Raw genomic sequence first — 110656 nt, 5'->3', positions numbered from 1 at the left:
CTTCTGCAGCATCTGGCGAACGATCACCTCGATGTGCTTGTCGTTGATCGACACGCCCTGCAAGCGATAGACTTCCTGGATCTCGTTGACGAGGTAGGAAGCAAGTGCCTCCACGCCCTTGATCGCCAGGATGTCATGCGGCGCCGGATTGCCGTCGAGGATGTAGTCGCCCTTCTCGATGACGTCGCCGTCCTGGAGATGGAACGGCTTGCCCTTCGGGATCAGGTATTCGACCGGCTCAAGCGTCGAGTCATGCGGCTCGATGATGATGCGGCGCTTGTTCTTGTAGTCGCGGCCGAAGCGGATCGTGCCATCGATCTCGGCGATGATGGCGTGATCCTTCGGACGACGTGCCTCGAACAGTTCGGCAACACGCGGCAGACCGCCGGTGATGTCCTTGGTCTTGGCGCTTTCCATCGGGATACGCGCCAGCACGTCGCCGGGGCGAACCTGTGCACCCGGCTCGACCGAAAGAATGGCCTCGACCGAGAGCAGGAAGCGGGCATCGCCACCCTTCGACAGCTTGCCGACCTTGCCCTTGGCGTCGAGAACGACCATCGCCGGCTTGAGGTCGTTGCCGCGTGGCGTCGAGCGCCAGTCGATGACCTCGCGCTTGGTGATGCCGGTCGACTCGTCGGCCGTTTCCTGAACGGAAATGCCGTCGACCAGATCCTCGAACTGCACCTTGCCCTCGATTTCGGTGAGGACCGGGCGGGTATAGGGATCCCACTCGGCGATGCGCTGGCCGCGCTTCACCTTGTCGCCATCGTCCACGAAGATACGCGAACCATAGGTCACGCGGTGCGTGGCGCGCTCCTTGCCGGCTTCGTCGAGGATCAGCACCGCCATGTTGCGGCCCATGACCATCTGCTGGCCGTCGGAGTTGCGCACCACGTTGCGGTTGCGGATCTCGACCTTGCCCTCATACGAGGCTTCAAGGAACGAGCTATCCACCACCTGCGCGGTACCGCCCATGTGGAAGGTACGCATGGTGAGCTGGGTGCCCGGCTCGCCGATCGACTGCGCCGCGATGACGCCGACAGCCTCGCCCTGGTTGACAGGGGTGCCGCGGGCAAGATCGCGTCCGTAGCAGACCGCGCAGACGCCGATCCTGACCTCGCAGGTCAGCGCCGAGCGGATGCGGACCGACTGCACGCCGGCCTTTTCGATCTGTTCCACGTCACGCTCGTCCATCAGCGTTCCGGCCTTGACCAGAACCTCGCCCGACACCGGATGGGTGATGTCGTCGAGCGACGTACGGCCCAGCACGCGCTGGCCGACCGAAGCGACGACCTGGCCGGCATCGACGATCGGCTGCATGGTGAGGCCCTTGTCGGTGCCGCAGTCGACGGAGTTGACGATGCAGTCTTGCGCCACGTCGACCAGACGACGGGTGAGGTAGCCCGAGTTCGCCGTCTTCAAGGCGGTATCGGCCAGACCCTTGCGGGCGCCGTGGGTCGAGTTGAAGTACTCGAGCACGGTCAGACCTTCCTTGAAGTTCGAGATGATCGGCGTCTCGATGATTTCACCCGACGGCTTGGCCATCAGGCCGCGCATGCCGGCGAGCTGGCGCATCTGGGTGGGCGAGCCACGCGCACCGGAGTGCGACATCATGTAGATCGAGTTCATCGGCTTTTGACGGCCATTGTCCTCGAACTCGACCGCCTTGATACGGGCCATCATTTCGTCGGCGACCTTTTCCGAGCACTTGGCCCAGGCGTCGACGACCTTGTTGTACTTCTCGCCCTGCGTGATCAGGCCGTCATTGTACTGCTGCTCGTATTCCTTGGCCAAAGCCTCGGTGTCGGAGACCAGCTTGATCTTGGCGTCCGGGATCAGCATGTCGTCCTTGCCGAACGAAATGCCGGCGCGGCAGGCGTGGCTGAAGCCAAGGGCCATGATGCGGTCGCAGAAAATGACCGTCTCCTTCTGACCGCAATGGCGGTAGACGGTGTCGATCATCTTGGAGATGTTCTTCTTGGTCATCTCCTGGTTGGCGGTCTCGTAAGGCACGTTGACGTTCTTCGGGAGAAGTTCGCCGATGATCATGCGGCCAGGCGTGGTGTCATGGATCTTCGACACGACCTTGCCTTCGGCGTCGACCGTACGGAAACGACCCTTGATCTTGGAGTGCAGCGTCACCGCCTTGGTCTCGAGCGCGTGCTGGAGTTCGCCCATGTCAGCAAACACCATGCCTTCGCCCGGCTCGTTCTGGTTGACGATCGACAGATAGTAGAGACCCAGAACCATGTCCTGCGACGGCACGATGATCGGCGCGCCGGAAGCCGGGTGCAGGATGTTGTTGGTCGACATCATCAGCACGCGGGCTTCAAGCTGCGCTTCCAGCGACAGCGGCACGTGAACGGCCATCTGGTCGCCGTCGAAGTCGGCGTTGAAGGCCGTGCAGACCAGCGGATGCAGCTGGATCGCCTTGCCTTCGATCAGGATCGGCTCGAACGCCTGGATGCCGAGACGGTGCAGCGTCGGCGCGCGGTTCAAGAGCACCGGATGCTCGCGGATGACCTCGTCGAGGATATCCCAGACTTCCGGACGCTCCTTCTCGACCAGCTTCTTCGCCTGCTTGACGGTCGAGGAGAAACCCTTGGCGTCGAGGCGGGCGTAGATGAAGGGCTTGAACAGTTCGAGCGCCATCTTCTTGGGCAGGCCGCACTGGTGCAGCTTGAGCTCCGGACCGGTCACGATGACCGAACGGCCGGAATAGTCGACGCGCTTGCCGAGCAGGTTCTGGCGGAACCGGCCCTGCTTGCCCTTGAGCATGTCGGACAGCGACTTCAGCGGACGCTTGTTGGCGCCGGTGATGACACGGCCACGGCGGCCGTTGTCGAACAGGGCGTCGACGGCTTCCTGCAGCATGCGCTTTTCATTGCGCACGATGATGCCGGGCGCACGCAGCTCGATCAGCCGCTTCAGGCGGTTGTTGCGGTTGATGACGCGGCGATACAGATCGTTCAGGTCCGACGTGGCAAAACGGCCGCCGTCCAGCGGGACAAGCGGGCGCAGGTCCGGCGGGATCACCGGAACCACCTTCATGATCATCCATTCCGGACGGTTACCGGACTCCATGAAGTTCTCGACGACCTTGAGCCGCTTCAGATACTTCTTCTGCTTGAGCTCCGACGTGGTCGAAGCCAGCTCCGAACGCAGGTCGCCGGCGATCTTCTCCAGGTCCATGCCGGCCAGAAGGTCGTGGATGGCCTCGGCGCCGATCATGGCGGTGAAACTATCCTCGCCATATTCGTCGACGGCGATCATGTACTCTTCCTCGCTGAGGAGCTGATGCTCCTTAAGCGCGGTAAGGCCAGGCTCGGTGACGATGTAGTTCTCGAAGTAGAGAACCCGCTCGATATCCTTCAGCGTCATGTCGAGCAGCGTGCCGATGCGCGACGGCAGCGACTTCAGGAACCAGATGTGCGCGACAGGTGCCGCCAGCTCGATATGGCCCATGCGCTCACGACGGACGCGCGACAGCGTGACTTCGACGCCGCACTTCTCGCAGATGACGCCCTTGTACTTCATGCGCTTGTACTTGCCGCACAGGCACTCGTAGTCCTTGATCGGACCGAAAATGCGCGCGCAGAACAGGCCGTCGCGCTCCGGCTTGAAAGTACGATAGTTGATGGTCTCCGGCTTCTTGATCTCGCCGAACGACCAGGACAGAATCTTCTCAGGGCTCGCGAGCGAGATCCGGATGGAATCGAACACCTGCGCAGGCGCCTGGGGATTGAAGAGATTCATGACCTCTTGGTTCATGCCGTTCTCCTTTTCGGGGTCCTCGAAAACCCCTTGCATCTAGCGCGGGCCAAACGCCCGCCGTCTTTGTCGGCCACTGGCCGTAGAATTGGTGCATCCGGTCGCGGGGGCGACCGGATGTCTTGTTCTTACTCGGCCGCGTCGGGCAGCCGGATCGGGTTGTCGTCGAGCTTGGTGTTCTCCAGCTCGACATTGAGGCCCAGAGACCGCATTTCCTTGACGAGCACGTTGAAGCTCTCGGGAATGCCGGCCTCGAACGTGTCGTCGCCTCGCACGATCGCCTCGTAGACCTTGGTGCGGCCGGCGACGTCGTCCGACTTCACCGTCAGCATCTCCTGCAGCGTGTAGGCGGCGCCGTACGCTTCGAGCGCCCAGACCTCCATCTCGCCGAAGCGCTGGCCACCGAACTGCGCCTTGCCGCCCAGCGGCTGCTGGGTAACGAGCGAGTACGGTCCGATCGAACGCGCGTGGATCTTGTCGTCCACGAGGTGGTGAAGCTTGAGCATATAAATGTAGCCCATCGTCACCTTGCGATCGAACGGCTCGCCGGTGCGTCCGTCATAGAGCTGCGACTGACCGCTGGTGTGCAGGCCCGCCTGCTCCAGCATGATGTTGATGTCGGCTTCATGGGCGCCGTCGAACACCGGGGTCGCGATGGAGACGCCGCGGCGCATCTGCTCGCTGAGGCGAACAATGCTCTCGTCGTCGTATTCGCGGACCGGCTCGTTGCGGTCGTTGGCCGGAATGAAGCTTTCGAGCGTCTTGCGCAGCGGCTTGATGTCGCCGGCCGTCTTGTACGCGTCGATCAGCTCGCCGATCTTCTTGCCCATGCCGGCACAGGCCCAGCCCAGATGCGTTTCCAGGATCTGGCCGACATTCATGCGGCTCGGCACACCCAGTGGGTTGAGCACGATATCGGCATGCGTGCCGTCCTCGAGGAAAGGCATGTCCTCGACCGGAACGATCCGCGACACGACACCCTTGTTGCCGTGACGGCCGGCCATCTTGTCGCCGGGCTGCATCTTGCGCTTCACGGCCACGAAGACCTTGACCATCTTCATGACGCCGGGAGGCATCTCGTCGCCGCGCTGCACCTTCTCGACCTTGTCCATGAAGCGCTGCTCGAGCGCCTTCTTGGAGTCGTCGTACTGGCCACGCAGGGCTTCCAGTTCGCTCTGGAGCTTTTCGTTCTCCACCGCAAACTGCCACCACTGCGAACGCGGATACTCGTCGAGCGTGTCCTTCGACAGCGTCGAGCCCTTCTTGAAGCCCTTCGGTCCGGCAATCGCTTCCTTGCCGACGAGAACGTCGGAAAGACGCGAATAGACGTTGCGGTCGAGGATCGCCTGCTCGTCGTCGCGGTCCTTGGCGAGGCGTTCGATCTCCTCGCGTTCGATCGCCATGGCGCGCTCGTCCTTCTCGACGCCGTGGCGGTTGAAGACGCGCACTTCGACGACGGTGCCGAAGGTGCCCGGAGGCATGCGCATGGAGGTGTCACGCACGTCCGACGCCTTTTCACCGAAGATGGCGCGCAAGAGCTTTTCTTCCGGCGTCATCGGGCTTTCGCCCTTCGGCGTGATCTTGCCGACCAGGATGTCGCCCGGCTGCACTTCCGCGCCGATATAGACGATGCCGGCTTCGTCGAGGTTCTTCAGCGCTTCTTCCGAAACGTTCGGAATGTCGCGCGTGATTTCCTCCGGTCCGAGCTTGGTGTCGCGAGCCATGACCTCGAACTCCTCGATATGGATCGAGGTGAAGACGTCGTCGGCCACGATGCGCTCGGAGAGCAGGATCGAGTCCTCGTAGTTGTAGCCGTTCCACGGCATGAACGCGACCAGCACGTTGCGGCCGAGCGCCAGATCGCCGAGCTCGGTCGACGGGCCGTCGGCGATGATGTCGCCCTTGTTGACCCGGTCGCCCATGCGCACCAGCGGACGCTGGTTGATGCAGGTGTTCTGGTTCGAACGCTGGAACTTCATCAGCCGGTAGATGTCGACGCCCGACTTGCCGGGATCGAGATCTTCCGTGGCGCGGATGACGATACGCGTCGCGTCCACCTGATCGACGATGCCGCCGCGGCGGGCGCCGATGGCAGCGCCCGAGTCACGGGCAACGATCGGCTCCATGCCGGTGCCGACGAACGGCGCTTCGGCGCGCACCAAAGGCACGGCCTGACGCTGCATGTTCGAGCCCATCAGCGCGCGGTTGGCGTCGTCGTTCTCGAGGAACGGGATCAGGGCCGCGGCCACCGACACCATCTGCTTGGGCGACACGTCCATCAGATCGACGTTTTCGCGCGGCGCCATCATCACTTCGCCGGCGCTGCGGCAAATGACGAATTCGTCGACGAAGCCGCCATTCTTGTCGAGCTCGGCGTTGGCCTGGGCAACGTGGTGCTTGGCCTCTTCCATTGCCGACAGATAGACGACGTCATTGGTCAGCTTGCCGTCGACGATCTTGCGGTACGGGCTTTCGATGAAGCCGTACTTGTTGACGCGTGCGAAGGTCGCCAGCGAGTTGATCAGACCGATATTCGGGCCTTCCGGCGTCTCGATCGGGCAGATGCGGCCGTAATGCGTCGGGTGCACGTCGCGCACTTCGAAGCCGGCGCGCTCGCGGGTCAGACCGCCCGGTCCAAGCGCCGAAAGACGACGCTTGTGGGTGATCTCCGACAGCGGGTTGGTCTGATCCATGAACTGCGACAGCTGCGAGGAACCGAAGAACTCGCGCACGGCGGCAGCCGCCGGCTTGGCGTTGATCAGGTCCTGCGGCATCACCGTGTCGATCTCGATCGAGGACATACGTTCCTTGATCGCGCGCTCCATGCGCAGCAGGCCGACGCGGTACTGGTTTTCCATCAGCTCGCCGACCGAACGCACGCGGCGGTTGCCGAGATTGTCGATGTCGTCGATCTCGCCCTTGCCGTCGCGCAGTTCGACCAGCGTCCTGACCACGGCCAGGATGTCGTCCTTGCGCAACACGCGCACGGTGTCCTCGGCCTTGAGCTCGAGGCGCATGTTCATCTTCACGCGGCCAACGGCCGACAGATCATAGCGCTCGCTGTCGAAGAACAGCGAGTTGAACATGGCTTCAGCGGTTTCGAGTGTCGGCGGCTCGCCGGGGCGCATGACACGGTAGATGTCGAACAGCGCGTCCTGGCGGCTCTCGTTCTTGTCGACGTTGAGCGTGTTGCGGATATAGGCGCCGACATTGACGTGGTCGATGTCGAGAACCTTGATCTCGTCCTCGCCGGTGCCGAGCAGCACTTTCAGCGTCTTCTCGTCGATCTCGTCGCCGGCCTCGAGGAAAATCTCGCCGGTGCCGTAGTTGACGATGTCCTCGGCAAGATAATTGCCGAGCAGATCCTCGTCGGTCGCCTTGATCGCCTTGAGACCCTTTTCGCCAAGCGCCCTTGCCTGGCGGGCTGTGATCTTCTTGCCGGCTTCGACGACGACTTCGCCGGTGTCGGCATCGACGAGGTCGCCGACGGCCTTGAGGCCGCGGAAACGCTCGACGTTGAACGGGATGCGCCAGTGGTCGCCGGCACGCTTGTAGGTGATCTTGTTGTAGAAGGTCGACAGGATCTCTTCGCCGTCCATGCCGAGTGCCATCAACAGCGACGTCACCGGAATCTTGCGGCGACGGTCGATACGGGCGTGCACGACGTCCTTCGAGTCGAACTCGATGTCGAGCCACGAACCGCGATAGGGAATGACGCGCGCGGCAAACAAGAGCTTGCCCGACGAGTGGGACTTGCCCTTGTCATGGTCGAAGAAGACGCCCGGCGAGCGGTGCATCTGCGAGACGATGACGCGCTCGGTGCCGTTGACGATGAAGGTGCCGTTCAAGGTCATGAGCGGCATGTCGCCCATGTAGACGTCCTGCTCCTTGATGTCCTTGATCGATTTCGCACCGGTATCCTCGTCGATATCGAACACGATGAGGCGCAGCGTCACCTTCAGCGGCGCGGCATAGGTCAGGTCGCGCTGACGGCATTCGTCAACGTCGAATTTCGGTCCTTCGAACTCGTACTTCACAAATTCCAGCATCGAGGAGCCGGAAAAATCGGAGATCGGGAAGACCGACTTGAAAACGGCCTGCAGTCCCTCGTCCGGACGCCCACCCTTGGGCTCCGCCACCATCAGGAACTGGTCATAGGATGCCTTCTGAACCTCGATCAGGTTCGGCATCTCCGCAACTTCCGGGATCTTTCCGAAGAACTTGCGTACGCGTCTGCGGCCATTGAAAGTCTGGGTCTGGGCCATCGTCGCTCCTTAGCTCAATTCTCGGGACGAGCCTCGCCGCGGCTCGCCTTGCATTCTCGGCCACCTTGGCGGCGACCTCGTGATCTGTTCACCGGCCACCTGACGGCGACTGGCCAAAACGGGAGAAAACCCGTTTCCTGAAGGCCGTTTGGCGGCCCTCAGGAAAGAGGTTTTCGTACTCTTCGCGTTACGCAGGCCTCCCTTCACGCGAAGAGAGTGGCGGACGGCGCGAAGCCGCCCGCCGATGTCAAACGCTTACTTCAGTTCGACCTTGGCGCCGGCTGCTTCCAGCTGGGCCTTGAACTTCTCCGCGTCGGCCTTGGAAACAGCTTCCTTGACCGGCTTCGGAGCCGCCTCGACCAGGTCCTTGGCTTCCTTGAGGCCAAGACCGGTGATGGCGCGAACTTCCTTGATGACGTTGATCTTCTGAGCGCCTGCCTCGGTGAGGACGACGTCGAATTCCGTCTTTTCCTCGGCCGGAGCAGCAGCGGCCGCACCACCACCAGCGGCGGCAACCGCCACCGGAGCAGCGGCGGAAACGCCCCATTTTTCTTCCAGAAGCTTCGACAGCTCGGCCGCCTCGAGGACGGTCAGCTTCGAAAGGTCGTCTACGATCTTTGCGAGATCAGCCATTGATATATTCCTTCATAAGGTTCGAACGTGTGTTTGTGATAGCGAGGAACGGCCTCATGCCGCCTCGTCCTTCCGGGCATAAGCGCCGATGACACGCGCGACCGAAGCCGCGGGCGCATTGACGATCTGGGCGATCCGGGTTGCCGGCGTGGCGATCATGCCAACCAGCCTGGCGCGCAGCTCATCGAGCGACGGAAGTGTGGCGAGTGCCTTCACACCGTCGGCGTTGAGCGAGGTGGTGCCCATTGCGCCACCGAGAATGACGAGCTTGTCATTTCCCTTGGCGAAATCGGACGCGACCTTCGGCGCCGCAATCGGATCCTCCGAATAAGCAATCAGCGTCTGTCCCTTGAACAGGTCGATGATCGATGCGGAGTCCGTGCCCTGAAGAGCGATTTTGGCGAGACGGTTCTTCGCGACTTTGACGGTGCCACCGGCAGCGCGCATTTTCGACCGAAGGTCGTTCATTTGCGCGACGGTGATACCGGCGTAGTGGGCCACGACGACTGAACCTGCGCTTGCAAACGCATCATTCAGGCCCGTGACGAGTTCGCGTTTTTCCGCTCTGTCCACTGCCTATCTCCAGTTGACCTCTATCCTGCTAACGGGAACATTCCCATTCACGAGGACAGGCGTCGGGTTGCCTTTTGCCGGCCGGGCCATCCAGTAACGGATCTCCCGAACGACGCTCGAGGATCCTGCCCCCTTTCGCCACACCAGCCGGCAAGCCGAATGGTGCGCAGACAAAAGGCAAACACGGTTCGAACCTTTCATTGGAGCCAAGTCGCTCCGTTGTCCGGTTTTCACCCGTCTCATGCAGGCCCCACATGAATTAAGGCCCCCCTTTTCGAATCTAAGGCTCGGGCCGCCTGCAATCTCGGACAGGATGTCCGGAAGCCTTTCGACCTCCGGTACCGGGCCCCCAACAAATCAGAGGCCCGGAATTCTTTTATGGATCAGCCCTTTAGCGGCCGATCCGGATAATCGTATCAGGACGCTGCGAGCGTCGAGACGTCGAGCTTGAGGCCCGGGCCCATCGTCGAGGTGACCGACACCTTCTTGACGTAGTTGCCCTTGGCGCCAGCCGGCTTCGCCTTGGTCACCGCATCGGCAAAGGCGCGGACATTCTCTTCCAGCGCCTTGACGTCGAACGAGACCTTGCCGACGCCGGCATGAACGATGCCGGCCTTCTCGACGCGGAACTCGACGGCGCCGCCCTTGGACGCCTTGACGGCGGCGGCGACGTCGGTGGTGACCGTGCCGACCTTCGGGTTCGGCATCATGCCGCGCGGGCCGAGCACCTTGCCCAGACGGCCGACCAGCGGCATCATATCCGGCGTGGCGATGCAGCGGTCGAAGTCGATCGTGCCCTTCTGGACGATGTCGACCAGATCCTCGGCGCCAACGACATCGGCGCCGGCAGCGCGCGCTTCATCGGCCTTGTCGCCGCGCGCGAAAACCGCGACGCGGACGCTGCGGCCAGTGCCGTTCGGCAGATTGACCACGCCGCGGACCATCTGGTCGGCGTGGCGCGGGTCGACACCCAGGTTCATCGCGACTTCGATGGTCTCGTCGAACTTCACCGTCGACCGATCCTTGAGCAGCTTTAGTGCCTCACCCAGGGCATAGGCCTTGTTGGGATCGATACCTTCGCGGGTCTTCGATACACGCTTTGCGAGTTTTGCCATGATCTCAGCCCACCACTTCCAGACCCATCGAGCGGGCGGAGCCCTCGACCATGCGCATGGCCGCCTCGACGTCGTTTGCGTTCAGATCCTTCATCTTCTGCTCGGCGATGGCGCGCACCTTGTCGCGGCCGATCGTGCCGACCTTGACCTTGCCCGGCTCCTTCGAGCCCGACTTGAGGTTCGCAGCCTTCTTCAGGAAGTAGCTCACCGGCGGCGTCTTCATGACGAAGGTGAACGACTTGTCCTGGTAGTAGGTGATGACGACCGGAATCGGCGATCCCTTTTCCATTTCCTGGGTCTGCGCGTTGAACGCCTTGCAGAACTCCATGATGTTGATGCCGCGCTGACCAAGCGCCGGGCCGATCGGGGGCGACGGCGTAGCCGAGCCCGCGGCAACCTGGAGCTTGAGCTGGCCTGCAATTTTTTTAGCCATCTCTCTTCCTGCCTTTGTCTCATGCCGGTCTTGCCGGCGGTTGCAGTCTGGTGGTGCGGTTCCTGCGGCCGGCTAAAGCCGCATTCGCCTCCCACCGTTCTTGGCCGCGCGATTTCCGCGCCGCCACCCCTGCCGCCGAATGGGCGGCAAGGATTCTCGGATCAGCCCTTTTCGACCTGTCCGAATTCCAGATCGACCGGCACGGCGCGCCCGAAGATCGAAACTTCCACCTTGAGCCGCGCCCGCTCCTCGTCCACTTCCTGGACGAAACCGTTGAACGACGCGAACGGACCGTCCGAAACGCGGATCGCCTCGCCGATCTCGAACGTCACCGACGGCTTCGGCCGCTCGACGCCTTCCTGCACCTGGTTCAGGATGCGCTGGGCCTCGGCTTCCGTGATCGGCACCGGCTTCGAGTCACCCAGGAAGCCGGTGACCTTCGGCGTGTTCTTCACCAGCGAGAACACCGCGTCGGTCAGATTGGCCTTCAGCAGCACGTAGCCCGGGAAGAACTTGCGCTCGGCATCGACCTTGCGGCCGCGACGTATCTCGACGACCTTCTCGGTCGGCACCACGATCTGCTCGATGTCAGCGGACAGGCCCTTCTGCTTGGCCTTGTTCTCGATATCCTCGGCGACCTTTTTTTCAAAGTTCGAATAGGCGTGGACGATGTACCACCGCGCAGTCATTTCAAGACTTCTCCGTAATCGCCGGACTTAACGCCCAAGGCCCAGAATCCATTCGACCGCGTAGCCCATGAGCACATCCGCGGTGAAGAAAAAGATCATCGCGATGACCGCAAACACGAGGACCATCACCGTCGAGATCATCGTTTCGCGCCGCGACGGCCAAGTTACCTTGGCGGTCTCCGCGCGAACCTGCTGGAGAAACACGAAAGGATTTGTGGTTTTCGAAGCCATATGCCGCTCTGTCTTCAAGACCCGTTGGCCGGGTCTCCTGGATGATCCCGCTGGCCGGGACGTGCCGCCTGGGTTGGTGTTCGCGCCGAATCAGCGCAACCATTTCGCCCATGCAAATCGGACGCGTAAAGCCGGCTTCCCAGCTCCACGCGTCGCGTGTCTGTTTCGTCTACATAAAACCGATTCTTGATCCACGCAAGTGGCAAGTCTCCGCTTTATGACCAAACGCCGCCTCGGAACCATCCAGTCGTCCCGTCCCGGCTATGGCGCCCTTATGCCCCAACCCAGCTAATATGGCAAGTCACCCGCCGGTTTTCAAACGCGGTGCGCGCATTTTCATGAATTGCCATTTCGAAGAATGGCACGGGCAGCAGGGCTCGAACCTACGACCTGCGGTTTTGGAGACCGCCGCTCTACCAACTGAGCTATGCCCGTATCGCGGGCTGCTATTTCACAAAGCAGACGAGAACTCAAGTCCAGTTTTCAGGCGTGCTCGCTACAGGCTGCGATCGCCTGATTCCAAGCAGGAGCGCCCAGGCACATATGAGAAGTTCGAGGGCGAATGTCCAATGCAGGACAAAACTCATGACCCAGTTGCGATATGTGGCCGGGACCCTAACGAATTCGAACTTATGCGGGTCGAATGGCATCAACCACATGATTGGCGAGGCCATGGTATCGAGGACCATATGCATCGTTGCAGCAGCAAAGAAAACGCCGACTATGGCGAGGTGCCGTGGCGCGCGCCACTTGGCGAAAGCCAGCGCGATCAGGCCGGACGCTGCCCAGAAGAGCGGCCAGTGCGTGATGTAGGTGTGGTGATGGGTTCGGCCACCGTCGACAAAATGGAAGTAGAGCATGTCGATATCGGGAATGACGCTGCCGACAAGTGCTGCCGCCATGATGCTCGACCCGTCACGCCAACGATGCCGCGCGAACGTTCCCAGAATGTAGCCGGAAGGCAGATGGGCAATCAGCATCGCAAAAAGGCCTGACAGGTGCAGACGCATGAACGTCTCACCTTTTTGTGGCGCCATCTTTGCCGGAGTTTGCAGGAATTGCGCAGCTCAGGCGTTTAGCAGAGATGAAGTCAGGGGCGATCTCGGCGCTTTTCGCCGCGCTTGAGATGTTCCGCCGATCGGGGGAATGGCGTGCTACGATTTCCCGGGAGGCGGCTTGTACGGCCCTCCGGGCACGCCCCAGCCCCAGGCCGGCATCGGCTCGGTTTCGGGATCGCAGGTCTCGCCAAGGTTGGAGTTCATCTTGGCCAGCCGCGATCCCCACTCGACATAGCCCATGAAGGCGGAGCGGAATTCCGGATCGTCCGGCAGCCCGACTGCGTCGGCGGCATCAGCGAGAAGGTTGATCCAGCGGCGGCGCTGTTCCTCGCTCAGGTGCTTGCCCAGATGGTGCATTACCATCTCGCGGTGGCCGCCATGCTTTTCGCTATAGGTCTTCGGTCCACCAAAAACCTCGCCGATGAAGTCAGCGACATGAGCGGGATGGTCCGGCGACATGGTCTTGAATACCGGACCGACAACCGGATCCTGCAACACCTTGTCGTAGAAGGTCTGCGTCAGCCTGTTCAGCGCCTCGGCACCGCCAGCCCATTCAAACAATGTCGGGATATCCCGGCTCATTCTCGATCCTCCACCAGCCCCCGGGGATAGTGGGAACGACGATAGCGGAAATATCGAGCGGCGCTCAACCTGCCACGATGGCCAGCTGGATCGACTGCGTCCTACGACTTGGTGGGTGCGTCGGCCTGGGCGTTGGGCGCCGGCACCTCGCGGCAGTTCGCCGGTTTCGGTTCCGATTTGCAGATGGTCGCGCCCGTCAATTTATCGGCGGATTCAAGCCCGGTCGTCAGCCCGAGTTTCAACATCATGTCGGGCTCGAGCTGCCGATGGCTCGAATACGGCACCGACTGCATCGCCGCGAACAGACCAGGCCCAACCGTCATGTCTTTGAGGTAGGTCTTGACCTTCTGTTCCAACCCAATCGAATGCACGCTCAAGCGCGCATGAGGACCGACAAGACGTCTGACACCAGCGGCAAGCATGATCGGACAGGCCGCTTCGCATACGCCCACCGCATTATTCGTGAGCCCGACATAGACGCCGTCCTGGGGCGTGCACCCCGGCTTCTCAGGTTCGCATCCCATGAAATCCGTTCGTGCAACCGCCACGTCGAGCTTGCGTTCGCGGATCAGCCTTCCGGCGGCCAGAGCGCCGAGCAAATCACCTCCCGGCGAGTCGATCACCACGGGCAGTTGTCGGTCACCGATGGTGTCAAGCAGTTGCCGCAGCCTCTCCGGCGTCTGCGCGGTGATCATGCCTTCCGCCGAGATCCATTCCGGACAATCGGGATCGCAGAGGAAACTTCTGCCTCGAACCAGAGCGAAGTGCATATCTCCACCACCGTCCCGTTGCACGGTTTCGGCTTCGAGCGGCGTGTCAGGGCTGGCCTTGGCTTCAACCGCCACGGCATTGGCCGGCTGCTTGGCTTTGCTTGCAGGCGTCGTTAGCTCCCTGCAATTGGCCGGTAGCGGATTCGCGCTGCAAATGGCTCTGGCGGTCAGCAGGTCGAGGGAATCCAAGCTGGTGACGAGATTCATCCCAAGCATGTTTTCCGGCTGCAGTTGCTGAATGCCGCTGGCCGGCGTGTTCTTCATCGTTTCGAGCACCCCCTCGCCGACGCCCATCTCCCTGAGATAGGCGGCCAGCTTTTTCTCCACCGCCTTGCTCATCTCGTAAGTCTTGTAGCTGCCGGCGTTCTTTCGGCTGATGACTTTGGTGTTGAGGATCTTCTTCTTGCCCTTCACCACGCGGTAGGTGGTCCGGTACTGCAATTTCGTCCGGATGTAGGTCGTGGTGATCTGATGGACGCCGAGATAGGCCCATTCCCCGACCAAGCGCCGGATGCCGCCGGCAAACATCAACGGACAGGCAGAATTGCAGATGGCGCCGCTGGCATAGGCATCGCCGAGATAGCGGGCGCCCTTCCCGTCATTTTCCTTGCAGTTCTTCGCATCGGGCTGACAACCGACGAACCGGGTTTTGCCGACCGCGATATCGAGCTTGTTCTTGCGGATCAGCCGGCCAAGGGTCAGCGCCGCCTCGACGTTGCCGCCGGGAGAATCCACGACGAGTGGCAATTTCCGACCGCCGAGCGTTTTGAGCGTGCGTTTGAACAGAGCCGGCGTTCCGGCCTCTATCGAGCCTTCAGCCGATATCCATTCCGGGCAGGTCGGCTCGCAATCCGGTGCATTGCTGCGGACGACGACAAACCGCATCGTCGGGCCGAAATCGGCTGTGGATTTTTTCTCACCTGCCGCAGAGGCGGCATGCCCCAGGGCAAGGAACCATACCAGGCAGATCAAACCCGGCGACCACCATGCCCGACCATGCAAACGGCGCCCGCGACCCATTTGAACAAAGCCCCCTCGATGCAACCTATACTAGTCCAGGTCTGGTGGCTTGCAACAGGGTTTGCGCTAGATACTGACGCCCGACGGCGGCTGGGTGAAAAGCAAAAAAGGGCAGCCCGAGGGCTGCCCTTTCTATCTCGAACTCCGGCCAATGCCGGTGTCGATTACTCTTTGATGGTGACGACGATGCCGGCACCGACGGTGCGGCCGCCTTCACGGATGGCGAAGCGCAGCTTCTCTTCCATGGCGATCGGCACGATCAGCTCGACATCGACCGTGATGTTGTCGCCCGGCATCACCATCTCGGTGCCTTCCGGCAGCGACACGATGCCGGTGACGTCCGTCGTGCGGAAATAGAACTGCGGACGGTAGTTGGTGAAGAACGGCGTGTGACGGCCACCTTCGTCCTTGGTCAGGATGTAGGCTTCGGCCACGAACTTCTTGTGCGGCTTCACCGTACCGGGCTTGGCCAGAACCTGGCCGCGCTCGACACCTTCACGGTCGACACCGCGCAGCAGCGCGCCGATGTTGTCGCCGGCCTGGCCCTGGTCGAGCAGCTTGCGGAACATCTCGACGCCCGTGCAGGTCGTCTTGGTCGTCGGACGGATGCCGATGATCTCCAGCTCCTCGCCGACCTTGACCACGCCGCGCTCGACGCGGCCGGTCACGACCGTGCCGCGGCCCGAGATCGAGAACACGTCTTCGATCGGCATCAGGAACGGCTTGTCGAGCGGGCGAACCGGCGTCGGGATGTAGGCATCGACCGCAGCCATCAGCTCGCGGATCGCGTCCTCGCCGATCTTCTTGTCCGAATCTTCAAGAGCCGCAAGTGCCGAACCCTTGACGATCGGAATGTCGTCGCCGGGGAACTCGTTCTTGGTCAGAAGCTCGCGAACCTCGAGCTCGACCAGTTCGAGCAGCTCGGCGTCGTCGACCTGGTCGACCTTGTTCAAGAACACCACGATCGACGGCACGCCGACCTGACGGGCAAGCAGGATGTGCTCGCGGGTCTGCGGCATCGGGCCGTCGGCGGCCGACACAACCAAGATCGCGCCGTCCATCTGCGCGGCACCGGTGATCATGTTCTTCACATAGTCGGCGTGGCCGGGGCAGTCGACGTGGGCATAGTGGCGGGCAGCCGTCTCGTACTCGACATGCGCCGTCGAAATGGTGATGCCGCGGGCCTTCTCTTCAGGTGCTGCATCGATCTGGTCGTAGCGCTTGTATTCGCCAAAATACTTGGTGATCGCCGCCGTCAGCGACGTCTTGCCATGATCGACGTGGCCAATCGTGCCAATGTTCACATGAGGCTTGTTACGCTCGAATTTACCTTTTGCCATAGTCTCTTTCCTTGGACGGGCCTGGACCTTCAGTTCAGTCGAATGCGGGGCGATTAGCGACTGCAGCCGAAAAACACAAGTGCCTTCTGGCTGGGCGCGAACCCCACCCGGTCTGAACCCGCGATCCGATTTCAGGGATGTGACGCGGATATAGGAACGCGCATGAAGAAATGAAATGGGCGAAAACTTGCTTCGACGGATGTCTGCAAATCGCCTGCGGCACGTCTGCCCTTGCCGGGTTTGCCGCCTGCGGCTGGCCCATTGCCGCCGCAGTGCCAGTCTGATTTGCTCATCGGATGCATTTCATCCCGATCACCATCCGCGGCCCGCTGTTCATGATCGTTGCAACGGGGTCATACCTCGTCAACGACACTATGATGAAGCTCGCGACCACGGGGCTGCCGCCCTATGAGGTGCTGTTCCTGCGCGGCATCGCGGCCACGCTGTTGGGGATACCGCTGCTGTTCCTGCTTGGCTATGGCAAGCAGATCCCGCTGATCCTCGACAGGCGGGTGTTGCGCAGAAACCTGCTCGAGATGGCGGCAATCCTTTGCTACGTGGTGGCGCTGGCCAACATGCAGATCGCCGATTCCACCGCGCTCGGGCAGATCACGCCCCTGCTCATGCTGGTCGGCTCCTCGATCCTGTTTGGCGAACGGATCGGCGGCGTGCGCATGGCGCTGATCGGGTTCGGCTTCATCGGCGCGTTGATGGTGGCACAACCGACGATGCAGGGGATCTCCGTCTACGCCTTGCTGGCGCTCGGCAACGCAGCGCTCTCCGCCGCGCGCGATCTGGCCGGGCGCAAGGTCGCCGCCGAAGTGCCGGGGATGATCGTCGCTATATCAGCTGTCGTGGTGGTGCTGGCCGGCGCCGGCGCCGCGCACCTGGTTTCCGAACGCTGGGTGATGCCCGAAGCCCGTCACCTGCTGCTGATGACTGGGGCCGGATTGTTCCTGATCTTCGGCCACTTCTTCATCTTCATGGCCTATCGCGTCGGGCCGACCAGCGTGGTGGCGCCGTTCTACTATTGCTTCACCGTCTGGGCGGTCATCTCTGGCCTGGTGGTGTTCGGGCAGTTCCCGAACGCGCTGGCGGTCTGCGGCATCCTGCTGGTGGTGGCCAGCGGGCTGAGCATCGTGTCGCTTGATGGCCGCAAGCGCCGGTTGACTGTGGTCGCCTGACTACGCGGTTCGGCCATCGCGCAGAATCGACGGATCGCGGACGCCATGCTGCGCTACGCAGCAACTTGGAAGCGCAATGCTCCAGCACTTGGATTTTGCGAATGGAAATCTGGAGCGGGTAGCGGGAATCGAACCCGCATATTCAGCTTGGAAGGCTGCTGCTCTACCACTGAGCTATACCCGCGCCTTTCCTGAAGTATCGGATTCACCCGAAAAATGCGACACACTTTTCGATCCGATGCTTTTGCGTTTCAGGGCTTCCGGGCCGGCAGTGGTGGAGAGGGTTGGATTTGAACCAACGTAGGCATAGCCAACGGATTTACAGTCCGTCCCCTTTAACCACTCGGGCACCTCTCCAGTCTGCCGCCGGAGCCATGCAACGAGGCATCGACGCGTCACGACTGCTACAGCAGCCCTTCCGCGAAGCGCCTTATGGCGGCACCGCCCAAAACTGTCAACCGCAACTCCCCGGCAAAACGCGCTGAATTTCACAGGCCGTCCAGCGGGCAGGTTTATGCGCTGTATCCATGACCTGATGACACGGCTATAGAAGCCGGCCATGAGCAACGACAGCAATTCCAAAACCCCAAAAGACACCCACTACGCCAAGCTGCGCCGGGCGCACCGCGACGAGAAGAGCGGCGGCGCGCCAACCTTCCGACCGCGCCAGCCGGTGCCGCCGGGCGAGAACGCCGCCGACGGGCTGGTGCGGCTTTATGGCTTGCATACGGTGCGCGCCGCGCTCGACAATCCGCGCCGCAAGATCAGGAAGATGCTGGTGACGCGTAACGCGGCCGAGCGTCTGGCAATAGCCGACCTCGCCGCCTCGCCCTTCAAGGCGGAGTTGGTCGAGCCCAGGGACATCGACAAGATCACCGGTTCGGACGCTGTCCATCAGGGCGTGCTGATCGAGGCCGAGCCGCTGAAACCCAAACGCCTCGACGCGCTGGGCGATGCAAAGCTGGTGCTGGTGCTCGATCAGGTCACCGACCCGCACAATGTCGGCGCGATCCTGCGCTCGGCGGTCGCCTTCGGCGCCGGCGCACTGATCACCACCGCACGCCACAGCCCGCAGGAATCCGGTGTGCTGGCAAAATCAGCTTCCGGCGCGCTGGAGCATATCGACCAGATTGAGGTGAAGAACCTCGCCGACGCGCTCGGCCAGTTGCACGAGGCCGGCTTCCGCACCATCGGCCTTGATTCCGACGCGCCAGAGGAACTTGAGAAGAGCTTTGCCGGAGAAAAGATCGCGCTGGTGCTCGGCGCCGAGGGCAAAGGCCTGCGTCAGAAGACGCGCGAGACGGTGACCACGCTGGCCCGCCTCGACATGCCCGGCGCCATCCGCTCGCTCAACGTCTCGAACGCTGCGGCGATCAGCCTTTATGCGGCGCGGAAGTTTTTGGGGTAAGTGAGTAGTCAGTAGTCAGTAGTGAAGGCGACATGTTGGCGCTCTGCCAACCGATTAGCCGACCCATTTTTCATTCCACCACTCACTACTCACTACTCACTCTCACGCCACCTCATGCCCGGCCATCCGCTCCAGCGCCCTGACCAGCGCCGAGTGATCCTCCTTGGCGCCGCCATTGGCCGCGCAGGAATTGAACAGCTGCTGCGTCGTCGAGGTGTTGGGCAATGAAACACCGAGCGCCTTGGCGCCTTCCAGCGCCAAATTGAGATCCTTCTGGTGCAATTCGATGCGGAAACCTGGCGCGAAGGTGCGCTTGACCATGCGCTCGCCATGCACTTCGAGGATGCGCGAGGCGGCGAGCCCGCCCATCAGCGCCTGCCGCACCTTGGCAGGGTCGGCGCCGGCTTTTGAAGCAAAAACAAGGGCTTCGGCGACCGCTTCAATGGTCAGCGCGACGACGATCTGGTTGGCGACCTTGGTGGTCTGGCCGACACCGTTCGGTCCGACCAGCGTGATGTTCTTGCCCATCTTTTCGAACACCGGCCTGGCGCGTTCGAACGCTTTCTCCTCGCCGCCGACCATGATGGTCAGCGACGCCGCTTTGGCGCCGACCTCGCCACCCGAGACCGGCGCATCGAGATAGTCGCAGCCAAGATCGTTGATCTTTTTGGCGAAAACCTTGGTCTCGATCGGCGAGATCGAGCTCATGTCGATGACCAGCTTGCCCTTGGTCAGGCCGGAAGCGACGCCCTTTTCGCCGAACAGCACATCGGCCACCTGCGGCGTGTCGGGCACCATTGTGACGATGATGTCGACCGCTTTTGCCACGGCGTCATGGCCGGTGACGGTCTTCAGCCCCTTGGCGACGAGATCGGCCGGCGGCTTCGAGCGATGGTCGCTGGTGATGACCTTATAGCCGGCATCCAGCAGATGCCCCGCCATCGGCGCCCCCATGATGCCGAGGCCGATGAAGCCGATCGTGTCCATTGTTGTTCTCCGTATTTTGTCAGGGTCGAGTTCCGTCACGCCCCCCTCTGTCCTGCCGGACATCTCCCCCACGAGGGGGGAGATTGGATGTCATCTCGGCTTTCGCCAATCTCCAACGTTGCAGGAATGAGCGAGGCGCCGAAGCCGCCAATCTCCCCACCCGTGGGGGAGATGGCCGGCAGGCCAGAGGGGGGCGCGAAGAAACGCGACCTCAGTCTTTTGAGCCCGGCAACTAAGCCGCCGCGCTCCCCTGCCCGGCCAGTTCCCTGAACCACCCCAGGCCCGCCTCCGTTCCCGCCTTCGGCTTGTATTCCGCCCCCACCCAGCCGGAATAGCCGATGCGGTCGATGTGCTCATAAAGGAAGGGATAATTGATCTCGCCCGTCCCCGGCTCATGACGGCCGGGATTGTCCGCAAGCTGGATATGCGCGATGCGGCTAAGGTTAGCCTCGATGGTACGGGCGAGATCCCCCTCCATGATCTGCATGTGATAGATGTCGTATTGCAGGAACAGGTTCTTCGAGCCGACGCGGTCGATGAGCGCCAAGGCCTGGTCCGAATAATTCAGGAAGAAGCCCGGGATATCGCGCGTGTTGATCGGCTCGATCAGCAGGCGAATGCCGGCCTGCTCCAGCTTTTCCGCCGCGAAAGCCAGGTTCTCGGCAAAGACATTTTCCAGCACCGCTCGCTCAACGCCTTGCGGCGCGATGCCGGCCAGGCAATTGACCTGCTCGCAGCCAAGTGCATGCGCATAGGTGATCGCCTTGGCGATGCCTTGCCTAAATTCCGGCACGCGGTCGGGCAGCACCGCAATGCCGCGCTCACCCTTGCCCCAATCGCCGACCGGCAGGTTGAACAGCACCTGCGTCAGGCCGTTCTTCTTCAGCCTTGCAGCGACCACATCTGGGGCATGGTCATAGGGACCGATATATTCGACGCCTTTGAAGCCGGCGCGGGCCGCGGCATCGAAACGGTCGAGGAACTCATGCTCGCCAAAGAGCATCGAAAGATTGGCTGAAAAACGCGGCATTCTTTTTCTCCTTTTCTCCGCCATGCCCAAGGTGTGTTGAGATTCAGGTCAGGCCGAGTCGAAAATGGTGGCTTTCGAGAACCGGAGCGGAGCGTACTTTTGGGTACGTGAGCACCGGAAGCGCAGGAAGCTGCCATTTGCAGGCCGGCATTACCTGAATCTCAGCATGCCTTAGTCCAGCATTACGATCGCCGTCGGCGCATCTTCATGATGTTCGGCAAGGTCCTCGAATTCGGTGATCTTGTCGATTTCCGTGCCCATGGAAATGTTGGTGACGCGCTCGAGGATGAATTCGAGCACCACCGGAACCTGATATTCCTTCATCAGCCGCTGCGCTTCCTTGAAGGCGCCGGCGAATTCCTCCGGCTTGCGCACCCTGACCGCCTTGCAGCCCATGGCTTCGGCGACGGCGACATGGTCGACGCCGTAGCCGGCCTCGGCGTCACCTTGGCGGTTGACGTTTTCGAAGGCGAGGCTGACCTCGAAATCCATCGAAAAGCCGCGCTGCGCCTGGCGGATCAGGCCGAGATAGGCATTGTTCACGACGACATGGATATAGGGCAGTTTGTGCTGCGCGCCGGCCGCCAGCTCCTCGATCATGAACTGAAAATCATAGTCGCCCGAAAGCGCCACGATGGTGCGGTCGGGATCGGCGGCACGAACGCCGAGCGCTGCCGGCAGCGTCCAGCCGAGCGGTCCGGCCTGGCCGCAATTGATCCAGTTGCGCGGCTTGTAGACATGCAGGAACTGCGCACCGGCGATCTGCGACAGCCCGATCGTGGTGACATAGGTGGTATCGCGGCCAAAGGCCTTGTTCATCTCCTCATAGACGCGCTGCGGCTTCAGCGGCACCCGATCGAAATGGGTCTTGCGCTTCATCGTCTTCTTGCGGGCCTGGCACTCTTTGGCCCAGCCCGACCAGTCGCGCAGCTTGCCCGCCGTCCGCCATTCGGTGGCGACGTCGAGCAGCATCTTCAGTGCAGCACCCGCATCCGAGACGACGCCGAGGTCCGGCGCGAAGACGCGGCCGATCTGCGTCGGCTCGATATCGACATGGATGAATTTCTTGCCCTTGGTGTAGACATCGACCGAACCGGTGTGGCGGTTGGCCCAGCGGTTGCCAATGCCGAAGACGAAATCGGCTTCGAGCATCGTCGCATTGCCATAGCGGTGCGAGGTCTGCAGCCCGCACATGCCGGCCATCAGCCGGTGGTCATCGGGGATCGCGCCCCAGCCCATCAGCGTCGGAATGACCGGAACCCCGGTGACTTCCGCGAATTCGATGAGAAGATCCGAAGCGTCGGCATTGATGATGCCGCCGCCGGCGACGATCAGCGGCTTTTCCGCCGCATTGAGCATAGCCAGCGCCTTTTCGGCCTGGCTGCGCGACATTGCCGGCTTGAACGGCACCAGCGGCTCATAGGCGTCGATGTCGAACTCGATTTCGGCCAGTTGCACATCGACCGGCAGATCGATCAGAACCGGACCCGGCCGCGACGAGCGCATCAGGTGAAACGCCTTCTGCAGCGTCATCGGCACCAGATAGGGTTCCATGACGGTGACCGCCCATTTGGCGACCGGTGCGGCTATGGCAGCGATATCGACGGCCTGGAAATCCTCCTTGTTGAGGCGGGCACGCGGCGCCTGTCCGGTGATGCAGAGGATGGGTATGGAGTCGGCGGCAGCCGAATAGAGCCCGGTGATCATGTCGGTGCCGGCCGGTCCCGAGGTTCCGATACACAGGCCAATATTGCCTGCTTTGGCGCGGGTGTAGCCTTCGGCCATATGTGACGCGGCCTCTACATGGCGAGCCAGGATATGGCGGACCGTACCCCTCGCCTTCAGCGCCGAGTAGAACGGGTTGATCGCAGCACCAGGCACGCCGAAGGCACAGGAAATGCCTTCCTTTTCGAGAACGAGAACCGCAGCATCGACAGCGCGCATCCTGGCCATTTCAAGCCTCCACCGGAATTTGTCATTGTTGGATGTCCTGATAATGCGCGCACCGTTGCTATTTTTCAATTTTTTCAGAATATTTTTTCATTTCTAGAAAACAGATCCTACGTCATGATTTTATTCGCTTTTCGGTTTTCCATAGATTCGGCCGTATGAGCAGTGAAAAACTTTTTCATTGTCCATTCGGCGAAATCTGGAAGAATGGGAAGCAATGGAAACGAATGAAAAACGCCAGCGCGGCCGGCCGCGCTCCTTCCACGGCCCGTCCGAGGCGGCTTCAGTGCAGTCGCTCGACCGGGCGCTGCGCATTCTCGCCATTGTCGCCGAAGGCAGCGGCCTGTCGCTGAGCGAGATCGCCGCCAGTTCCGGCTTGGCAGCGTCCACCGCCTACCGCATGCTGACGACGCTGCAAAACCACGGCATGGTCGAGTTCGACTCGAGCGACCAGCTGTGGTCGATCGGCGTCGAAACTTACCGCATGGGCGCTGCGTTCCTGCGCCGGCGCAAGCTGGTCGACCGCGCCCGCACCGTCATGCAGGAGCTGATGGAAAGGACAGGCGAGACTGCCAATCTCGGCGTCGCCGAGGATGATTGCGTCGTCTTCGTCAGCCAGGTCGAGACGCATCAAGCCATCCGCGCCTTCTTCCGGCCGGGAACGCGCAGCCCGTTCCATGCCTCGGGCATCGGCAAGGCGGTGCTGGCGCACCTCGAGCCGGAGCGCGTCGGCGCTATCCTGCGCAAGTCCGGGCTGGAGCGCTTCACCGGAAACACGCTGTCGGACATCTCCGCGCTGGCCCACGACCTGGTGGCGATCAAGCTGCGCGGCTGGTCGGTCGACGACGAGGAACGCCATCCCGGCATGCGCTGCGTCGCCGCCGCCATCTTCAACGAGTTCGGCGAACCGATCGGCGGCGTTTCCGTGTCCGGCCCAACGGTACGGGTCACGCCCGAGCGGCTGGCCGAAATCGGCCCGCTGGTGCGCGAAGCCGCGACGGAAATAACCAGGATGATCGGCGGCCTGCCGAACGGCCTTGCGCCACACGTCGCTGGCGAGGGGCCTGGATCGCTGTTCGAGGTCAGCGCCACGCGCTTGCCTTGACACTGGCCCGCCTTGACACTCGCTCGACAACAGCCAAAGTCTGCGCCTCCGATCCATTCCCGCCTTAAGACGATGAGCCTCCAGTCCGTCAAAACCTTTTTCGCCGAACATGCTGCCGACATCGAGGTGATCGAAACGCCGACAAGCTCGGCGACCGTGGCGCTCGCGGCAGCGGCGCATGGCGTCGAGCCGGCGCAGATCGCCAAGACCATCTGCCTGCGCGTCGGCGATCGGGTACTGCTGGTCGTCGCCCGAGGCGACGCGCGTATCGACAACCGCAAGTCGCGCGATGCCTTCGGCGGCAAGCCGCGCATGCTCGATGCCGAACAGGTGGCGGAAATCACCGGCCATCCGGTCGGCGGCGTCTGCCCCTTCGGCCTCGCATCACCTCTGCCGGTCTATTGCGACGTGTCGCTGCGCGCCTTTGACGAGGTCGTGCCGGCGGCCGGCGCAACCAATGCCGCGGTCAGGATCGGCGTCGATCGCATGGCAAGCCTGGTCGGCGCGCAATGGTGCGACATCTGCCAGGATAGCGAAGGGACAGTGGCGGCCCGCTAGCCGCTCGGCAGCGCGCTCTTGGCCGACACCTCGAAGACATCGAGCAGGATCGCCAGTCCGACGCCGCAGGCGGTCAGGATGATGCCGGCCATGAAGATGCGGTTGGCGCGTTCGTAGATCGGCCGGCGCAGCGAATCCACGTCGAGCAGCAGCGAGAGCGCCCGCATCTGCAGGGCGATACCGACCAGGATCGGCACCACGGCAAGCAGGTGATGGATTTGCCAGGGTATCGGGTTGGCGGCCCAATGCGTGACGAAGCCCAGCGAGAACGCCACCAGGATGCCAACGGTGGTGACCGTGCCGTTTCGAAAAACCGGCTCGATCAGTTTTTCCTTCGGATCGTGCTCGTCCAAGCGTCCCTCCCTCTGCTGGTCATCGGATGTTCGAGATTAAGAGCTTTGGAAATTCCTGTACATCGCCCCCGCGCCCAGGACCCGACTCCCAAGGTCGCTCATGTCAGGCGCCGCCCGGACAGCAGAAAAAGGGGCAGTGGAGTGCCCCTCTTCCCGTTGCCTGAAACGGTTCACCTCCTCTCAGAGTCGGCAATAGTGGCGATAACCGTCGTAGCCGACATAGGTATCCGAATACGGATCGTAGCTCGCGTAGCGATTGAGACAGCGGCGCACATGCCGCGAGTCGCCGTATTCCTCGACATAGACCGTGCGTGGCTGCTGGGCGAGCAGGCTGCCGAGGACGAAACCGCCGACGCCGGCGGCAATGCCGATGCCGAGTTCCCGACGATGATGATGGTCATATGCAGCCGAGGGCTGCACGGTGCCGGCCAGCATGGCGGCGGCGACGCCGGTGGCGATGAGGCCGGAAACGATGGTGCGCTTGAACATGACGATCTCCTTGCTTCGTTGGAGAGGCGATCCATCCGCCTCTTGATCATCAGTCGCAGCGAGCAGGAAATAGGTTCGACGGTTTTTTGGTTTTTTTCGGCCAGGCTGGAGCACGAGTGAGTGAGGAGTGAGGAGTGAGTAGTGAGAAGGAACGCGGCCCAGGAATTGGGACTCCCTACTGACTACTCACTCTCTTCCTATTCAGCCCATGCCGGTGATGTGGCGAAGCCAGAAGGCGAGCGCGATGAAGCCGACGATGGTGGTGACGCCGGTCCAGTCGACATTGGCGCTCTTCACATCCTTGATGAGTTTCACCAGCAGAAACCAGGCCACGACGACGATCGGGAGAATGATGACAAGTCTGATCATGCGACACCCTCGCTGAGGCGGTTGCACCTCACGCATATGTAGGAAGTGAATTGGCCGTTTTCAGGATGGCCATGCCGGGAACTCCAGCGCGTTCGCCGGTAACTGAAAAAGGAGTTTTGTCTTTACTGGCGCAGCAAATATGCTAACCGGAGCGCCGTGCCCTTGTAGCTCAGCTGGTAGAGCAGCGGTTTTGTAAACCGAAGGTCGGCGGTTCGATTCCGTCCGGGGGCACCAGTTTCCACCCGACAATCCCCAGAAATCAAGGAACTCAAGGGTTTCAACGTTCCCCGAGGTACACCAAAAGGTACACCGAGGGTACACCGAGGATGAAAATGGCACTGGAACACGTCCAGCCGCGCGGCAATCGGAGGGTCTATCGAAGGAAAGTGCCCAAGGCACTTCAAGGCATTCTCGGCAAGACAGAAATGGTCCTTCGCCTAGGCAAGACCGATGCCGAGGTGCGCAAGCAGTATGACGCCACACACGCCGAGGCCGAGCAAATCTTCGCCAAAGCATGGGACGAGTTGCATGGGGTGAAAGCGCCGGCAGCGAAGCTCACAGCGCGCGAACTGTTCGACCAAGCGACGAAGCGACTTCGGGACCTCGGCTTCAACCCGTTTCGCGCTAACGGCAGCGGCGATCCCGATGACGCGGACGAACTGGACGAATGGATTACCCGCGATGTCGTGGCCGAGGGGATCGTCAAAGGCTACCCGAGGGACAAGGACACCGACCATCCCGTTGGCGTCTCCAGCGAGGACCGGGCACTGCTGAAGATACTGACCTCGCCAAGTACCCCTAAGGGTCCCTCGCCCACTCTGGAGGATGCCAAGCGGCTCTATCTGAAGGACCGGTTCACCAAGACCAATCCTTCCGAGAAATCGAAGAAGCGAGACGAACAGCAAGCCGACCGTGTCGTCGGGCATGTTAAGTCGGCTCTCGGCTATGACCCGGTGCTGGCGGACATGAAGCGTTCCGACGCCAGAACCGTTGCTGACGCCATGTTGAAGGAAATCCCGACTGCCGCGACTGTGGACCGATACCTCAATGTCGTGCGCGCAATCATTGCCCACGGCATTCGCGAGTTCGACCTAACCGGCACAAAGAACCAATTTGAGAAGCTTGACGTTGCCGACAGCGCGCGCGAGCCCGACAAACGAAAGAGGCTGCCCTTCACCCCAGAGCAATTGGCGGCAACTAGGGAGCGCGTGCTTGACCGCGCCGCCGCTGATCTCCAACAGATTTGGCGACTCCTAGAGGGCACTGGCTGCCGTTTATCCGAGATTACGGGACTTCGGGTCAGCGACGTAATGCTTGAGGCCCAATACCCACACATTGATGTCGAGTGGCACGACGAGCGCCGGGTCAAGACGGAAGTCTCTCGCCGAAAGGTCCCGCTGATCGGTGACGCTCTCCAGGCGGCACGGGAAGCTGTCAAAGCGGCAGGCAACAGTAAGATGCTGTTCGCCCGTTACGGCCACGAAGGCGGTGGCGACAAAGCCTCAGCCGCGCTTGGCAAACACGTTAGAGCCGCCGTAACCGACAGGAAGGTGACCACCCACTCATTGCGTCACCGCATGGAGGACTTGCTGGTTATCGCTTGGGTTCCTGAGAAGCTCAAGCGGTCGATCATGGGTCACTCAGGGGGTGGCGCTGGAGACAATTACGGGGGAGAAGAGGCGCGGCTTAAGGTGGCGACTGAGGCGATGGTGAAGGCCCTTGGCCCCAGTCCAGCGACCAGTCAGCATAACCAAAACTGACCGAGAAGACCGACTGCGGCAAGCGCCTCATCGCCTTCTACGACAGCGTCTCTCACTAACGCCTGACCCTCGCCCTGTTCTGGCGGGGGTGGCTACTCCTCGGTCTTCATCAAGGGGGTTAGGGCTTTAACAGCCTCGGCCACAGCTTCCACAAAGTGCTTTTGTGGGAGACGTCCATTCGATGGCTCCGAAAGCTTGGCCAGCAATTCAAGGACCTTCTCATCTTCAAAGTGCAAAGTCCTCATGCTGTGCGCAAACATGTTTCTTATTACCCTCATCTTGTGCAGCTCTTTAGCGAACGTTTTGTCGATAAGGCCAAGAGCTTCCGCGATGTGTATTCTCGAACTAAATGTTGCAAGTGGCCCAAAGCCCGAGAACAGCCGTTTGCGCATATCCTTATTAAGTCCCGGCATGTGATTTACTAGGACTTCTTCAAGCGTAGTGTCGAGAATTTGCCCAGCAACAAGAGCAAATCCAGCATGTGATCTCTTTTCAATGGCAAGCACCATCGCTGGAATTTCTTTGAGCTGCTGAACAATCGACTTCTTCTGATCACCTAAATCAGACATGAACTGCCCCTCCCGCGTTATAACGCACCACCTATTCCTACCATTTGTTCTGACAGATCACACCCCTCTTTAGGCGGTGATCAAGGAACCAAGGAAGTCTCACCAGAAGACCACTTGGAGACCCGTGGTGGGTTTGTGGCGTCAAAGGCTCGCGAGGTTCGGCCAAACTTTTGGCGTCCACTTAGGCATTTGAGGGTCAATCACAACCGGCCATCCGTTCAGGACATTGTCTTGCGGGTTGCCCAGCTTTTGGCGGATACTCGCGACATTGTCCCTTCCGACCACATCGCCAACCACGACGTGATACGTGGGCGTCGAGTTGTTTGCGACGAGACGCACCTCGGCCACCAAGAAGATATGGTCTGGCTTTCCAAAAGCGTGTGTCCGTAGGACGTATCCAAATTGGGTTGCGGGCTCATCCATCGCACCATTGCTGCCGACGACATGGGAGAGATTACTTCTTTGCCCCATTAGAAATGGGAGACAGTAGGGGCGGAAATCGCCCGGGTCCAATGCCGTAAGAATTTGACAAAAGCCAATCTTCACCATCATGCGTCCGAAGCTCACTGGCACGTGCCTGAACTTCATTGTGGGGCTGACGCCGTATTTCGATGGAAAGGCATCCAGCTTCTGTTGGTCGGTCACTGTAGTCAGTTTCCAACCGCCCGATGTGTCAACCGATGGATCAAGCCCAGCCAGTGCCCCAGCTTGACCCATTTCATAATAGACCATGGCTGCGGGATATTCAGAAACAGGAATGTCGATGCTGCGGGATTGATCCGGCAACACCATATTTATGTGGGTTCTTGACGCCCTTTTGGGGCGGTGGCGCGTAGGCGAACCATAGCTAATTCTCGCGTCACCCCATAGTTCCTGGAGAACGTCCAGTTCAAATTTGGAAGTCACTTTGTTGCAGCGGAGACAACTCGCTTTCAAAAGTACGTGCTTCCCGCCCATGCCAAAAGGCACCACGTGTTCGTCCGTTAGCGCGGTTGTTCTGTCTCCGCAGTAGATGCAGGCACCTTTCGACGGAATGGCATCGGGTCTGTGGGTCATATTGTTCTGGATTGCAACGTTTGGCCGAGGCATCCTAGCTGGATGTGTAATCTCTACAACATCACAACCAGCCAAGAGGCCATCCGACAGTGGACAGGCGCGTTGCGGGACATCTTGGGCAACCTTGAACCTTCGATTGACGTCTATCCCAACCAGCTCGGTCCGGTTGCTCGCAATGCGCCGGATGGGGAACGGGAGCTTGCCCGACTTCTCTGGGGAATGCCGACACCGCCAGAGCGGGTCAAGGGTAAGGCCGACTATGGCACCACGAACATACGCAATCCGCAATACGGCCACTGGCAGCAGTATGTTGGCGTCGAGTATCGTTGCGTGGTCCCTGTGACGAGCTTCGCGGAGCCCAGCCCAACGCCGGGCGACAAGGACCCAGAGACAGGCATTCAGCGGAACTTCTGGTTTGCCGTCAGCGATGACCGCCCTCTGTTCTTCTTCGCTGGCCTTTGGACGCCTTGGTATGGGGTTCGGAAGGTCAAGGACGGTCCCGGCGACTTCGAGCTTTACGGTTTCATGACGACCGCACCCAACGCACTCATCAAGCCGATCCACGAGAAGGCGATGCCTGTCATTCTGAGGACGCAAGAGGAAACCGAGACGTGGCTGAGCGCGCCGTGGTCCGAGGCGAAGCGGCTACAGCGGACGGCACCGGACGACGCTCTTGTGATCGTTGAGAAGCCGGCCACGCAGATCAAGTTTCCACAGAATGCCAAAGACGCAGGTGGCCAACTTTCGTTGTTGTGATGCCCAGAAAGTGGGCTGAACGCCAGTGATGTGACCCGCGTGCCCGGTGCAAAGATTTGGAGAGCAGATAATGCCCATCGACTTCAAACTGTCGAAGGTAGTGATCGACTGCTTTCGTGGCATCGAGCATTTGGAGCTCGATCTACGCGATGGCTTTCCCTCTGTTCTCATCGGCTCGAACAATGCGGGGAAGTCGACCGTTCTTAATGCGATTGCGTTGGCTTTAAATGGCGGCGGCTACCACCAGTGGTCACCGGAACCGACAGATTTCTTCTGTGACGCCTCCGGGAAACCGTCAAACGAGTTCACCGTCCAAGTGCACTTCCATTCGGACAACGAACTCGGATACCCGGCAGTTAAGGGCGTAGCAAAACCCAGCATGATCCACGGCGTTCAGGTTAAGGGGAGGACTGCCAAGGGTGGCAAGTTGAGCCATAGCCGAACTTTGTTCGACGGCGAGGGCAACAGCGTGACGACCGCCCCTCGGACGTCACTTAGCGCGGACGACAAGAAGAAGTACGCCGACCACGACATCGGATACAAGCTTGTGAACGCTCGGCTAGACGACATTCATGAACACACGCCCGAGGTATGGTTCTTCAAACCTCAGAACATCGAAGCGTCCCTGTATGTCTGGAAGTCTGGCCCTATCGCCAAACTATCCAAGCTTCTGGCAACGCGCTTCCTCATTGATGATTGGGTTATGAAGGTCGGTGACGGCGGCGAAAGGAAGATGCCTGGAACGCTACACAAGGCATACGACTTTTTTCGACAAGCCGTAGAAGCCTTTCCGTTCTGGAGCGACGACATGAAGCCGCGCCTAGAGAGGGTCTTCAGCCGCTACGTTGGCAGCCACGCAAAGATTGATCTGCAGCCAAATACGCAGTTGTTGGAGGAATGGCTGGCGCAACAACTTGCCGTGTCGCTAGCCACGGACCCTGACAGCGTCACAACACCACTAAAGAGTATGGGCGACGGTTGGCAGAGTGTGATCCGTCTCGCCGCATTGGAGGCACTCTCCGAGTACCCCGAGTTGTTGAAGGAGAGGGTTGTCCTACTCTTGGAAGAGCCGGAGACACACCTTCATCCCCATCTGCGTCGCAAGATCCGAAAGGTTCTCGGTGCCCTGGCTTTGAAGGGCTGGACGGTGGTCTACACAACGCATTCGCCTGAGTTGGTCTCTTTCGACCAAGATCAAGTTATCACCCGTTTGGTGAGGACCAAGGGCTCGGTGACGAGCAAGAGCCTTCAGACGGATAAGTTGGAGCAGAGCGCGAAGCTGCAGTCGAAGCTTGACGATCGTGGCGCCCACGACTTCTTGTTCGGCACGGCTGCCGTGTTCTGCGAGGGTAAGGACGACCAATTCGCCGTCAAACTCGCGTTCGAACAATTGGGCGTCGACATTGACGCTAGGTCCGTCAGCGTCACCCAGTGCGAGGGGGTATCATCCATTCCCGCCTTCGCCTCAATTTCGAGATCGTTGGGCATACGTTGGTGCGCGCTCACCGATGAAGATATTCTGAAGGATGGTACCGTAAAGCCAAAGACGGAGAAGGCTCGCGCCGCCATAGAAAGGTGCCGCACTGTATCCGATTTGCAAGCGATGTGGCCCGTTGACCTTGAGCAAAGCTTGGGTGTCACCGAAGGCAAGGCCACGCCGGAGATAACGACTGTCCTTCTGGGGTCAACGGCATGGCAGACGGATCACCCCCATTTCAAGAGCGTCATTGCCTCATTGGCGGCGTGGATCGATCCCTCAGTTAGGGTCTAGGCGTTGAGCCTGGGTCAGGTCTCTTCTCGCCAGATAACCCTCCGCACGGTCCTTATTTCGGCAAGCCGCGTGACCCGAATGCCCTGCCGTTCTCGTGCCGATGGGTTTTGCGTCTCGGCGTGCATGTACTCGTTCTTGCCGCACCGTTTGCAACTCATTTTGTTCCCCACTAACTCGGCCTCGCTGTCCCCGAAGATTTCCTTGAGGTCACCCGGCAGATACCAACGCTTGACGTTGCACAACCCGCAGCGGACCAGCACGAGCTGCCCAATCTCATGGGCATTGCTGAGCTTCCATTCGCCACCGCGCTTTCGTCTTCCACCAGTATCGGGCATGGCCCAAAATAGGAACTCATTCCTCTCTCGGTCAATCCGCTCTTGACATTTATGTTCTCTTTTTGTTCACTGTGGCTATCCAAGCGTTTGGAGCAATCGCCATGGAACACATCGTGACACTCGACAGCCGCCGAGAGGCTGCCCTTCAAGCCGTCGCCGACAAGTTCGTTGCCGTACACAAGGGCGACGTGATGAAGGCGCTCAAGGAAATGATCGTCCTCAACGGGCGCCTTCAGGAACAACTTGACGCGCGCTCGGGACCACGTCCCGCAAGGAGAAACGGCGGTGAGCATTTTGCATTTGGACGCTGAGGCCAAAGCCGAACTGCATTCGGAGGCGATGAAGCTGATCGCTCGATACGAGAGCCCGCTTGAGACCGTGAAGGCGCTCATGGTCTACAACTGTGAGCTTGAGACCAAGATACTCGCCATCGCCCACCGGCATCCGGGGGTGGCTACTGTCAGCTATGACGACACCCCGGTAATGTTGGGGTGATAACGGACGTGAGCGACGAAATCAGGCTTCCAAGCCCCGAACACGTCACAGTGCCCGGTATCCAGCATCATTGTTGCGAACGTCCTGGCTGCGGCAAGGATGCAGGCTGGGGTTTCGCGAAGCCAAAGCAGGCACCTCATTGGTTCTGCTTCGAGCATCGTGGCGATGGTGAGAAATGCCTGTGAGGAAGAGCAATGCCAGCCGAGCAACAGCAAGTCGATCCTCCCGCGATGGACTGGGAGCTTGCGGCCGATGAGGTCATCGCGACCTGCGGCGGGGATGCCCGAGAGGCAGTGAAGGCGCTTCTTGTCGTTAACGCCTCGTTGGAGCGTGAGGTGGCCCTATGGGCTCCCGCCGTGAGCTATGGGTTCAGCCGGGGGTGGCACAGACGTAGGCGCGGCGAGACCGACTAGAGGGCAACGGAAAGGCATCAACATGTCAGACAGCATTCTTCCTCTGCAGAAGGCCCCAAAGCTGATAGTCGTCACTGCCTTCGACCGCGATGAGATCGGCGACCTCCAGCCAGTCTACGGGCCAGCCGAGCAGCAGACCGAAGATCGGGCGATAAGGACCGCGAGGGGCTTGGCGGGGAAACATGCCGGTGTCATTGCATGGTCGCGCGAGGCCAATCCGGCGCTTGGCGAATACGGCGAACCGACGACGCTATTTGTGGGCGGTGACGTGCCGGATATGGAGTAGTATTGCCGCCCACGAGACCAATCACGAGGAATTTGGAGCGTGAATGGCAACCTTACTGCGAAGGTGCCTTGAGAACTCCGATCCAAGCTTGGTCAATTCCCGTCTTGGGAAGGACAACGTACTTTTGGCCACATACAGAGTAAGGAGCCACAAATGCGTCGTTCCATTGCACCCAAGGTGCCTCATGTGGCGGCGCCACCCCTTGAGCGTACCCATCCGCAGCCTTCAGGAACACGGTCCCAAGATCTACTTGGCTGACCTCATGGCCGACCTGCGCGGTCACTATCGCGACCTGCGATTCGACATCAGCGCATGCGACATTGAAGGCGTTGGGGTCTGCCCCGGGCTCATCCCTACAAGCCGACGACGAACGCTCCAGGTCTGAATCGTCGACCATTTGGACCTTGCCAGTACATGGTTGAAAGTTTGCCTTCCCGCCCGCTCGCGACAATACGAAACCCAGAACTCCGCTGCCTCCTCCCACAAGCTCGTACGGGCCATCCACAACTACGACCCCAGCGATCGCCTGCTGCGCGGCAACTTGCCCCAGCGGAAAAATGGCGAAAGCGACAGCCAGAAACAAACACCTATTTTTCACAGTCCTTCTCCCCAGCTTCAGGTTCACGAAGTTGTATTGCAGAATAAATTATGGCGCCGGCATTGGAGACTACGAACATTCTTCCGCGTTCACAAGAGTAGTACTTATCGCGACACAGCAAATACATCCGATCAGGTAATCCAATGATTTGGCGAAGTCCCCGCCTGTCTCGACACTTCTCAAAGGCGTCATAAGCCTCATCTTGATGCGGCGTGATAAGAACGGGAACCGAGAATGCCTTGTCCCCAGTCCACACCAAGTGTGCCATGGTCTTCGCTTCACTTTGGGCGGCATCCCTGATGACGAATAGAAGAATGACGAGGCCCACCAATGACGCGACGACCATAATCTGATCTCGGCACTCTTTTTCTCGGTAGTATCCATAGGCCAGCCAACCAGCCAAACAAACGGCAAGGAAAAACAAAACTCTAGGGGACTTGAGAGGCGAGAATGCATAAACCAAAACAGTTGGCAGGGGGACAGTTACCTCTGTAGCGTCCACTCCAAATTCGCCGATGTAGCTCGACAAATACGCCCAACCACTGAAGAACACGATGGCAATTGGTAGCACAGCAATCACTGCGTCGACCAGCGCCCCTCTGATCCCATTCATCTTGATCCCCCCTGCGAAACGTCTAGCACTTTCGCTTCACTTAGACGAGAGCAGACGAGGAATCTCCATTACTGCCTGCTTACTGATGAGTGATCGGGCGAGAGCCTCCCCTCTTCCTTAGCAGCAGCCCTGAAGGCCCTCCGGACCTCCTGAGGTGTCGCTTGGTCGGCTAGGCAGGCGATGCAAACGCGCACCGCCAGGTTCCACTTAGGGCCGCGCTTAGTCCACTTGAGGAGATGTTCGGAAGCTGCCTCAACGTTGCTGACGTTGTAGGTCATGCCGGCACGCTCACCCCTGACGGGCACAGGAGGGTTAAACCAATTGAGAGACATAAGCGACATCTAATGTAGGTCAGGAATGTTTGGTAGAAATTTCTGAGCGGGGGATCGGATAACAGGCTCGCGCCGGCCCCCCCGTGGCCTCTTCTGTTCCACCACACAGGACCCCAAGGTGGGTGCGCTGGGTGGCGCGGCGGGTGGCGCTGGGGTGACACCGAGGCTGACATGAACGCGCGCTAGCGGGCCACGGAACCATAAAGGCGTGAACAAAGGTAATCTTTTTCTCACATGCCTGTTGACGTGTGAACTTAGCGTGAGGTAATGGTTGTAAACATTGGCTCTAAGGAGATAGTTCACGCCATGGCAATCGTTGGATACGCACGGGTTAGCACGACCGACCAGAACACGGCAGTTCAGATCGACCAGTTGAAGGCGGCAGGGGCGGCGGACGACCACATCTTTCAAGACCGGCTGTCGGGACTGGACAATGATAGGCCGAAGCTTGCCGAGGCGCTGCGGTTCGTTCGGAAGGGTGACACGCTGGTGGTAACCAAGGTCGACCGTCTGGCAAGATCGGCGGCGCACCTTCACCAGATCGTGGAAGACCTCGACAAGCGCGGTGTCGGGTTCCGGGTGTTGAACGACCCGTCCCTCGATACGACCAAGCCGCACGGCAAGCTCATGTTTGGCATCCTTGCCAGCATTGCAGAGTTTGAGACTGCCCTACGGAAGGAACGGCAGATGGAGGGCATCGCCAAGGCCAAGGCCCGGGGGGACCACCTAGGGCGGCCCAAGACGGTGACCGATGAGGTTGAACAGAAGGTGCGCGACATGCGGGCCGAGGGTGCCTCGATCAGGGCGATTGCAGCGGCTGTTGGCTACTCGACCGCCACGGTTCAGAAGATCATGAACGAGTGAGCGGCGGGTCGATAAAGGCCCCTACTAGCACAGCAAGGGCTTTCCAGCGACAAAGGTGACTACTAGCACTGGGCAACAGTTTCGACCCACAAAGGCCACCACTAGCTGAGCAGGTGAATTGGTTGTCCACTAGCACAGAAGGTGGTCCATTAGCTGGTGCTGAATAGACTACGCAGGGCTTTCATTAGCGATTGCTGAGGCTAGGCAACATCCTGCCCGCGCAGCGTAGCGAGCTAAGCGACACAAACCCACCCACTAGGCTGGGCAGGCGACAAGCCATCCCACTAGCACTGAGCAGGCGACAAGCCACACCACTAGCACTCGAAACACTCTTCACCCAGACCGACCCGCGCTGTTCTCCCAGCAAGCGACTGCTCCTGCCGCCACCGGTACGGATCGGTCTTGTCCCTGTTGCCTTGTTTCGCTCCTTCCGGGGCGACTGGACGTGGCGCTGGCGGGTCGGTCTTGGTGAGGCGTGGCCCAGCTATGCCCAATCGCGTGTCTGCCTATCCGTGTCTTTAAAGCGGACATGCCGCACCACTGCATCTTTTTTCGACCGGACAAGGTCCCAGCCCCAACGAAAGGAACGAATGTGAGTTTTGACGACACCAGCCTCGAACAACTCGGGGCTCAGGCATACGCCCACTATAAAGCGGGCGAGCGGAGCAACCAGCGGGCCATCGATCACGCCAAGTCGAGCGGCCTGTATCTGGCCGAGGCCAAGCGAAGGATCGACGTCGCGGTGCCGTACGGGCAGCGGACGATGGTTTGGACAAAGTTCCTGGCCGATCACTGCCCCATCAAGCGGACGCGTGCCGAACAACTCATTTCAGTAGCCACGGGGCGAACCACCGAGGCAGAGGTGCGGGCCAGTACGGCTGCCAGTGTTCGAGCCACCCGAGAGAAGCAGAAGGCCAGTTTGTCGCTACGTAGTGACAAAGTTCAGCAGAGCCTCTCGACGTCCATTACCGCCAAACCCATCACCGAACGGGAACGTCTGGAGGCCGAGGCGCACGCGGCCATCAAGCGCCTTACGACCGCTCAACTTGAAGACTGGATAAGGCTGGCTCCCGCTGCATAGGGCGGGGGCTGCATCTTTCTTCGACCAGACAAGCTCGGACTGACGACCACCGATCAACCATCACCACGCTGAAGGAGCGAAATGAACCCTACCACGAACGCCGATCCCAAGAAAAAGGGGCCACGTTGGACAAACCCACGCTACCAAGCGGCCACCCGTAAGGACACCGAGCGGGCACCCGACTTCCACCACAAGGCTACGCACGTCCTACGCTCTGAGGGCTTCTCAGGCCCAGCCACGTCGAAGGTTGTCGGCATCTCATTGAGGGCCGTCCGCGCTTACCTGTCTCGCCCATGTGAGGCGCTGGAGGTTGAACGCCGAGAGATCACCAAGCGACACCGGATCGAACACCACAGCCGCACCAGGCAGAGCAAGGCTCCGTTCGAGCTGTGGGCCTACCTCCGGAAAGCTCAGGTACCCATGGTCACTGACCTTCTCGGGTTCGACCCGTGGGCCAGCGACAACGGAGGGGCCAGCACTCGGGAGCGGATTTCCTTCTATCTCATGGATGGTGGTTGGTCTCAGGCTGAGATTGCCCGGATGCTTGGAATCTCTCAGCAGGCCGTGTCCAAGCACGCCAGAGCCATCAAGGAGGTAGTCAGCATCCGACTGAGGAGGCGCACTGCCATGACGACGAGGAGGATTGTTCATAGCTGAACGGATGGTGAAGTTATCGAACCTTCAAAGGCGGATTATCAAATGATAACAATGACTTAGTTGGTTGATGATCCTATTTAGGGATCATACCCTATCGGGTCTCTACCCCTTAAAGGTTCCCTTCGGGTGGCCCCTCCGGTGGAAGACCACAGACTGAAAGTGGACTGAGAGTGAACTGGTAATCAGGGATGGACGGAAGTCCTTCCTCCTGAGGTCAGCACCTTCAGCAGAGCCTTTGAGCCTACTCTCACACCAGCCCTAGCACAGCCTGAAGTATCGACCAAAGAGAACCCTGAAGGCTGGGGGTTCGAATGTAGAGACTGATTGTGTCTCTCATCCATGGTCTCCACGCTAAGCAACGCCTTCATTCATCACCTTCGAAGAGCCTTCATTCTGAAGAGAACCGAAGGTTACATGAAGTTATGACACCCGGTGGGAGGATGACAGATTGTCTCCTCTCGCCGTCACCACCTTCCACCCCAACCAAAGGAGCGCGCATGAATGACTGAAACCTACACCACCTACGACCGACCCCTATGGGACCACGAGCATCAACCTGACGTCTCACAATACAGCGGCGGTCTATCCGTACAGGGTGACATGGGCAAGACCGGCAAGACCGCCAAAGATAAGGCCGAGGAGAACCTGAAGCGGCAGGCCCGCGGCGACCGGCACGACTGGCGGCGCCACCTCCAACTGGACGCCCAGGGCAAGCCCTCTCCCCTTCCCAAGGGCTACCGTCTGGCCCCCGAATGGACGCTGACCAAGCAGCAGAAGGCAGCCCGCACCAACTCGATTAAGAAGGCCATGGCGAAGCGAGGGAAGCGAGAACCGATCAAGGTTCCAGCCTACCAGCGAGGTGAGCGGCGCGCAGTCTATGCCGAACTTGTGAAGGTCAAGGACGACGGCAGGACCAACTGCGGGGACCCCTACTGCTTCGTGCCGACGTGGCAGACCCGAGCATGGGAGGTCGAGCTTCAGAAGGCGCTGGACTGGTTTGGCGACGCAATAGGCGGGGAGCCGGAACGCCCTGAAGAGAAGCAGGCGAGGGAACGGGGCGAAGGTTACAAGCCCTTCCTAGACGCCCACTTCGGGAACGACCCTGAAGACGGCTGGGATTGGGATTACGCGGTGCCCGAGCGGGGCGACCCTGACTTCCACCACATGCGCGAATGGAACTCACCGACGCTGCCCCCAAGGTTTGTGAGGGCTGCAATGGAGGCGAGGGCCAATGCCGGACTTTGACAGCATCAAGCGGCGGGACTGGACCAGAACCTACCCGACGCGGGAGCAGGCCCTAGCCTTGGTCGCCATGATCAAGAGCGACGATTGGGAAACCAGTTCAGAGCTTGACAGGCAACTGAAGGCAGTCACCGGCATGGAATGGGCCGAGGACTTCGGGGTGGTGGCCGAGCGGTGCTTCGAAGTCTTTGGCTCCCCAGAGCTTGAAGCGGGGAACCGCGCAAGGCGTTTAGCTGAAGTCTCGATGAGGCCCCGCAAAGCCAGCAGCACGACCGCAGCAGCACCGGCAGATACGCCATCGCCGACACCGCAGGACGCCTACGGGTTCACCCGCAGGGCATAGCACAGGTCACCCCCCATATCTGACATGGGGTGAAATCCAACAATCCAACCAGCGCAACAACCTCGACCATGGTGGCCGGGGAGCGCAAGCAATGAGGAATGAACATGACCACGACCAACACCAACGATTTCATCTCGGGCAACGCCTACGCCGACGCCGACAATGCAGCCGAAGTGGCCGCTAAGGCAGACGCAGAGGCCCGCGCTACGGCCAACCCAGAGAGCGTCAAGAAGCCGGCCCCAGCACCGCTGATCGACGTCACCACGACTGTCCGCAACGGCGTCGTCGAAGCCCTCTAAGCCACCAACCAACGAAGGAACGAACGAACATGAACGACTTCAGCAGAGCATCCGGCCTTGTCATCAACAGCGCCACGGTTGCCCCGGCCCCTTCCGGCATCACCGTGAACGGCAGGGACCTCGCCAGCATGTCTACAACGGAGCGCCACGAAGAACTGCGCCGGGTTGATGCTGCCGCCGAACAGGCCAAGGCAGCCCAGAAAGAGGCAGCCCTTCAGGCCCAGATCGCGGCAGCGACCGAACGCAGCCTACAGTTCAATGAACAGCTCCGCGCACAGCGGGTGGGCATCAACACCGGGCAGGCTTTGTCCGAAGGCCAGAAGGCTCAGGTGGCCGCTGCCAAGCCGATGAACGGTAGCGCGCCACAGGCCCTCGTCGACCAGCTCCCGGTGACTGTCGGTGGCATCCAGCTTGGCCCCAAGCAAGCCCGCGAAATGGCTGATCGTGGCGAGATCACCCGTGCTGACTACGTGGCTGCGGTTAACGCCGCGCTGGCCCCCTACGGTCACTCTTTCAAGTAGCCGCAGCGGACATCGAGCAGCCTCTTGAGAAAGAGGTTCCGACTGCGGATGACGACGAGAAGGACAAGACCGACGATGAAACCGACGACGAGAAAGCAGACAGGCAATTCAAGGAAATGGTTGGCATGGCTGACCGCTCACTTGATCGCTTCAATGCTAATGCCCCTGCCGAGGTGAGAGACGCAGCTATCGACGAATACATCGAGACCGGCGTGTTGAACCACGAGACGGCCCAGGTTGACGAGGTCGAGACCGCAGTGGTTCAAGCAGCCTTCACCCAGCACATCGAGCGGCATGTGCTAAAGCCTGTCGGGCTCTCCATGGACCAATGGATGGAACACATCGACGAGGCCGAGTTGCCAGCCTTCAGGCGGGCAGCCGTCGAGGGCAACTGGCAGGCCCTGATCAGCCACGCTCGGGCCGCTGCAAAGATGCGGTTGGACTTAGGCATCTAGTCCCCTGACGGCTACCCTGCCCCGGTGCATCGCCCCAAGAGGTGTGCCGGGGCTACCACCAAATACCCTCAGAACAGTGTGCGGTAACGACCGCCGGAGCGCGTTCGAGGTCTCGCCGGTACGATCTACCGTCCAGGGACAAACGCCACTCCACCAGCAAACTTACAACTTACAGGAGAACATGCAACAGATCGAATTGAGTGGGTCATACACTGCCGTCACGACGCTGTCGGGCGAGGAAATCAAGGTCACCACAACGCGCAAGGACCCGGTTCCGGTCCTGTGTCGGGAATTGGTCAAGCGAGGGGTCGACCCTAGCGAACGTGTGAGGGTCACCATCGGCACCGTGCCAATGTGGAAGGCAGATCGCACAATTGGCGCATGGGCGGGGATCGATGTCACGGAATACGACCGAGATGGGCTGCGCACCGAGAAGCACCGGCCATTCCCTGTCCATCGGATCAGGCCATGACAACCAGCGGATTTGGCTGTAGGGCAGCGTTTGACGGTTGGCCGTGGAAACGAACCGACTGACCATCACTGAGACCCAATCAACAGGCTGCCCAATGGCCGAGATGGGTGGAAAGCAGAAGTTAACTCTTACGTGGAAGGGTCCTTCGCGAAGCTATCTCCGGCACAATCTCGCAAACGGTGTGCCAAAATAGACTTTCTAGATCTCATGCCCCAGACTGTCCGTGGACTAGAGAGATTATCTATCAATGAATAACTTCAAGAAAATACTTCTATCTCTGTGTGTTGTATTAATACTGTTTCTGGCTGCAGAACTGGTAACCTCTTGGCTTTCTGAGAGGGGCGGTCCATTTCGATACTTTAATCAGGCGAGTGAGAAAGGAACCAGGGCAGATAAGGCGATCCGAGCGATCGACAGGTTCTTAGTTGAGCCTCGGACGGAGGCCGATGTTAAAAATTTCCTGACAACCGCTGGGTTTGCGTGCGATCGTCCGTATGGCAATAAACTCCTTTCGCTTAAAAGCCTCGAATACAAAACTCCCCTCTCGTCAGGCGTTTTCTGCCACTATGACTACGGCAGATATTTTTTGTATTATCAAAAGTTTATTGTAGACGTGGCGTTTGGTTCGAATTTGAAAAGTTTTAGGCACAAGGTATTTTGGGATTTCTGATACGGTGACCTCAATTGCTATCGCCATCCTATGGCTGCCGCCAATGGCCGAGATGGGTCGTAAGCGGTCCTTGGCCGGATCGTAGCTGTTGGACCTTGGAGTCACTGACCATGGCGAGCAGGCGACGACCATGGCGAGCAGGCGACGCCTAAATCCCCTGCTGACACCGTTGACAGAAGGTACACCGCTCGGGCACAAAGAGGTACACCGAGCTTAACCGCTTCGGGGGAAGAGACCCTTTTATCCCCTTGATTTTTCTTCGGAAGTTCGGGTGGAACGCTCCAGTCGGATTTGGCCTTTAGCGCCGTCCGGGGGCACCAGTTCGCAGCTGAAGCGTCGATCTCTGGACTTTGATGTGCCGGTATTCCTGAAACAGGAGCTGATCCATGTCACGCTGTGGGGACGTCTACGAGAACAAGGTGACCGGTGAATTCGGCGTGATCCTGCGTGGCACCGAAGACCGCGGCCAGGGGCCCGGCATCGTTCATCTGACCGCGCGGCCGGGCGCTGCAGTCGTTGGCGAACACTTCCATCCCAACATGATTGAACGGTTTACCGTCTTCAGCGGCCGGCTCGATGCCTCCATCGCCGGGAAGACATTTTCCCTGGAGCCCGGCCAATCGGCAACGGTCGAGGCAGGCGTGGTGCACGATTGGTGGAACAGCAGCAAGACCGAAGAAGCACACGTCCTAATCGAAATCGAACGGGCGCCCGGCGCGGACCACGTTGACCCGAACCGTTTCGAGCTGCTGATCGGCATGCTCTTCGGCCTCGCCAATGCCGGTCTGGTGGATAAGAAAGGCAGACCCTCCCTGCTTCAGGCAGCAGTCATCGCCAGGGAATTTGCCGACGTGATCGTCTTCACCCAGCCTCCACCCGCGATTCAGCGGGTGGCGCTCGGCATCCTGGCGCCGCTCGCCGGTCTGCTTGGCTACCGGGCGATCGACCCTGCTTTCTGCAGACCGCACGCCCACATCACTCCGGCCCCCGAAATCCTCGCCATGGCAGGCCTCCCGCCGGTCTGATCTCGATGGCGTCTCTACGAGGCGCTTGCGATTTGGCCAGATGCACTTGCCCCGGTGAATGTGTTCCTCACCCTTGCCGACCTGTAGACATAGGCGACCCAGATACCGGTCAACACAAACGAGACGATGGGTGCCATCAGCGCGTCTCCCGCAAGCACCTGGTTTACCGGGACGCCAAGAACTGCCGAAATCCAAAACGTGTCCAGGAGAAACACGACAGGGATTGCAAACCACTGAACCACAAACAGCTGTTTGAAGCGGTAACTCCGACGCAGCATCGCTACGAACACCACCACCTGGAGGACCAGAAATACCAGCAAGAGTGCTACCTCGCCGTAAACCGCCAAGGTGCCATTCGGGAGTGTCATGAGCTGTTGGTAGCCTTCACTTGATGTCCCCAATGTCGCGAGCGTGCGCAACGGGGACAAGGCCTGACCGATCGCAAGCAACATCAGCCAGCCTCCAAACCCCACCAGATCCGCCGGGTTCTGTGAAGGCTTGATCGCCGATCGGACGGCAAAGAACACAGGCACGCCAATCAGCAACAGAAGTATTGCCCAGTGCCAGACAGAAAAATGCATTTACCCCTCCCCCAAAATACACCCATGGGTTGTATCATATTTCAGCGCCAGCTCAAGAGGGAGAAGTTCAACGGCCATACACTTTTAACTGGAAAACCCCTTACCTCCTGCCTGTTCCTGACAGGATCATCCCGGTTCACACCCCAATCGCCGCCACCAATATCCGGTTCTGTCTTCGTATCGCCGCGCGTAGCTCCGGTATCCTCGCCTCGTCGCGTTTCACGAACTCGATAAACATCATGTTCATGTTGTTGAACACCAGTTCGCCCAGCGCCTGTCCGTCGATGTCGGCGCGCACCAATCCAATCTCTTGCAACCGGGCGATCAGCGCGCGGATTTGCTCGGTCAGCGTCCGGTCGAGCCCGGTATAGGTCTGGCCGAACGGGCTGTCGGGCAATTGCGTCGAGATCGCCATCGCCTGCCGCCACATCTCCTTGCTGAGATAATGCAGCGAGTGCTCGATGTAGATGCCGAGCAGCGTATCCAGTGCATCGCCGACATTGGCCGGCGGGTTGGCGACCACGCCGCGCCCGGCATTCAGCACCTCGTTGACCTCCAGCGAGACGATGGCGCCAAGGATATCGCCCTTGTTCTCATAGTAGTTATAGATGGTGCCGACCGACACTTCGGCCTGCGCCGCGATCGCCTCGATCTTGGCGCCCTCATAGCCGGCCTCGCGGAACAGCTCCGCCGCCGCTTCGATGATACGGCGGTGCCGATCCGCCTTTTGCCTTGCCCGCAATCCGCTCATGAAAGCCTCTTGCCATAGAAACAGAATTGACTCAATTTTAGAATTGGTTCAATTTTTTGCAAGAAGCCACAAAGGCAAGGGAGAACACTCGATGTCCGCGACTCTGACTTCCATTCTGAAAATCCATCTGCGCGCTGCAACCGCAGCTACTGCACTGCTACTCGCCACAGGCGCTCACGCCGCCGATCTCAACGCTCTGATCTGGTGCGATCACGCCGACCCGGCCCTGCTGCAGCCCTTCGAGGAGGCCAATGGCGTCAAGGTCAACGTCAAGGAATTCGAAGGCACCGGCGCCGGTCTCGCTATCGTCGAACAGTCGCAGCCCGGCGACTGGGATGTGATGGTGATCGACTCTATCGACGTGCCGCGCGGTGTCGAAAAGGGCCTGTTCGAGCCGCTGCCGGAAGACAAGCTGCCGCTGGCCGACCTGTTTCCGCAGGTGAAGATGGATGGTTCCACCGTCGTGGACGGCAAGCGCTACGGCATCACAGAAAAGTTCGGCTACAACACCATCGGCTACAACAAGACCAAGGTCGACCCGGCCGACATGCAGTCGATGGCCGCACTCACCGGCGACAAATACAAGGGCAAGATCGCCATCTATGACTACTACCTGCCGGTCATCGGCATGGCCGCTTTGGCGATCGGCAAGAAGACGGCCGAGTTGACCGAAGCCGACCTTCCCGCCATCAAGGCCGAACTCCTGAAGATGAAGGCCAACGCCAAGCTGGTGGGCGAAGTCACTGCCAGCCAGACAGCACTGGCCACCGGCGAGGTCGACATTCTGGTCGGCGGCGGCGAATGGGTGACGGCCGGGTTGGCCAAGGAGAACCCGGCGCTGGACTTCTCCATCCCGAAAGAAGGAGCGGTGCTGTGGTCGCAGTCGCTGGCCATGTTCAAGGACTCCAACAACAAGGACATGGCGCTAAAATTCATCCAGTACATCATGAGCCCCGAGGGACAGGCGCGGCTCGCCACCTCCTCCTGCTATTGGGGCATGCCGGCGAACACCAAGGCAGCACTCACCGACGAGCAGAAGAAGATCCTGCGCTTCGACGAACAGCCTGACTTCCTTGCCCGCGCCCAGTCCTACCCGGCGCCGAACGCCGATCTCGACAAGAAGATGCAGGACGTCTGGACCGAAATGCTGCAGGCACAATGACCGGTTGCTGCTCGTGAGCAACGCTGCCAATAGCGGGCGTGCCCTGCCCCAGGCGGGCCGTGCCCTGCCTCGGGCGGGCACTGCCCTGCCCTGGGCGCTGGTCACGCCGGCGCTCGGCTGGACGCTGCTGTTCTTTGTGCTGCCCTTCGTCGCCATGGCGCTTTCCAGCCTCACGGCGCATGAAGGCGGCGGCTTCACGCTCGCCAACTACAGCCAGTTCTTCACCAACCCTTCTTACTGGCAGGCGATGGTCAACTCGCTGCAGGTCACAGCCATCGTCACCGTGATCTCGGTGCTGCTTGCCTACCCCTTCGCCTGGATTCTGGCCGAGCAGGTGCCGGAGCGCTGGCAGCGGCTGGCGCTGATGCTGGCCGTGCTGCCGTTCTGGACATCCTATGTCGTGCGCTCTTATTCCTGGCTGCTGGTGCTGGCGCAGAATGGCGTCATCAACCGCGCGTTGACCGGCTCCGGCCTGTTCACTGACCCGGTGCAGCTCGCCAACACACGCTTCGCCACCGTCACCGGTTTCGTGCATTTCTTCGTCATGCTGTTGACGCTGACCATTTTCGCCAATCTGAAACAGCTAAGCCCCAGCTACCGCAAAGCCGCCGCCGATCTCGGCGCCGGGCCGGTGCGGACCTTCCTGCATGTCATCCTGCCACTGACCTTGCCCGGCATCATGGTCGGCGCCTTCCTGACCTTCGTGCTGTGCATCGGCGACTACATCACGCCGCAGATACTTGGCGGCAACAACGAGCTTTTGATGCCGCAACTGGTAATGATGCAGATCGGCCGGCGCGGCGATTTTCCGCTGGCCTCGGCGCTGTCGATCATCCTGATGGCGGTCGTCACCATCGCCTATCTCGCCTGCGCCCGCTGGCTGAAGATCGAGCGGGCCTGAGATGCGCCGGATTGTCCGTATCGCTTCCTGGCTCTACGCCCCCGCCGTCTACGGCTTTATCTTCCTGCCGGTGGTCGTGCTGGTGTTGTTTTCACTGCAGGCGACGTCGTTTCCGATCCCGCCCTTCACCGGCCCGTCGCTGCGCTGGTACGACGCGGTGCTCTCCGACACCCGGCTGACCTCGGCATTGGTCAATTCGCTGCTGGTCGCGGCCATCTCCTCTTTTGCCACCGTCACGCTCGGCTTCCTCTCGGCCTGGGGCTTTGCGCGCTTCGTCCTGCCCGGCTCGGCCCTGCTGCGCGGGCTGATCACCCTGCCGCTGACGGTCAGCTATCTCATCATCGGCATGGGGCTGCTGGTGCTGTTCAACTGGGCTGGCATCCCGAAGTCGCTGCTTGCCGCCGGCATCGGCCATGTCGTGATCAACCTGCCGCTGTGCTTTGCCATCATCTATAGCCAGATGGGCGACCACCAGATCAACATCGAGCGCGCCGCGCGCGACCTCGGCGCGCCTGAATGGAAGGTGCTCCTGTTGATAACCGTGCCGGTGATGGCGCCGGCGATCTTCGCCGGCTTCTTCCTGTCGATGACCTTCTCCTGGGACGAGTTCGTCATCTCCTTCCTGCTAACCCGCTTCGACACGACCTTGCCGGTCGAAATCTGGAACCTGTTGCGCTCCGGCCTCAACCCCAAGACCAACGCCGTCGGTTCACTGGTCTTTGCCGTCTCCATCGTTCTGGTGGTGTTGTTCGAACTGACATTGCTGCGGAGGAGAAAGGCATGACCGCGCCATTGGTCGACATCCGCTCCGTCTCGCACCGCTTCGGCCAGCAGACGGTGCTGAAGAACGTCTCGCTGCAGATCGAGCCGGGCAGCTACACCATCCTGCTCGGCCCATCGGGGTCCGGCAAGACGACGCTGCTCTCCATTCTCGGCGGTTTCGTCAGCCCTAGCGAAGGCAAGGTGTTCATCCGCGGCGAGGACTGCACCGCCGTGCCGCCGGCAAAGCGCCCGACGACGACGGTGTTCCAGGACTATGCTCTGTTTCCACACATGAGCGTCGGCAGCAATGTCGGCTTCGGCTTGCGCATGCAGGGCGTCGATGGCGCGACGCGGGCCGCACGGGCGCGCGAGGCGCTGGCGCTGGTCGGGCTGGCCACGGCCTTCGACAAGAAGCCGCACCAGCTTTCCGGCGGCCAGCGGCAGCGCGTGGCGCTGGCCCGCGCGCTGGTGATCGAACCGGCCGTCCTTTTGCTCGACGAGCCGCTCGGTGCACTGGACCTCAAATTGCGTCGGCAGATGCAGGACGAGTTGAAAGCGATCCAGAAACGCGTCGGCACCGCCTTCATCCACGTCACCCACGACCAGGAAGAAGCGATGGCGCTGGCCGACCATTGCGTGGTGATGAATGACGGGCGCATCGAGGACGAAGGACCGCCCGAGCGCGTCTATGCGCGGCCGGCGACACGCTTTTCGGCGACCTTCATGGGCGAAAGCACGCTGATATCGGGAACTGTGACCGAAACGGAGAATGGGAAAATCACTGTCGCAACGCAGACCGGACCGCTCTCGCTGCCTGGGGATTTACCGGTCGGCGCTTCTGTTGCCCTGGCCATCCGCCCGGAGCATCTTGTCCTCGACGCGACCGCGGGCAAGGTCGCGCTAGGCACCGCCGAGGTGAGCGACGTCGTCTTCCAGGGCAGCTTCAAGCGCGTGCTTGCCGTTTCCGTCGAAGACCCGGGGCTGCAGTTCATAGCCAAACTTCCAGCCGCGGCAACTGTGCAGCCGGGCGACAGCGTTGCCGTTTCGTGCGACGCTGGCGACATTATCCTTCTGGCAAACTGAGCCATGTCAGCGCTTCCGATCATCGACGCTCCCAACTGGTACGAAACCATACGCATGGCCGATGGCGTGACGCTTATCCACGAGCCGTGGATCAAGCCGTTTTTCCGCTGCAACATTTGGCACGTTCGCGGCCGCGACCGCGATCTCCTGTTCGACACCGGCCTCGGTCATTTCAGCCTGCGCTCCCATGTGCCACTGGTGACGGAGAGAAAGCTGACCTGCGTCGCCAGCCACACGCATTTCGACCATATCGGCTGCCATCACGAATTCCCCGAGCGCTGCGTGCATCGCGCCGAGGCCGAAATCCTCGCCGATCCGCGCAACGAGTGGACGGTCGCCGACCGCTATGCGACCGACGAGATGTTCGATGGCATGCCCGACGGCTGGGTGTCGGCGCGCTACCGGATACTGCCGGCGCCGGCCGGCCGTCTGCTCGCGCAGGGCGATGTCGTCGATCTCGGCGATCGTGCCTTCGAGGTGATCCATACGCCGGGCCATTCGCCCGGCGGCATCGCGCTCTACGAAAACAGGACAGGCATCCTGTTGTCCGGCGACATCATCTATGACGGCCCGCTGATCGATGATGTCTACCACTCTGACACCGACGATTATGTCGCAACGCTGCTGCGCATGCGCGATCTCGATGTCACGGTCGTGCATGGCGGCCATTTCCCGAGCTTCGGCAAGGTGCGCTATCGCCAGCTCGTCGACGAGTATCTCGCGCAAAAGCGGCAGGCCGGCTGCCATCTGCTGCAAGCACGCTGAGCGCGACTGCGTGATCGGCCGTGTAGATCGAAATATCGTGGAAACGCGTCAAAGCCAAAACCCGATGCGCCGGATGCGCCGGCGATCCCGTCATGTTATGGTCACAGACGGGGCCGAATTGGGGCAAGTCCTCGCGTATTCGCCGCGGCTTGCAGGCTTGGATCAAGTTCATGCGCCTTCTGGCGGCCGTGCTGCTGATGACCATGGCGCTCTTCTCCGCTGCGCGCGGCGAGGAACGTATCGCGCTGGTGGTCGCCAATCCGGCCTATGACGGCGCGCCGGTCATCGCCAACGCACAGGGCAGCGCCGAACGCGTTGCGGCAAGCCTCCAGTCCATCGGCTTCACCGTTAAGCTGGTGACCGACGGCGACCGCGCCGATGTGGCGCGCGCCATGTTTGATTTCGCCAAGTCGCTGGGTACTGCCGATTCCGTCGGCATCTTCTACTATGTCGGCCGCACCGCTCGGGCCAATGACCGGAACTACCTGCTGACGCGCGGCACGCGCGCCGATTCAACGGAAGCGATCGATCAGACGGCATTGCCTCTCGATCTCTTCGTGCAAGCGCTCGAGGCCACACCGACGTTCAAAATTATCCTGCTCGACATTGCCGGCGACGGCCAGAACCTGCCTCCCGGCGCGACGCGCGGCCTGGCGCCGGTCGGCCCGCTGGCCAACGCCATTGTCACTTTCTCCGCTCAGCCTGGAAGCGTCGCGCTGGATGGAAGCGGATCGGCGACGGCCTTTGCCGATGCGTTCGCCGCCGCGCTGACCCGGCAGGGCGTCGACATCGACACGATGCTCGTATCGGTCGCACAAACCGTGGCGGAGGCGACATCCGGACGTCAGCTGCCATGGGTGGCGAGCCGCCTTTCCGGCGGCGTGCCGTTTGTGCCCTTGCCGGACAGGCCGGTTACCGAAGCGCTGCCGCCGCCGCAGGCGGCTGCTCCCGAACCGGCACCGCCCCCGATGGCAAGCGGCGGCGGTGGTGGCTACGATTCCGGGGGTGGCGGCTGGGACGGCGGCAGCGACTATGGCTCCGGCGGCGGCGGCTCCGGCGGTTTTGACAGTGGCCAGGAGCCATACCCGATGGATGTCCTGCCGGGGTCTGGCGGCGGATCCTGGACGGGCAACAGCGCCGATGAAGCCGCCGCCTATGAGGAATACAAACGCCAGGCAGAGCAGCGCCAGCAATATGAGGAGGAGGCTCGGCGAAAGTACGAAGAAGAGGCTGCCAGGGCCGCAGCCGCGGCGCAGAACAATCTCGGCGGCGCCTATCAGGGGGATGACCAAGCCAGCGGCATGGAGCCAGCACTGCCGCCTGTCCCGGCGCCCGCACCCGCCCCACCGCCTGTCATTGAGCCGCTTGCCCCGCTGCCCGATACGGCAACCGCCGAAGAGCCTCCTGTGCCGCCTTTGGACGCGCCTCCTGGCATGGTGTCTCCACCGATCGACAACAATGCGGTCGAGGTCGTGCGGCACCCGACCATCGATGCACCGGACGAGGTTGTTGCCGGCGAGACGGTCACCGTCTCCATCGCGCTGACCGAGGAGCAATTGACGCCCGAGGTCAGGGCAAAGGCGGCACCCGGCTCGACGGTGACAGCGAATGGCGCTTTGGCGATGACGATGCCGGCAGGAGCCGACGCATGGCCGATCGACATCGATCTGTTTGCCAGCGGTTTCGATCTCGCCGACGGCGGCAAATGGAGCCGGCAGACAACGCTCTACCGCCAGGGCGACAGCGATGTCGTCCGCTTCGAGCTCAAGGCGCGGCCCATTGCCAAAGACAGCAAGCCCGCTCAGTTCATCGCCCGCATCTACAGCGCCGGCCGTTTTCTAGGTTCCGCATCGCGGCCCATCACCATCAAGCGATCTCAACCGGCCGCTCCGTCTGTCGAACCAACCACCGACGTGGCTCCTCCGGTCATGTTGCTGGCCTCTACGCCCCCGCAACCGGCAGTGACCGGCAAGGTCGAACTCGGGGCCGGTGACCCGGGTGACGTGCCAGACCTCGATGTAACCATCCTCTATGACGATCCGAGCGGGCTCGGCGCCGGGCAGATCATCATCCATTCGCCGCATCTGGCCGGTCCGGTGATGGACACATTTTCGACGCCGCCGGAGATGGCGGCATGGCTGGACTCGGAATATCGCCGCCTGCTGCAACTCGGATTGAGCCTGCGCGGCGCGACCTCGCTGCAGCAGTCCGCTGAAAGCAGCGATCCGGAGGCGCAAAAACGTTTTGTGACGCTGGCCGCCGAAGGTTTTGGCGATGCGCTCTACCGGGATTATGTGCCGGAGGCATTCAAGGATGTGTTCTGGTCGCTACGCGGCAAGGGCGAACTGCATTCGATCCAGATCACTTCGAACAGCCCAACGCTGCCATGGGAACTGATCCGTCCGCAGAGCGAGGACGGCGCCATCGTGGACGGCTTCCTCGGCATGAGCTACCGGCTGGCGCGCTGGGCGCCGCGCAACTCGTCCTCGCAAGTCGATAATCCGCTCGACCGGATGGCCTTCACCGGCGTTGCGGCCGTTGCCCCTTCCTATGTCGACAAGCGGTCGCTGCCTTTCCAGCAGGTCGAGATCGACGCGCTGAGCAAGCTTGCCGGCTACCGCCGCTTCGACGGCGATTTCGTCTCCTTCGAGAAATTGGTCGCAGAGGTCTCGACGGGATTCATCCATTTCTCCGGCCACGGCGAGGTCAACCAGCCGAGCAGCGGTCGGCCGGTCTTTGCCATCGACCTCGTCGACCAATCGCTTGATCCCGATACCTGGAGGGCATTGGTCATTGCCGCAAATGGCAAGGGCAACCCGTTCTACTTCTTCAACGCCTGCGACACCGGACGCTCGCAGATGCTCGGCGGCTTCGTGCAAGGCTGGGGGCCGGCGGTGCTGGCGGGCGGTGCCTCCGGTTTCATCGGTGGCATGTGGCCGCTGACCGACCACGCGGCGGCTGCCTTCTCAACCAGCTTCTATGGCGGCATCACCACCCAGCTCAGGGACGGGCCGGTCTATCTGGCCGAGATCCTGCAAGGTGTGCGCAAACGGTTCTATGAAACCGGTGATCCGACCTACCTCGCCTACACGTTCTACGGCAACGCCAACCTTCAGGTCGTGACGCAGTAGGCGGCGGACTTCCGAAAGCAATTGAACGCAGTGATTCGCCTCACAGCGCCCTTTGCGGGCACGGCGTTCCGGCGGCGTCGCCACAACGTGAGGCCGTGGGCTGCGGTCTGAAACTCATTTCCTCGGTCTGTCGCACAAGTTCGGCGAAGACAAGGGCAAAACTTCCCAGCATCAGGAAGACGATGATCAGGCGTGTCACCGGCAATGGATCGGCCTCGACTGGCTAGCCCCCGCGCCACCCATTAACTGCCGGCTAACATGATCGATCTGGCTTTACGAGAGTTTAAGCTCCGTCTTAACCATCACATTCGCTTGTCATGCGACACGAAGCGCGAGCCGCGACAGAGCAGAACAACGCCTCCCTTTGCAGATGTGCGCGCCCATGCTACCCCGGCGCTGGCGCGGCCCAGGCAATCGGTCGCCGTCAATCGGTCGTCATCGGGGAGCCATGACCAAAGCCGCCAGCCATTTCGCCTTCGTTTCATCTGATACAGCCGACGCCAGGGCGGCGCTGGAAAGCCTGTCGGCGCGCTATGGCCAGGCGTCCGCCGAGGATGCCGAAGTGGTGGTGGCGCTCGGTGGCGACGGTTTTCTGCTGCAAACCCTGCGCGATACGATGAGCACGGGCAAGAAGGTCTACGGCATGAACCGTGGCACCATCGGCTTCCTGATGAACGAATACCGCGTCGGCGGCCTGACGGAGCGCATCGCTGCGGCGGTTCCCGAAACGATCCGTCCGCTGGAGATGCTGGCGGTGACGCATGAGGGCGAAACGATTTCGGCTCTGGCCATCAACGAGGTGGCCCTTTGGCGCCAATCCTACCAGACGGCAAAGATACGCATCACCGTGGACGAGCAGGAGCGGCTGGAGGAATTGAACTGCGACGGCGTGATGATCGCGACGCCGGCCGGCTCGACCGCCTACAATTTGTCCGCGCACGGGCCGATCCTGCCGCTCGACGCGCCGTTGCTGGCGCTGACCCCGGTCAGCCCGTTCCGCCCGCGCCGCTGGCGCGGTGCGCTGCTCTCCAACAAGGCGACGGTGCGCTTCGACATTCTGGAGCCAGAAAAGCGGCCGGTGAACGCCGCCGCCGACCACACCGAGGTCAAGGCGGTGGCCTCGGTCACGGTGCGGGAATCGCCGACCGCGACGGCGACGCTGCTGTTTGACCCCAACCATTCGTGGAACGAACGCATTCTTGCCGAACAGTTTCGCTATTGAGCCGGCGCAATGAGATGCAGCTGGATTAAGCATCGCGATTAAGGTTACGTTTTCACAATCGTCCCATTCCCGCCCGTTTCTGTTGACAAATCGCGGGCTTGCGCCTAATCGCAATACCAATCTTGCAGGCGCGTGGCGCTTGCCGCGACGGATGCCGTTGCGCTTCCCCGAACCAGCCAAAGACACCAACACTTGTCCTCAGACACCACGATCGCTCAAGAAGCGTTGACCTTCGCAGACCTCGGCCTGTCGCCCAAGGTCCTTTCCGCAGTAACCGATGCCGGCTACACCGAGCCGACGCCGATCCAGGCGGGCGCCATCCCGCATGCCTTGCTGGGCAAGGATATTCTGGGCATCGCCCAGACCGGCACCGGCAAGACGGCGTCGTTTGTGCTGCCGATGCTGACCCGCCTCGAAAAGGGCCGGGCCCGCGCCCGCATGCCGCGCACGCTGATCCTGGAACCGACGCGCGAACTCGCCGCGCAGGTCGAAGAGAATTTCATCAGATACGGCAAGAACCACAAACTGAACATCGCCCTGCTGATCGGCGGCGTGTCGTTCGACGAGCAGGACAAGAAGCTGGAGCGCGGCGCCGACGTGCTGATTGCCACGCCCGGCCGCCTGCTCGACCATCGTGAGCGCGGCAAGCTGTTGCTCAACGGCGTCGAGATCCTCGTCATCGACGAGGCCGACCGCATGCTCGACATGGGCTTCATCCCCGACATCGAGCGCATCTGCGAGATGATCCCGTTCACCAGGCAGACGCTTTTCTTCTCGGCGACTATGCCGCCGGAGATCACCAAGCTCACTGAAAAATTCCTGCACGCGCCGGTGCGCGTCGAGGTTTCGAAGGCTGCGTCGGCCGCCACCAACATTATCCAGCGGCTGGTCAAGTCGGGCTCCAAGCCCTGGGACAAGCGCGAGACGCTGCGCAATCTGATGAAGGCCGAGGACGAAGGGCTGAAGAACGCCATCATCTTCTGCAACCGTAAGGTCGAGGTCTCGGAACTGTTCCGCTCGCTGCTGAAGTATGATTTCGATGCCGGCGCCCTGCATGGCGACATGGACCAGCGCGCCCGCATGCAGATGCTGGCCAATTTCCGTGATGGCAAACTGCGCTACCTCGTCGCTTCGGACGTCGCCGCGCGCGGTCTCGATATCCCCGATGTCAGCCACGTCTTCAACTATGACGTCCCGATCCATGCCGAGGACTATGTCCACCGCATCGGCCGCACCGGCCGCGCCGGCCGCTCGGGAAAATCCTTCACCATCGCGACCAAGTCGGACACCAAATACATCGACGCCATCGAACGGCTGATCGGTAACAAGATCGAATGGCATGACGGTGACCTGTCGACGGTCGTCGCCAGCGAAGGCGGCGAGGACGATGCCCCCCGCCGTGGCCGCGGTGCCCCACGTCGCGCCGGCCGCAAGGACGAAGACCGCAAGGACCGGAGCGAACGCAAGCCGCGCGAACGCCACGCCAAGCCCAGTGACCAACCGACACCGGAAACGGTGCATGAGGAGCAGCCGGTCGTGGCCGAAGCCGCGGTCGCCGATATCGGCGAGCGTCGCGCGCGCAAGGAATCGATCCGTTCCGAGAATACCGAGCGCAAGGCTTCTGATCGCAACGAGCAGCGGGCACCGGAACGTGGCGACACCAGGCCGCAGCGCGACAACAACCGCCCTGCCCGTCACCGCCAGGAAGACAATGACTCGACCGTCGGCTTCGGCGACGACATGCCGGCCTTCATGCGGATCGTCGCCAAGGTCTGATCAACGGTTCGATACCAGCCAATGAAAAACGGCCCCTTCCGGGGCCGTTTTCATGTTTCATGCCGCTTCGCTCAGGTGAGCGGCGAAAGCTGGATCTCGACGCGCCGGTTCTGTGCCCGCCCGGCCGAAGTCGCATTGGATGCGATCGGACGCGTCTTGCCGAAGCCGGTGACCGCGAAGCGACGCGAATCGACGCCCTGTCCGGACAGATAGTTGGCGACAGCCAGCGCGCGGCGCTGCGACAGGTCGAAATTATGTTCGTCGCCGCCGGTCGAGTCCGTGTGGCCGAACACGTCGACCGTGGTCTGCCGGAACTTGTTCAGCACGAGTGCTACCGAATTCAGCACCTGGTAGAAGCCGGGCTTCACCGCGTCCTGATCCACGTTGAAGGTGATATCGGACGGCATGTTGAGAATGATCTGGTCGCCGGTGCGGGTGACGCTGACGCCGGTGCCTTGAAGCTGCCTGCGCAGTTCGGCTTCGTTCTGGTCCATCGTGGCGCCGATGGCGCCGCCGGCAAGCGCGCCTATGCCGGCGCCGATCAGCGCGTTGCGGCGATCATTGCCGCCGGCAAGCAGGCCGAGGCCCGCGCCCGCCAAGGCGCCAATGCCGGCGCCGGCAGCGGTATTGGAAACCTTCTGCTCCCCGGTATACGGATCGGTGGTCGTGCATGCGCTCACCAGTACAGCCGTCGCCACGACGACGAGCACAGTCTTTTTCATAGGTTCGTCCCTCTCCAAGCCGCAGTCGTTTCGACCGCGCCGTATCAGCCCTTCCCGCGACTTGTAACATCAAATGCGGCGAAAAATGGAACGGGGAAAAGCCAGCAGAGGCTTTCCCTGCTCAACTTCACACCAACGTTTCGTGCGGCTCCTGACCGGCTACCAGAGATTCTTGCCGTCGATGACGACCACCTCGACCTTGTCGAGATCGAAATCGTCGAACAGTCGGGAATTCACGCTGATCTTCGGATTGTCGAAGTCCGGTTTGCCGGTCGACCAGTCCGGGGTTTCGGTGAAGGTGCCGCAGCCGCAAATGGCGCAGAAACCGTGCTTTACGGTTTTCGATCCCCATCGGTAGAAGGAGACGTTTTCGGGCGGGCTGGTGAGCTTGAACTGCGACGGGGTGTAGTATGCCCACAGCGACCCGCGTTTCGAGCAGAAGGAGCAGGTGCAATGCGTCACGGTCTGCGGCGCTTGCGAAACCTCGAATGTCGTCGCCTTACAGTGGCAGCTGGCCTTGATGGTCATGAACGTTCCTCTCCGTTGTCCGCCGCCTATGCGGCAAGGCAACATAATGAAGCGCTCCTGACAACCATCTGTCAGGTATGACCGGGTGGCCTATGAACGCTGCCCTCTCGTCAATAAGAACGCGGCGGCACGAACAGGCAAATCGTCTTGCCGGCGTCGAGACCGGCTTGATGGGCGCACCAGTGGAAATCGCCGTCCGGGCTATCCTTGACGCGCTTGTCGCTCATGGGAACGACCTCACCCGTCCCGGCTATCACATAGCCCTCGGGCTTCTCCAACACTTCCCCCGTATGAGTCGCACGGCAATCATAGTTGGCACAGCATGCGAATGGATAAGACCAGCCTTGCGGCTTTGCCGCGGTAGGCTTGGCATCGTGCGCGAAAGCGGGTGCCGTCAGCACCGCGATCGCTCCAACAGCGAATAGGAAAAACAGAAGTCGGCCAACCGGTTGAACGGCATTGGCCGATCTGGATGTGGCAGCAGACATGGAATCATTCCTTTCAAACGAGCATCAAGCGTTTCGCTTGCCCGTTCCCGGAACGTGTCTTCCCAGTGGCCGATCGTCAGGTCGCAGATATGCCGCGTCCGGCCATAAATGCTTTTGGTCCCTCAGCCCGAATGCTGGGCTGATTCCTTGGTCGGCGCAAGAAGCGACCGCCTCAGCAAGGCCGCGCCCCGCGCCAATCTCTGCGGCCAGAATCGTGCGCCGGCTTGGTTAACGAGCGGTTAGCGACGCGAATCTGGTGCCGGACAACGAATTTCGGACGAAGCTGGGTTCCAGCCGTTCAACCGGGAACATGCTCATCATACTGTGGCAGGCCGTCGGCAACTGTGAACCATTTCGCCTTGGAACCGACGAAAGATATGGCCGTCGGACGGCCGCCTGGTGCGTCGACGAGCGTCCCCATGGCGACACGGGTCGAACGCGCCTAATCCAGGTCCGCCACCGCTTCGCCCGCCCCACCCTCGATGCGCTGCGACAGCGAGGCTTCCATGAAATCGTCAAGGTCGCCGTCGAGCACGCTTGACGGGCTGGTGCTCTCGACGCCAGTGCGCAGGTCCTTGACCAGCTGGTAGGGCTGCAGCACGTAGGAGCGGATCTGATGGCCCCAGCCGATGTCGCTCTTCGACGCCTCGGTGGCGTTCGCCACCGCTTCGCGCTTCTTCAGCTCTTCCTCGTAGAGCCGCGAGCGCAACATCTCCCAGGCCTTCGCCTTGTTCTTGTGCTGCGAGCGCTCGGCCTGGCAGGCGACTGCGATGCCGGTGGCGAGATGGGTGATGCGAACCGCCGAATCGGTGGTGTTGACGTGCTGGCCACCCGATCCCGACGAGCGGTAGGTGTCGATGCGGACGTCCGACTCGGAGACATCGATCTCGATCGTGTCGTCGATGACCGGATAGACCCAGATGCTGGCAAAGGACGTATGGCGGCGCGCATTGCTGTCATAGGGCGAGATGCGCACCAGGCGATGGACGCCGGATTCCGTCTTCAGCCAGCCATAGGCATTGTGGCCCTTGATCAGCAGTGTGGCGGACTTGATGCCCGCCTCTTCGCCATCGTGCACTTCCAGCACTTCGACCTTGAAGCGGCGGCGCTCCGCCCAGCGCGTGTACATGCGCAAGAGCATCGAGGCCCAATCCTGGCTCTCGGTGCCGCCGGCGCCGGCATGGACTTCGAGGTAGGTGTCATTGGCGTCTGCCTCGCCCGACAGCAGCGTCTCGATCTGGCGCGCCTTTGCCTCGCCGCGCATCGAGCGCAACGACGCCTCCGCCTCGGCGATGACGCTCTCGTCGCCCTCTTCCTCGCCAAGTCCGATCAGCCCGATATTGTCTTCCAGTGCCTGGGTCAGGCTCTTGACGCCAGCGATGCCGTCCTCGAGGCCCTGGCGCTCGCGCATCAGCTTCTGCGCTTCCAGCGGGTCGTTCCAGAGGCTGGAATCCTCGGCGCGCACATTCAGGTATTCAAGCCGCTTTATGGCCTGATCCCAGTCAAAGATGCCTCCTCAGCAGGGTTATCGCCTGCCTGATCTCGTCGACAATATTCTGCGTTTCCGCGCGCATGGCTGGCTGTTCGATCCTGTTGCTGAAATGGCGTTTGGTCGGCGCGATACATAGGCAGGGCACCGCCGCCTGTAAAGCGAAATGGGCTGGCTCGAAAGCCAGCCCATTTCGATAGTGAAATCGTTAGTACAGCCCGCCACCGCCGGATTGAATGGCCTGGTTCGCCTGGGGCGAGAGAGCTCCGCCCGTGGCGTTGGAGCCGTCGGCGCCCATGCCAATCACCCAATAGCTGTCGGCGGGACCGGTGCCGGGCTTGAAGGCTTCGATGATGGTGCCCGCCTCGCCTTCGCCGGCTCGCATGCCGGTCTTGCGATTGATGGCGATGAGCTTCATGCCTTCCGGAACCTGGAAGTCGACATTGGGGGTCCCGTCCAGTGCCACGCGCATGAAATCCTTGAAGATCGGCGCCGCGAGACCGCCGCCGGTCGCGCCTTTGCCGAGGCCTCTCGGCTGATCGTAGCCCATGTAAAGGCCAACCACGAGGTTCGGCGTGTAGCCGATGAACCAGGCATCCTTCTCGTCGTTCGTCGTTCCCGTCTTGCCGGCAATGTGGCGGCCAAGTTCGGCGATGGTGGCGCCGGTGCCGCGCTGGACGACGCCCTCCATCATCGAGGTGATCTGGTAGGCGGTCATGGTATCGAGCACCTGCTCGGAATTGTCGACCAGTTCCGGCTCGGGCTGGTTCTTCCATTCGGCGGCGTTGCAGCCTTCGCAGCCGCGTTCATCCTGCTTGAACACGGTCTTGCCGTAGCGGTCCTGGATGCGGTCGATCAGCGACGGCTTGATCGACTTGCCGCCATTGGCCATGATCGAATAGGCCGACACCATGCGCATCACGGTCGTTTCGCCGGAGCCGAGCGCCATCGGCAGATACGGCGCCAGATGGTCATAGACGCCGAAGCGCTCGGCATATTCCACGACCAGCTTCATGCCCATGTCGTTGGCAAGCCGCACCGTCATCAAGTTGCGCGACTTTTCGATACCCGAGCGCAACGTCGCCGGACCGGCCGCCGTGCCATCGTAGTTCTTCGGCGTCCAGGTCGTGTTGCCGCTCTGGATGGTGATCGGCCCGTCCATGATCACCGAGGCCGGCGTATAGCCATTGTCGAGCGCCGCCGAATAGACGATCGGCTTGAACGAGGAGCCCGGCTGCCGCATGGCCTGCGTGGCACGGTTGAATTCCGATTGCGCGTAGGAGAACCCGCCAACCATGGCCAGCACGCGGCCGGTGTGCGGATCCATGGCGACCAGGCCACCTTCCACTTCCGGAACCTGGCGCAGGCTGTAGGCGCTGTCGGAACCTTCGTTCTTCTGTACGAAGATGACGTCGCCCGGCTTCAGCACGTCCGCCGGCGACTTGGCCTTGACGGTCTTGCCGCCGACCACATGGCGCATGGCAAAACCCATGTCTTCCTTGCTGACCGTGCCTTCGACACGCTCCTTGACGATTTCACCCGATATCTGCCGCGTCGGCTGCAGGCCGATGGACAGGCCGGTCTCCGAGCTGTCGAGCACGACGGCGAGCGACCATTCGGGCACGTCTTCCAGCCCCTTGACGTTGCCCAGCGGCACGCCCCAGTCGCCGGAAACGTCGATATTCGTCACCGGCCCGCGATAGCCACGCAACGTGTCGTATTTCAGCAAGCCGTTCTGCATCGACTTGCGGGCAATGAGCTGCATTTTCGGGTCGAGCGTGGTGCGGACGGAAAGACCGCCCTCGTACAGCGCGTTCTCGCCGTAGCGGGCGATGATCTGGCGGCGCACTTCCTCGGTGAAATACTCGCCCGCGAACAGATAGGTGCCGTTGCGGCGCGGCTTGACGCCAAGCGGCTCGGCCTTGGACTTGTCGCCCTCTTCACGCGTGACGTAACCATTCTCGACCATCTGGTCGATGACCCAGTTGCGGCGCTCGAGCGCGCGCTCGGTATGCTTGAAGGGATGGTAGTTGTTGGGGCCCTTCGGCAGGGAGGCCAGATAGGCTGCTTCCGCCACGGTGAGTTCGTTCACCGACTTGTCGAAATAGGTGAGTGCTGCGCCGGCGACGCCATAAGCGCCGAACCCGAAGAAGATCTCGTTCAGGTAGAGTTCGAGGATGCGGTCCTTCGAATAGGCCTGCTCGATGCGGAAAGCGAGGATCATTTCCTTGATCTTGCGCTCGTAGGTCTGGTCCGAGGACAACAGAAAGTTCTTTGCCACCTGCTGGGTGATCGTCGAGGCGCCGACCTGGCGCTTGCCCGAACCGAAATTCTGCAGATTGACGATAATGGCGCGGCCAAGGCCGGTCACGTCGATGCCGGGATGGTTGTAGAAATTCTTGTCCTCAGCCGACAGGAAGGCCGCTTTGACGCGATCCGGAACCGCCTGGATCGGCAGATACAGGCGCCGCTCGCGCGCATATTCGGCCATCAGCGCGCCGTCGGACGCATGGATGCGGGTCGTCACCGGCGGCTCGTACTTGGCCAGCACCTCGTAGTCGGGCAGATCCTTCGACAAATGGCCGATATAGATCGCCACGCCCGCCGCGACCAAAAGGGCCAGCGTCGTGCCGATGCCGAAGAAATAGCCGATGAGACGAATCATGCCCGCTCCAGTCCGTGGTTCGGGAATTTCCTAAACGAAGCCGCCTTTCGCGCAAGCTTTCGAGACGGTCCCAATCCGTAATCGAAAAGCCATGTCGCCACCATGTGGACAAAATACGGCAGCGCGGGTTTTCGGCTTCCAATGCCGCAAATAAATACGCCTTGTGGTCGTCGTGCAACGCTGCCTCAGGTTGTGGGCGGCGGCAACCATGTCAACCTCCGGTTCCCGGCCCGCTCCTGGCCGAGGCAAACAGCGCCACAGCGTTGGTTATGCTCTGGGCAGCCTTGCCGCGCCAGTCGGCGTTGAGCAGTTGGGCTTCATCCTTGGCATTGGAGAGATAACCGAGTTCGACCAGCACGGACGGCACATCAGGCGCCTTCAGCACCTTGAAGCCGGCCGAGCGTTGCGGATTGTTGATAAGGCCGACGCTGGTCGAAAGCTGGCCGACCAGCGTGTGCGCAAAACTCATCGAGAAGTTGTGGGTCTCGCGGCGAATCAGGTCGATCAGGATGTCGGTCACTTCCTTGTTGTCGTCCTTGATCACCATGCCGGCGAATTGGTCGGAAAGGTTCTCACGGTCGGCAAGCGCCTGTGCTTGAGGGTCGGATGCCTTGTCGGAGACGGTGTAGACGGTGGCACCACGAATGCCCTTGACGCTGATCGTGTCGGCGTGGATCGAGATGAGCAGGTCGGCTTCGTGCTGGCGGGCAATGCGCACGCGATCGTCCAACCGCAGGAACTCGTCCGTCTCCCGCGTCAGGAAGACATCGTATTTGCCGACCGCAGCGAGTTTATCGCGCAGTTCGTTGGCAAAGGCGAGCGTGACGTTCTTTTCGATCGTGCCGTTGAGACCCTCGGCGCCGCCGTCGATGCCGCCGTGGCCGGGATCGAGGACGACCGTGAAGCGATGGCCTGGATTGGAGATCGGTCCGGTGCCGACCCTGCCGCCCTTGTCGGTGGAGACCGTCGAACCGGTGGTCAGCGTCTGATCGGCAAGCGCAGCGTCGAATTCCCGTTCGGATGCCGCCGACATGTCGATGGCGATGCGGTAGCCGTTGCCGTCATCATTCTTGAGCACGTCGAGCTTGTCGACCGCGAATGGTCCCTTGCCGGTGAGGATCAGCCGTGAGGCGCTTTCGCCGAGATCGCCGTAACGCACCCCCTTGACCAGGCCTCGCGCCTTCAGATCCTTGGCATTGATGGCGAACTTCGTGCGTGGCAGGTCGATGACCAGACGATTAGGGCCGCGCAAGAGGAACCATTTGATATCAGGCTCACGGTCGAAATTCATGACGATGCGCAGCTTGGTGGCGTCGCCCGCCATCTTGTAGCCGGTTACGTTGAGCGGTGCGTCGGCAGCACGGGAAACCGGCGAGAGAGCCAGGCAAATCGCCAGCAGGAAAAGGGTACAGCCAGCACGGAAGAAATGACCTCCGGCCCAACGACCCTTGTCTGTGGTGCCTGCCAGTCCCATCTCTCTCCAGTCGCTCCCGGTTTGGCGCCATGCGCCGGGTGGTTTTGTCGAAGTGCCGGTTACGCCGCGAACTCGATTAACGATTGGTATCCAGAGAAGGTTAACCAAGCCTTTTCATGTAGCGATAGAGGCCTGTGCTTCCGCTACGGCACTGCTTTTTGCCGGCATCCGAAATCGGGGTTGCCTTCCACCCCGTCAAATCATAAAAGCGATGGTGGATCACTGCAATCCTGGAACCGCTTCTCCCGCAGCTTCCTGCTACAGGTCAGATGAAAGGCGGCTCCTTTCGCTTCAAGCGAAAAGGGTTCAGGTGATCGCGACGAATTTCGCAGGTGTGCGCCCGTGGCGGGGGAATCGCCTGCGTGAGGAAAACGGCCGGGTTTGTCCCGCGCCGGCTCTGTACGAGCAAACAAGCTGGTCCGGTTTTTACCGGGCTTTGGTTCAAAAGGTTCTGCTGGTGACGATGGCTTCAAGCGCAATCATGGAAAGGTCCGCATCAAACCGCGCCATTGTGGCTGCGGGCGGCACCGCCATGGCGCTCAAGCGGCGGCCAGCGGACGTTCAATTGTCCGGCACCTACAATCATAAATGCTCGCAGCGGCAGGCTTTGCCTCGCAAGCTGCAGCTAGTGGCTGCCGGGGGGAAACGAAATAATGCCCAACAAGATGCTGATAGACGCCTCCCACCCGGAGGAAACACGCGTTGTCGTCGTTCGCGGTAACCGTATTGAAGAATTCGACTTTGAATCCCAGGACAAGAAGCAGCTCAAAGGAAACATCTACCTCGCCCGCGTAACGCGCGTCGAACCTTCCCTTCAGGCAGCCTTTGTCGAGTATGGCGGCAACCGTCACGGTTTCCTCGCCTTCAGTGAAATACACCCCGACTATTACCAGATCCCGGTCGCCGATCGTCAGGCCCTGCTGCGCGCTGAAGCGCAGGAAGCCCAGGACGAAGAGGACGAGGATGGCGATGGCGAGGACCGGCAGAACCGCGATCGCGGCCGGCGCGGCCGCCGGCGCGGCGGCAAGAGCCGCGAGCGCGGCGAACACAAGCGCGATGCGGGTGCTGCCGATTCTGATGACAGCGGCGAAAATAGCGACACAGGCGGTGACGCCGTCGCCGAGGACGCCCCCACTGCCTCTGAAAATGCCGATACCTCGTCAGAGACAGTGGTGCACGAGGAAGCCGCCGACCACGGCGATACCGAACCTTCCGAAGGCGGCCCCACGTCAATCGCGGCAAGCGTCGAAGCGGATGTGATTTCCGAAGCCGTCATGCAAGCAGAGCCGAGCGGCGAAGCCACCTCCAGCGACCCAAGTGGCGAAGCCACGTCCACCGACAATGACCGCGGCATGCTGGAAGAGGTGCAATCCTCGCATCCCGACGATCACGAAGTCGAATCGGTTGGCGCCGAGGATGCGCTGGAAGAAGTTCGCAACCGCCGCAAGCCGGTTCGCCGCCAGTACAAGATCCAGGAAGTCATCAAGCGGCGCCAGATTCTCCTGGTGCAGGTCGTCAAGGAAGAGCGCGGCAACAAGGGTGCGGCACTTACCACCTATCTGTCGCTTGCCGGCCGCTATTCGGTGCTGATGCCGAACACGGCGCGTGGCGGCGGCATCTCGCGCAAGATCACAAGCGCTGTCGACCGCAAGCGCCTCAAGGAGGTCGTCGCCGATCTCGAAGTGCCGCAAGGCATGGGCGTCATCCTGCGCACCGCCGGCGAAAGCCGCACCAAGGCCGAGATCAAGCGCGACTACGAATATCTGATGCGGCTTTGGGAAAACGTCCGCAATCTGACGCTGGAGTCCACGGCCCCTGCCCTCGTCTACGAGGAAGGCAGCCTGATCAAGCGCTCGGTGCGCGATCTCTACAACAAGGACATCGACGAGATCCTGGTCTCCGGCGAGGAAGGCTATCGCGAGGCCAAGGACTTCATGCGCATGCTGATGCCGAGCCACGCCAAGGTGGTCCAGCCGTTCCGCGACACGACGCCGATCTTCGTGCGCAACGGCATCGAGGCGCAGCTCGATCGCATGCTGCAGCCGCAAGTGACGCTGAAGAGCGGCGGCTACATCATCATCAACCAGACCGAAGCGCTGGTCGCCATCGACGTCAATTCGGGCCGCTCCACCAAGGAGCACTCGATCGAGGACACCGCGCTTCACACCAATCTTGAAGCGGCCGAGGAAGTCGCGCGCCAATTGAGGCTGCGCGATCTCGCCGGCCTGATCGTCATCGACTTCATCGACATGGAGGAGAACCGCAACAACCGCTCCGTCGAGAAGCGGCTGAAGGATCACCTCAAGAACGACCGCGCCCGCATCCAGGTCGGCCGCATCTCGCATTTCGGCCTGATGGAGATGTCGCGCCAGCGCATCCGCGCCAGTGTTCTGGAATCGACGATGAAGCCGTGCCCGCATTGCGGCGGCACCGGCCATGTGCGTTCCGATTCATCGGTCGCGCTGATGGTTGTGCGAGCGATCGAGGAATTCCTGCTCAAGGATTCGCGCAGCCACATCACGGTGCGGACGCCGGCGGCGACCGCACTCTACGTGCTCAACCACAAGCGCGGCACGCTGGTGGAACTCGAAAGCCGCTTCGGTCTGACGATCACCATCGAGGCCGACGATACGGTCGGGGCGCAGCATTATGCGATCTTCCGCGGCGCGCTGGCCGAAAAGCCGGAAGGCTTTGTCGAGGCGCGCAGCTTCCCGGCCTATGTCGAGCCGGAAGAGCCTGAGGATGCGATTGTCGTCGTGGAAGAAGACGACGAGGCTCCGGCACAGGCGGCGGAGCAACCACGCCAGGCGCAACAGCCACAGCAGCAGCCACGATCCGGCGAGGACGGCGAAGGCCGCGATCGCAAGCGCCGGAAGCGCCGCAGACGGCGCGGCGGCAAGGATCGCGATCGCGAGCATGGCGCCCCTGCAGAAGGGGCTTCGGTCTCGGCGCCAGCCGATGGCGTGTCTGAGACGGCAAGCCATGACGACGCGGAACCTGACGACGAGGCATCGGTCGGCGTTGTCGAAACGGTGGAAGCGTCGGACGACGGCCAAGGCAAGAAACGCCGGCGCGGCAAGCGCGGCGGTAAGCGCAATCGCCGCGAAGACGGCGAAGGCGAGGCCGATGCAAGCATAGCCGAGGCGGCTGACGCGCCGCTGGGCGACGCCTCGCAAAGCGAGCCAGTCGCCAGCGAGCCTGTCGCCGAAACGCCGGTCGAAGAGCCTGTGGCCCTTGCTCCGGCGAACGACGACACGCCGAGCGCCGAGAAGCCGAAGAAGCCGCGTCGCGCAGCCAAGCCGAAGAAGGCTGCGGCGGATGTCGTCGCCGAGGCACCGGCGGCCGAAGTTGTGCCGGAAGCCTCCGTCGCTGCCGAGGAACCGGCTGCAGAAGTTGCGCCAAAGACCCGTCCGTCGCGCCGCAAGCCTGCGGTGGTCGATGCTCCGGTCGTGCCGGTGGTTTCCTCAACCGTCGCCGACGCGGCAAAGACCGAGGAAAAACCGAAGCGGGCTGGCTGGTGGCAGCGGAAGGGTTTTTTCTAGGCTTTTCAGCCGCCTGGATTGATTACCTACCAATAAATAATCCCGCGCTGTCGTCAGGACGACGCGGGATTTTCACTATATCGGCGCTCATGGCGCGAAGATCGACCAGTTCATCATCCGCGCCAGTTTTTCCAGCGCGATCGAGCCCAGCTTGGAATTGCCGTTGGCGTTGAGGCCGGGCGACCACACAGCAAGCGAGGCGACGCCCGGCACGATGCCCAATATGCCGCCACCAACGCCGCTCTTGCCCGGAATGCCGACGCGGAAGGCAAAATCGCCGGACCCGTCATAATGGCCGCAAGTCAGCATCATCGCGCCGATGCGGCGGGCCCGCTCGGCCGACACGACAGAGTGCCCGGTCGCCGGGTTCTTGCCGCCATTGGCAAGGAAGCGCCCCGCCAATGCCAGTTGCCGGCAGCTCATGGCGATGGCGCAGTGGTGAAAATAGACGCCAAGCGCCAGCTCCGGTGGATGATGGAGATTACCGAAGGATTTCATGTAGTTGGCAAGTGCGAAGTTACGAAAGCCGGTGGCGCGCTCGGAAGCGGCGACTTCGCGGTCGATGATAACAGTCTCGTCATCGGCCAGGAATTGGATGAAGCGCAGTATCTCGCCGATCGCCTCGCGCGGCTGATGGCCGGCGAGCAAAATGTCGGAAACGACGATGGCGCCGGCATTGATGAACGGATTGCGCGGAATGCCGTTCTCATGCTCGAGCTGGACGATCGAGTTGAACGGGTTGCCCGAGGGCTCGCGCCCGACACGCTGCCACAGCGCGTCGCCGACATTGCCGAGCGCTAGCGTCAACGTGAACACCTTCGAAATGCTCTGGATCGAAAACGGCTCATCGGCGTCGCCGGCCATGAGCACCCGACCGTCATTGGTCACGGCGGCAATGCCGAATTTCTTCGGATCGACTTTGCCGAGTTGCGGAATGTAGGTGGCGACATCGCCGCGGTCCGTACGCTCCGCCATCTCGGTGGCGACTTCGCCTAAGGCCTGTTCGAGTTCCGGCATTCTCGTCCTCGCTACTTCAGCCAGCGCTCGATGCGCGCCATTGCCTCGACCATGTCTTCGTGGCTGCCGGCATAGGAAAAGCGCATGGTGCGGTGGCCGGCCAGGGGATCGAAGTCGCGGCCGGGCGTCGCCGCCACATGTGCCTCGGCCAGCATCCTGCGCGCGAAGGCCATGCTGTCGTTGGTATGCCTGGTGACATCGCAGAAGGCATAGAAGGCGCCGTCCATGGGTGCGGCAAGCGCAAAGCCGAGCTCCGGCAGGCGTTTCATCAAAAGCTCGCGATTCCAGGCGTAGCGCGACTTGACCGCCTCCAGTTCCACTGTTGCCTTGAACGCCTCGATCGCCGCGATCTGGGACAGTTCCGGCGGGGAGATGTAGAGGCTCTGGGCGATGCGCTCGACCGGCCGCACCAGTTGTTCCGGCAGCACCATCCAGCCGATGCGCCAGCCGGTCATGCAGTAGTATTTGGAAAAGGAATTGATCACCGTCACGCCGGCGCCATAGGCAAGCGCCGTCGTGTCCGGCGCGGCGTAGGCAAGCCGGTGGTAGATCTCGTCGGAGATCACCGCAATGCCGAGCTCCTCGGCCGTCTTCACCAGCGCCGACAACTCGTCGGCGGGTATGACCGCGCCGGTCGGATTGGCCGGGCTGGCGAACAGCACGCCCTTCAGCGGCTTTTCGCGGTGCGCGGTTTTCAGGTGCTCGGCATGGAGATAGGCGTCGCCATCGAGCTCGATCTCGACGATCTCGATGCCGAGCGCGGCCATGATGTTGCGATAGGCCGGATAGCCGGGCGCAGCAATGGCGACGCGGTCGCCAGGATCGAACATCGCCAGGAAGGCCAGGTTGAAGGCGGCGGACGATCCCGTGGTCACGGCAATCCGGTTGGGCGGAACATCGATCCCGTAATGCTCGCCATAGTGCTCGGCGATCGCCTTGCGCAGGCCCGCCAGGCCCAACGCATCCGTATAACCGATGCGGCCGATCTTGAGCGCATTCGCTGCGGCTTCTCTGACCCCGATCGGCGCCGGGTCGGACGGCTGGCCGACCGCCATGGAAACGACGGGCACGCCTGTGGCTTTCAGCCGGTTGGCCTCGGCCAGAATGTCCATGGCGTGGAACGGCTCGACCTCGCCACGGCGCGAAAGCGAAACAACCATTTGACCTCGTTCCCTGGTGGCTAAGCATGCCAGCCCTAGTGGCCGCGCCGCACAAATGCCCGATTGATGTGAGGATCACAAGTTCAGGAAGTTTCCGGTGCCGACTCTTTTCATCGTTGGCCCGCTCGTTTACCAGTGGACCTCATGCTGAGCCGACCCAGATCAACGATTGCCAGGGCAGCGCGCGTCTTCGCGACGCTTTCGCTTGCGACAATGGTCGCGGTGGCCGGCTCGGTCGAGGCCTTTGCGCAAAACGTGCCGATCGTGCGCGATGCCGAGATCGAGGCGCTCGTGCGCGACTATGCGCGGCCGATCTTCAAGGCTGCGGGCCTGGCAGGCGATGGCATCGACATCGTTCTGGTCAACGACCAGAGCTTCAACGCCTTCGTCACCGGGCGCCGCATGTTCATCAACACCGGCGCGCTGATGATGGCGGAAACGCCCAACGAGGTCATCGGCGTCATTGCCCATGAGGCCGGCCATATCGCCGGCGGCCACCAGCAGAAACTGCGCGAGCAACTCGAGCGCGCCAAGACGATGGCGATCATCGCCTCGCTGCTTGGCGCCGGTGCCATCGTTGCCGGTGCCACCACCAACAGCCGCGGCCTTGCCGGCGCCGGCATGGGCGTCGCGGCTGGCGGCGGTGAGATGGCACAGCGCAGCATCCTGGCCTATCAGCGCACCGAAGAGACGACCGCCGACCGTTCGGCGATCACCTATCTCAACGCCACCGGCCAGTCCGGTATGGGTATGCTGAAGACGTTTGCCCGCTTCCAGAGCGCGCTGTCACTGTCGGGCGCGCAAGTCGATCCCTACCGGATCAGCCATCCAATGCCGCAGGAGCGTATCGCCAATCTCGAAGTGCTGGTGAAGCAGAGCCCCTATGTCGGCAAGGTCGATCCGCCGGCGCTGCAGGTGCGGCATGACATGATGCGCATCAAGATCGCCGCCTATATGGGAGGCCAGGCCGCCGCGGTGCGGCTGATGCGCAAGAATCCAGGCAGCCTCGCTTCGCGATATGGCGAGGCGCAGATGGCCTATCTCTATGGCAATCTGGGCACCGCGCTCGCCAAGACCAATGCGCTGATCAAGGAACAGCCGAAAAATCCCTATATCCAGGAATTGCGCGGCGACATCCTGATGAAGGCGAACAAGCCGAAGGATGCCGCGGAAGCCTATGCCAAGGCGGCCAGCCTCGACCCGGCAAGATCGGGGCTGCTGCCCGTCTCCTATGGCCAGGCGCTGATGGCCGTCGGCACGCCCGAATCGCTGAAGAAGGCGGTGGTGCAGATCAACAACGGTCTTGGACGCGACAAGGAAAACACCGCCGGGTATCGCTATCTGGCGCAGGCCTATGGCGAACTCGGCAATATTGCGGCGGCCGATCTGGCGACTGCCGAGGGCCATTTCTATTCCGGCGACTACAGGAACGCGAAGATTTTCGCCATGCGCGCGCAGCAGAAATTGAAGCGCGGCGAGCCGGGCTGGCTTCGCGCTCAGGATATCATAAACTACAGGCCATCCGGCAAAATCAAATGAACCTTCCGGCCGCGTGCGGCGACTACAGTGGACCGGAACAGGCAGAGGATCAGGGATGATGAACAAGGCAGTGTTGCTGGGCACGACAGGGGTAGCAGTCGCTCTTGCCATGCTGGCTTTCGGATTCGCCTCCGGAAATGCGCAAACGGCCAAGGCCGATACGGCGCAAATCGCCCAGGCGACGTCCTCCGACACCAAGATCGACCGCGCCGAAGTCGAAGGCATCATCCGCGATTATCTGCTGAAGAATCCCGAAGTGCTGCTCGAGGTGCAGGATGCGCTCGAGGCCAAGCAGAAGGAAGAGCAGCGCATCGCCAGCCTCGGCGTCATCACCAAAGCCAAGGAGGAGATCTTCAACTCCGCCTTCGACGGCGTCGTCGGCAATCCGGACGGCAAGGTCACCATTGTCGAGTTCTATGACTACAATTGTGGCTTCTGCAAACGCGCCATGGAGGACATGCAGGCGCTGACGAAAGCCGACCCCGACCTGCGCTTCGTGCTCAAGGAATTCCCGATCCTCGGCCCGGAATCGCAGAAGGCGAGCGTCGTCTCGATGGCTTTCCACCTGATGATGCCGGAAAAGTACGGTGAGTTCCACAAGGCCCTGCTCATCGGCCAGGGCCGCGCTACCGAGGCGTCGGCCATGAAGGTCGCGCTGTCGCTCGGTGCCGACGAAGCGGCGCTGCGCGAGAAGATGAAGGACCCGACAATCAACGAGGCCCTCGCCAAGACCTATGACCTTGCCAACAAGTTGGCCATTACCGGAACGCCGTCCTATGTGGTCGGCAACGAGGTGGTGTTCGGGGCGCTCGGGCAGGAAGTGCTGGCGGAAAAGATCGAGGCGGCGAAAGCTGCACTCTGAAGCAACAGCTGGTTGGCCGCGGGCGATTTTCCGCCTGTTGTGGACAGCGAAAGAACGCACTTGCGCTCTTTTCGCAGGCGTCTATGCCCATTATAGAGGGGCCCAGTGCGCCGGCTTGATGTCGGCGCCGGGAAAGGTCGGCATTTTTGAAAACGGTTTTCGTCTTGAACGGTCCCAACCTTAACGCGCTCGGCAAGCGCGAGCCGGGCATCTATGGCGGCAAGACGCTTGCCGCGATCGCCGACGACTGCAAGCAGGCGGGTGCGGCACTTGGGCTCGAGATCGATTTCCGCCAGTCGAACCATGAGGGCGATCTCGTCGACTGGATCCAGGAAGCCGCCGATAAAGCCGCCGGCATCGTCATCAATCCGGGCGCCTACAGCCACACCTCGATCGCCATTCACGACGCCATTCGCGCCATTGCGCCGCTGCCCGTCGCCGAAGTTCATCTTTCCAACATCCATGCGCGGGAACCATTCCGCCACGTCTCCATGGTCGCGCCGGTCGCTGTCGGCATGATCTGCGGGTTCGGGCCGCTTGGCTACACGCTCGCGCTGCAGGCGCTGGCAGCACGCCTGTGACCGGCCAACAAACAGAAGGCTCGAAAATGTCGATAAAGAAGACCGGTGTTGACCAGCAGCTTATCCGCGATCTGGCGGGCATACTGAACGACACCAACCTCACCGAGATCGAGGTCGAGCTGGGTGACCTGAAGGTACGCGTATCGCGACAGGCGCCGGCCGTCCACGCGATCGCAGCACCCCAGCCCAACTATGCACCGGCAGCAGCGCAGCCCACTGCTGCCGTGCCGGCAGTGGTCGACGTCTCGAAGAACGCGGTGGCCTCGCCCATGGTCGGCACCGCCTATCTGGCACCGTCGCCCGACGCCAAGGCTTTCATCGAGATCGGACAGCAGGTCAAGGAAGGCCAGACGCTGCTGATCATCGAGGCGATGAAGACGATGAACCAGATTCCTTCGCCCCGCGGCGGCACGGTGACGGCGATCCTGTTCGAGGACGGCCAGCCGGTCGAATACGGCATGCCGCTCGTCGTGATCGAGTAGACCAGGAATGTTTCAGAAAATCCTCATCGCCAATCGCGGCGAAATCGCTCTGAGAGTGCTGCGCGCCTGCAAGGAGCTCGGCATCCAGACGGTGGTCGTGCATTCGACCGCCGACGCCGACGCCATGCATGTGCGGCTCGCCGACGAGAGCGTATGCATCGGCCCGCCGCCGTCTCGTGACAGCTATCTCAACATCCATCAGATCGTCGCCGCTTGCGAGATCACCGGCGCCGACGCGGTGCATCCGGGCTACGGCTTCCTGTCGGAGAATGCCAAATTCGCCGACATCCTGGCCGCGCACAACATCACCTTCATCGGTCCGTCCGGCGACCATATCCGCATCATGGGCGACAAGATCGAGGCCAAGCGCACCGCAAAGCGCCTTGGCATTCCGGTGGTGCCGGGCTCCGACGGCGCGGTCACCGAGGAAAAGGAAGCCAAGCGCATCGCTGCCGAGATCGGCTATCCCGTCATCATCAAGGCGTCGGCCGGCGGCGGCGGGCGCGGCATGAAGGTGGCGCATAGCGAGGCTGACCTTGAAGTCGCACTGCAGACGGCACGCTCGGAAGCCGGTGCCGCCTTCGGCGACGATGCCGTCTATATCGAAAAATACCTCGAAAAACCGCGCCACATCGAAGTGCAGGTGTTCGGCGACGGCGCTGGCCGCGGCGTGCATTTCGGCGAGCGCGACTGCTCGCTGCAGCGCCGCCACCAGAAGGTCTGGGAAGAGGCGCCCTCGCCGGCGCTCAACGCCGAAGAGCGCGCCCGCATCGGCGGCACCTGTGCCAAGGCGATCGCCGACCTTGGCTATTCCGGCGCCGGCACCATCGAATTCCTTTACGAGAACGGCGAGTTCTATTTCATCGAGATGAACACCCGCCTGCAGGTCGAGCATCCGGTGACGGAGGCGATCACCGGCATCGATCTCGTCCACGAGCAGATCCGCGTCGCCTCGGGCGGCGGCCTCTCGGTGAGGCAGGAGGACATCAAGTTCAACGGCCACGCCATCGAATGCCGCATCAATGCCGAGGATCCGCGCACCTTCACGCCGTCGCCCGGCACGATCACCCATTTCCACACGCCGGGCGGCCTCGGCATCCGCGTCGATTCCGGTGTCTATTCCGGCTACAAGATCCCGCCCTACTATGACAGCCTGATCGGCAAGCTGATCGTGCACGGCCGCAACCGCGTCGAGTGCATGATGCGGTTGCGGCGTGCGCTCGACGAGTTCGTCGTCGACGGCATCAAGACGACGCTGCCGCTGTTCCGCGACCTGGTCGGCAATGCCGATATCGCCAATGGCGACTACGACATTCATTGGCTGGAAAAGTATCTGGCCAAAGAGGAATAGGTCCTGAAATCATAGCTATGATGCCGCGATGACCCGTCCCTACGCGCCCGGCTATCGCATCCCGACCGACCTTTTGCTCAAGGCCTATGCCTCGGGCGTCTTCCCGATGGCCGAAAGTGCCACCGATCCCGAAGTGTTCTGGGTGCGGCCGGAGACGCGCGGCATCATTCCGCTCGACGGTTTTCACACGCCGAAGAGCCTGAAGAAGACGATTCGGAGAAACCCATTCGACATCCGTGTCGACTTCGATTTCGAGGCAACGATCGATGGCTGCGCCGAACGGCGCGAGGAGCGCCGGTCGACCTGGATCAACGCGCCGATCCGCGAAGCCTATGTGCAACTGTATCGGCTGGGTCACTGCCATTCGGTCGAAGCGTGGCGCGAGGATCGGCTGGTCGGCGGCCTCTATGGCGTGTCGCTGGGGCGGGTGTTCTTCGGCGAAAGCATGTTCGCCAAGGAGACGGATGCTTCGAAAACCTGCCTTGTGTATCTGGTCGAACGGTTGAAGGAACGCGGCTTCGCCCTGCTTGATACCCAGTTCACGACAGAGCACTTGAAACGCTTCGGCGCGGTCGACGTGCCGCGCGGCAAATACGAAAAGGTTCTGGCCGATGCGCTGAAGGGTGAAGCCGTCTTTTTTCCATGACGGTCCGTCCTGTCAGCTTTTCGCAGCGGTCTCGATCGGCGTCTGCGCATGGAACATCATCTTCCAGCCATTGACGCGATGGACATAGCCGGTGCTGACCAGCGCCGCATAGGGTTCGCCATTCTCCCTTGTGGCATGGGCCTCGTATGTCAGCATGATTATGTCGCTGCCCGGCTCGATAATGCCTTTGAGGTCGATTTTCAGATCGCGCCAGCGATTGGGCTTGGTCGCGGTCTTGGCCAGATCGGCATTGTCCATGGCTTGCGCCATCTTCGGGAACGCGACGAGGCATTCGGTGTCGACATTGGCCTCATAGTAGGCCCTGTCGCCCGTCCAGAAGCCCCTCTCGAGTTCGAGCAGGTCATTCTTGCTGGCAGTGATCCGCTTGCTGTCTGACATCGGAAAATCCTCCGGCGCATCAATGCGCGCTCGCCTTCACCAACGTGTGGCCAGCCTCGCGGTTCCGGAGGATCAGTTCGTGTGGGTGGTGTCGGTGTTGGCCGCTTGCGGAACTGCGGCTGCCCTCAGCTTGAAAGCGCAGCCGCCTAATTGGTTTTGGGAGCTGCGGGTGCCGGCACGTCCGACTTCTGCTTGCAGCCCTTCAGCCAGACGTCATAGACGGCGTGCTCGACGGCGTTGAGGCCTGGGCTTTCGGCAAACATCCAGCCGGTGAAGATGCGGCGGATCTTGCGATCCAGCGTGATCTCATCGACCTCGACAAAGGAATCGGTCTTCGGCTCTTCCGTTTCCGGCTGGGAATAACAGATGCGCGGCGTCACCTGCAAAGCGCCGAACTGCACCGTCTCGTCGATATAGACATCGAAGGTGATGATGCGGCCGGTGATCTTGTCGATGCCGGCGAATTCGGCGACCGGGTTGGTGATGCGATCGGACACTGCGGGCGCTGCCGGCGCTGCCGGCGTCTGCGCACCGGCAAACGCCGCCGTGCAAGCGACTGCCGCCAGCGTCAGTCCGCCCATCGAGATTCGGCTGAAAATGCTCATGCAAGGGTACCGGTGGTTTGTGCCCGGGTGATTCTCTCAATCGCCAAGGCTAGTCGCCGCTTTCATATCAGCAAGCAGCTAAACGCCAATTGTGGCGACAAAAGACCGGCGGCCGGTCAAGAGCCGGGCGTCCAGGCGTCGTAGTCGCCCGTCACCTGCGGGCGGTGCTGGTTGGTCAGCACCGAACCCTTCGGCCGGTAGGCAGCAGCACTTCCTGTGAGGTTCGGCTCATGTGGCTTCTGCCATTCCCGCGGCTTGTAGTCCTCGCTCGGGGGTGCTGTATCGACACGGTGATGTATCCAGCCGTGCCAGCCGGGTGGGATCGCCGAGGCTTCCGAGTAATTGCGGTAGATGACCCAGCGGCGGGTACGGCCTTCCGAATCGACACCGCCCTCGTAGTAGATGTTGCCGGTTTCGTCCTGCCCGACCTGCTTGCCATGGCGCCAAGTGTGCAAGCGCGTTCCCAGCGTCTGGCTGTTCCACCAGGTGAAAAACTGCAGAAGGAAAGTTTTCATCCAGATCCTCGCGGCGGCAAGCAGCGGCGCCCGTTTCCTGCTTATGGCGTCAGCCTATCGCGAAGGCAAGAGTTTTGGCGCGGTTGCGGCACTAGGTCGTCTAGCGAAGCCACAAACGTCACGCTTGCCAATCCTCCTTCGTCTTCCTAAAGCTCTGCGCGCCCGGTTCGGGTATCCGGCCGATTGCCGGCTGAGGGAGGTGAAGATTGGCCCCAGACGTGTCCGCCGCCGACACCCGGCTAAGCGCCGAGACCATTCGTCGTCGCAAGGGCGGCGTGCCGATCGTCTGCCTTACCGCCTATACCTACCCTGTCGCCCGCCTGCTCGACGACCACGTCGATCTGCTGCTGGTCGGTGACAGCGTCGCCATGGTCCTGCATGGCCACAAGACCACGCTCGGAGCCTCGCTGGAGATGATGATTGCCCATGGGCAAGCCGTGATGCGCGGTTCAGCCAAAGCCTGCGTGGTGGTCGACATGCCGGCGGGCAGCTATGAGGACTCGGCGGCGCAAGCCGTTGCCTCGGCACGACGGATCGTCGATGAAACCGGCTGCCAGGCCGTCAAGGTGGAGGGCGGCGTCGACATGGCCGGGCAGATCGCGGCCATCGCCGCGGCCGGCATTCCGGTAATGGGACATATCGGCTTGCTGCCGCAATCGGTGGAGAAGGACGGCGGCTACCGGATCAAGGGCCGCACGCAGGAGAATGTGGCGGCCCTGTTTCGCGACGCCGACGCCGTCGAGAAAGCCGGCGCGTTTTCGGTGGTCATCGAAGGCACCGTCGAGACCGTCGCCGCCGACCTTACCCGGCACATGTCCATCCCAACCATCGGCATCGGCGCCAGCGGCGACTGCGACGGCCAGATCCTCGTCATCGACGACATGGTTGGCCTGACCGTCGACCGGGTGCCGAAATTCGTCAAGGAATATGCCGATCTGCGCAGCGTGATCTCGGATGCGGCAGCGCGATATGCGGCCGAGGTTCGAAGCCGGACATTTCCCGGTCCGGGTCACGTCTTCTCAGCCAGCAAGGACAAGGCATGAGCCGGCCGATCGTCGTCGACAGCGTTGCCGGCCTTCGCGCGCAAATCCGTGACTGGCGGCGCGAAGGCCTGAGCGTTGCCATGGTGCCGACCATGGGCGCACTGCATGACGGCCATATCTCGTTGGTCAGGATCGCGCTCGAAAGGGCCGATCGCTGCGTCGTCTCGATCTTCGTCAATCCGACCCAGTTCGCGCCGACCGAAGACCTCGACAAATACCCGCGCCAGCTTGCTCACGATCTCGACCGGCTGGCGCAGGCCGGCGCGCATCTTGCCTTCACTCCTGATGTCTCAGAGATGTACCGAGCGGGCTTTGCCACGAAAATTTCGGTCGGCGGCCCCTCGTCCGGGCTCGAATCGGATTTCAGGCCGACCTTCTTCGACGGCGTCGCCACGGTCGTCGCAAAGCTCTTTCTGCAAGCGTCTCCCGACCAGGCGATCTTCGGCGAAAAGGACTACCAGCAGCTGTGCGTCGTCAGACAGCTTTGCCGCGACCTCGACCTTCCGGTGGAAATCATCGGCGCGCCGACTGTGCGCGACGCGCATGGCCTCGCCATGTCGTCGCGCAACGCCTATCTCACCGCAACCGAGCTCGAAATCGCCCGACAGCTCAACGCGATCTTGCGCAGGACGGCGGCGGCACTTGTGGCCGGCGCCGACGAAAGCAGCGCCACCGGCGAAGCCAGTCAAGCTCTGCTCAGCGCCGGCTTCAATATCGTCAACTATGTCGCGGCACGCGAAAGCCTGACGCTTGGCCCGTGGCGGCGAAACCATGACGGTCGCCTGCTCGCCGCCGCCTGGCTAGGCAAGACCAGGCTGATCGACAATGTGGAGATTCCCCGCGCCTAGACCATGATCCCGAAAAGTGGGAACCGGTTTTCGAATAAGATCATGGTCAAGCAAGAAGCTAGAGCCCCATCCCGATTCCATCGGGATGGATCAGGCTCTATCCGATAGCCTTCTCGAAGATCAGCGCCGGCAGCCCTGAACCGCCGCCGCAATCGGCGGTGTTGCCGGCGGGCAGAAATCCTTTCGCGCGGTAGAAGGCGATGGCTGTTGCGTTTGCTTCTTCCACCTCCAGGCGCAACGTTCGTGCCTCCGGAAAACTGGCCTCGACCTCTTCCAGCAGCGCCTGACCGATCCCTTGCCGCTGGCAGGCCGGATGCACGTAGAGCTGGTTCAACACGACGATCTTCGCATCCGTTGTGGCAGCGGCGAAGGCCATGCCGCCGATGCGCTTGCCGTCATCGGCCACCAGGAATTCGGAGTTCGGCCGTGTCAGCCGCGCTTTGAGCGAGGCGATCGAATGCCACTCATCGGTGATCTCGGTGACCCTGCCGGCTCCATAGATGCTGTCGTAGGTCGCGTGCCACGTTTCGACCAGCAGCGCCCGGATGGCAACAAGGTCGCGTTCCCCAGCGGTGCGGACGAACATCGGTTTTCTCGCCTAAGCTTCGACGGGCTTGCGTTTGAAATCGATTACCGCAAGCAGCACGACCCAGATCAGGAGCACCAGGCTGCCCGGCATGTTGGCCGCCATGGCGGCGCCGGAAAAACCGGTTGCCGCCGTGGCGAAGCCGCCAATCAAGACGCCAACAGCGCCGGCACCACCGAGCAACGACAACCACACTGGACAGCGCCTGGCCTGATGCAATGCGACGCAGGCGAGCAGGACAGTCAGGCCGAGCAGCATGGCGCTCACCGCGGCAAAGCCGACTTCGATCTGGCGCACCGCAAGGGCTGCGTTGAACAGGGATGGCTTCGCGGCCTCTTCTGCCGCCGCCCAGGCATCGACCATGGCTTTTAGCGCGATGCCGTCGACCGCCTGCAAGGCAGAAGCAGCCGCCAGCGACGCCGCGCCGAAGACGATTGTCAGCAGGGCAGCGCCGCGTGCCGGACCTTGGGACAGACGGCCAATGATCAGCAGCATGCCGGCGACCATCGCCGAAACGCCGGCAAGCTGGGCCATGTGACTGAACAGCCAATTGGGGTCGGCGGCATATTCACCGAAGGCGGCAAGCGCGTCATTCGGGTCCTCATGCATCGGGTGCAGAAGCGTGCCCATGAAAAGCAGCACTGCACCAACGATCAGCAGGGCCGACGAGAGGCCGGCCTGGTTCCGCGATTGCGGACCTCCACTCATTGATCCACGATGCCGAGCTTCGCCTTGACGAGATCGTTTACCGCCTGCGGATTGGCCTTGCCGCCGGTCGCCTTCATCACCTGGCCGACGAACCAGCCGGCCATGGTCGGCTTGGCGCGCGCCTGCTCCACCTTGTCCGGGTTGGCGGCGATGACCTCGTCGACCGCCTTTTCGATGGCGCCGCTGTCGGTGACCTGCTTCATGCCCCGGCTTTCAACCAGCTGGCGCGGATCACCGCCCTCGTTCCAGACGATCTCGAACAGGTCCTTGGCGATCTTGCCGGAGATGGTTCCTTCCCTGATCAGGTCGATGACTGCACCCAGCTGATCGGGCGAAACCGGAGCATTTTCAATATCCTTGCCGGCCTTGTTCAGCTGACCAAGCAGATCGTTGATGACCCAGTTGGCGGCAAGCTTGCCGTCGCGTCCGGCGGCCACCTTCTCGAAATAGTCGGCGATCGGCTTTTCCGAGACCAGGATCGAGGCGTCGTATGTCGACAGGCCGAGCGAGGAGATCAGCCGCGCCTTCTTGTCATCCGGAAGCTCGGGCAGGTCTTTCGCCAGCGCATCGACATAGGCCTGGTCGAATTCCAGCGGCAGAAGGTCCGGGTCGGGGAAATAACGGTAGTCATGCGCCTCTTCCTTGGAGCGCATCGAGCGCGTCTCGCCCTTTACGGCATCGAACAGCCGCGTTTCCTGGTCGATCTTGCCGCCATCCTCCAGAATGGCGATCTGCCGACGCGCCTCGTATTCGATCGCCTGGCCGATGAAGCGGATCGAGTTGACGTTCTTGATCTCGCAACGCGTACCGAATTCGCCACCAGGCTTGCGCACCGAGACGTTGACGTCGGCGCGCATCGAGCCTTCATCCATGTTGCCGTCGCAGGTGCCGAGATAGCGCACGATGGTGCGCAGCTTGGTCACATAGGCCTTGGCTTCATCGGCCGAACGCATGTCGGGCTTGGAGACGATCTCCATCAGCGCCACGCCAGAGCGGTTGAGATCGACATAGGACATGGTCGGATGCTGGTCGTGCATCGACTTGCCGGCATCCTGCTCCAGATGCAGCCGCTCGATGCCGACCTCGATGTCCTCGAATTCGCCCTGGCGATCGGGGCCAACAGAAACGATCACCGTGCCCTCGCCGACGATCGGCTGCTTGAACTGCGAGATCTGGTAGCCCTGCGGCAGATCCGGATAAAAGTAGTTTTTCCGGTCGAAGACAGACTTGTGATTGATTTCGGCCTTCAGCCCAAGGCCGGTGCGGATCGCCTGCTTGACGCATTCCTCGTTGATGACCGGCAACATGCCCGGCATCGCCGCATCGACCAGGCTGACATTGGCGTTTGGCGCAGCACCGAAAGCAGTCGAAGCGCCGGAGAACAGCTTTGCCTCAGAGGTCACCTGCGCGTGCACCTCGAGGCCGATGATGATCTCCCAGTCGCCGGTGGCGCCTGGGATCAGGCGTTTGGCGTCGGGCGTGCGGGTATCGATGAGGGTCATGGTGGCCTACGGTTCTAGCTCGCGAATATTGCGATTTTCGCGAATTTGGGTGTTGGCCTTCGCTAGTGCAAACAGCTTCGCGAGACAAGCGCAAAGCCGCAGGCTGGCCTTTTCAGCCACTTTCGCCTATAGGACGCCCATCCCAATGGAGAGTGGATGTCCACTTACGCTCAGTCCCGGTAAGGCCCTGACCTCGTAGCGAGGCAGGGCAGAAAAACCTGAACCCCGTGCCGCGAAGCATCGCGGCGGCGGCTTTTTGTGTTTTCCCGGAACTCACACATATGGATATTTCGCGCACTGAACAGCGCATCCTGCACCTGCTTGCGCAGGGCGGGCGCATCGAAATCGAAAAGAACCAGAAAAAGCGGATCGCCTCCGTCAAATGCCTGACCCGCGACGGCTGGCATTATCCGGGTGTCGATCTCGACCTGTTTCGAAAACTGAAGCGGAAGAAGGCGGTTTCCTCGTCGAGTGGCGGCCCCTACCGCACCCGGCGCGGACTCGAACTCGTCCGCTCCGAACTCGACAATAGATGAGGCAAATCCCGCCGGCCGGCATCCCGGTCGGCGGTTTCTCTTGCTGAACCTATGCCGTGGCTATGTAGGCTCTAATCTCGTCGGCCTCGCGCTCGACATCCTCGATGCGGCGCTTGACCACATCGCCAATGGAGATGATGCCGTCGAGCAGACCGTCCTTTTCCACCGGCAAATGGCGGAAGCGACCTTTGGTCATGATTTCCATGACCTCGTTGACGGTGTGGTTTTCGTTGCAGATCTTCACTTTCGGCGTCATCGCCGAACGCACAGCAATGTTCAGCGCGGCCGCTCCTTCCTTCGCGAGGACCCGCACGATGTCGCGCTCGGAAAGAATGCCGACGATCTTGTGATCGCCATTGGTGATGACCAGCGCACCGATCTTGTGATCTGTCAGGATGCGAATGGCCTCGCTCAGCTTTTCGTTTGGCCCGAGCGTCATCACGTCATGGCCTTTTTTCTCGAGAATTGCCTTAACAGTCATGGCGTCCTCCTCAGTTGCGCGCCGGTTCCTGCCCTGACCGGCTTTCACGTTCTGGTGAACATCGTGCGCCGTGATCCGTTGCATTTCAAGTGCGGTGGTCACTGCTCGTGCTCGTGGACCTCCTGCGGTCGCCGATCGAAAGCGCGCAGTCCGAAGAAGCCGGCGACAAAGCCGCCAATATGGGCTTCCCAGGCGATCTGGCTTTCGACCCCGGGTGCGAAGCCGACAAGGCCGGTGACGAGGTTGATCACCATCCAGACAGCCAGAAAGGTCATGACGCCGCGCGAGCGCAACACCGCCGCTATCGGCAGTGGCGCGCCGGCAAAGGCGGCCTTGCCGGATGAGCGGTCGATGCGGAAGCCAAAGCGCGCCGCCGCTCCCATCATGCCGGAAATCGCGCCGGACGCACCAACCAGCGGCGCCTCGCCAAGCGGGTGCACGGCCCAGAACAGCACCACCGCCGCCAAACCCGTGGCCGCGAAGAACAGCGAAAACCAAAGCGTGCCGAAGCGGTTCGCCAGCGGTGAGCCGAAAGCCGCGAGCCACACCATGTTGATGGCGAGATGCGCGAAACCGCCATGCAGGAAGGCATAGGTGAACGGGCTCGAAAATGCGTAGAAATCGATGTCGAAGCGGCCGGAATAGCGGATCGGAATGAAGGCTGCCCGGATCAGCAAGGAAAAATCCTGCTCGTCGGTGAGCCCATAATACCGGATCAGGTGGACGACCACGCAAATGCCGATCACCGCCAGCACCACAGGCGGCAGGTTGAACACCGGTTCGCGGCGCGGCTCCGGCGTTTCATCCATCGGTTCGGTCTCGGAGGGGCTTACCGGTTCGCTCATTCGCATTCGTCCAGGGATTCGTCCCGCGAGCTTTAGAGCAAGGATGCTTCGGTTGAAACTGCCCTGCATCCCCTGACAGCTCGCATGGCACGCTCCAACGCGGCGTCAGGTGATGACTGCAGAGATCGCGTTGTCCCCGATGGCATGGAGGCGGCATATCTTCTCATCTTGGCTTCGACGGGTTTAGACTGCAAAAAAATTTCTGACCCCTGTCGGCCAGGCCCACGCTCCGTCGTCCTTGATGAAAGGCATGCAATCGGGAGGAGAAAATGCCAGAAAAAGTCCTGGTCCTCATCGGCACGAAAAAAGGCGCCTTCATCGCCGAGAGCGATGGGAAGCGCGGGTCGTGGAAGCTGCGCGGTCCGTTCTGCGAGCATTGGCCGATGAACCACGTCGTAGGGGACGCCGCGACCGGCGCGATCTACGGTGCCGGCGGCAACGAATGGTTCGGTCCGGCGGTCTGGAAGTCGAACGACCTTGGCGAGACCTGGACGCATTCCAGTGAAGGCTTGGCCTATGAAGCTGGCGAAGAACCGATCAAGGCGGTGTGGAGCCTCGCCAGGCGCAACGGCTGCCTCTATGCCGGCGTGCAGCCGGCCGGCCTTTTTCGCTCCGACGACGGCGGCGCCACCTGGGGCCACATCGAGGGCTTGCAGAACCACCCCAGCCGTAAGGACTGGAACCCGGGCGGCGCCGGCCTCATCCTCCATTCCATCGTCACGCACCCCAGAGACGAGGAGCAGATCTGGGTGGGCATTTCGTCCGCAGGCGTGTTCTACACCTGGGACGGCGGCAAGACATGGGAACCGCGCAACCGCGGCACCCGCGCAGACTTCCTGCCCGCAGGACAAAACTATCCAGAGTTCGGCCAGTGCGTGCACTGCCTGGTGATGGCGCCCAGCAAGCCCGATCGGCTCTACCAGCAGAACCATTGCGGCATGTACCGCTCCGACGACGGCGGCAAGAACTGGCAGAGCATCGAGAACGGCCTTCCCTCGACCTTCGGTTTTCCTGCGGCCACGCATCCGCGCGACGCCGACACCCTCTTCCTCCTGCCGCTCAACGGCGACAGTGCCGGCCGCTACGTGCCTAACGCGAAAGCGGCTGTCTGGAAGACGGAGGATGCGGGCGCCACCTGGTTGGACGAGCGCGAGGGCCTGCCGCAGGAGAACTGCTATGCCGGCGTGTTGCGGCAAGCCATGGCGACCGATAGCCTCGAGCCGGCCGGCGTCTATTTCGGCACCAGCGGCGGCTCGCTCTTCGCCAGTGCCAACGAAGGCGAAAACTGGTCGGAGATCGCTCGGCATCTGCCAATGATCCTGTCCGTCGAGACAATGGTGGTGAGCGGGTAGAGCAAATGCCGAACGACACCGCCAGCAGCGTGTCCCTTGTTGTCGCCCGGCTCCCGGGCGTGCTCGTCGACCTGTTTCCCGGCGCGCCGCGCCGGGTCGAACTGCCGGCCTCGACAGTGAGGGAAATGATCGACGGGCTGGACGCGCTCTGGCCCGGAATGCGCGACCGCATGTGCGATTCCCGCCCTGCGATCCGCCGCCATATGAACGTCTTCGTCGATGGCGAGAAGGCAACCCTGGAAACCAGGCTCGCGCCCGGCTCCGAGGTTTTTATCCTAACGGCGATCAGCGGCGGTTAGGCCAGGGAAGACGCGTTGCCGATGATCGGACCATTGCCCGCACCCCGGCGAGCAAAGATCCTCCTTGCCAATGGTTCATGTCGCCGAAAAGTGCGCAGCAGTTTCAGGCCGGCATTCATGAAACACAACGAGTCAAAGCGCGTCGTGTGAATCCCCTTCAAAGCGCAACGCGCCCTGGCCGCGAATCGCCCATCCGGCGAATCATCGGCCGCGAATCAAAAAAGAAGCCGTCCAAGGTTTCCCTTGAACGGCTGTCGAGCCCCCTAGCTCCCCTAAAACTCTTGACTGAAGTGCTGCCGATCGTTGCGAAACGACCGCTTCTGGAGTGATTTTTATGTGCCACGGGCCCGGCCCCGACGCAACGTAAACCACTTGTTAACCTTAACGTCCCCGACCCGTGAACAAGTATCAACGACGCTGGCACGCATCCTGCAACGCAACGCATGTAAGTCATCGGAGGGCGCCCTTTCTGTTCACCGATGGGACATCATAAGACAGATTGCGCGGAGCTGCATAGCATGAACCAGAACGGATCAATCACGCTGTTCCAATATTGGAACCGACTGCGTGATGGGCGCACTGCCCCGAAGCGTTCGGAGGTGGAGCCCGCCGATATCAAGTCGCTGTTGGCCGACACCTTCATCCTGGAAAGGGATACGCGCGGTGAAGCCGTATTCCGGCTTGCCGGCACCCGGCTTTGCGCCAGCTATGGCCGCGAACTCAAGGGTTTTTCCTTTCCCTCGCTATGGCGCGAGAAGGACCAGCGGCTTGTCTCCAAGCTTATACATGGCGTCTTCGAGCAGAAATCCGTCGTGCTCATCACCTATGAGGGCCTCAGCCGCAATGGCCGCTCCAACAGGTTCGAGCTGCTTGCTTTGCCGCTCGATGGCGGGGTCGAAAATCCGCGCTGCCTCGGCGTGATCAGCGCGGTCAAAAAGCCGTTCTGGCTGGGCGCCGACCCGATCACCGACGCGTTGATCGACACGATCCGCGTCGTCGATCCGGACAACGAGCCGATGTCCCTGAAAAACCGGCCTGCGATCGCCGTTCCCTCGCTTGTTCCGTCCGAATTCGATCCGCCCGAAACGATTTCGGCACTTGGCCGGGCACGCCGCATCCGCCATCTGGTCGTGTTCGACGGCGGTCGCGAGGAGTAGCCTCAAATCTTAAGGCACTTCGGCCGACTTTTCCCCTTTGTTAACCTGCTTCGCTGTAGTTTTCAGGTGAAGTTCCTCGCATCGACGCGCAGGAAATGCCAACGGGGTGTAGGCAGTGATGAGGTCAGCGGCGGTCGAATCCGCGCCGTCCCGCGCCGAAAGGCGTAACTTTCAGCGCGTCCGGGTAAAGATCTACGGGCGCTTCATGCTGGAAGACCGCACCGAACATCCGTGCCAGGTGATCGACATGTCGCCGGGCAATGTCGCGCTTCGCACCGAGCGTGTCGGCATGCCGGGCGAAAAAGTCATAGCCTATATCGATCATATCGGCCGCATCGAGGGCGTCGTCACCCGCACCTCGCAGGATGGCTTCGCGATGACCGTCATCGCCTCGGACCGCAAGAAGGACAAGCTCGCCGCGCAGCTGACCTGGCTTGCCAACAAGCATGAACTCGATCTGCCGGAAGACCGTCGTCACGAACGCGTGGCGCCGCGCAACCCGACAAGCGTGCTTCAGCTCATCGACGGACGCCAGTATCAGTGCCGCATCATCGACCTGTCTCTGTCGGGTGCCGCGATCGAGATCGACGTCAAGCCGGCGATCGGGATCCAGGTCATACTAGGAACCATGCGCGGCCAGGTGGTGCGCCATTTCGAGGATGGCGTCGCCATCGAATTCGCCGTCATCCAGCGGCCCGAAACACTCGATTCCGAGTTCAACACGCCGCGCGCCTGACGGATAACCAACACGCCACGCAATCGAACCGGCCCATTGCGGCCGGTTTTTTGTTGGCCGAACCTGTCTGCCTCAAGCTTGTCGTCGGATGGCCGTAAAGACCGGCAATCCGTGCACACACCGACAAGCCCAGGGCCGCGCCCGCAGCGAATGCCTGCCTCACGAAAAATGTCTCAACAATTTTATACTCAAATGATTCAAATTTTATGTTTATTCTACTGAGGTTTTACTCAATATCTACTTCGGGTTTTTGCGTCAAATAAATCCAACCATGTCATGGTCTCCTCAAACGGGGAGACTGAACAATGGAGAAGACGAGGGGCAAGCTATTGCTTTTGGCAATAGCGATGCAGCTTTCCGCTTGGGGAACAGCGGAAGCGGCGGGACCGGCCTTCATGCACACCGGCGGGCGCACCACACAGCCGGTCGGTCACTACGAGTTCTGTCGGCAACTTCCGCAGGAATGCAACGAGAGGACGCCAAAGCAGGCGCCGGTCCAACTGACCCGCAAGCTGTGGGCGACGATCGTCAACATCAACAATTCGGTCAACACCAGGGTCATGCCCCGCACCGACATGGAACAGTGGGGCAAGGAAGAGGTCTGGTCCTATCCCGACAATGGCTTCGGCGATTGCGAGGACTATGCGCTGGAGAAGCGCCGGGAGTTGATGAGCGCTGGCGTTCCGGCCGGCAATTTGCTGATGACCGTGGCGCGCCAGCCGAATGGTGACGGCCATGCCGTGCTGACCGTACGCACCAGCCTCGGCGAGTTCATTCTCGACAATCTGGAGCCCAGGGTGCTGGCCTGGACCGACACCGACTACACCTACCTGAAGCGTCAATCGGACCAGAATTCCGGCGTTTGGGTGACGATCAACGACGGCCGCGCCGACGCGGTCGCCAGCGTCCGTTAAGGACGCCAATGCAGGTCGCCCAAAAGTGCGCAACGGTTTGGGATTTCGGCATGCATGAAACAGAGGTCAAGCGGGTCGCATAAATGCGACGCGCTTAAGGAGAAAACCCGGTCGAGTCCCCACCCTCCCCGTCCCCAACGACCGGGTTTAAGGAGCCGGCCCCGTCCCCGGGCCGGCTCCGCCATTTCAGGGGTACTACGCCCCTTTCAGCCCCGCCTTGAATCGCTTGCCGTTGGCGACGTAGTGCGCGGCTGACCCGCGCAGCTTTGCGACCGCCGCTTCGTCCAGCGCTCTGGTCACGCGCGCGGGCGAACCGATGATCAGCGAATTGTCGGGGAATTGCTTGCCTTCGGTGACCAGCGCGCCGGCGCCGACCAGCGAGTTCTTGCCGATTTTCGCGCCGTTCAGGATGATGGCGCCCATGCCGATCAGGCTGTTGTCGCCGATCGTGCAGCCATGCAGCAGGGCGCGGTGGCCGATCGTGCAGCCTTGCCCTATCGTCAGGGGAAAGCCGGGATCGGTGTGCATCACCGTGTGCTCCTGCACATTGCTGTCGGCGCCGATGACGATGGGCTCGTTGTCGCCCCTGATGACGACGCCGAACCAGAAACCGGCATTGCGGCCGACCCGCACATCGCCGATCAACGTGGCGTCGGGCGCAATCCAGTTGCTGTCGGCGTCCTCGAAGCTGGGCGCTTTTCCATCGATCGCATAGGCCGGCATTTTGCGTCTCCGAATCGTCTCAGGCCGGAATGCCGGCGGCCGAGCCTAGAGCATGATCCCGAAAAGTGGAATCCGGTTTTCGGAAAAGATCATGCTCGAACAAAGAGATAGAGCCCCCATCCCGACTAGATCGGGATGGGAACAGGCTCCAAGAGCGTGCCCGCCCAAGACGCAATGGCGATCAGAACGACACCCAGCGCCAGCGCCCAGGTCGCCGCGGTGCAAGCGCAAGAGATCAGCGCCAGCATCGAAATGCGACCCTCCCGCCGCGCATCCAGGGCATCGTTGGCGAGCATGAACGGCCCGGCGCATGCGGTCGCGGCCAGCGAGCGCACTATATGCGCCGGCGACACATAGGGCTCGACGAAGGCAAGCCGGCGGCCCGCGATCAGCTCCATTGCCGATCCAGCCAGGCCGCATGCGGTCAGCCCGACCGCAAAAGCAAAGAGTGTGAGGCCCAGAGAGCTCATCTTTACGTTCCGTTTACCATGAAATCGCACAGTCGCATTCGATACGCGCGCTGCAAGAGCCATGCCGCGCCATGTGTGCCGCCTACGGACACCCAAGGGGACAGGCGGCCGATATTGGGGATTGCGATGAAGCAGGCAGCCACCGCCGACGGCCCGGAATTCGATGTCGTCGATTCCACGCTGATGAAGCGGGTGTTCTACGCCTTCGCGACGCTGGCCCTGCTTTCGGTGGCGATCAGCCTTGGCGGCAAATGGTTCGGGCGCTCGATCGCCATGGCCGGATACACGGATGACACGACAATCCACGAGGTCGTGATCGGCAATAATGTCATCGCCGTGCCGGCCAATGTCATCCGCTTCGTGCAGGCGCGGCGCGACGGCATTGCCTCGCGTCTCGACCTCTATCTGCGCTATCCCCAAATGGATGGCTACAGCAAGGCCGCCCGCGACGACTTCAACCATACGGGCTCCGCCAGGAACATTGTCTTCCTGTCGTTCGAGCCGCAGATGATGTCACGCGACATGAGCGGTCGCTTCGCCCCGATCTATAGTGCAATGATCGTCCAGCCCGGCATGCCGGGTCCCGGCGGCACGACGCTTTACGGTTTCACCGAAAAATCAGGCTATCTCAACGAGATGCTCGCGGTCGCCAAACGACCCGGCAAGGACCCGTTCGTGGCCCGCTGCCTGAGCGGCCCGAGCGCGGAGGAATCGCTGGCGCCCTGCGAGCGCGACATCCTTGTCGGCGACAGTCTCACCCTCACTTACCGCTTTCCGAAAAGTTTCCTGAGTGACTGGCAGGCGCTCGACGCGGCTATCGCTACCGAGACCGCGCACTTCTTGAAGACAGGGCACTAGCCCATTGTCTTTATTGCATATCTCTAATGTGAGAGACTGATCGGCCTGCACCGGCAGGTCCGACCAGCTGCAAACCCCGGCTCAAGCCAGATCGATGTCGAGGATCGCCATCGAGAAATTATAGTCGCCGTCGTCCTCATCCTTGAAGACGATGCCGAGGAACTCGTCGCCGACATAGACCTCGGCCGAATCGTCCTTGCGCGGCCGCGCCTTCACTTCAAGTTTGGGATTCTGGAAGACGCGCTTGAAATAGGCGTCCAGCTTTCTGATTTCGTCAGGCTTCAACAGTCTTCTCCGATCATCGGGCTCGTTCGTTTGAGCGCGCTTCTGGCACGTCGACAATGGCGATGTAAAGGCAAGCTGGCCAGATCGCACGGGAACCGACAGTTCAGCGCGTGCAGCCGGAATCGGCCACGCGCCGAGGCGGTTTCGAAATCAGATGTCGAAGCTGACGACGTGGTCCATCGTCTGCGACGGTAAAAGCTGGTCCATCTGCCGCGAAGGCTGGTCGCAACCGGTCTCGCCGACGACGCGGGCCGGCACGCCGGCAACCGTCTTGTTGTGCGGCACCGGCGACAGCACTACCGAGCCGGCCGCGATCTTCGAGCAATGGCCAACCTCGATGTTGCCGAGGATCTTGGCACCGGCGCCGATCAGCACGCCGTAGCGGATCTTGGGATGGCGGTCGCCACCGGCCTTGCCGGTGCCACCCAGTGTCACGCCATGCAAAATCGACACGTCGTCCTCGATCACCGCGGTCTCGCCGACGACAAGGCCGGTGGCGTGGTCGATGAAGATGCCCTTGCCGATGCGGGCGGCCGGGTTGATGTCGGTCTGGAACACCGAGGATGAGCGGCTCTGCAGATAGAGCGCGAAATCCTTGCGGCCCTGGTTCCACAGCCAATGCGCCAGCCGATGGGTCTGGATGGCGTGAAAACCCTTGAAATACAGCACCGGCATGATGAAGCGGTCGCAGGCCGGATCGCGGTCGTAATAGGCCTGGATATCGACGCGCACCGTCGCCGGCCAGTCCTTGTCGTCGGCCAGCATCGACTTGAAGGTCTGGCGAATGAGATCGGAACCGATGTCCTGATGGTCGAGCCGCTCGGCCAGCCGGTGGATGACCGCTTCTTCCAGGCTCTCCTGGTTGAGGATCGTCGAATAGAGGAACGCCGCCAGCAGCGGATCGCGGTTGACCGCGTCCATCGCCTCATCGCGGATCGAGCGCCAGATCGGATCGACCGGCTGCAGCGCGCTGTGTCGGGAAATGCTGATGGTGTTCATCGACGTCTTGTCCTGCGTCCTGCCGGCTTGCCTATTCTCAGGCCGCACATATAAGCCAGATCGTAGCATGATTGAACTCAATTTTCCTTAGTGCTTGGTCAAATGGATTTGGTTCACGGAAATTCAAGCCGCCATGGAAAACGAACCCTTGATCGACGATCTGCTGAAACGCGAGCTCTGCGCGCTCTACGAGGTCGAAGATCGCTACTATCACAACCTCGCCCATATCAGGGCGATGCTGGCGCTGGCTGCCGAGTATCACGGGTCGCTGCATGACCCCGGGGCGGTGGGGGCTGCTATCTGGTTTCACGACGCCATCTATGACAGCCGGGCCAAGGACAACGAGGCGCAGAGTGCTGCACTTGCGGAGAAAAAACTCACCGGCCGCACCGATCCCGAACGCCTCGGCCGCATCGCGGCGATGATCGTCGCCACCGCCACGCATGAATTGCCCAGGCCACAAAGCCTTGCCGGCGAGAATTTCGCCCACGACGAAGCCCTTTTCCTCGACATGGATTTGGCGATCCTGGGCGCCACGCCAGACGCCTTCGACGCCTATGAGCAGGCGGTCCGCCGCGAATATGGCTGGGTGGAGGAGCCTATGTGGCGCGCCGGACGCGGCGCAGTTCTGAAGAATTTCCTCGCCCGCCCGCATATCTTTCACACGGAGGAATTTCGCCGGCGGTTCGAACCCCAGGCCAGGCAAAATATGGCGCGGTCACTCGAAGCGCTCAAAGCCTAATCCGGAACGTCTCCATTGCTTGAAGCCGGCAGGCCGGAAGACCGCGCGGGATCAGGTATAGGCGCCTATCGACGATGCCATCGCCACGACCAACAGGATGCCAGCGGCGAGAGAGATGCCGTTGAGCAGGATGCCGACAACACCGAGCAGGCGACTGTCGTTCGAACGCGCCAGCGCCATCAGCCCGAAAATCAATCCGACAATATGCGCCAGCGGCGCTGCGAGCAGAAATACCGCCATGAAGGCGCTGGTGGCAATGTTCTGGGCCAGCGCGGACGCGTTGCTCGGCAGCGCCACCATTGTGGCCAGCGCAACCGCGCCCGCCGCAAAGGCTGCCAGCGCCAGGATGACGGAACGTTTGCCGAGCTTGCCTTTGGCGACGACGCCCGGCGCAGCGTCGACGCTTCTTCCCCATTGTGCCACTGTTTCCCACCCCTCGCCGCCCGCAAAAACAAATAGTTAGAGCGGATTTTCGGCGTAAAACTCAAGCACCCGCTGCTTGAAACTCTTGTCCCCGACAGCCAGCATATGGTCGCGGCCCTCGATATGAAAGGCCCTGGCGTTCGGCATCAAGGCCGCCAGTTCGTCAGGCGAGCCACCGATGTCGTCCTTGGTGCCGACAGCGATCAGCGTCGGCTGGGCGATGCGCGCGACATCGTCCTCGGTCAGCAATTCCCGCGAGGTGACAATGCAGGCGGCCAACGCCCGGCGGTCACTTCTTGTCTGGTCGGCGAAGGCGCGGAACGACCGGCCGCGCGGATGGCTGGTGGCGTCTGGATCATCGGCAAGAAGTGCGGCGGCAATCGGATCCCAGTCGCCGACGCCATCGACCATGCCGATGCCAAGACCACCGAAGACCAGCGTCGCCACCTTGTCCGGGTCGGCAAGTGCCAGGAACGCCGAAATGCGAGCGCCCATCGAGTAGCCCATGACATGGGCCCGCTCGATACCGAGATGGTTCAGCAAGGCAGCTCCATCCGAAGCCATCTTGGCCGGCGTATAGTCAGCCCCTTCATAGCTTTTGGACGAGGAGCCATGTCCACGATTGTCGAAGGCGATGGCGCGGTAGCCGGCGTCGTTCATCGTCTTGAACCAGCCCGGCGAAACCCAGTTGACATAGTGGGTCGAGGCAAAGCCGTGGATCATCAGGACCGGATCGCCCCTGCCCGATGCCGGCTGGCGGTCGAGGAAAGCGAGGTCGAAACCGTCATGGGAGAAAAACTGCATCGGCCGAAAAATCCGTCAGTTGGCGTCGACATTGGGCGCGTCGCCACTGTCCGGCGGTGGCATGGCGAGCCCCGGCGCAGTGACGATTGCCGGATGGCGCAGCAGGTCGCCATCCTCGACACCCGCCTTGGCGGCGGTACCCGCCTTCAGCTCAAGCACGAAGCGCACCGGTTCGCCGGGTGAAATGATCGCCTCGGATTGCGGCTCACCCTGTTTGATCGCCCGGATCTTGCCATCCTGACCGACGAAGATCAGGTCCAGCGGCATCGGCGTGTTCTTCATCCAGAAGGTGACCTCCCGCTCACTCTCGAACACGAACAGCATGCCGTGATCGTCGGCCATATCCTCGCGGAACATCAGGCCGGACTCGCGCTCCGCGGGGGTGTCGGCGACTTCGATCGAAAACGAGCGCTCGCCGGATTTCGTTACCGCGACCAGCGGCGTCGGATCGACCGGCAAGATCATCGTCCGGCTGTCTGCCGACGTTGGTTCCTGCGAATAGAAATAGGCGCCGGCAGCGATGATGATGGCGATCGCGGCGCAGAACGCGCCCGCTGTCAGCCAGTTTCTGTGAGCCATTCAAAATCCCCGACCCGAAATTCGTCCCAGACCATGATCCCGAAAAGTGGAACCCGGTTTTCGCTGGAGATCATGGTCAAACAAAGATAGAGCCCCATCCCGATTCAATCGGGATGGATCAGGCTCTAATGCGAGACCGGCAAGGTCCCCATATCAGGGTGAATTTCGGCAGCCATAAGGCCTTTGTCGCCGCGTCCGAAGCGGACCAGCACGACCTGCCCCGGCCTGAGCTCGGTGATGCCGTAGCGGCGCAGCGTCTCCATGTGGACGAAAATGTCTTCTGTACCCTCGCCCCGGGTCAGGAAGCCGAACCCCTTGGTGCGGTTGAACCATTTTACCAGCGCCCGTTCGAGGCCGCTTTCCGGTGTCACCGAGATGTGGGTGCGCTGCTCCTGCATCTCCGCCGGATGGATCGCCGTGGTGACATCCATGGAGAGCACACGGAAGGCCTGCAATCCGCGGTCGCCCTGCTTGACGAGGCAGACGACGCGCGCGCCTTCCAATGCAGTCTGGAAGCCATCCTTTCGAAGACATGTCACATGGAGGAGGATGTCGCCCGAAGAGCCGTCGTCCGGAAGAATAAAACCGTAGCCCTTGGCCACGTCGAACCATTTGATGGCGCCAGCGATTTCGACGAGGTCGGCATGGTCGCCGCCAGCGTCATGATTCAAGGCGTCGTCAAGGCTCTCGTTCCGCCCCGTGAAAGAGGCCTTTTCCCCCATAAGAATGCCCCCTTTTTTCAAGAACACCGCAACTGATTCTTGATACCAAGATTAACACCGCGGCTTCCGGTCTGTGCAAGACCTGCCGTGCCTTTTTTCACGGATCATTGCAGGAATACCGGATTTGTTGTTTGCCGGCACGACTGGCCGCTAGTCCGATGGCCTCTCAAATCGAAGCGAGCCGCCGCTCCATAGCCGCCTTGCGCGTCTGAAAAGACGCGCGGCGCTGCAGCGATTGCCCTTTGGCCGGGTGGCCCCTATGTTTCGCCGCAACGCAACATCCCGAGGAAATCAAATGCGCTACCTCCACACCATGGTCCGCGTCGCGGACGTCGATGCTTCGCTCGATTTCTACTGCAACAAGCTTGGCCTCAAGGAGGTGCGCCGCTACGAAAACGAGCAGGGCCGCTTCACGCTGATCTTCCTCGCCGCCTCCGAGGACGAGCAAAGCGGCATTGCCGACAAGGCGCCGCTGATCGAACTGACCTACAATTGGGATCCGGAGGACTACAAGGGCGGCCGCAATTTCGGTCACCTCGCCTATGAGGTCGACGACATCTACGCCACCTGCCAGCACCTGATGGACAATGGCGTCATCATCAACCGGCCGCCGCGCGACGGCAACATGGCCTTCGTCAAGTCGCCGGACGGCATCTCGTTCGAGCTGCTGCAGAAGGGGCCGGCCAAACCCAAGGCCGAGCCCTGGGCCTCGATGCCGAACACCGGAAGCTGGTAGTCGATCACACCATCTTGAGCGAAAGGCGCCGGGTGGATACATCCGGCAGCCTTTGGCGTTCCGAATGACGCTCCCTATCTATCGGGCTGTTGCGCCCGCCCTTCCAAGCCTGGCGCGATATCACGCAATGGGCGCCTGCCCTCCCCGGAGAATTCATCCATGCCGACCAGCCGTGCCGACGTCACCACCGAACATGCCAGCCGCTATCTGCAGCAGCTTTGCAAGCACTGGGCGCACAAATTCCCCGTCGAGTTCGATCCCAGCCATGGCGTGATCGATCTCTCGCTGGGCCGCACGGTTATGGACGCCGATGCGGCGGCGCTGCACATTGCGGTGACGGTTGACGAGGCCGGCTCGCTCGAGCGCCTGGAATCCGTTGTTGCCGATCACATCAAGCGCTTTGCTTTTCGCGAAGAACTGACCTTCGACTGGCAGCCCGCTCCGGCAGCCTAGTGGTTTGAGTCCGACGCTTCGAACCCGTGCCGGGTTCTGCTCGTCTGAGGCAATTCGGACAAAGCGGCTATCCAGCGTGAGGCCGGTTGTAGGTCCGCTGACTAATCCGCCAGTGCCACTGGCTGGCCATGCGGTGTATTCAGGTAAGCGTTTCGCCAATCCTGTTCGCGGCTGTCCACCTCGGCCTGTAGTGCGAACTGGCTCCTGTCCAGTATCTGCTCCAACGCGCTGAGAAAGGCGCTGTAGTAGGTCGCGTCGGTGTCGATGGCACTATCGGTCACCCGTCGATCAAGCTCGGCGCCCAAGCTCTGAGACCAATCCTCAGCTTTGATCTTTCCATCGGCGATGAGCAGCTCGACCATCGCAATGACCTGAGCGTGCCATTGCTCGGAGAAGACCGGTTCGCCATCGCGATGGCGCCGCGCGCGACGGGCAATCTCAGGCCGGGTCAAGATAGCTCTCCCACATGTCGATCTGCAGGCTGTCTGCGCTGCCGCCGGCTTCGGGCCAAAGATCCGACATGCGAAACCGCACGACGTATGTCTGCTCGCGCCGTATCGTTCCGACAGCTTTCTCGTCGGGCAAAGGCTGTGGTCTGATCACGCTGTCGACAACCCCGGGCCGGCCGCGGACATACCCCGTCAACCGCGTGTGCATTGTGGCGATGTCGCGCCGTGCCACGACCTTGTCGCCGGCTTTGAACCTTGCCTCTGTGGCCGGGCCCTCCACCGTAGGCCTGGGCAACTCGTATTCGAAGGTTCGACTTGAGGCCCTGCCATCGAAGAACTCCTGAACGCCCGCGACGCCTTCATCCACAGACGTGACCATCATGGCCAGAATCCATTTCTCGAAATAGTCGAGGCTGAGGTAGGCGTCCGGGGGAAGCCTTTCCAGGACGTGGCGATACCAATCGAGCGTCCAGCCCGTGCGATCCGTCGACAGCTTTCTCATCGACATCATGGCGATCGCCCATGTGCGCGCCTTCCATTCATCGGAAAACAGAGCCGAGTCATCTTCTGCGACGTTCGGGATCGGTCTGAACCCTTGCCTGCCGCCGAGGTCGTGTACCGTATCCATCACCGCGCCTCCTGTCTTGGCGACAGGTCCCTCGTCGTCCCGATCATTGCATTGCGCGTCACGAGGCCGGCGAGGTCCTCTTCGGTCCAGCCGTCCGTCCCCTGCGGACGCTCCGGGACCACCATGTACCGCCGGTCTGAGGTCGAATCCCACACCTTGACCTCAACCTTTTCCGGCAGGTCGGTTCCGAATTCGGCGAGGACGCCACGCGGATCGCGGACCGCTCGCGCCCGGTACTCGGTCGACTTGTACCAGGATGGAGACATTCCCAAGATTCCAAGTGGATAGCAGGAACACAAGGTACAAACGACAACGTTGTGGATATCAGGCGTGTTGAACACTGCGACAAGGGGGTAATCCTTATCGACGCTTGGGACGATTTCCGAAAACGCCTCGGCCGCATGTTTTGCGAGGCGTTCGGCGAACTCGGGATCAGTCCACGCCCGCGCGATGATCCTGGCTCCATTCATCGGACCTACGTTTTCCGAGTAGTCGTCGAGCCACTTGTCCACGGCGTCGGCCGCCAGAAAGCCTTTCTCAACCAGAACCGTCTCCAGTGCTTTCAGGCGAAGAGCCGGTTCAGGCGGAAGATGGCTGTGCAATTCCCGATGAAGTTTGGCGACCTTGTCGGAATCGTATGAACTCACTGCTTCTCTCCCTTGCTTCGCGCCGCGCTGGGTAGGCCTCAAGGGTTGCGGGGCCTAACTCCCCGCTGACCATCTATGACCAGACTATTCGGGCAGTGCGCTTGAGTCATTGACTTTCTGACCTCACGTTAGCTACAGGCCCGAAAGCGCCGTCGCCCCCGGCCTGTCGGGTCGCCCAAAACGCGCTGCGTCTCGGTCAAATCACTAGCAGTCAGCCGGTTCCCCCCACCCTGCCGGCCATCTCCTGCAGCGCCAACACCGAGCGCCAGTTGCGCGCGGTGCCGGGCACTTTCAACGTGCGAGGGATCAGCCCGGCAAACACCGATTTGCCCAGACCGTCCGGTGCATGCAGGTAAAGCACGTCGCCCTTGACCTCGAAGCTTTCAGGACCGGTGCATCTTTCGGCCAGCCGCGCGATCTCGTCGGCGGTCGGTTCGCGTTCCAGCACATAGGCGTGGAGCTTGGTCGGTTCGCCGGCGACTTTCGGGTAGGGATTTTCGCTCACCAGCCGTTCAAACCAGCCGAGGTCGCGCACCATGATGCGCGAATGAAATCCCCATTTCTTCTCGAAGGCTGCTTCCAGCTGCTTGGTCAGCGTGGCCGCATCGCCCTTTGGCGACCGGAACACGGCGTTGCCGCTCTGTACGTAGGTGGCGACGTCGGAAAAGCCGAGATCCTCGAAGAACGCCCGCAGTTCCGCCATCTTGACGATGCGGTTGCCGCCGACATTGATGCCGGAAAACAGCGCAACGAAGATCGTCCCCCTGCCGCTCATATGATGAACCCGGCGAGCGTCTCGTTGTCGGTGATATCCTGATACTGGACGCCTTCGGCCTCGAAATTCGCCTTCAGCAGATCGAAATTGCGCCGGTCCTTGGTTTCGATGCCTATCAGCACCGAACCGAAGTTGCGCGCCGATTTCTTCAGATATTCGAAGCGGGCGATGTCGTCGTCTGGGCCGAGCATTTCCAGGAAGTCGCGCAAGGCGCCTGGTCGCTGCGGAAAACGGATGATGAAGTATTTCTTCAAGCCCTCGAAGCGCAGTGCCCGCTCTTTCACATCCGGCAGCCGCTCGAAGTCGAAATTGCCGCCCGAAACCACCGCGACGATCGTCTTGCCCCTGATTTCCTTCTTCGAAAAATCCTTCAGCGCGTCGATCGTAAGCGCCCCGGCTGGCTCGAGCACCACGCCCTCGACATTCAGCATCTCGATCATCGTCGCGCACAGCCGGTTTTCCGGGATCAGCCGCACCGCGTCCGCGGCAAACTCCTTGAGGTGCCGCAGCGGCTCACGACCGATCTCGGCCACCGCCGCGCCGTCGACGAAATTGTCGACCTTGGCCAGCTTGATCCGTTTTCCGCTGGCGAGGCTCTCGCGCAGGCTTGGCGCACCGGCCGGCTCGCAGAAGACGAAGCGCGTCTCGCGGCCCTGGTCGGCGAAATAATGCGTCACACCGGCGGCCAGACCGCCGCCGCCGACCGGCAGCATGATGATGTCGGGCATGCGCGCACCCGGCATCTGGTCGGCAATCTCGTAGGCGACCGTCGCCTGCCCCTCGATGATGTCCTTGTGATCGAAGGGCGGCACCATGTGCGCGCCCGCTGTTTCGGTGAATTCGAAGGCGGCGCGGTAGCAGTCGTCGAAAAAATCGCCGACCAATTTGATCTCGACGAATTCGCCGCCGAACAGCCGCGTCTTGTCGATCTTCTGTTGCGGCGTCGTCACCGGCATGAACACCACGCCCTTCTTGCCGAAATGGCGGCAGACGAAGGCAAAGCCCTGGGCATGATTGCCGGCCGAGGCGCAGACGAACAGTTCGGCATCGTTGCCGGCGGCGAGCGCCTTGCGGAAAAAGTTGAAGGCGCCTCTGATCTTGTAGGAGCGCACCGGCGTCAGGTCCTCGCGCTTCAGCAGCACCCGCGCGCCGGTCTTCTTCGACAGATAGTCGTTCTCCTGCAGCGGCGTTTCCGGAAAGATCTCGCGGATCGCCGCCGCTGCGTTCGTCACCCTGTCGGCGAAATTCGTCATCGCGGCAATTCCTGCTGGACCGTCTTCCCGCCTATTGCATATCCAGGCCCCTGAAGCCACTCTCGCGCCGTCCGCATGCCCGCAACGGGCTCAATCGTTGCTCTGCAAGCACTTGGAGGCCTTTGTTCATGCCTGTCGCATCTGTGGCGTTAAAAACCATGGCCCTGCCCGAATTCGGCGAGCCGACGGTGATGCCGCTCGTTGCGCGCGCCACCTACGAGGCACGCATCGAGGCGCTGGTGGCACATGGCACCAAGGCCGGTTTCGCGGCTTTCGCCGTCTATGGCGACCGCGAACACGCGGCCAATGTCGCCTATCTCTGCGGCTACGATCCTCGTTTCGAGGAAACGCTGCTGGTCATCGTTCCCGGCCAGCAGCCAAAACTTCTCGTCGGCAATGAGGGCTGGGGTTATGCCGAGATCTGCGACGGGCCTTACGAACGCATCCTCTATCAGACGTTCTCGTTGCCGGCGCAGCCACGCGATCGTTCGCAGGCGCTTCCAGACATCCTCGCCGCTTGCGGTCTGAAAGCCGGCCAGCGCATCGGCGCCATCGGCTGGAAGCCGTTCGGCCCCGGCGATGCCGGGCTTGGCGAAACGGCGCTCGACCTGCCGTCCTTCATCGCCGACACGCTGCGCACGCTTGTTCGCGACAAGGGCGCGGTGGTGAATGCGGCCAACCTGCTGATGAACCCCACCGACGGCCTGCGCGCCATCAACGAGGCCGACCAACTGGCTTCGTTCGAATTCGCCGCGACCTATTCGTCGCAAGGGCTGCGCAACGTCCTGCGAGGTATCGAACCCGGCATGACCGAGCTGCAGGCAGCGCGGCTGATGGGCATCAATGGCCTGCCGCAATGCTGTCACCCGATGCTGTCGGCCGGCAAGCGCGCGGCCTATGGTTTGCCGAGCCCCCGCCTCGACATCATCAAGCGCGGCGACCCTATCACCATGGCCTATGGCATCCACGGCTCGCTCAACGCGCGCGCCGGTTTCCTGGCCGAGAGTGCAGCCGAACTACCACGAGCCATCAGCGACTATGTCGAAAAGCTGGTCGCACCGTATTTTTCCGCCGTCGTCGACTGGTACGAGACAGTCGGCATCGGCGTTGCCGGCGGCGCGCTGTGGAAAGCGGTGCACGACCGCATCGGCGATCCGTTCTTCGGCGTCTCGCTCAATCCCGGCCATCTCGTCCACATCGACGAATGGATGCATTCACCGGTGTTTTCCGGCTCCGACATCAAGCTGAAGTCGGGCATGGCGCTGCAGGTCGACATCATTCCGGCGACCGAAACGGACTATTTCACCACCAACATCGAGGACGGTATCGCGCTCGCCGACCAGGCGTTGCGCGAGGAGATCGCCGCGCGCTACCCCGAGGCCTGGCGCCGCATCGAGGCACGTCGCGCCTTCATGACCGATGTGCTCGGCATCCGGCTCAAGCCGGAAGTCCTGCCCTTTTCGAACATTCCGGCGTTCCTGCCGCCATTTTGGCTTTCGCGCAACAGTGCGATGGCTGTCGCCGGGCGCTGACCACATTTCGGCTGGACAAGACTTACTTCCGCCGCACTCTCCCTGTCCGGGAGATGTCGCGGGGGTAGATGGGCCTTTTGGCCTCAAAGTGAATTCTAAATGAATTCATCTTTCGATTGGAATTTTTAAAAGTGCCGTTGAAGAAGATTTGCATCATCGCCCTTGCCTTGTTGATTGCCGGCTGTGCCGGCCGGCAACCCCAGGAAATTCTCGGCAGCGCCATGGTGTCGGCGCCGGTGACGGAAATCGCGGGCAATCACAGCATCTTCATTGCCACGACCCGCAAACGCTCCGACGATCCCAACAAGGTTTTCGACGGCGAGCGCTCGGCAACGCTGAATTACGCTCGCGTCAACGTCACTGTCCCAGGAATCCACGAGACCGGCCAGATCGAGCGGCGCTCTCGCGGCAAGTCGGACGATCCGGCCAAATATTTCATGGCTTCCGAGGTCGTCGGCTACGACACTCAGCCGAAATTCTCCAGCGCGCTCAGCGCCGACATCGCCGCGCGCGGCGGCCGCGTCATGGTGTTTGTCCATGGCTACAACACCGGCTTCGACGACGCCGTCTATCGCGTCACCCAGATCGTCCATGATTCCGGCTATCCGGGCACGCCGGTGCTGTTTTCCTGGGCGTCGGGCGCCCGGACCACCGACTATGTCTACGACAAGGAAAGCGCCAGTGTCGCCCGCGACCAGCTGGAAGTGACGCTGAGGATGCTGACGCAGTCAGGCGCGCGGCGCATCGACATCGTCGCCCATTCGCTTGGAACCTGGGTGACCATGGAGGCGCTGCGCCAGCTCGCCATCACCGGTGATCGCGATCTCGGCGGCAAGCTTGGTGACGTTGTGCTGGCTTCGCCCGACATCGATGTAGACGTGTTCAAGAGCCAGATGCGCCGCTACGGCAAGCCGGACAAGCCTTTCATCCTGCTGTTGTCCGATGACGACCGGGCGCTGCGTCTCTCCGGCCTGATCGCCGGCTCGCGGCCGCGCGTCGGCGACTACAAGGACGCCGCCGATCTCGCCTCGTATGGTGTTACCGTCGTCGACCTCTCCAAGGTCAAGGGAATCGATCGCTTCAACCACACCAAATTCGCCGACAATCCCGAGTTGGTGAAGATGATCGGCCAGCGGCTACGCGAAGATGATGGCTTTGCCAGCGACCAGACAGTGACCGACCGCATCAACCTCCTCGGCCAATAGGGTGCGGCTTCGGCCCATACACGTCCACGAATGCAGCGCGGGATCACTTTGGACTGGACCGGGCCGGCCTCTGCCTCTATCGACATAACCACAGGCGTCATGCGCCAGCGGGAGCCCGCGTAGCCGTGCGTTCGAAGACTTTCCTCGTGCTTGCGTTCGCGCTCGCAGTCACAGGCTGCGCCGGCCGGAACACGCACGACCTTCTCAACAAGACGACGATCACGGTACCGGCTTCCGACATCGCGGCCACGCATGAGATCTTCGTCGCCACCACCCGCCAACAGGCGACCAAGGATCCGCGGCAGGTGTTCGACGGCGATCGCTCGCTGACAACCGGCTACGCCCGCGTCGACGTGACGGTTCCCAAGGTGCATCAGGTCGGCGCCATCGAGCGCGCCAAGGGTTCGGCCGACAGCAACCCGGCCAAGCAATTCACCGCCACCGATGTCGTCCACTATGGGGACGCGTCGCAATTCGCCAAGGCGGTCGGCGCCAACATCGCCATAAACGGCGACCGCGCCCTGGTGTTCGTGCACGGCTTCAACAACGGTTTCGACGATGGTGTCTATCGGCTGACGCAGATCGCGCACGACACCAAATATCCGGGTACGCCGGTTCTGTTCTCATGGGCGTCGAGCGCCAAGACGACCGGCTACATCTACGACAAGGACAGTTCGACCGCCGCGCGCGACGACCTCGAGGCAACGCTGCGGATGATTGCAAAGACGCGGGTCAAGAGCATCGACATCATCGCCCATTCGATGGGAACCTGGCTGACGATGGAGGCGCTGCGCCAGCTTGCCATCACTGGCGACCGCGACCTCGGCGGCAAGCTCGGCTACGTCATCCTGGCCTCGCCCGATATCGACGTCGACGTGTTCAAGAAGCAGATGATCCGCTACGGCAAGCCCGACAAGCCGTTCGCCATCCTGCTCTCGGGCGACGACCGTGCGCTCAAGCTGTCTTCCATCATCTCGGGCGACAAGCCGCGCGTCGGCGACTACGGCAATGCGGCCGACCTTGCCAGCTACGGCGTGGTCGTGGCGGATCTGACCAACACCAAGGGCGGCGACCGTTTGAACCATGCCAAGTTCGCCGACAACCCGATGCTGGTGCAATTGCTCGGCGACCGGCTGCGCACACCGGCCGCCCTGCGATCGAACGAGCCCGACTCGGCGGAGTTCGACAATATCGGCCAAGGCATTGGCAAAGCTGTCGGCTCGATGGCCGAGATCGTCATCACCACGCCGTTCAAGGTGCTGACCATCGCCACCGGCGGCTAGGCAAGGGAACCTTCGTCATGGGTATTCTTGGCGCAAGTTTTGTTCTCGCGGTGCCGGACGCCGCTGCGACGGCTCGATGGTGGGTGGATGCAATGGGCTTTACCCGAGTGCTCGAACCGGAAGGCTGGGTCTTCGTGCAGCGCGACGGATGCCTGATCCGCCTTGGCAGTTGCCCGGATGCGATCCCTCCCCGCGATCTCGGTGACCATCAGTATTTCGGCTACATCGAGGTCGACGCGATTGACATCTTTTACGATGAGATCGCGGCACGTGGCGCCGATATCCTCTTCCCACCAACAACGCAGCCCTGGGACATGCGTGAGATGGGCGTAAGGACACCTGACGGGCACCGGGTGATCTTTGCCCAGAACGTTTCACGCCCAGGGTAAAGTTCAGACGAACAGGTCGACTTTCTGGAACGTCGTCACGTCGATTAGGCCGACATCGGAAATCCTCAGTTCCGGGATGACGACCAGCGCCAGCAGCGAATGCTGCATGTAGGCGTTGTTGAGGGAACAGCCCATCTTGCGCATCGCCTCGGTGAGTTTCTCCGCCTTGGCCGCGACGATTTCCGCCCGCTCGTCCGACATCAGCCCGGCGATCGGCATTTCGACCAGCGCCAGCTCCTTGCCCTTGGAAAACAGCACGACGCCGCCGCCGACCTGGCCCAGCCGGTTGACGGCCAACGCCATGTCTTGCTTGTTGGTGCCGACGACGATGATGTGGTGGCTGTCATGCGCCACGCTCGAAGCCATGGCGCAATCGCCCATATAGCCGAAGCCGGAAACGAAGGCGTTGGTGACGCCGCCCGTGCCCCTGTGGCGCTCGACCAGCGCGATCTGGCAGACGTCGTTGCGGCGGTCCATGGCAACCAGCCCGTCCTCGACAGGAAGATCCGCCTCCAGCGCCCGCGTCGGCGCCTGGTTCTCGATCACGCCGATGACCCGCACCCGCACCTCGTTGGCGCCCTTGGGTGCCGCGATGTCGAAGTCGCCGGCCCTGAGCTTCTTGCCAAGCTTGACGGTGTTCTTTGCGGTCTTCGGATAGTCATAGGCCGGAATGTCGATCTCGAGCTTGCCTCCCTTGGCCAGCCTGACGCCCCGAGCATAGACCTCGTCGATGGTCATCTCGGCCAGGTCTGAGACGATCAGCATATCGGCTAGTCGTCCCGGCGCGATCGAACCGATCTCGCGCTCCAGCTTGAAATGCTGGGCGGTGTTGAGCGTCGCCATCTGGATCGCCGTTACCGGCTTCAGGCCCTGTTGAATGGCGTGCCGGACCACCCGGTCCATATGGCCTTCGTGGACCAGCGTACCGGAATGGCTGTCGTCGGTGCACAGGATGAAGTTGCGCGGGTCGAGGCCGCTCTCCGTCACCGCCTTGATCTGCGAAGCGACATCGTACCAGGCCGAGCCCAGTCTCAGCATCGCCTTCATACCCTGGCGGACGCGGGCGATAGCGTCCTCGGCGCGCGTGCCTTCGTGGTCGTCCTCGGGCCCACCGGCGACATAGCCGTGGAACGGCAGGCCGAGATCGCGCGATGCATAATGCCCGCCGACCGTCTTGCCCGCTTTCACCGTCGCAGCGATCTCGCCCGACATCACCGGATCGTTGGCGGCAACGCCGGGGAAATTCATCACCTCGCCGAGCCCGATGATGTTATCCCAGGTCATCGCCTCGGCAACGTCGGCAACCGTCAGCTCGGCGCCGGCATGCTCGAGCCCGGGCGCCGAGGGCACGCAGGACGGCATCTGCACATGCACGTTGACGGGCATGGCGACGGCCTCGTCATGCATCAGCCGCACACCAGGCAGGCCGAGCACGTTGGCGATCTCGTGCGGGTCGATGAACATCGAGGTGGTGCCGTGCGGGATCACGGCGCGGCAGAACTCCGTCACCGTCACCATGCCGCTCTCGACATGCATGTGCGCATCGCAAAGGCCCGGTACCAGATAGCGACCGCCGGCGTCGACCACCTTGGTGCCCTGGCCGATGGCGTGGCTGGCATTCGGCCCGCAATAGGCAAAGCGGCCGCCGGCAATGGCGATGTCGGTGCCGGCAATGATCTCGCCCGAATGGACGTTCACCCAGCGCCCGTTGCGAATGACGAGATCGGCGGGTTTGCGTCCCATCGCGACATCGACAAGATGCGTCGCCATCTCGGCCCAGGGTTTGGGTTTCGTCGCATGCGCGGTCTTCGCCATAGGAGACTCCTGTTTGCCCGACTGTGCCAAGCCGACACGGTTTTGACCAGCGATTGCGGACGAAATACGCTCGGTGAGGCGCCTGAGCTCGCCCTTGGCCAATGCGCAGCACATGCTCATCCTGGCGATGGCAAGCGTCGACGGCGCGGTCGTTCAAGTTGTTTTGTGCCGGCATTTATGCTACCAATTTGGGCATGGTGGTGATTTGCGCCACGACCCGCCGCGAGGCGGGTTTTTTGTTGCGGTTGCCGTCGCCGCATGGATTGAAATTCCAATCCATGCCGCCAGGCCGAAACCCCAGTTCGTTGACTCCGCGCTCGGGAAGGCTGTTAATTCGACCTCCGAAATCTCCTAAGGCCGAAATCTCCTGAGGGAAGCCATGATCCGATTGCTGAAAGCGCTCGCCTTCGTCACCCTGTTCCTGATCTCGGCCGGCTTTGCATCCGCCGAGGAACGTTGGCTGACCCTGCCCGAACCCGCGGCCATGCCCAAGCCAGAGCAGAGCGGCTACGCACCGGTCAACGGCATCCAGATGTATTACGCCGTCTTCGGCGCAGGTGACCCGGTGCTGCTTATCCATGGCGGCCTCGGCCATGCCGATATCTGGGCAAGCCAGGTGGCAACGTTGTCCAAAACCCACAAGGTGATCGTCGCCGACAGCCGCGGCCACGGCCGCTCGACCCGTACCGATCAGCCCTTTGGCTACGATTTGATGGCATCGGATTATCTGGCACTGCTGGACCACCTCAAGATCGACAAGACGGCGCTGGTCGGCTGGAGCGACGGCGGCATCATCGGCATCGACATCGCCCTCCACCATCCCGAGCGGCTCACGAGGCTTTATGCGCAGGCCGCCAATGTCACCACCGATGGCCTCGATCCTGGCGTCATGACGAACAAGACGTTCGGCGCCTACATTGAGCGTTCCGGTCGCGACTACAAGAAATTGTCGAAGACACCGGACCAGTATGACGCCTTCGTTGCGCAGATCAGCCACATGTGGGAAACGGAGCCGGCCTGGACCAAGGAGCAGCTCGGCAAGATCACCACGCCGACGGCCATCGTCGCCGGCGACCATGATGAGGCGATCAAGCGCGAGCACACCGACTACATGGCTTCGGTCATTCCGGGCGCGAAGGAAATCATCCTGCCCAATGCCAGCCATTTCGCCATGCTGCAGGCGCCGGACGAATACAGCCAGTCGGTTCTCGATTTCATCGACGCCAAGTAAGGGCGCCGTCTTTTCAAGCCACGGCGAAGCGCCCGATATTAGCCACAACCAGAAATATGATTCCGTTTTGCGGCGAATAGGGATACCTTCCGGGCGTAGGTCGTTTTTGGATCGACGCTCGGGAAGCTTGATGCATCGCCTGACGCTCGCAAGTGCCGGTTTTCTAACCGCTTTGGCCGCGCCGGCTTTCGCCGCCGATCCGATGATCGAGCTGCCGATGACCGCGCCTGGCTTCGACTGGACCGGCTATTTTGCCGGCCTGCAGGGCGGCTACGGCTGGGGCCGGGCCGACATTACGGGAACGCTAGATCCATTTTCTGCCTCGCCTGACCTCGATGGCGGCTTCATAGGCGGCAATGTCGCCGGCCTCTGGCAATTCAATCAGGCGGTCATTGGCGCCGAGGCCGAGCTCAACTACGCCGCGATCAACGGCAGCGTCGAATTGGCCCCCGGAAATTCGGTCGGCACCGAGATCAAATGGTTCGGATCCGTCAACGCCAAGGCCGGCTATGCCGTGGACCGCCTGCTGGTCTACGGCATCGGCGGCATCGCTTTCGCCGGCATCGAAACCTCGCAAAACGTCGGAACGGCTTTCGCCCAAACGCAGACGAATGTCGGCTGGACTGTCGGCGCCGGCGTGGATTTCGCCTTGACCGACAAATTCGTCGTCGGCGCCCAGTATCGCTACTACGACTTCGGCTCCGAGCACTACGATACGCCGGACCCCTTTTCCGATCGCGATCAGGACGTCAAGCTGAACGCGGTTTCCCTGAACCTTCGCTACAAGTTCTGATTGCCCCTGGCGATCCAGATCGTCGTTGCAACCTGTTGTTTCAATAAAACCTATCCCTTCCCTGGAAGACGCTGCGAACCAGCGGCCTCTGCCGTCATCATCCGTCGATACCTCGCGCCGCCCGCGTCCACCAAGCGACAGTGACTGGGGCAAAAGATGGCTTGACGGGTTTTCGCTGGCGTCTGAAAAGGGCTGGCCTGCGGACGTGGCGGAATTGGTAGACGCAAGGGACTTAAAATCCCTCAGCTACGGCTATCCGGGTTCGATTCCCGGCGTCCGCACCACATTGAAATCATTATGAAATCACATCCATGCTTAGATCTGGACCAAACCTTCATAAAACCTTGAGGGTACGCGTGGGGGTATACTGTTGAATGGCGGGGTGCTCATGGCACGTTGCGCAGATTCCGCACTCCGACCCGTTTCCGCGATGATTGTGGGGCTCGAAAGCCACGGCCCGAGCCGCGCCAATAATATTGCCGCTCAAGCGCAAGTCAGCCGCGCGACGGTCCGGCGGCTGGCTAACAGCACCAGCAAGGATCACCTATCGGCGACGGTCGCGGCCAGCGGCTTTGCAACTGGCGCATCCGAACACGCCAGGGTCGGCCTGCTGCCGGCATAGCTTCCGCGATCACGCTATATGCACCACCCAAGCGCCTGCTAGCTTGTCCGGGCGGCGGACCTCTGGTCTCGCCTGGCCGGCGCCTTTACCCCAAAGCCCCCCGCCCAACGGGCGCCGGCCATCTTCTCGCGAAACTGGCCGAGTTGAGCCGCCGAGGTTAACTACGTCGGCAGAGTCCATGGACCCATGGCGTCGGCGGAACGTTTCCCATCATGGAAAATCATCAAAATCGATTTTGCTGTCATCGTGAGGCCGCTGGAACGTGGGCGGTTTGGGACAGCGTTGCCAACGCCCCAGCGAGCTTAGGGGGACGCCCACTACTTGGTTGCACATCTCAGCGAGCAGACGCTGCAGAAGGAGTGCTGACGCGAATCTACGCCAGTGGGTTGGACGCGCTGGGGATTCGCACAGCCTGTAGATTGTTGCCAAGGGCCAGCTTGTTGTCATGATCCTTCGCTAGGAGACACAGGGGCGCTTGCACGTTTCGGGAACGAAAAGAGGTCCTTATATCCGCCTAGTCCGGTAGGCCTTCGGGCTGGTGTCCGGCGTATAGATCAGACCGACTTGTTGCCACCGCACCGAGAGCATTTCAGCTTAGGCCTGAATGTCCCCTTCCCACGCTGGAGGATCGGGGCCAAAGCAACAAAAAAGCCCGCTGCCGATCCCCTAAGGTCGTGGCAACGGGCAGACTTTGGAGGGCAGTTAAGCCCGCGCTAATATTAGACCGAAGAGGCGCCCTTGTCCTCAAGCGATTTCGCCACTTCATAACCTGTGGATAAAGTCACTCCGGCAGCCAGCGTCATAGTGCACCAAGCTTCCTCGACAGGCGGGCATAAAAACTAGCTTGAAAGGCTGATTTCGACAGCCCTATAAATCCGCAACTATTCCCCAAAATGACCGCCCGCGCCGCGCCACTATCGTCACCAAGCCCGGCTCAATCTATGGGTGGGACGCGACAGAGGAAATGTCCCTCCTGCTTTAGCGCTACCCAGGGGGCAGCACTGGCCTTGTGCCGTGCCATCGAATGACGCCGCGGCGAGCCGAAGCTCCGCCACGCCTCACTGCAGGGTGTGCTGGACGATTAGGTCACAGCCTTATCTGGAGTACCGACATTGCCACAAAGCACATGAGAATGAGTGTCACGGTGAAACGCGCCACCGGGTTGAGGTTGTCGGTAGTGGTGCTGGCGTCGACCCACAGGGCGAAGGCCATTATGGCACCCGCCATTACCAACCAGAAAAGACCCCGAAGCCATTTCATAGAGAACTCCATCCTGGCCCATAGCAAGGTTTCCATTCAAGCACGGACGGAAGGCACCGCCCACTAACCGATAAGGACTAGCTTTCGTCCCTGAAATCCTGCAGCGAGGCATGGCGCAGATCCTCCTCGCCCCGTAGGTGCTTCACAGTGGCTACGAGGCCCGGCGACCGGATAGTTCCCGCCCTTGAGCAGGTTCTTGCCGATGTTCTTGTCGGTCACCGGCTTGCAGCGCTGTATCCTCAGCTACGGCTATCCGGGTTCGATTCCCGTCGTCCGCACCAGCAGGCCTCAGACCGTGAGACAACCAGCCGCGACCAGCCTTGTACCAGCGCGCAAAGCGGCTTGGTGGTCAGGTAACCGGACGCAGCAATGTCCTAGCGCGCCGTGAAAACGACCCTTGGCCAATCACATGTTGGAAGCAGGACGGAGCGGCGGTCGCGGTCGATGCGGAAGCGTTTGGCGGTTCAACGGAACGTCGGCGAGAGACGTCCGGATCGGCGTGATCGGCCTGGTTCGTGCGATGGGTATTTCTGGTGCGATTCCACGGTGGCGACGCAGCGCAGCCGCCATTTTGGCAACAAGGTCTCGGACTTCCATTGGCGCTCCTCCCGACGGGAGCCTTCGTAGCACTGTGGTCGAACCGGCCGCATTTAACTTTGACGTAGGGTCTCGATCTAACCGGCCCCGGCGAATTTTGTCAGTGCCTACGGTGCAAGACGGTCGCCGAGCGCGTTTGCCTCAGCCAACCTGGCCAGCGCTTGTTCGACCTCCTGCGCGGAGGCGTCAGTGCGCTCGATGTGGTGGACCACCTGGTGCCTCAGCATCGCAAGCCTTGCAGCGCGATGCATATCGCCGTTTCGCTGGGTCTTAAGGTCGAAGGTCGGGAGCATCGTTGGCGACAATCCGGGTCAATTCACGCTGGCGGGATCGATCTTCGTGAGGCGCTTCCTGGCCTCTACCACACGCCGTTGCGCGGACCTTATCGTGCTGCACAGCGCGAGGTTGACGGCTACGCCACAATCCTCGTCCAGCATTTCTTCCGCGCTTTCGAGCGCGAGTTTGGCTCGGCCGACGCGCTGTCTTGCCCTAGCGAGTTCCAACGCCAAAATATCGGCCGCCATCCCGCGACCGTGGGGGTCTAACCTGTTCATCATGGGTTGCTAACACCTGGCGGAGCGGTTCGTTCCCTCCTTTCGTTGGTGCTGCGGCGGCTCGCCGCATGCAGTGGCGAACTGATGTCAGGCGTAGGCTTGGCATTGGCGTCCTGACTCGCAAGTCTTGGCAGCAGTCAATGTGCCCTCCCGGCACAGGAACAGGGCTGCGGATCAAGCGGAAATCGGGTTCAATTTCAGATGCTGGATCAGGATGATCGTCTTGGCGTCGATGATGCGGCCGTCGGCGATACCGGCCAGTGCGTCGTCGAGCGGCATTTCCAGGACCTCGATGTCCTCGCCCTCGTCCGCCGCGCCGCCACCGGCCGAGATGCGATCGGCGGGCGTGTAGCGCGCCACGAAGAACCACAGCCGCTCGGTCACGCTGCCCGGGCTCATATAGGGTGCAAACAACCGCTCGACGTCCTTCAGCCGGTAGCCAAGTTCTTCCTCCGCCTCCTTGCGGATGCAGGTTTCCGGATCGTTTTCGTCGAGCAGGCCGGCACATGCCTCGATCAGCGGTTCGCGATGGCCGGTGACATAGGCGGGGTAGCGGAACTGCCGCACCAGCAGCACCGTCGAGCGCTCCGGATCGTAAGGCAGGATCACCGCGCCGTCGCCGCGATCGTACGTCTGACGGATTTGCGTCTCCCACTGCCCATCACGCCGGCGATAATCGAGGACGGTCTTTTTCAGGACCGCCCAGTCGTCGGAAAGGACTTCCTCCGAACGGATGCGAATGCGATCTTCCATGGTGAACTCCGTGCTGTCGGCGGCAAGGCGTAACCGCAGACCGCGGTTTCCGCAATCCGGTCGGCGATTGGTCCAGAAGCGGTTTCACCGCCTCGTGTCTGGCGCGGGCGGTATCGCTTGACTAAATAGCGGATTACCTCTCCCCGGAGTTTGCCTGATGACCGCATCGCTTTTCCAGCCGATCACGCTTGACGGCCTTACCTTTCCCAACCGCATAGCGGTCGCGCCGATGTGCCAGTACTCCGCCGACGACGGTTCCGCCAGCGACTGGCATCTGTATCACTGGATGAACCTCGCAATGTCCGGTGCCGGCATGGTCACCGTCGAGATGACCGAGGTCGAGCGGCGCGGCCGCATCACCCATGGTTGCCTCGGTCTTTATTCCGATGACAACGAGGCCGCCGCCCGGCGAACGCTGGATGCGGCCAGGCGCGTCGCCGCCCCCGGCACGAAATTCGGCACGCAGCTCGCTCACGCCGGCCGCAAGGCCTCCAACAGAAAGCCTTGGGAAGGTGGCGGACCGCTGCAGCCAAATGAAGACCCCTGGCCGATCGTGTCCGCCTCGGCCATTGCCTACGATACCGGCTGGCAGGTGCCACAGGCGCTGGAGGATGAGGAGATCGTGCAGCTCATCGAGCGCTTCGCCGAAGCCGCCAGGCGGGCCGAACGCGCCGGCTTCGACTTCATCGAACTGCATGCCGCGCACGGCTATCTGATCTTCCAGTTCCTGTCGCCGCTGTCCAACCAGCGCACCGACCGCTGGGGCGGCTCGCTGGAAAACCGCATGCGTTTCGTCGTCGAGATCGCCAAGGCGGTGAGGAAGGCCGCCCCCAACCTGATGCTTGGCGCGCGCCTTTCGGTGAAAGAATGGGTCGATGGCGGCTTCGAGGTCGAGGACGCGATCCAAGTGGCCAAGGCTCTGAAGGCGGCGGGCGTTGCCTATCTCTGCTGTTCGAGCGGGGGCAATTCGCCCTTGCAGCAGCTGCCGAGCGGCCCGGGCTACCAGGTGCATCTGGCGGAAGCGGTGCGCAAGGGCGCCGGCATCCCGACACGGGCCGTCGGACTGATAGACGATCCGAAGCAGGCCGAAGCGATCATCGCCGACGGTCGCGCCGACATGGTGGCACTGGCGCGCGCTTTCCTGGCCGATCCGCGCTGGGCATGGCGCGCGGCTGCCACCTTCGGTGAGAAAATCCATCCGGCACCACAGCTGGCCCGCTCGGTTACGACCATGCAGCACTGGATGAAGGCAGCGGGCTGACCGGGCCCATTTTCCCGACATCCATTTTCCAGTTACCAGCGGTCCTGCAAGAATTTCGTGTTGCTGGACAGTTCGCCACAGCT

At 61.6% G+C, this 110656-nt stretch carries 113 protein-coding genes, 5 tRNA genes and 2 pseudogenes (1 of these 120 cut by a window edge); 58 read left to right on the top strand and 62 right to left on the bottom strand.

Translation table 11 applies throughout. The features are described from left to right. From rpoC to tuf, 13 genes are all read right to left on the bottom strand, one after another. A protein-coding gene (gene rpoC / locus LHFGNBLO_RS22820; RefSeq protein ID WP_258601598.1) for a DNA-directed RNA polymerase subunit beta' crosses the window boundary here: on the bottom strand, nt 1–3771 show its 5' portion. The gene continues 426 nt to the left of window position 1, outside the view; 3771 of the gene's 4197 nt are visible here — the first part of the coding sequence; its start codon is at nt 3769–3771; the stop codon falls past the left edge of the window. Nucleotides 3772–3899: 128 nt separating this feature from the next. Then, nucleotides 3900–8036, bottom strand: coding sequence for a DNA-directed RNA polymerase subunit beta (rpoB, locus tag LHFGNBLO_RS22815; protein WP_258601597.1), 4137 nt, complete (start codon nt 8034–8036; stop codon nt 3900–3902). A gap of 255 nt (nt 8037–8291) precedes the next feature. Continuing rightward, a complete protein-coding gene (gene rplL / locus LHFGNBLO_RS22810; protein ID WP_258601596.1) occupies nt 8292–8669 on the bottom strand; it encodes a 50S ribosomal protein L7/L12 in 378 nt (125 codons plus the stop codon). 54 nt (nt 8670–8723) lie between these two features. After that, a complete protein-coding gene (gene rplJ / locus LHFGNBLO_RS22805) occupies nt 8724–9242 on the bottom strand; it encodes a 50S ribosomal protein L10 (protein WP_006333336.1) in 519 nt (172 codons plus the stop codon). A 416-nt stretch (nt 9243–9658) separates the two neighbouring features. After that, nucleotides 9659–10357, bottom strand: coding sequence for a 50S ribosomal protein L1 (rplA, locus tag LHFGNBLO_RS22800; RefSeq protein ID WP_258601595.1), 699 nt, complete (start codon nt 10355–10357; stop codon nt 9659–9661). Nucleotides 10358–10361: 4 nt separating this feature from the next. Then, nucleotides 10362–10790, bottom strand: a complete 429-nt coding sequence (rplK, locus tag LHFGNBLO_RS22795; RefSeq protein ID WP_112566731.1) for a 50S ribosomal protein L11 — start codon at nt 10788–10790, stop codon at nt 10362–10364. A gap of 161 nt (nt 10791–10951) precedes the next feature. Next, nucleotides 10952–11479 carry a transcription termination/antitermination protein NusG gene (gene nusG / locus LHFGNBLO_RS22790; RefSeq protein WP_006333333.1) on the bottom strand — a complete coding sequence of 176 codons (528 nt, stop codon included), beginning with the start codon at nt 11477–11479 and terminating at the stop codon, nt 10952–10954. Between the two features lie 27 nt (nt 11480–11506). Further along, nucleotides 11507–11710 (bottom strand): preprotein translocase subunit SecE, encoded by a 204-nt coding sequence (gene secE, locus LHFGNBLO_RS22785; protein ID WP_258601594.1) that lies wholly within the window; start codon nt 11708–11710, stop codon nt 11507–11509. A gap of 359 nt (nt 11711–12069) precedes the next feature. Then, nucleotides 12070–12145: transfer RNA gene (locus LHFGNBLO_RS22780), tRNA-Trp, on the bottom strand. Between the two features lie 35 nt (nt 12146–12180). Next, on the bottom strand, nt 12181–12720 hold the full coding sequence (locus tag LHFGNBLO_RS22775; RefSeq protein ID WP_319944174.1) for a metal-dependent hydrolase: 540 nt from the start codon (nt 12718–12720) through the stop codon (nt 12181–12183). 144 nt (nt 12721–12864) lie between these two features. After that, a complete protein-coding gene (locus tag LHFGNBLO_RS22770; RefSeq protein ID WP_258601593.1) occupies nt 12865–13350 on the bottom strand; it encodes a group II truncated hemoglobin in 486 nt (161 codons plus the stop codon). Nucleotides 13351–13451: 101 nt separating this feature from the next. Next, nucleotides 13452–15140, bottom strand: a complete 1689-nt coding sequence (locus LHFGNBLO_RS22765; RefSeq protein ID WP_258601592.1) for a hypothetical protein — start codon at nt 15138–15140, stop codon at nt 13452–13454. Nucleotides 15141–15304: 164 nt separating this feature from the next. Further along, nucleotides 15305–16480: an elongation factor Tu gene (gene tuf, locus LHFGNBLO_RS22760; RefSeq protein WP_095090666.1), complete on the bottom strand. Its 1176-nt coding sequence runs from the start codon at nt 16478–16480 to the stop codon at nt 15305–15307. Between the two features lie 296 nt (nt 16481–16776). Here tuf and LHFGNBLO_RS22755 point away from each other — a divergent pair, with 296 nt between their 5' ends. Next, nucleotides 16777–17664, top strand: coding sequence for a DMT family transporter (locus tag LHFGNBLO_RS22755; protein ID WP_258601591.1), 888 nt, complete (start codon nt 16777–16779; stop codon nt 17662–17664). 110 nt (nt 17665–17774) lie between these two features. On the opposite strand, the gene LHFGNBLO_RS22750 is transcribed toward LHFGNBLO_RS22755, so the two are convergent. Next, nucleotides 17775–17848 (bottom strand) — tRNA-Gly (locus LHFGNBLO_RS22750). Between the two features lie 88 nt (nt 17849–17936). Then, nucleotides 17937–18021 (bottom strand) — tRNA-Tyr (locus LHFGNBLO_RS22745). A 202-nt stretch (nt 18022–18223) separates the two neighbouring features. Here LHFGNBLO_RS22745 and LHFGNBLO_RS22740 point away from each other — a divergent pair. Next, nucleotides 18224–19072: a TrmH family RNA methyltransferase gene (locus LHFGNBLO_RS22740; protein WP_258601590.1), complete on the top strand. Its 849-nt coding sequence runs from the start codon at nt 18224–18226 to the stop codon at nt 19070–19072. 102 nt (nt 19073–19174) lie between these two features. On the opposite strand, the gene LHFGNBLO_RS22735 is transcribed toward LHFGNBLO_RS22740, so the two are convergent. The 3 genes from LHFGNBLO_RS22735 to gcl all read right to left on the bottom strand — a co-directional run bounded on the left by LHFGNBLO_RS22735 (nt 19175) and on the right by gcl (nt 23042). Next, on the bottom strand, nt 19175–20059 hold the full coding sequence (locus LHFGNBLO_RS22735) for a 2-hydroxy-3-oxopropionate reductase (RefSeq protein ID WP_258601589.1): 885 nt from the start codon (nt 20057–20059) through the stop codon (nt 19175–19177). Nucleotides 20060–20291: 232 nt separating this feature from the next. Next, entirely contained in the window at nt 20292–21089 is a 798-nt protein-coding gene (gene hyi / locus LHFGNBLO_RS22730; protein WP_258601588.1) for a hydroxypyruvate isomerase, read from the bottom strand. A gap of 171 nt (nt 21090–21260) precedes the next feature. Then, nucleotides 21261–23042, bottom strand: a complete 1782-nt coding sequence (gcl, locus tag LHFGNBLO_RS22725; RefSeq protein WP_258601587.1) for a glyoxylate carboligase — start codon at nt 23040–23042, stop codon at nt 21261–21263. Between the two features lie 214 nt (nt 23043–23256). Between gcl and bhcR the strand changes: the two genes are divergently transcribed. Then, on the top strand, nt 23257–24144 hold the full coding sequence (bhcR, locus tag LHFGNBLO_RS22720; RefSeq protein WP_258601586.1) for an HTH-type transcriptional regulator BhcR: 888 nt from the start codon (nt 23257–23259) through the stop codon (nt 24142–24144). 72 nt (nt 24145–24216) lie between these two features. After that, on the top strand, nt 24217–24702 hold the full coding sequence (locus LHFGNBLO_RS22715) for a YbaK/EbsC family protein (RefSeq protein ID WP_258601585.1): 486 nt from the start codon (nt 24217–24219) through the stop codon (nt 24700–24702). On the opposite strand, the gene LHFGNBLO_RS22710 is transcribed toward LHFGNBLO_RS22715, so the two are convergent. The 3 genes from LHFGNBLO_RS22710 to LHFGNBLO_RS22700 all read right to left on the bottom strand — a co-directional run bounded on the left by LHFGNBLO_RS22710 (nt 24699) and on the right by LHFGNBLO_RS22700 (nt 25913). Continuing rightward, nucleotides 24699–25055, bottom strand: coding sequence for a hypothetical protein (locus tag LHFGNBLO_RS22710; RefSeq protein WP_258601584.1), 357 nt, complete (start codon nt 25053–25055; stop codon nt 24699–24701). The two genes, LHFGNBLO_RS22715 and LHFGNBLO_RS22710, sit on opposite strands and share 4 nt — an antisense overlap. 180 nt (nt 25056–25235) lie before the next feature. After that, a complete protein-coding gene (locus LHFGNBLO_RS22705; protein WP_258601583.1) occupies nt 25236–25544 on the bottom strand; it encodes a BA14K family protein in 309 nt (102 codons plus the stop codon). 201 nt (nt 25545–25745) lie between these two features. After that, complete coding sequence (locus tag LHFGNBLO_RS22700) at nt 25746–25913, bottom strand: hypothetical protein (protein WP_258601582.1); 168 nt, start codon at nt 25911–25913, stop codon at nt 25746–25748. Between the two features lie 158 nt (nt 25914–26071). Here LHFGNBLO_RS22700 and LHFGNBLO_RS22695 point away from each other — a divergent pair. Together LHFGNBLO_RS22695 and LHFGNBLO_RS22690 are read left to right on the top strand one after the other, a co-directional pair. After that, nucleotides 26072–26147 (top strand) — tRNA-Thr (locus LHFGNBLO_RS22695). Nucleotides 26148–26245: 98 nt separating this feature from the next. Beyond that, on the top strand, nt 26246–27673 hold the full coding sequence (locus tag LHFGNBLO_RS22690) for a tyrosine-type recombinase/integrase (RefSeq protein WP_258601581.1): 1428 nt from the start codon (nt 26246–26248) through the stop codon (nt 27671–27673). 92 nt (nt 27674–27765) lie between these two features. Here LHFGNBLO_RS22690 and LHFGNBLO_RS22685 read toward each other — a convergent pair whose 3' ends face one another. The 3 genes and pseudogenes from LHFGNBLO_RS22685 to LHFGNBLO_RS33690 form a co-directional block, all read right to left on the bottom strand. After that, nucleotides 27766–28242, bottom strand: a complete 477-nt coding sequence (locus tag LHFGNBLO_RS22685) for an Abi family protein (RefSeq protein WP_258601580.1) — start codon at nt 28240–28242, stop codon at nt 27766–27768. Between the two features lie 141 nt (nt 28243–28383). Next, nucleotides 28384–29034 carry a hypothetical protein gene (locus LHFGNBLO_RS22680; protein WP_258601579.1) on the bottom strand — a complete coding sequence of 217 codons (651 nt, stop codon included), beginning with the start codon at nt 29032–29034 and terminating at the stop codon, nt 28384–28386. Nucleotides 29035–29157: 123 nt separating this feature from the next. Continuing rightward, a pseudogene (locus LHFGNBLO_RS33690) lies at nt 29158–29298 on the bottom strand (hypothetical protein); the annotation flags it as partial. Between the two features lie 42 nt (nt 29299–29340). Between LHFGNBLO_RS33690 and LHFGNBLO_RS22675 the strand changes: the two are divergent. Both LHFGNBLO_RS22675 and LHFGNBLO_RS22670 read left to right on the top strand, forming a co-directional pair. Continuing rightward, nucleotides 29341–30054, top strand: a complete 714-nt coding sequence (locus LHFGNBLO_RS22675) for an SOS response-associated peptidase (RefSeq protein ID WP_258601578.1) — start codon at nt 29341–29343, stop codon at nt 30052–30054. Between the two features lie 70 nt (nt 30055–30124). After that, nucleotides 30125–31825, top strand: coding sequence for an ATP-dependent nuclease (locus tag LHFGNBLO_RS22670; protein WP_258601577.1), 1701 nt, complete (start codon nt 30125–30127; stop codon nt 31823–31825). 14 nt (nt 31826–31839) lie between these two features. Here the strand turns inward: LHFGNBLO_RS22670 and LHFGNBLO_RS22665 are convergent, their stop codons facing one another. Next, complete coding sequence (locus tag LHFGNBLO_RS22665; RefSeq protein WP_258601576.1) at nt 31840–32160, bottom strand: hypothetical protein; 321 nt, start codon at nt 32158–32160, stop codon at nt 31840–31842. A 101-nt stretch (nt 32161–32261) separates the two neighbouring features. Between LHFGNBLO_RS22665 and LHFGNBLO_RS22660 the strand changes: the two genes are divergently transcribed. From LHFGNBLO_RS22660 to LHFGNBLO_RS22645, 3 genes are all read left to right on the top strand, one after another. Beyond that, nucleotides 32262–32471, top strand: a complete 210-nt coding sequence (locus LHFGNBLO_RS22660; RefSeq protein ID WP_258601575.1) for a hypothetical protein — start codon at nt 32262–32264, stop codon at nt 32469–32471. After that, a complete protein-coding gene (locus tag LHFGNBLO_RS22655) occupies nt 32446–32655 on the top strand; it encodes a hypothetical protein (RefSeq protein ID WP_258601574.1) in 210 nt (69 codons plus the stop codon). Before LHFGNBLO_RS22660 ends, LHFGNBLO_RS22655 begins: the two co-directional genes overlap by 26 nt. 435 nt (nt 32656–33090) lie before the next feature. Further along, entirely contained in the window at nt 33091–33354 is a 264-nt protein-coding gene (locus tag LHFGNBLO_RS22645) for a hypothetical protein (protein WP_258601573.1), read from the top strand. Between the two features lie 587 nt (nt 33355–33941). Here LHFGNBLO_RS22645 and LHFGNBLO_RS22640 read toward each other — a convergent pair. After that, complete coding sequence (locus tag LHFGNBLO_RS22640) at nt 33942–34565, bottom strand: hypothetical protein (protein WP_258601572.1); 624 nt, start codon at nt 34563–34565, stop codon at nt 33942–33944. 68 nt (nt 34566–34633) lie between these two features. Continuing rightward, nucleotides 34634–34897, bottom strand: a complete 264-nt coding sequence (locus LHFGNBLO_RS22635; RefSeq protein ID WP_258601571.1) for a DUF982 domain-containing protein — start codon at nt 34895–34897, stop codon at nt 34634–34636. A 306-nt stretch (nt 34898–35203) separates the two neighbouring features. On the opposite strand from LHFGNBLO_RS22635, the gene LHFGNBLO_RS22630 reads away from it, so the two are divergent. From LHFGNBLO_RS22630 to LHFGNBLO_RS22585, 10 genes are all read left to right on the top strand, one after another. Continuing rightward, on the top strand, nt 35204–35761 hold the full coding sequence (locus tag LHFGNBLO_RS22630) for a recombinase family protein (protein ID WP_258601570.1): 558 nt from the start codon (nt 35204–35206) through the stop codon (nt 35759–35761). A 592-nt stretch (nt 35762–36353) separates the two neighbouring features. Further along, nucleotides 36354–36842: a hypothetical protein gene (locus LHFGNBLO_RS22625; protein ID WP_258601569.1), complete on the top strand. Its 489-nt coding sequence runs from the start codon at nt 36354–36356 to the stop codon at nt 36840–36842. A gap of 81 nt (nt 36843–36923) precedes the next feature. Continuing rightward, nucleotides 36924–37499, top strand: coding sequence for a winged helix-turn-helix domain-containing protein (locus tag LHFGNBLO_RS22620; protein ID WP_258601568.1), 576 nt, complete (start codon nt 36924–36926; stop codon nt 37497–37499). Nucleotides 37500–38000: 501 nt separating this feature from the next. Continuing rightward, entirely contained in the window at nt 38001–38744 is a 744-nt protein-coding gene (locus LHFGNBLO_RS22615) for a hypothetical protein (protein ID WP_258601567.1), read from the top strand. Continuing rightward, entirely contained in the window at nt 38731–39084 is a 354-nt protein-coding gene (locus LHFGNBLO_RS22610) for a hypothetical protein (RefSeq protein ID WP_258601566.1), read from the top strand. Before LHFGNBLO_RS22615 ends, LHFGNBLO_RS22610 begins: the two co-directional genes overlap by 14 nt. A gap of 104 nt (nt 39085–39188) precedes the next feature. Then, nucleotides 39189–39383, top strand: a complete 195-nt coding sequence (locus LHFGNBLO_RS22605; protein WP_258601565.1) for a hypothetical protein — start codon at nt 39189–39191, stop codon at nt 39381–39383. A 29-nt stretch (nt 39384–39412) separates the two neighbouring features. Further along, nucleotides 39413–39904 (top strand): hypothetical protein, encoded by a 492-nt coding sequence (locus tag LHFGNBLO_RS22600; RefSeq protein WP_258601564.1) that lies wholly within the window; start codon nt 39413–39415, stop codon nt 39902–39904. A gap of 125 nt (nt 39905–40029) precedes the next feature. Next, complete coding sequence (locus LHFGNBLO_RS22595) at nt 40030–40359, top strand: hypothetical protein (protein ID WP_258601563.1); 330 nt, start codon at nt 40030–40032, stop codon at nt 40357–40359. A gap of 181 nt (nt 40360–40540) precedes the next feature. Beyond that, nucleotides 40541–40831 carry a hypothetical protein gene (locus tag LHFGNBLO_RS22590; RefSeq protein WP_258601562.1) on the top strand — a complete coding sequence of 97 codons (291 nt, stop codon included), beginning with the start codon at nt 40541–40543 and terminating at the stop codon, nt 40829–40831. A gap of 1089 nt (nt 40832–41920) precedes the next feature. Then, a complete protein-coding gene (locus LHFGNBLO_RS22585) occupies nt 41921–42526 on the top strand; it encodes a cupin domain-containing protein (protein WP_258601561.1) in 606 nt (201 codons plus the stop codon). A gap of 14 nt (nt 42527–42540) precedes the next feature. On the opposite strand, the gene LHFGNBLO_RS22580 is transcribed toward LHFGNBLO_RS22585, so the two are convergent. Continuing rightward, nucleotides 42541–43107: a DUF2569 domain-containing protein gene (locus LHFGNBLO_RS22580; protein ID WP_258601560.1), complete on the bottom strand. Its 567-nt coding sequence runs from the start codon at nt 43105–43107 to the stop codon at nt 42541–42543. A 136-nt stretch (nt 43108–43243) separates the two neighbouring features. Further along, nucleotides 43244–43858, bottom strand: a complete 615-nt coding sequence (locus tag LHFGNBLO_RS22575) for a TetR/AcrR family transcriptional regulator (RefSeq protein WP_258601559.1) — start codon at nt 43856–43858, stop codon at nt 43244–43246. 91 nt (nt 43859–43949) lie between these two features. On the opposite strand from LHFGNBLO_RS22575, the gene LHFGNBLO_RS22570 reads away from it, so the two are divergent. From LHFGNBLO_RS22570 to LHFGNBLO_RS22535, 8 genes are all read left to right on the top strand, one after another. Beyond that, complete coding sequence (locus tag LHFGNBLO_RS22570) at nt 43950–45020, top strand: spermidine/putrescine ABC transporter substrate-binding protein (protein ID WP_258601558.1); 1071 nt, start codon at nt 43950–43952, stop codon at nt 45018–45020. Nucleotides 45021–45033: 13 nt separating this feature from the next. Continuing rightward, the gene (locus tag LHFGNBLO_RS22565; RefSeq protein ID WP_258601557.1) at nt 45034–45921 is read left to right on the top strand and encodes an ABC transporter permease; all 888 of its coding nucleotides are present in this window, start codon (nt 45034–45036) and stop codon (nt 45919–45921) included. 1 nt (nt 45922) lies between these two features. Beyond that, on the top strand, nt 45923–46705 hold the full coding sequence (locus tag LHFGNBLO_RS22560; RefSeq protein ID WP_258601556.1) for an ABC transporter permease: 783 nt from the start codon (nt 45923–45925) through the stop codon (nt 46703–46705). Beyond that, complete coding sequence (locus LHFGNBLO_RS22555; RefSeq protein WP_258601555.1) at nt 46702–47766, top strand: ABC transporter ATP-binding protein; 1065 nt, start codon at nt 46702–46704, stop codon at nt 47764–47766. The genes LHFGNBLO_RS22560 and LHFGNBLO_RS22555 overlap by 4 nt, the downstream gene beginning before the upstream one ends. Nucleotides 47767–47769: 3 nt before the next feature. After that, nucleotides 47770–48531 carry an MBL fold metallo-hydrolase gene (locus LHFGNBLO_RS22550; protein ID WP_258601554.1) on the top strand — a complete coding sequence of 254 codons (762 nt, stop codon included), beginning with the start codon at nt 47770–47772 and terminating at the stop codon, nt 48529–48531. A 170-nt stretch (nt 48532–48701) separates the two neighbouring features. Next, nucleotides 48702–51662 carry a caspase family protein gene (locus tag LHFGNBLO_RS22545; RefSeq protein ID WP_258601553.1) on the top strand — a complete coding sequence of 987 codons (2961 nt, stop codon included), beginning with the start codon at nt 48702–48704 and terminating at the stop codon, nt 51660–51662. Nucleotides 51663–52110: 448 nt separating this feature from the next. Next, on the top strand, nt 52111–52884 hold the full coding sequence (locus tag LHFGNBLO_RS22540; protein ID WP_258601552.1) for an NAD kinase: 774 nt from the start codon (nt 52111–52113) through the stop codon (nt 52882–52884). A gap of 192 nt (nt 52885–53076) precedes the next feature. Beyond that, nucleotides 53077–54660 carry a DEAD/DEAH box helicase gene (locus LHFGNBLO_RS22535; protein ID WP_258601551.1) on the top strand — a complete coding sequence of 528 codons (1584 nt, stop codon included), beginning with the start codon at nt 53077–53079 and terminating at the stop codon, nt 54658–54660. Between the two features lie 71 nt (nt 54661–54731). Here LHFGNBLO_RS22535 and LHFGNBLO_RS22530 read toward each other — a convergent pair whose 3' ends face one another. The 7 genes and pseudogenes from LHFGNBLO_RS22530 to LHFGNBLO_RS22500 all read right to left on the bottom strand — a co-directional run bounded on the left by LHFGNBLO_RS22530 (nt 54732) and on the right by LHFGNBLO_RS22500 (nt 62026). Beyond that, entirely contained in the window at nt 54732–55382 is a 651-nt protein-coding gene (locus LHFGNBLO_RS22530; RefSeq protein WP_258601550.1) for an OmpA family protein, read from the bottom strand. A 159-nt stretch (nt 55383–55541) separates the two neighbouring features. Continuing rightward, nucleotides 55542–55910 carry a GFA family protein gene (locus LHFGNBLO_RS22525; RefSeq protein ID WP_258601549.1) on the bottom strand — a complete coding sequence of 123 codons (369 nt, stop codon included), beginning with the start codon at nt 55908–55910 and terminating at the stop codon, nt 55542–55544. A gap of 110 nt (nt 55911–56020) precedes the next feature. Further along, nucleotides 56021–56398 (bottom strand): hypothetical protein, encoded by a 378-nt coding sequence (locus LHFGNBLO_RS22520; RefSeq protein WP_258601548.1) that lies wholly within the window; start codon nt 56396–56398, stop codon nt 56021–56023. A 298-nt stretch (nt 56399–56696) separates the two neighbouring features. Continuing rightward, nucleotides 56697–56825: pseudogene (locus tag LHFGNBLO_RS22515) on the bottom strand (GFA family protein); the annotation flags it as partial. Between the two features lie 15 nt (nt 56826–56840). Next, nucleotides 56841–57972, bottom strand: a protein-coding gene (prfB, locus tag LHFGNBLO_RS22510; protein ID WP_258601547.1) for a peptide chain release factor 2 whose coding sequence is annotated in 2 segments (ribosomal slippage) — nt 56841–57905 and nt 57907–57972 — 1131 coding nt in all. Because the reading frame shifts where the segments join, the coding sequence is not laid out codon by codon here. A gap of 123 nt (nt 57973–58095) precedes the next feature. After that, the gene (locus tag LHFGNBLO_RS22505) at nt 58096–60552 is read right to left on the bottom strand and encodes a penicillin-binding protein 1A (protein ID WP_258601546.1); all 2457 of its coding nucleotides are present in this window, start codon (nt 60550–60552) and stop codon (nt 58096–58098) included. A gap of 211 nt (nt 60553–60763) precedes the next feature. After that, nucleotides 60764–62026 carry an N-acetylmuramoyl-L-alanine amidase gene (locus tag LHFGNBLO_RS22500; protein ID WP_258601545.1) on the bottom strand — a complete coding sequence of 421 codons (1263 nt, stop codon included), beginning with the start codon at nt 62024–62026 and terminating at the stop codon, nt 60764–60766. A gap of 653 nt (nt 62027–62679) precedes the next feature. Between LHFGNBLO_RS22500 and LHFGNBLO_RS22495 the strand changes: the two genes are divergently transcribed. Next, entirely contained in the window at nt 62680–65568 is a 2889-nt protein-coding gene (locus tag LHFGNBLO_RS22495; protein WP_258601544.1) for a ribonuclease E/G, read from the top strand. 87 nt (nt 65569–65655) lie between these two features. Here the strand turns inward: LHFGNBLO_RS22495 and LHFGNBLO_RS22490 are convergent, their stop codons facing one another. Next, a complete protein-coding gene (locus LHFGNBLO_RS22490; RefSeq protein ID WP_258601543.1) occupies nt 65656–66585 on the bottom strand; it encodes a glutaminase in 930 nt (309 codons plus the stop codon). A gap of 11 nt (nt 66586–66596) precedes the next feature. Then, nucleotides 66597–67745, bottom strand: a complete 1149-nt coding sequence (locus LHFGNBLO_RS22485) for a pyridoxal phosphate-dependent aminotransferase (RefSeq protein WP_258601542.1) — start codon at nt 67743–67745, stop codon at nt 66597–66599. A gap of 144 nt (nt 67746–67889) precedes the next feature. Here LHFGNBLO_RS22485 and LHFGNBLO_RS22480 point away from each other — a divergent pair, with 144 nt between their 5' ends. The 6 genes from LHFGNBLO_RS22480 (at nt 67890) to aat (ending at nt 73206) form a co-directional block, all read left to right on the top strand. Further along, a complete protein-coding gene (locus LHFGNBLO_RS22480) occupies nt 67890–69284 on the top strand; it encodes a M48 family metalloprotease (protein ID WP_258601541.1) in 1395 nt (464 codons plus the stop codon). A 58-nt stretch (nt 69285–69342) separates the two neighbouring features. Then, entirely contained in the window at nt 69343–70146 is an 804-nt protein-coding gene (locus LHFGNBLO_RS22475; RefSeq protein ID WP_258609849.1) for a DsbA family protein, read from the top strand. Between the two features lie 146 nt (nt 70147–70292). Beyond that, entirely contained in the window at nt 70293–70727 is a 435-nt protein-coding gene (gene aroQ, locus LHFGNBLO_RS22470) for a type II 3-dehydroquinate dehydratase (RefSeq protein WP_258601540.1), read from the top strand. Between the two features lie 26 nt (nt 70728–70753). After that, entirely contained in the window at nt 70754–71209 is a 456-nt protein-coding gene (gene accB, locus LHFGNBLO_RS22465; protein ID WP_258601539.1) for an acetyl-CoA carboxylase biotin carboxyl carrier protein, read from the top strand. Between the two features lie 7 nt (nt 71210–71216). Further along, nucleotides 71217–72560, top strand: coding sequence for an acetyl-CoA carboxylase biotin carboxylase subunit (accC, locus tag LHFGNBLO_RS22460; protein ID WP_258601538.1), 1344 nt, complete (start codon nt 71217–71219; stop codon nt 72558–72560). Nucleotides 72561–72588: 28 nt separating this feature from the next. Beyond that, complete coding sequence (gene aat / locus LHFGNBLO_RS22455; protein ID WP_258601537.1) at nt 72589–73206, top strand: leucyl/phenylalanyl-tRNA--protein transferase; 618 nt, start codon at nt 72589–72591, stop codon at nt 73204–73206. A gap of 12 nt (nt 73207–73218) precedes the next feature. Here aat and LHFGNBLO_RS22450 read toward each other — a convergent pair whose 3' ends face one another. The 3 genes from LHFGNBLO_RS22450 to LHFGNBLO_RS22440 all read right to left on the bottom strand — a co-directional run bounded on the left by LHFGNBLO_RS22450 (nt 73219) and on the right by LHFGNBLO_RS22440 (nt 74725). Then, nucleotides 73219–73605 carry a hypothetical protein gene (locus tag LHFGNBLO_RS22450; RefSeq protein WP_258601536.1) on the bottom strand — a complete coding sequence of 129 codons (387 nt, stop codon included), beginning with the start codon at nt 73603–73605 and terminating at the stop codon, nt 73219–73221. A 146-nt stretch (nt 73606–73751) separates the two neighbouring features. Continuing rightward, nucleotides 73752–74210, bottom strand: coding sequence for a DUF2155 domain-containing protein (locus tag LHFGNBLO_RS22445; protein WP_258601535.1), 459 nt, complete (start codon nt 74208–74210; stop codon nt 73752–73754). A 116-nt stretch (nt 74211–74326) separates the two neighbouring features. Next, nucleotides 74327–74725: an NADH:ubiquinone oxidoreductase subunit NDUFA12 gene (locus tag LHFGNBLO_RS22440; RefSeq protein ID WP_258601534.1), complete on the bottom strand. Its 399-nt coding sequence runs from the start codon at nt 74723–74725 to the stop codon at nt 74327–74329. 206 nt (nt 74726–74931) lie between these two features. On the opposite strand from LHFGNBLO_RS22440, the gene panB reads away from it, so the two are divergent. After that, entirely contained in the window at nt 74932–75768 is an 837-nt protein-coding gene (gene panB / locus LHFGNBLO_RS22435) for a 3-methyl-2-oxobutanoate hydroxymethyltransferase (RefSeq protein ID WP_258601533.1), read from the top strand. Then, complete coding sequence (panC, locus tag LHFGNBLO_RS22430; protein ID WP_258601532.1) at nt 75765–76616, top strand: pantoate--beta-alanine ligase; 852 nt, start codon at nt 75765–75767, stop codon at nt 76614–76616. Before panB ends, panC begins: the two co-directional genes overlap by 4 nt. Nucleotides 76617–76713: 97 nt before the next feature. On the opposite strand, the gene LHFGNBLO_RS22425 is transcribed toward panC, so the two are convergent. Genes LHFGNBLO_RS22425 through gatB form a run of 3 tightly spaced genes read right to left on the bottom strand, consistent with a single transcriptional unit; the run spans nt 76714 to nt 79412 of the window. Further along, a complete protein-coding gene (locus LHFGNBLO_RS22425; RefSeq protein ID WP_258601531.1) occupies nt 76714–77202 on the bottom strand; it encodes a GNAT family N-acetyltransferase in 489 nt (162 codons plus the stop codon). Between the two features lie 12 nt (nt 77203–77214). Continuing rightward, on the bottom strand, nt 77215–77910 hold the full coding sequence (locus LHFGNBLO_RS22420; protein WP_258601530.1) for a DUF4386 family protein: 696 nt from the start codon (nt 77908–77910) through the stop codon (nt 77215–77217). Then, nucleotides 77907–79412, bottom strand: a complete 1506-nt coding sequence (gatB, locus tag LHFGNBLO_RS22415) for an Asp-tRNA(Asn)/Glu-tRNA(Gln) amidotransferase subunit GatB (protein ID WP_258601529.1) — start codon at nt 79410–79412, stop codon at nt 77907–77909. Before gatB ends, LHFGNBLO_RS22420 begins: the two co-directional genes overlap by 4 nt. A 281-nt stretch (nt 79413–79693) precedes the next feature. Between gatB and LHFGNBLO_RS22410 the strand changes: the two genes are divergently transcribed. Then, entirely contained in the window at nt 79694–79948 is a 255-nt protein-coding gene (locus tag LHFGNBLO_RS22410; RefSeq protein ID WP_258601528.1) for a YjhX family toxin, read from the top strand. A gap of 49 nt (nt 79949–79997) precedes the next feature. Here the strand turns inward: LHFGNBLO_RS22410 and LHFGNBLO_RS22405 are convergent, their stop codons facing one another. Both LHFGNBLO_RS22405 and LHFGNBLO_RS22400 read right to left on the bottom strand, forming a co-directional pair. Then, entirely contained in the window at nt 79998–80429 is a 432-nt protein-coding gene (locus tag LHFGNBLO_RS22405) for a CBS domain-containing protein (protein ID WP_258601527.1), read from the bottom strand. A gap of 98 nt (nt 80430–80527) precedes the next feature. Further along, complete coding sequence (locus LHFGNBLO_RS22400) at nt 80528–81274, bottom strand: rhomboid family intramembrane serine protease (protein WP_258601526.1); 747 nt, start codon at nt 81272–81274, stop codon at nt 80528–80530. Nucleotides 81275–81543: 269 nt separating this feature from the next. On the opposite strand from LHFGNBLO_RS22400, the gene LHFGNBLO_RS22395 reads away from it, so the two are divergent. From LHFGNBLO_RS22395 to LHFGNBLO_RS22375, 5 genes are all read left to right on the top strand, one after another. After that, nucleotides 81544–82626 (top strand): WD40/YVTN/BNR-like repeat-containing protein, encoded by a 1083-nt coding sequence (locus tag LHFGNBLO_RS22395; protein WP_258601525.1) that lies wholly within the window; start codon nt 81544–81546, stop codon nt 82624–82626. A 5-nt stretch (nt 82627–82631) separates the two neighbouring features. Then, nucleotides 82632–82925 carry a MoaD/ThiS family protein gene (locus LHFGNBLO_RS22390; protein WP_258601524.1) on the top strand — a complete coding sequence of 98 codons (294 nt, stop codon included), beginning with the start codon at nt 82632–82634 and terminating at the stop codon, nt 82923–82925. A 518-nt stretch (nt 82926–83443) separates the two neighbouring features. Next, entirely contained in the window at nt 83444–84082 is a 639-nt protein-coding gene (locus tag LHFGNBLO_RS22385) for a PAS domain-containing protein (RefSeq protein ID WP_258601523.1), read from the top strand. A gap of 118 nt (nt 84083–84200) precedes the next feature. Beyond that, a complete protein-coding gene (locus LHFGNBLO_RS22380) occupies nt 84201–84818 on the top strand; it encodes a PilZ domain-containing protein (protein WP_258601522.1) in 618 nt (205 codons plus the stop codon). A 305-nt stretch (nt 84819–85123) separates the two neighbouring features. Further along, nucleotides 85124–85732: a transglutaminase-like cysteine peptidase gene (locus LHFGNBLO_RS22375; RefSeq protein ID WP_258601521.1), complete on the top strand. Its 609-nt coding sequence runs from the start codon at nt 85124–85126 to the stop codon at nt 85730–85732. Between the two features lie 195 nt (nt 85733–85927). Here the strand turns inward: LHFGNBLO_RS22375 and LHFGNBLO_RS22370 are convergent, their stop codons facing one another. Together LHFGNBLO_RS22370 and LHFGNBLO_RS22365 are read right to left on the bottom strand one after the other, a co-directional pair. Beyond that, a complete protein-coding gene (locus LHFGNBLO_RS22370) occupies nt 85928–86455 on the bottom strand; it encodes a gamma carbonic anhydrase family protein (RefSeq protein WP_258601520.1) in 528 nt (175 codons plus the stop codon). Between the two features lie 125 nt (nt 86456–86580). Continuing rightward, complete coding sequence (locus LHFGNBLO_RS22365; protein WP_258601519.1) at nt 86581–86925, bottom strand: DUF6949 family protein; 345 nt, start codon at nt 86923–86925, stop codon at nt 86581–86583. A gap of 126 nt (nt 86926–87051) precedes the next feature. Here LHFGNBLO_RS22365 and LHFGNBLO_RS22360 point away from each other — a divergent pair, with 126 nt between their 5' ends. Next, the gene (locus LHFGNBLO_RS22360) at nt 87052–87783 is read left to right on the top strand and encodes a hypothetical protein (RefSeq protein WP_258601518.1); all 732 of its coding nucleotides are present in this window, start codon (nt 87052–87054) and stop codon (nt 87781–87783) included. A gap of 81 nt (nt 87784–87864) precedes the next feature. Here the strand turns inward: LHFGNBLO_RS22360 and LHFGNBLO_RS22355 are convergent, their stop codons facing one another. Next, complete coding sequence (locus LHFGNBLO_RS22355; RefSeq protein WP_013531334.1) at nt 87865–88068, bottom strand: DUF3126 family protein; 204 nt, start codon at nt 88066–88068, stop codon at nt 87865–87867. 150 nt (nt 88069–88218) lie between these two features. Then, nucleotides 88219–89067, bottom strand: coding sequence for a serine O-acetyltransferase (gene cysE, locus LHFGNBLO_RS22350; RefSeq protein ID WP_258601517.1), 849 nt, complete (start codon nt 89065–89067; stop codon nt 88219–88221). Nucleotides 89068–89200: 133 nt separating this feature from the next. On the opposite strand from cysE, the gene LHFGNBLO_RS22345 reads away from it, so the two are divergent. Then, a complete protein-coding gene (locus LHFGNBLO_RS22345; protein WP_258601516.1) occupies nt 89201–89809 on the top strand; it encodes a hypothetical protein in 609 nt (202 codons plus the stop codon). A 51-nt stretch (nt 89810–89860) separates the two neighbouring features. On the opposite strand, the gene LHFGNBLO_RS22340 is transcribed toward LHFGNBLO_RS22345, so the two are convergent. From LHFGNBLO_RS22340 to LHFGNBLO_RS22325, 4 genes are all read right to left on the bottom strand, one after another. After that, the gene (locus LHFGNBLO_RS22340; protein ID WP_258601515.1) at nt 89861–90232 is read right to left on the bottom strand and encodes a hypothetical protein; all 372 of its coding nucleotides are present in this window, start codon (nt 90230–90232) and stop codon (nt 89861–89863) included. A gap of 36 nt (nt 90233–90268) precedes the next feature. Continuing rightward, complete coding sequence (locus tag LHFGNBLO_RS22335) at nt 90269–91036, bottom strand: alpha/beta fold hydrolase (RefSeq protein ID WP_258601514.1); 768 nt, start codon at nt 91034–91036, stop codon at nt 90269–90271. A gap of 15 nt (nt 91037–91051) precedes the next feature. Further along, a complete protein-coding gene (locus LHFGNBLO_RS22330; protein WP_258601513.1) occupies nt 91052–91615 on the bottom strand; it encodes a DUF192 domain-containing protein in 564 nt (187 codons plus the stop codon). A 125-nt stretch (nt 91616–91740) separates the two neighbouring features. Then, nucleotides 91741–92337: a cold-shock protein gene (locus LHFGNBLO_RS22325; protein WP_258601512.1), complete on the bottom strand. Its 597-nt coding sequence runs from the start codon at nt 92335–92337 to the stop codon at nt 91741–91743. 295 nt (nt 92338–92632) lie between these two features. Here LHFGNBLO_RS22325 and LHFGNBLO_RS22320 point away from each other — a divergent pair, with 295 nt between their 5' ends. Together LHFGNBLO_RS22320 and LHFGNBLO_RS22315 are read left to right on the top strand one after the other, a co-directional pair. Further along, the gene (locus tag LHFGNBLO_RS22320) at nt 92633–93073 is read left to right on the top strand and encodes a VOC family protein (protein WP_258601511.1); all 441 of its coding nucleotides are present in this window, start codon (nt 92633–92635) and stop codon (nt 93071–93073) included. A 159-nt stretch (nt 93074–93232) separates the two neighbouring features. After that, entirely contained in the window at nt 93233–93526 is a 294-nt protein-coding gene (locus LHFGNBLO_RS22315) for a DUF2218 domain-containing protein (RefSeq protein WP_258601510.1), read from the top strand. Between the two features lie 101 nt (nt 93527–93627). On the opposite strand, the gene LHFGNBLO_RS22310 is transcribed toward LHFGNBLO_RS22315, so the two are convergent. From LHFGNBLO_RS22310 to ilvA, 5 genes are all read right to left on the bottom strand, one after another. Further along, nucleotides 93628–93978, bottom strand: coding sequence for an SH3-like domain-containing protein (locus LHFGNBLO_RS22310; RefSeq protein ID WP_258601509.1), 351 nt, complete (start codon nt 93976–93978; stop codon nt 93628–93630). Next, nucleotides 93965–94603, bottom strand: a complete 639-nt coding sequence (locus tag LHFGNBLO_RS22305; protein WP_258601508.1) for a nitrile hydratase subunit beta — start codon at nt 94601–94603, stop codon at nt 93965–93967. The genes LHFGNBLO_RS22310 and LHFGNBLO_RS22305 overlap by 14 nt, the downstream gene beginning before the upstream one ends. Continuing rightward, a complete protein-coding gene (gene nthA / locus LHFGNBLO_RS22300) occupies nt 94603–95250 on the bottom strand; it encodes a nitrile hydratase subunit alpha (protein ID WP_258601507.1) in 648 nt (215 codons plus the stop codon). Before nthA ends, LHFGNBLO_RS22305 begins: the two co-directional genes overlap by 1 nt. Nucleotides 95251–95461: 211 nt before the next feature. After that, nucleotides 95462–96025 carry a DUF1697 domain-containing protein gene (locus tag LHFGNBLO_RS22295; RefSeq protein WP_258601506.1) on the bottom strand — a complete coding sequence of 188 codons (564 nt, stop codon included), beginning with the start codon at nt 96023–96025 and terminating at the stop codon, nt 95462–95464. Beyond that, nucleotides 96022–97278, bottom strand: a complete 1257-nt coding sequence (gene ilvA / locus LHFGNBLO_RS22290; RefSeq protein WP_258601505.1) for a threonine ammonia-lyase IlvA — start codon at nt 97276–97278, stop codon at nt 96022–96024. The genes LHFGNBLO_RS22295 and ilvA overlap by 4 nt, the downstream gene beginning before the upstream one ends. A gap of 128 nt (nt 97279–97406) precedes the next feature. On the opposite strand from ilvA, the gene LHFGNBLO_RS22285 reads away from it, so the two are divergent. The 4 genes from LHFGNBLO_RS22285 to LHFGNBLO_RS22270 all read left to right on the top strand — a co-directional run bounded on the left by LHFGNBLO_RS22285 (nt 97407) and on the right by LHFGNBLO_RS22270 (nt 101687). Beyond that, a complete protein-coding gene (locus LHFGNBLO_RS22285; protein ID WP_258601504.1) occupies nt 97407–98810 on the top strand; it encodes a hypothetical protein in 1404 nt (467 codons plus the stop codon). A gap of 131 nt (nt 98811–98941) precedes the next feature. Beyond that, nucleotides 98942–100015, top strand: coding sequence for an alpha/beta hydrolase (locus LHFGNBLO_RS22280; protein ID WP_258601503.1), 1074 nt, complete (start codon nt 98942–98944; stop codon nt 100013–100015). A gap of 125 nt (nt 100016–100140) precedes the next feature. Further along, nucleotides 100141–101298: an alpha/beta hydrolase gene (locus LHFGNBLO_RS22275; protein ID WP_258601502.1), complete on the top strand. Its 1158-nt coding sequence runs from the start codon at nt 100141–100143 to the stop codon at nt 101296–101298. 17 nt (nt 101299–101315) lie between these two features. After that, a complete protein-coding gene (locus tag LHFGNBLO_RS22270; RefSeq protein WP_258601501.1) occupies nt 101316–101687 on the top strand; it encodes a VOC family protein in 372 nt (123 codons plus the stop codon). 3 nt (nt 101688–101690) lie between these two features. On the opposite strand, the gene ade is transcribed toward LHFGNBLO_RS22270, so the two are convergent. Continuing rightward, entirely contained in the window at nt 101691–103502 is a 1812-nt protein-coding gene (gene ade / locus LHFGNBLO_RS22265; protein ID WP_258601500.1) for an adenine deaminase, read from the bottom strand. A 94-nt stretch (nt 103503–103596) separates the two neighbouring features. On the opposite strand from ade, the gene LHFGNBLO_RS22260 reads away from it, so the two are divergent. The 4 genes from LHFGNBLO_RS22260 to LHFGNBLO_RS22245 all read left to right on the top strand — a co-directional run bounded on the left by LHFGNBLO_RS22260 (nt 103597) and on the right by LHFGNBLO_RS22245 (nt 105810). Then, nucleotides 103597–103857, top strand: a complete 261-nt coding sequence (locus LHFGNBLO_RS22260; protein ID WP_258601499.1) for a hypothetical protein — start codon at nt 103597–103599, stop codon at nt 103855–103857. 24 nt (nt 103858–103881) lie between these two features. Then, nucleotides 103882–104733, top strand: coding sequence for an alpha/beta fold hydrolase (locus LHFGNBLO_RS22255; protein ID WP_258601498.1), 852 nt, complete (start codon nt 103882–103884; stop codon nt 104731–104733). 130 nt (nt 104734–104863) lie between these two features. Continuing rightward, nucleotides 104864–105526 carry an outer membrane protein gene (locus LHFGNBLO_RS22250; protein ID WP_258601497.1) on the top strand — a complete coding sequence of 221 codons (663 nt, stop codon included), beginning with the start codon at nt 104864–104866 and terminating at the stop codon, nt 105524–105526. Nucleotides 105527–105725: 199 nt separating this feature from the next. Continuing rightward, a tRNA-Leu gene (locus tag LHFGNBLO_RS22245) sits at nt 105726–105810 on the top strand. Nucleotides 105811–107234: 1424 nt separating this feature from the next. Here the strand turns inward: LHFGNBLO_RS22245 and LHFGNBLO_RS22240 are convergent. Continuing rightward, entirely contained in the window at nt 107235–107408 is a 174-nt protein-coding gene (locus LHFGNBLO_RS22240) for a hypothetical protein (RefSeq protein ID WP_258601496.1), read from the bottom strand. 758 nt (nt 107409–108166) lie between these two features. Between LHFGNBLO_RS22240 and LHFGNBLO_RS22235 the strand changes: the two genes are divergently transcribed. Continuing rightward, nucleotides 108167–108550, top strand: coding sequence for a hypothetical protein (locus LHFGNBLO_RS22235; protein WP_258601495.1), 384 nt, complete (start codon nt 108167–108169; stop codon nt 108548–108550). 183 nt (nt 108551–108733) lie between these two features. Here LHFGNBLO_RS22235 and LHFGNBLO_RS22230 read toward each other — a convergent pair whose 3' ends face one another. Next, complete coding sequence (locus LHFGNBLO_RS22230; RefSeq protein WP_258601494.1) at nt 108734–109312, bottom strand: NUDIX domain-containing protein; 579 nt, start codon at nt 109310–109312, stop codon at nt 108734–108736. A gap of 157 nt (nt 109313–109469) precedes the next feature. Between LHFGNBLO_RS22230 and LHFGNBLO_RS22225 the strand changes: the two genes are divergently transcribed. Continuing rightward, nucleotides 109470–110573 carry an NADH:flavin oxidoreductase/NADH oxidase gene (locus tag LHFGNBLO_RS22225; RefSeq protein WP_258601493.1) on the top strand — a complete coding sequence of 368 codons (1104 nt, stop codon included), beginning with the start codon at nt 109470–109472 and terminating at the stop codon, nt 110571–110573. Nucleotides 110574–110656 lie beyond the last annotated feature (83 nt).

Origin of the sequence: Mesorhizobium sp. AR10, assembly GCF_024746795.1 — a bacterium.
GTDB lineage: Bacteria > Pseudomonadota > Alphaproteobacteria > Rhizobiales > Rhizobiaceae > Mesorhizobium.
Note: the sequence above shows the minus strand (reverse complement) of the source record. Positions and strands in the feature narration are given on the sequence as shown.

Excerpts from the sequence above, each read along its gene's own strand:
- hyi (WP_258601588.1), bottom strand. The coding sequence starts at position 21,089 with ATGCCGCGTTTTTCAGCCAATCTTTCGATGCTCTTTGGCGAGCATGAG.
- LHFGNBLO_RS22385 (WP_258601523.1), top strand. The coding sequence starts at position 83,444 with ATGAACCAGAACGGATCAATCACGCTGTTCCAATATTGGAACCGACTG.
- LHFGNBLO_RS22475 (WP_258609849.1), top strand. The coding sequence starts at position 69,343 with ATGAACAAGGCAGTGTTGCTGGGCACGACAGGGGTAGCAGTCGCTCTT.
- LHFGNBLO_RS22765 (WP_258601592.1), bottom strand. The coding sequence starts at position 15,140 with ATGGGTCGCGGGCGCCGTTTGCATGGTCGGGCATGGTGGTCGCCGGGT.
- ilvA (WP_258601505.1), bottom strand. The coding sequence starts at position 97,278 with ATGACGAATTTCGCCGACAGGGTGACGAACGCAGCGGCGGCGATCCGC.
- LHFGNBLO_RS22620 (WP_258601568.1), top strand. The coding sequence starts at position 36,924 with ATGAACCCTACCACGAACGCCGATCCCAAGAAAAAGGGGCCACGTTGG.
- LHFGNBLO_RS22485 (WP_258601542.1), bottom strand. The coding sequence starts at position 67,745 with ATGGTTGTTTCGCTTTCGCGCCGTGGCGAGGTCGAGCCGTTCCACGCC.
- rpoB (WP_258601597.1), bottom strand. The coding sequence starts at position 8,036 with ATGGCCCAGACCCAGACTTTCAATGGCCGCAGACGCGTACGCAAGTTC.
- LHFGNBLO_RS22375 (WP_258601521.1), top strand. The coding sequence starts at position 85,124 with ATGGAGAAGACGAGGGGCAAGCTATTGCTTTTGGCAATAGCGATGCAG.
- LHFGNBLO_RS22395 (WP_258601525.1), top strand. The coding sequence starts at position 81,544 with ATGCCAGAAAAAGTCCTGGTCCTCATCGGCACGAAAAAAGGCGCCTTC.
- ade (WP_258601500.1), bottom strand. The coding sequence starts at position 103,502 with ATGGCGAAGACCGCGCATGCGACGAAACCCAAACCCTGGGCCGAGATG.
- LHFGNBLO_RS22450 (WP_258601536.1), bottom strand. The coding sequence starts at position 73,605 with ATGTCAGACAGCAAGCGGATCACTGCCAGCAAGAATGACCTGCTCGAA.
- LHFGNBLO_RS22305 (WP_258601508.1), bottom strand. The coding sequence starts at position 94,603 with ATGGATACGGTACACGACCTCGGCGGCAGGCAAGGGTTCAGACCGATC.
- LHFGNBLO_RS22370 (WP_258601520.1), bottom strand. The coding sequence starts at position 86,455 with ATGCCGGCCTATGCGATCGATGGAAAAGCGCCCAGCTTCGAGGACGCC.
- LHFGNBLO_RS22520 (WP_258601548.1), bottom strand. The coding sequence starts at position 56,398 with ATGTCTGCTGCCACATCCAGATCGGCCAATGCCGTTCAACCGGTTGGC.
- secE (WP_258601594.1), bottom strand. The coding sequence starts at position 11,710 with ATGGCTTCGAAAACCACAAATCCTTTCGTGTTTCTCCAGCAGGTTCGC.
- LHFGNBLO_RS22505 (WP_258601546.1), bottom strand. The coding sequence starts at position 60,552 with ATGATTCGTCTCATCGGCTATTTCTTCGGCATCGGCACGACGCTGGCC.
- LHFGNBLO_RS22405 (WP_258601527.1), bottom strand. The coding sequence starts at position 80,429 with ATGACTGTTAAGGCAATTCTCGAGAAAAAAGGCCATGACGTGATGACG.
- LHFGNBLO_RS22690 (WP_258601581.1), top strand. The coding sequence starts at position 26,246 with ATGGCACTGGAACACGTCCAGCCGCGCGGCAATCGGAGGGTCTATCGA.
- LHFGNBLO_RS22685 (WP_258601580.1), bottom strand. The coding sequence starts at position 28,242 with ATGTCTGATTTAGGTGATCAGAAGAAGTCGATTGTTCAGCAGCTCAAA.
- cysE (WP_258601517.1), bottom strand. The coding sequence starts at position 89,067 with ATGAACACCATCAGCATTTCCCGACACAGCGCGCTGCAGCCGGTCGAT.
- LHFGNBLO_RS22420 (WP_258601530.1), bottom strand. The coding sequence starts at position 77,910 with ATGAGTGGAGGTCCGCAATCGCGGAACCAGGCCGGCCTCTCGTCGGCC.
- LHFGNBLO_RS22285 (WP_258601504.1), top strand. The coding sequence starts at position 97,407 with ATGCCTGTCGCATCTGTGGCGTTAAAAACCATGGCCCTGCCCGAATTC.
- LHFGNBLO_RS22575 (WP_258601559.1), bottom strand. The coding sequence starts at position 43,858 with ATGAGCGGATTGCGGGCAAGGCAAAAGGCGGATCGGCACCGCCGTATC.
- LHFGNBLO_RS22390 (WP_258601524.1), top strand. The coding sequence starts at position 82,632 with ATGCCGAACGACACCGCCAGCAGCGTGTCCCTTGTTGTCGCCCGGCTC.
- LHFGNBLO_RS22410 (WP_258601528.1), top strand. The coding sequence starts at position 79,694 with ATGGATATTTCGCGCACTGAACAGCGCATCCTGCACCTGCTTGCGCAG.
- LHFGNBLO_RS22335 (WP_258601514.1), bottom strand. The coding sequence starts at position 91,036 with ATGCAGTTTTTCTCCCATGACGGTTTCGACCTCGCTTTCCTCGACCGC.
- LHFGNBLO_RS22630 (WP_258601570.1), top strand. The coding sequence starts at position 35,204 with ATGGCAATCGTTGGATACGCACGGGTTAGCACGACCGACCAGAACACG.
- LHFGNBLO_RS22610 (WP_258601566.1), top strand. The coding sequence starts at position 38,731 with ATGCCGGACTTTGACAGCATCAAGCGGCGGGACTGGACCAGAACCTAC.
- LHFGNBLO_RS22525 (WP_258601549.1), bottom strand. The coding sequence starts at position 55,910 with ATGACCATCAAGGCCAGCTGCCACTGTAAGGCGACGACATTCGAGGTT.
- LHFGNBLO_RS22225 (WP_258601493.1), top strand. The coding sequence starts at position 109,470 with ATGACCGCATCGCTTTTCCAGCCGATCACGCTTGACGGCCTTACCTTT.
- LHFGNBLO_RS22775 (WP_319944174.1), bottom strand. The coding sequence starts at position 12,720 with ATGCGTCTGCACCTGTCAGGCCTTTTTGCGATGCTGATTGCCCATCTG.
- LHFGNBLO_RS22480 (WP_258601541.1), top strand. The coding sequence starts at position 67,890 with ATGCTGAGCCGACCCAGATCAACGATTGCCAGGGCAGCGCGCGTCTTC.
- LHFGNBLO_RS22755 (WP_258601591.1), top strand. The coding sequence starts at position 16,777 with ATGCATTTCATCCCGATCACCATCCGCGGCCCGCTGTTCATGATCGTT.
- LHFGNBLO_RS22345 (WP_258601516.1), top strand. The coding sequence starts at position 89,201 with ATGGAAAACGAACCCTTGATCGACGATCTGCTGAAACGCGAGCTCTGC.
- accC (WP_258601538.1), top strand. The coding sequence starts at position 71,217 with ATGTTTCAGAAAATCCTCATCGCCAATCGCGGCGAAATCGCTCTGAGA.
- LHFGNBLO_RS22545 (WP_258601553.1), top strand. The coding sequence starts at position 48,702 with ATGCGCCTTCTGGCGGCCGTGCTGCTGATGACCATGGCGCTCTTCTCC.
- LHFGNBLO_RS22360 (WP_258601518.1), top strand. The coding sequence starts at position 87,052 with ATGAAGCAGGCAGCCACCGCCGACGGCCCGGAATTCGATGTCGTCGAT.
- LHFGNBLO_RS22440 (WP_258601534.1), bottom strand. The coding sequence starts at position 74,725 with ATGAAAACTTTCCTTCTGCAGTTTTTCACCTGGTGGAACAGCCAGACG.
- LHFGNBLO_RS22635 (WP_258601571.1), bottom strand. The coding sequence starts at position 34,897 with ATGTCTCTCAATTGGTTTAACCCTCCTGTGCCCGTCAGGGGTGAGCGT.
- LHFGNBLO_RS22680 (WP_258601579.1), bottom strand. The coding sequence starts at position 29,034 with ATGGTGTTGCCGGATCAATCCCGCAGCATCGACATTCCTGTTTCTGAA.
- LHFGNBLO_RS22740 (WP_258601590.1), top strand. The coding sequence starts at position 18,224 with ATGAGCAACGACAGCAATTCCAAAACCCCAAAAGACACCCACTACGCC.
- LHFGNBLO_RS22495 (WP_258601544.1), top strand. The coding sequence starts at position 62,680 with ATGCCCAACAAGATGCTGATAGACGCCTCCCACCCGGAGGAAACACGC.
- LHFGNBLO_RS22490 (WP_258601543.1), bottom strand. The coding sequence starts at position 66,585 with ATGCCGGAACTCGAACAGGCCTTAGGCGAAGTCGCCACCGAGATGGCG.
- LHFGNBLO_RS22530 (WP_258601550.1), bottom strand. The coding sequence starts at position 55,382 with ATGAAAAAGACTGTGCTCGTCGTCGTGGCGACGGCTGTACTGGTGAGC.
- LHFGNBLO_RS22325 (WP_258601512.1), bottom strand. The coding sequence starts at position 92,337 with ATGGGGGAAAAGGCCTCTTTCACGGGGCGGAACGAGAGCCTTGACGAC.
- LHFGNBLO_RS22735 (WP_258601589.1), bottom strand. The coding sequence starts at position 20,059 with ATGGACACGATCGGCTTCATCGGCCTCGGCATCATGGGGGCGCCGATG.
- gatB (WP_258601529.1), bottom strand. The coding sequence starts at position 79,412 with ATGACCCTCATCGATACCCGCACGCCCGACGCCAAACGCCTGATCCCA.
- nusG (WP_006333333.1), bottom strand. The coding sequence starts at position 11,479 with ATGACTGCGCGGTGGTACATCGTCCACGCCTATTCGAACTTTGAAAAA.
- LHFGNBLO_RS22675 (WP_258601578.1), top strand. The coding sequence starts at position 29,341 with ATGTGTAATCTCTACAACATCACAACCAGCCAAGAGGCCATCCGACAG.
- LHFGNBLO_RS22330 (WP_258601513.1), bottom strand. The coding sequence starts at position 91,615 with ATGGCTCACAGAAACTGGCTGACAGCGGGCGCGTTCTGCGCCGCGATC.
- bhcR (WP_258601586.1), top strand. The coding sequence starts at position 23,257 with ATGGAAACGAATGAAAAACGCCAGCGCGGCCGGCCGCGCTCCTTCCAC.
- LHFGNBLO_RS22555 (WP_258601555.1), top strand. The coding sequence starts at position 46,702 with ATGACCGCGCCATTGGTCGACATCCGCTCCGTCTCGCACCGCTTCGGC.
- LHFGNBLO_RS22595 (WP_258601563.1), top strand. The coding sequence starts at position 40,030 with ATGGCTGACCGCTCACTTGATCGCTTCAATGCTAATGCCCCTGCCGAG.
- LHFGNBLO_RS22230 (WP_258601494.1), bottom strand. The coding sequence starts at position 109,312 with ATGGAAGATCGCATTCGCATCCGTTCGGAGGAAGTCCTTTCCGACGAC.
- LHFGNBLO_RS22580 (WP_258601560.1), bottom strand. The coding sequence starts at position 43,107 with ATGCATTTTTCTGTCTGGCACTGGGCAATACTTCTGTTGCTGATTGGC.
- panC (WP_258601532.1), top strand. The coding sequence starts at position 75,765 with ATGAGCCGGCCGATCGTCGTCGACAGCGTTGCCGGCCTTCGCGCGCAA.
- aat (WP_258601537.1), top strand. The coding sequence starts at position 72,589 with ATGACCCGTCCCTACGCGCCCGGCTATCGCATCCCGACCGACCTTTTG.
- LHFGNBLO_RS22645 (WP_258601573.1), top strand. The coding sequence starts at position 33,091 with ATGTCAGACAGCATTCTTCCTCTGCAGAAGGCCCCAAAGCTGATAGTC.
- LHFGNBLO_RS22640 (WP_258601572.1), bottom strand. The coding sequence starts at position 34,565 with ATGAATGGGATCAGAGGGGCGCTGGTCGACGCAGTGATTGCTGTGCTA.
- LHFGNBLO_RS22560 (WP_258601556.1), top strand. The coding sequence starts at position 45,923 with ATGCGCCGGATTGTCCGTATCGCTTCCTGGCTCTACGCCCCCGCCGTC.
- LHFGNBLO_RS22315 (WP_258601510.1), top strand. The coding sequence starts at position 93,233 with ATGCCGACCAGCCGTGCCGACGTCACCACCGAACATGCCAGCCGCTAT.
- LHFGNBLO_RS22255 (WP_258601498.1), top strand. The coding sequence starts at position 103,882 with ATGATCCGATTGCTGAAAGCGCTCGCCTTCGTCACCCTGTTCCTGATC.
- LHFGNBLO_RS22500 (WP_258601545.1), bottom strand. The coding sequence starts at position 62,026 with ATGGGACTGGCAGGCACCACAGACAAGGGTCGTTGGGCCGGAGGTCAT.
- rplA (WP_258601595.1), bottom strand. The coding sequence starts at position 10,357 with ATGGCAAAACTCGCAAAGCGTGTATCGAAGACCCGCGAAGGTATCGAT.
- LHFGNBLO_RS22715 (WP_258601585.1), top strand. The coding sequence starts at position 24,217 with ATGAGCCTCCAGTCCGTCAAAACCTTTTTCGCCGAACATGCTGCCGAC.
- LHFGNBLO_RS22270 (WP_258601501.1), top strand. The coding sequence starts at position 101,316 with ATGGGTATTCTTGGCGCAAGTTTTGTTCTCGCGGTGCCGGACGCCGCT.
- tuf (WP_095090666.1), bottom strand. The coding sequence starts at position 16,480 with ATGGCAAAAGGTAAATTCGAGCGTAACAAGCCTCATGTGAACATTGGC.
- LHFGNBLO_RS22250 (WP_258601497.1), top strand. The coding sequence starts at position 104,864 with ATGCATCGCCTGACGCTCGCAAGTGCCGGTTTTCTAACCGCTTTGGCC.
- LHFGNBLO_RS22380 (WP_258601522.1), top strand. The coding sequence starts at position 84,201 with ATGAGGTCAGCGGCGGTCGAATCCGCGCCGTCCCGCGCCGAAAGGCGT.
- LHFGNBLO_RS22590 (WP_258601562.1), top strand. The coding sequence starts at position 40,541 with ATGCAACAGATCGAATTGAGTGGGTCATACACTGCCGTCACGACGCTG.
- LHFGNBLO_RS22770 (WP_258601593.1), bottom strand. The coding sequence starts at position 13,350 with ATGAGCCGGGATATCCCGACATTGTTTGAATGGGCTGGCGGTGCCGAG.
- LHFGNBLO_RS22670 (WP_258601577.1), top strand. The coding sequence starts at position 30,125 with ATGCCCATCGACTTCAAACTGTCGAAGGTAGTGATCGACTGCTTTCGT.
- LHFGNBLO_RS22540 (WP_258601552.1), top strand. The coding sequence starts at position 52,111 with ATGACCAAAGCCGCCAGCCATTTCGCCTTCGTTTCATCTGATACAGCC.
- LHFGNBLO_RS22705 (WP_258601583.1), bottom strand. The coding sequence starts at position 25,544 with ATGTTCAAGCGCACCATCGTTTCCGGCCTCATCGCCACCGGCGTCGCC.
- LHFGNBLO_RS22240 (WP_258601496.1), bottom strand. The coding sequence starts at position 107,408 with ATGAAATGGCTTCGGGGTCTTTTCTGGTTGGTAATGGCGGGTGCCATA.
- LHFGNBLO_RS22605 (WP_258601565.1), top strand. The coding sequence starts at position 39,189 with ATGACCACGACCAACACCAACGATTTCATCTCGGGCAACGCCTACGCC.
- LHFGNBLO_RS22295 (WP_258601506.1), bottom strand. The coding sequence starts at position 96,025 with ATGAGCGGCAGGGGGACGATCTTCGTTGCGCTGTTTTCCGGCATCAAT.
- LHFGNBLO_RS22660 (WP_258601575.1), top strand. The coding sequence starts at position 32,262 with ATGGAACACATCGTGACACTCGACAGCCGCCGAGAGGCTGCCCTTCAA.
- LHFGNBLO_RS22320 (WP_258601511.1), top strand. The coding sequence starts at position 92,633 with ATGCGCTACCTCCACACCATGGTCCGCGTCGCGGACGTCGATGCTTCG.
- rplK (WP_112566731.1), bottom strand. The coding sequence starts at position 10,790 with ATGGCTAAAAAAATTGCAGGCCAGCTCAAGCTCCAGGTTGCCGCGGGC.
- LHFGNBLO_RS22400 (WP_258601526.1), bottom strand. The coding sequence starts at position 81,274 with ATGAGCGAACCGGTAAGCCCCTCCGAGACCGAACCGATGGATGAAACG.
- LHFGNBLO_RS22570 (WP_258601558.1), top strand. The coding sequence starts at position 43,950 with ATGTCCGCGACTCTGACTTCCATTCTGAAAATCCATCTGCGCGCTGCA.
- LHFGNBLO_RS22615 (WP_258601567.1), top strand. The coding sequence starts at position 38,001 with ATGACTGAAACCTACACCACCTACGACCGACCCCTATGGGACCACGAG.
- gcl (WP_258601587.1), bottom strand. The coding sequence starts at position 23,042 with ATGGCCAGGATGCGCGCTGTCGATGCTGCGGTTCTCGTTCTCGAAAAG.
- LHFGNBLO_RS22445 (WP_258601535.1), bottom strand. The coding sequence starts at position 74,210 with ATGAGCATTTTCAGCCGAATCTCGATGGGCGGACTGACGCTGGCGGCA.
- LHFGNBLO_RS22550 (WP_258601554.1), top strand. The coding sequence starts at position 47,770 with ATGTCAGCGCTTCCGATCATCGACGCTCCCAACTGGTACGAAACCATA.
- LHFGNBLO_RS22365 (WP_258601519.1), bottom strand. The coding sequence starts at position 86,925 with ATGAGCTCTCTGGGCCTCACACTCTTTGCTTTTGCGGTCGGGCTGACC.
- LHFGNBLO_RS22700 (WP_258601582.1), bottom strand. The coding sequence starts at position 25,913 with ATGATCAGACTTGTCATCATTCTCCCGATCGTCGTCGTGGCCTGGTTT.
- accB (WP_258601539.1), top strand. The coding sequence starts at position 70,754 with ATGTCGATAAAGAAGACCGGTGTTGACCAGCAGCTTATCCGCGATCTG.
- LHFGNBLO_RS22425 (WP_258601531.1), bottom strand. The coding sequence starts at position 77,202 with ATGTTCGTCCGCACCGCTGGGGAACGCGACCTTGTTGCCATCCGGGCG.
- rplL (WP_258601596.1), bottom strand. The coding sequence starts at position 8,669 with ATGGCTGATCTCGCAAAGATCGTAGACGACCTTTCGAAGCTGACCGTC.
- LHFGNBLO_RS22600 (WP_258601564.1), top strand. The coding sequence starts at position 39,413 with ATGAACGACTTCAGCAGAGCATCCGGCCTTGTCATCAACAGCGCCACG.
- LHFGNBLO_RS22665 (WP_258601576.1), bottom strand. The coding sequence starts at position 32,160 with ATGCCCGATACTGGTGGAAGACGAAAGCGCGGTGGCGAATGGAAGCTC.